Genomic DNA, 115,343 nt, shown 5'->3' on the forward strand with positions numbered 1-115,343 from the left:
CCCAGGTGTCCAAGGGTTCCGAAAAGCTGGTGATGACGGTTTGCAGATCTGTCTGCGGGCCGGGATTGTGGCGGGCAACCAACGCGTTCCAGCCCAATTCCTGTGGGGTCTTGTCCAGCCAGAACTGTGCGGCATGGGTGGCCACGGTCTGGACCTTGTCCAGCATGGCCCGCCATCGCGGCGATGTCTGGCAAAGCTCGTCCGCCAGATAGGGCATTGATCCAAGCGAAGCCCCCAGAATGACCTGATCGAAGTCATGTCCCCGCCGCAGCTGATAGGATTGCCCGCGCGGAGGGTTCTTTTCGCATTCGAAATCCTTATCGGGGAAATCTTCGATCTGCTCCCAAAGCGGTTCCGATGGCCAACATGGCAGGCCGGCGACATCACGCAATGGCAGATATTCCCCCCTGACACGTGCCTGACGCACCATGTCGATGGCGTCGATGCCGGTTCGGTTCGCATCCAGCCGCAGCTTTGTGGCTGCGTTGAAGAATTCGAACTTCACGCCGCGTTTGCGCAGAACCTGATAATAGGGGGCAAAGATCGTGTCGCCCATTCCGGCCTGCATCTTGAAAAACAGCGAGCCCTTGTAACAAAAAGCCAGCCGCAGCAGGCCGCGAATTGCCGTTCCCGCGCCAACGCTGCGATGATCGGTCACGCCGCCCGGATAGCCGAATACATAATCATAGCATCCCCGGAAAACGGCCGAATACACCGCGTCATGCGCGGCCCCGTAATGCAGCAACCAATCGCTGATCTCCCAATCATCAATGGCATCGAAGCCTTCGTAGAAGCATCCTTCCGCGATTGTTCCACGGAAAAAGGCAAGTGACAGGCTGATCAGGTAATGCAGGCGCCGGGATTCGTCGCCCTGTTCAAGCTGCGCCAGAAGAGATTCGTGCCAGTCCTGGGCATGAGCAGCCAGGGCCGCCAATTCGGCCTGATCCGCACAGGTGTGATCGCGGGCATCTGCCGGCAAGGATCTGGCCATATCCTGCAACGCGTGGACAGGGGTGGCAGCCTGTGTAGACAGGCCGCGGGCCGCGAATCCGGTGTGAAACCGATCAGGCAGCTGATGGGGTGCGGCGGCCACGGCCCCGGGGCGTTCCAGCAACTGCCGGATACGGTCCAGAAGCATGGTGAACAGCGCATAGGGCGAGGGAATCACATCGCCCGAGCCGGGTTTGTCGTCGTTGGGTTCGAAATCTATACGCCACGGATGCAGGCTTGCCGGACCATCAGGGGTGGGAATGTCTTCGGCCAGAAAGAAGTAATTCAACCCGTGAAACGCCTCTTCCAGCGTGGCGAGGGGGGCATCGGGTTCGCGCAACTTCTCTGAGATCAGCGTTTCGTAACAGTCGCGCATCAGGCGAAAGGCGTTGTCGTAAAAGCCCGCCCAGATATGCAGGCCGTGTTCCTCTATTCTTTCGCCCTTGTCCTTGTTGCGGCCGCTGGCCCCCTTGCCGCCCAATCGCCAGCCCATCTGGTAGAGGGTGATTTCGTAGCGGTCCTGCCAATCGGGCAGCTGCGTGATCGCATAAGCGGCGGTGACCGCACCGACGCCACCGCCGATGATTGCGACTTTCTGTCGTTGGGCGGACATTCTGACCTCTGAGTTGATACAACGGCGGGTGGTATTCGAACCCGTGCGTTCACTTTGGCCCGTCAGGGCGGGTCTTGTGAAGAAGGAAATGCAAAATCAAGGGTATCATTGGACGGCATCAGGCGCGGAAGGCCAAAAAATAAGCGGGCGGTGACCTACCTATCACCGCCCGTCCGGCCCGCACCCCAGGCTTTCACCGCGAGCCGGGAACACCATTTACTGAACGGGCGGCAGACACGCCCGAAAAACAACGAAGCCTGACAGCAAAGGTCGCCGCTGAACCAGGTTCTGTTCTCAACCTAGTGTTGTTTGCCTTGTGGTTCTGTGTCCTGCGACACAGAGGCGAAAATCAGTTCAGGCTATGGCTGGACATCATGGGCGCGTGGCGCGTTCCGGTAATGAAACGGGGCAGGAATGGAACCGCTGATCGGTCAGATAATCATGTTCGCTGGCAGCTTTGCCCCCCGCGGCTGGGCGGTATGCGATGGCCGCCTGTTGTCTATTGAACGCTACCCCCAGCTGTTCAGCCTGATCGGCACGATGCATGGGGGGGACGGCCAGAACACCTTTGGCTTGCCCGATCTGCGCCATCCCGATCCGGACCGCGGCAGCCGGACGGCAACTGGCGCCCCCCTTGCGCTTGGGGCGGGCAATGGCCGAGGTGATTGTCGTTTCATCATTGCCGTCGAAGGCAGCTATCCCGATCGCGACTGACGCCGGGGCCGGCTGGCGTCTGGAAACTTGGGCATTGTGTCCCGAGGGTTTTCCAGTTCATCCTGAATTCCACGAAGTACGAAAAGTACCGGTGGCCCCACAGGCCGCATGCGATCAGGAGGTAACGACATATGCCGGATTCTGAAGAGACCTTGGCCGCCAAGACCCGCCCGGCCATTTCGCCCGGTGCCCTGCCAGATATCGGTGATTACTACAGCGCCACCCAGCTGCGTGCCGATCGCTGGAGCGTGTTGTGCGACGTGGCCGAAGAACTGGCCCTGCACGGAACCGATGGCCGCAAAAGCCGAAAGCTGCTCAAGGACGCCGAGGATTTGATGGCCGCGCTTGCGCCGATCGAAACCTATTGGGCCTTTCCGGGGGCGTCGGCCTTTGGGTACATGCAACGCTTGCTTGAACAGCGCAAGATAGCCGATTTCACGCATTCCGTACGGCGTGCGGCCCGGGCGCTGATTTCCGGGGCTTATCGACGCCGGACCGTTCACCTGACCGCAGAAGACAGCGAGAACGAGGATTTCGAGGACGAAGCATCCCTGACGCCGGATGCGCGCGCATTGGGGCGTCCCTATTTCGAGGTGCTGATCGTCGATGACCTGAATGAACATCAGGAACGCTGGCTGCGGTCCCGGTTGCAGAATGCGCGCCGGCCCGAAGACAGTTTCATCTATGAACCGGTGATCGTGCCCAGCCTGGAAGACGCGCTGATCGCGATTCTGTTCAATCACAACGTTCAGGCGGTCGTGGTCCGTCCTGGTCTGGCGCTGAAATCACGTAACAATGTCAAGCTGCTGAACAAGTATCTGCGGCGCGCAACCGGCGATGAGGATGTCGATGCCCTCGATCCCGAAGAGTTCGGCGCCGAAACCTGCCGTCTGGTTCACAATATCCGGCCCGAACTGGATACCTATCTGGTGACGGACCGCTCGGCCGAGCGTATCGCCGCGCAGGATCTGGGTGGTTGCCGTCGGGTGTTCTATAATCAGGAAGATTTCTTCGAACTGCACCTGAACATTCTTCGCGGCGTGAACAGCCGCTTCAAGACGCCGTTCTTCACCGCGTTGAAGGAATATTCACAGCAACCCACCGGTGTGTTCCACGCCATGCCGATCAGCCGGGGCAAATCGATTGCCCGAAGCCATTGGATCCAGGATATGGGCGCGTTCTATGGCCCAAATATCTTTCTGGCAGAAACCTCGGCGACATCGGGCGGGCTGGACAGCCTGCTGGAACCGCGCGGTCCGATCAAGAAGGCGCAAGAGGCCGCGTCGCGGGCCTTTGGTTCCAAGCAGACCTTCTTTGCAACGAATGGCACATCGACCTGCAACAAGATCGTCGTGCAGGCATTGATCAGGCCCGGCGATATCGTGCTTGTGGACCGCGATTGTCACAAATCGCATCACTACGGAATGGTGCTGGCCGGGGCCAGCGTCGTCTATATGGACAGCTATCCGCTGCATGAACATTCGATGTATGGCGCGGTGCCCGTGCGTGAGATCAAGCATAAATTGCTGGAACTGCGCGCGGCGGGCAAGCTGGACCGCGTGCGAATGGTCTTGCTGACGAACTGCACCTTCGACGGGCTTATCTACAATGTCGAACGGGTGATGGAGGAATGCCTGGCGATCAAGAAGGACCTTGTTTTCCTGTGGGACGAAGCCTGGTTCGCCTATGCAAGGTTCAACCCGGCATTCCGCCAACGCACGGCCATGCATTCCGCCTGCAGCCTTCGCGGCAAGCTGCGTCAGCCCGAACGTCAAGAGCAATGGCACGCCCAAAGCGAGGCATTGAAAGATGCCGATGACGCGACCTGGCTGGACACCCGGCTGGTCGCGCCGCCCGATGCGCGGGTGCGGGTCTATGCAACCCAGTCGACCCACAAGACGCTGACCTCGCTGCGTCAGGGTTCGATGATCCATGTCTATGATCAGGACTTCAAAGGCGAGACCGAGCAGGCCTTCCACGAAGCCTATATGACGCACACCTCGACCTCGCCGAACTATCAGATCATCGCCTCTCTGGATGTCGGGCGGCGTCAGGTGGAGCTGGAAGGATATGAATTCGTCCAGCGTCAGATTGAAAGCGCAATGTCACTGCGTCGCGCCGTCACCACCCATCCGCTGCTGTCGAAATACTTCAAGGTGCTGACCTTGGCGGACATGATTCCGTCGCAATACCGCGAAAGTGGGGTCGAGGCCTATTACGATGCCCGGCGTGGCTGGACCGATACCTGGGATTACTGGGCGACGGATGAATTCGTTCTTGATCCGACCAAGGTCACGATCACCGTCGGTGGCACCGGCTGGGATGGAGATACGTTCAAGACCAAGATCCTAATGGACAAGCACGGGATTCAGATCAACAAGACCTCGCGCAATACCGTGCTGTTCATGACCAATATCGGCACGACGCGATCTTCGATTGCCTATCTGATCGAGGTGTTGATCAGCATCGCCAAGGATCTGGAGGATTTGTTGGATGACGCCTCCAAGATGGAGCGGCGGGCCTTTGATGCGCGCGTGAAAAGCCTTGTCGAACAGGTGCCGCCGCTGCCCGATTTCAGCCGGTTCCACGCGGCGTTCCGTCAGGGTGGCACGTCGGAAGGGGATATCCGCAGTGCGTTCTTCCTGTCGTATAACGAAGATAACTGCGACTACCTGGATCTTGATCAGGCCCTGCGCGAAAAGCTGGAGGCAGGCGAAGAACTGGTTTCGGCCTCGTTCATCATTCCATATCCCCCCGGATTCCCGATTCTGGTGCCCGGTCAGGTCATCAGCCGTGAAATCCTGACCTTCATGCGGGCCTTGGATGTCAGCGAAATCCACGGCTATCGCCCCGATCTGGGGTTGCGGGTGTTTACGGCCGCGGCGTTGCAGTCGATGGCCGAATAGCCGAACGCTCGGTTCGGGCAATGCGTGGCGTCAAAAGGTCGGCGGCGTGCAGGCGCTGACCACGACACAACGCTTGGTGCCCGTGTTGCGAAAACGATGGGGGCGGCGGCTGTCAAAGATATAGGCGTCGCCCGGTCCCAGCACTTCGATCTCGTCGCCGACGGTGATTTCGATTTCGCCTTCCAGCACGATTCCGGCTTCTTCGGATTCATGGCTATAGAGGGTGGGGCCGGTATCGGCGCCCGGATCATAGGTTTCGTGCAGCAGCATCAGGTTGTTCTGACCCGCGCGCCCGATCCGCAACAGCGACAGTTTGGCGCCGGTGGCCTCGGGGCCATGAACGGCGGCGGAACGGATCGATGGCAATTCAGTGCTGCGCCAGAAGGTCTTGGGTTCTTCGCTGTCTTCGACGAAGAACTCGACCATGCTGGTGGTCAGACCGTCCAGGATCTTTTTCAGATTCGCGACCGAGGGGCTGATCTTGTTCTGTTCGATCATGGATATCAGCCCGTTGGTCACGCCGGCCCGTGCGGCCAATTGGCGTTGCGACAGCTTTTTCAGCTGACGCAGCTTGCGCAGCCGGGTTCCAATATCGAAATCGTCTTCGTTCATGCCTGCTCGCTTCGTTCGTTGTTCGCTGCCCCGGCAAAAATAGGCCGATCATATGTCGGTCATTCAAGGCATCTTGTCACTAAGATCACTTTGGTTAATATATTGATCACAGTTTGAGGACATATGCCATGACCAATGCAGAACTTTCCGCCCGCCGCGCAAGTGCGATCTCGCGCGGGGTGGGTGTGTCGACGCCCCTGTTCGCGACCCGTGCCAAGAATGCCGAGTTGTGGGACAGCGAAGGCAACCGTTTCATAGATTTCGCCGCCGGTATCGCGGTGGTGAATACCGGCCACGGCCACCCGCGTCTGGTCGAGGCCGTCAAGGCCCAGATCGATCATTTCAGCCATACCTGCCATCAGGTTGCGCCATATGAAAACTATGTCGAACTGGCAGAGCGCCTGAATGCCGCCGCGCCCGGCGATTTCGCGAAGAAGACCTTGTTCGCCACCACCGGCGCCGAAGCGGTCGAGAACGCCATCAAGATCGCGCGCGCCCATACCGGCCGCCAGGCCGTGATCGCCTTTTCGGGCGGTTTCCACGGGCGGACCTTCATGGGCATGGCGCTGACCGGCAAGGTTCAGCCCTACAAGGCGGGTTTCGGTGCTCTGCCTGCCGATGTGTTCCATGTTCCGTTCCCGACCGAAGCGCATGGCATTTCGTCGGCGGATTCGCTGGCGGCGATCCAGAACCTGTTCAAGGCCGATGTCGATCCCGCGCGGGTTGCCGCGATCATTTTCGAACCGGTCCAGGGCGAGGGCGGCTTTTATCCTGCCCCGGCCGAGCTGGTGAGAGGGTTGCGCGAGATTTGCGATCAGCATGGCATTCTGTTGATTGCCGACGAGGTGCAGACCGGGTTTGCACGGACGGGCAAGCTGTTTGCGATGGATCACTATGATGTTGCCCCGGACCTGATGACCATGGCGAAAAGCCTTGCCGGGGGCTATCCGCTGTCCGCGGTCGTGGGGCGCGCCGAAGTGATGGATGCGCCGCAGCCCGGCGGTTTGGGCGGCACCTATGGCGGCAGTCCGCTGGGAATTGCGGCTGCTCTGGCGGTTCTGGACGTGATTGCCGGCGAAGGACTGTGCGATCGCGCGCAGGCGCTTGGCGATCAATTGAAATCGCGCCTGACGGGGTTGCAGAACGAAGTGCCCGAGATGGCAGATATCCGTGGTCCGGGTTTCATGGTCGCGGCAGAGTTCATTGACGCCGATGGCACCCCAATGCCAGAGTTGACCGCCGCGGTGCGCGACGAGGCGTTGAAGCGCGGGTTGATCCTGTTGACTTGCGGCGTCTACGGCAACGTCATCCGCTTTCTGTCGCCCATCACGATCGAGGACGAGGTTTTTGCCGAATCCCTCGATATCCTGACCGAGTCTTTGCGCGTGGCGCGCGAATCCGTCGTGGGCACCCGCGCCGCCTGATTATCGATCCCGCCCGTGCCGGGAACGGTATCGGGCGGGTATCGGCGCATGACAGGAGACTGAACGGCCGATCTGTTTTGCCCGAAATTCAGGCAGATACCGCCCGGCGCTGCCTTGGACGTCGGGTTGCGCATTGTAAACCGGGCAGCGCGCAACACATAATTATCAAGATTTGGTCGTGCGCGGCGGGAGTGCCGCGGGCGAAATTGCAGGAGAATTGATTAAGAATGACCCCCTTTGCGATTGCAGGCATACAGATGCATGTTTCGGCGCTGCAGTCGAATGTCGAAGCCATGTTGCAGCGCGTCGATATTCTGATGGCGCGCTTTCCCTGGACGCAGATGGCGCTTTTCAGCGAATTGGCGCCCTATGGCCCCCTGAACAAATTTGCCCAGCCATTTCCCAACACGGCGCTTGAGCAGTTTCAGGACAAGGCCCGCCAGCACCGGATCTGGCTTATACCCGGCTCGATGTTCGAACAGGCTGAAGACGGGCGGATTTTCAACACCTCTGTGGTGATCGATCCCGACGGGCAGATTGTCGCCAAATACTCCAAGATGTTCCCTTTCCGCCCCTATGAAGAGGGTATCGCTGCGGGAACCGAGTTCTGCGTGTTCGACGTACCCGAAGTGGGGCGGTTCGGGTTGTCGATCTGCTATGATATCTGGTTCCCGGAAACGACCCGTCAATTGACCAGCCAGGGTGTCGAGGTGTTGTTGCATCCGGTCCTGACCGGAACCACCGACCGGGATGCCGAACTGGCCATCGCGCGCGCAACGGCCGCGCAATTCCAGTGCTATGTCTTTGACGTCAATGGGCTAAGCGCGGGGGGCGTTGGACGGTCCCTGGTCGTTGATCCTTCTGCGACCGTGCTGCACCAATCCGGCGGTCAGGAAGACATCTTTCCGATCGAGGTCGATCTGGATCAGGTGCGCAGGCAGCGGGAAACCGGCATGAAAGGGCTTGGCCAGGTTCTGAAAAGCTTTCGTGATCGCAGCGTCGATTTCTCGGTCTATGATCGCAGCAGCGGCACCGACAGCTATCTGCAAAGGCTGGGTCCATTGCAGACGCCGGGGCAAGGTTCGGTGGCCGGGCTGCATGGCGCGGATCCGCGCAGCATGTTGGCCACGCCCGCAACCAGCGCAGTGCCCGGACCGGCCTTCGCGCCATCGCAGCCGGCAATCGCGCCCGAGCTGCCGCTCAAGGTTGCCAATAGCGGCGAATGAACGTCCGAAACACCCGTCTCCGCAAGCCGGTGGCGGGTGTTCTTTCATGATCAGAGCTTCCGATGACGCTGCCCGCCCGCCAGCGGGCTTGTGAGAAGCGCCCGGCTGTGCAAGCGTCATGGTAGCGACAATAAAAGATGTTGACCTGCAACAGGGGGAACGGCACATGCCGAAGAAGACGCTGAAGAACATCTCGGAGATCCGGCGCTATTTCCACACCAATACCGACCCGGTCTATTTCGTCTCGGCCACGAATTTCAATTTGCTGGGCATCGACGAATGGGTGAAGAACTTCAAGTATATCTGCTATATGGACTGTTTTGACGGGCGGCATCCGAACGTATTCGTTCCCTCCGAAGTCCCGCATGATGAGTTCCAGTCCATCGAGGATATCAACAACTATCTTCTTCAGCACAAGGAAGTCATCGATCTGGTCAAGCGCCGGGGTGGCAAGCCGAAATTCGTGTTCCTGATGTTTGATGAAAAGACAGAAATGCTGGTCAAGGAACTGGGCGGCGAGATCTGGTTCCCAAAGGCGAAGCTGCGTGAACGTTGCGACAACAAGATCGAAACCGTGCGTATCGGCAACAAGGCGGGTGTGCCGTCGGTGCCCAACACGCTGTCCGTCGTCAAGGACTATGCCGACCTGAAAAAGATCTGCGCCAAGGCGGGACTGGGCAATGACCTCGTGCTGCAATCCGCCTTTGGCGATAGCGGCCACACCACGTTCTTCATCAAATCCGAGGCCGATTTCCGCAAGCATGAACACGAGATCGTCGGTCAGGGCGAGATCAAGATCATGAAGCGGATCAGTTGTCGCGGATCGGCAATCGAAGCTTGCGTCACCCAGCAGGGCACGATTGTGGGGCCGTTGATGACCGAACTGGTCGGTTTCAAGGAACTGACCCCCTATCGTGGCGGCTGGTGTGGCAATGAAATCTTTGCGACCTCGTTCAAGCCGTCGGTGCGCCAGCAGGCCCGCGACCTGACCTTCAAATTCGGTGAGCAGCTGCGCAAGGAAGGGTATCGTGGCTATTTCGAACTGGATTTCCTGATCGACAAGAAGACGGGCGATCTGTGGCTGGGTGAGTTGAATCCGCGTATCACCGGCGCAAGCTCGATGACGAACCATGCGGCTTTCGCCCATGCGGATGCGCCGCTGTTCCTGTTCCACTTGCTGGCGTTTTCGAAAAAACCGTTCGAGCTGGACGTGGCCGAGCTGAATGCAAGATGGGCTGATCCCGACATGATCGACAGCTGGTCGCAGATGGTGATCAAACACACCGAGGACAATGTCGACATGATCACCCATGCGCCGCAAAGCGGGATCTACAAGATGCTTGACGATGGACGGGTGGTTTTTGACCGGTTCGATTACCACCGCCGCGCGGTCGAATCCGAGAACGAGGCCTTTTTCCTGCGGATCTCGGGTGCCGGGGACTATCGCTATGAAGGTGCCGATCTGGGTATTCTGGTGACGCGCGGCAGGTCGATGACGGCCGGATTCAAATTGACCGAGCGGGCCCAGAAATGGATCCACGGTATCAAGAACGCTTATGTCGCCGAACCGCTGCCCGCCGCGCAAGCCATGGAACCGCCGGCGTTCAAACTCATGTAAAGCGCAAGATGTCGTTGCTTTTCAAGGCTGTCAGCGAAGAACAGCCCGGTCCGATCTGGGCCGGGTTGTTTGACCTGTATTGGCCATCTTATCGCAAATGGTGGGCCAGCGAAGGGTTTTCAGGCCGCCCAACCTATCGCGAATGCCGACTGGCGCTGACGCAGCACATGCCCGAGATCCTGCCGCTTTACGACCGGCTTTGCGATCTGGCAGGCGGTGGCGACAGCGCCGCCCGCTTTCTCAGCTTTTATTGTCCGCCGCGTTATCTGTCGGGCTGCAGTCAGGCGATCTGGCAGGGCGACAAGCCTCTTTTGGTGCGCAATTACGATTACAGCCCAAAGGCCTTCGATGCGATCCTGATGCACACGGCGTGGCAGGGCCGGCGCGTCATCGGGATGAGCGACGGGATGTTCGGGCTGATTGACGGGATGAACGATGCCGGGTTGGCATTGTCGCTGACATTTGGCGGGCGTCGCGATGTCGGCGAGGGTTTCGGAATTCCGCTGATCCTGCGCTATATCCTGCAAACCTGCGAAACGCTGGACGACGCGGCTGCAGTGCTGCGTCGCGTGCCCTGCCACATGAGCTATAACGTCACGGTCCTCGACGCCCAGAGGCGGTATTTCACCGCATATCTGACGCCCGACCGACCCACGGTCATTTCACAGGTTCCGGTTGCCACCAACCATCAGGAACGCGTCGAATGGCCCGGACATGCCCGGTTTACCGCAACCGTCGAACGCCAGCGTTTCCTGTTGAACCGGCTGACCCTGCATCCCGAAACGCAGGATCGTTTCATCAGCATGTTCCTGCGTCCGCCCCTGTATTCGACGGCGTTTTCGATGGGGTTCGGCACCCTGTATACGGCGGCCTACATGCCCGCGGATGGTGCAATGCAGGTCTGGTGGCCCCATCACGTCTGGCGGCACAGCTTTGACAATTTCGAGGTCGGTTCCCAGATCGTGCTGCTTCCCGATGACGCGAACGCAGCCCCGCATGTCAAGGTGCCGGAGTCCGGTCATTGACGCCGCAGCAGATAGACATCCATGATCCAGCCATGCGCGGCGCGGGCCTTTGCACGGGTTTCGGCGATTTGCGGTCCGATCCGGTCCAGCGGGCCGCTTAGCAAGACCTGTTCCGGCATGCCCAGGAATGCGCCCCACCATATATGCACCCTGTCAGGGGGCAGGGTCAGAAATGCATTGCCGCCGTCCAGCATCACGACCGCCGTGTTGGTTTGCGCGGGCCAGCCCTGATCGCGCAGGTCGCGACCGGTGGTGATGTGAACCGGCTCGCCGATCGTGTTCAGCGTTATGGCATGGGCGGCGCACAGTGCCTGAATGGCGGTGATTCCGGGAATCACCTGCCTGCGTATCGACAGTTTCGACTCCAGCCGGTCGGCGATACGCAGGCTGCTGTCATATAGAGAAGGATCCCCCCAGATCAGAAAGACGACTTTGCCGCCCCGGGGCAGATTGGCGCGGATCTGGTCGTGCCAGCACGTGGCGATGGCGTCGTGCCAATCGTCGACAGCCTTGCGATAACTGTCAGTGCCGGTATCGCGGCGGGGCAGGGGAAAGGCGGCGATCTTGCAGGATGGCAACGCATATGCGCGGCACATGGCCTGCCGAAGATCTGCGAGATCCTGTTTTTCTGCGCCTTTCAGCGGAATCAGGATCAGGTCGGCGGCTTGAATCGCGTCGATGGCCTGCAGGGACAGATGCCGGGGGTTGCCGGTGCCGATGCCGACCAGGCTCAGTTCGATCATGCAGACCTCTTTGTTGGGGTGCGCGGGATCAATGCCCCGCGCCGATACCGCGTTGCTCAGGCGAACAGACGCGGCGTGACAAGAGCGCTGCCTTGCAGGGCGCGCATGGATTTTGCTGCGGCCAGAACGGCCAAGTCTATCAGCGGCTCGATCAGAATCACGGCCATATAAGCAATCCCGAACGTCGCCACGCCGCCGATGCCTGCGATGCCCTGACCGAAGATGGCCCAGAATGCCACCCAGGCAACAACACCGCCCTGATAGGCCGTGGACAGCGCCAGCGCCTGTCCGTAACGCAGATCAACATAGGCCGTGCCGGGCGCGATGATCCGGTTCGCCAGGGCCGACAGGCCGAAAAGCGGGACCAGAAGCGTTGTGACGTTCATGCCGTATTGCGCAAGATCGAAGGGCGCAAACAACACCCCTTGCGCCAGCAGCCCAAGTGCCAGGCCAATCGCGGCAGGCGCAGCGCCAAACAGCAGAAACAAGGTTGAGCCAAGAATGAAATGAACTTCCGAAACGCCCACCGGGAAATGGGGCAATATTTCGAAGAAGCAGAACACCAAAGCGGTGGTCAGCACGCTGCGCAATGCCAGCGATGTCCAGCCCTTTTCCTGTGCGCTCTGGAAGGCCAGCCGCAATCCATAGGCGCCGGCGGCCGCTGCCGTTCCATAGCTGAGCGCCAGTTTTGCGCCGGTGACGATTCCGGGTTCGATATGCATGTCAGTCTCCTTTTGCCGTCACACCCGACGGCTGTTGGTTATGGGCTGACGGCCGGTCTCCTGGCTTGCGGGTCAAGGTGTGGCTTCGGCCTTCCCGGTCCCGAAAGGGGCCAGTGGCTTGGGTGAAGCACACTCTCCGCATACAGTCGCGGGGGCGGCTGGGGCTTTGGGTGCCGCGATTTGGTCCACCCTTCCCCATTCCCGATGAAGCCCGACGCTTTGCGTCCATGCGGGCACCGATCAGGCCCTTAGCTAAATGGCATCGCAGCTTGCGGGTCAAGCGTTCCCGTGCCGGGAGATAAGATGAAAGAAGGTTCCCGATACCCGTCCACCACCGGGCAAGACGTGGTATGAACCGGTTTCCGGCACGGCATTGGCATTGGCATCGCTGACCTGTGCCAGCGGGGCATCGGGTTGCGACAGGATCGATGCATAATGGAATTCATGCCCGCGCAGGGTCTGCCCTGCTGGCAAACCGGGCATCGGGGCCAGTAGCCGGGTCACACGATAGCCCAGATGCATCCGCCGTTTCTGATAGCTGGTCTCCAGCCCCAGCAACCCGACCATGCGGTGACGCTGACCATCGGCATCGATCAGGCCCGCCCCCAGCGTCATGTAGCCGCCGCATTCGCCATGCACGGCGCGCGTCCGGGCAAACCGGGTCAAACCATCGCGAAAGCCGTTGGCCTCTGCGATCTTTCCGGCGTGCAGTTCCGGATAGCCGCCCGGCAACCAGCAGCAATCGGCACTGTCATCGGGGGCCTGATCGTCCAGCGGTGAAAACGGCAGGATTTCCGCGCCCTGACTGCGCCATTCTTCGATCAGATGCGGATATACAAAGCTGAAGGCCGCATCACGGGCCAGGGCAATGCGCTGCCCTGGCGGTGGCGCCGGTCGGTATTGCGGCGTCGGTGCCGCCACCCTGGCTGCCGCGCAGGCCATGATGGCATCAATATCACAATGCTCGTCAACGAACTGCGATGCGTGATCCAGAATGGCGCGAAGATGGGGGGTTTCTTCGGCCTGAACCAGACCGAGATGGCGCTCGGGCAGTTCGATATTCCCCCGTCGGGGCAGCGCGCCCAGCACCGCGATACCGGCGCGCGCCATGCCTTCACGGATCAGGGCCTCGTGGCGGGGCGAGGCAACGCGGTTCAGGACCACGCCGGCAAACGGCATCTCGGGCATGAATGTCGCGAACCCCTGGGCGATGGCCGCTGCGGATTGTGCCTGACCCGACACATCCAGAACCAGCAATACCGGCCATCCGGTCATGGCCGCGATTTCCGCGCTTGCGCCGATGCCGACCTCGCCCGGCGTCGCCACGCCGTCAAACAGCCCCATTGACCCTTCGGCCAGCACCATGTCTGCCGGATCGCGCCCTTGCAGATGCGCGCCGATCTGGGCCGCCCCCATCGCCCAACTGTCAAGATTGAACGATGGCCGTCCCGAAGCCGCCAGATGAAAGGCCGGATCGATATAGTCCGGCCCCGATTTGAAGGGCTGCACCCGGATCCCGCGTTTGCGCAGCGCCCCAAGAAGGCCCAGCATCAGCATCGTCTTGCCGGTGCCCGAAGAGGGGGCCGAAATCATCAGGCCCGGGGTCAGTTCTGTCTGGGTCATTCGGGAAACCTTGGTTCGGGGCCGACAGGCCGGTAGCGGCGGTCATAATCGGCTGCATAGAGCCGGCTGTCGTGAAAATCGCGGGCCGATAATGCCGGTCCGACCAAGATCAGTGCGGTGCGGTCGAAATGGCCGGCGCGATCGGCGATATTGGCAAGGGTTGCACGAACGATTTCCTGATCAGGCCAGCTGGCCCGCCAGACAATGGCGGCCGGGCAATCGGCACCATAGAACGGCGTCAGCTGTTGGGCGATATCCTTCAGTCCGTGGATCGACAGATGAATCGCCAAGGTCGCGCCGGTGCGGGCAAAATTGCTCAGGGTCTCGGCCTCGGGCATGCCCGAGGCGCGCCCGGGCGTGCGCGTCAGCACCACCGACTGCGCCAGCCCCGGCAAGGTCAGCTCTGACCCAAGCGCGGCGGCGGCGGCCGCAAAGGCCGGAACACCGGGCGTCACGTCAAAGGGGATGTGCAACCGTTTCAGTCGACGAAGCTGTTCCCCCATTGCCGACCAAACCGAAACATCCCCCGAATGCAACCGGGCCACATCCTGTCCCGCGGCATGGGCGCGCGCCATTTCGTCGATGATCTGGTCCAGCGACAAGGGCGCGGTATTGATGACGCGGGCATCGGCAGGGCAATGGCTCAGCAATTCCGGGGGCACCAGACTGCCGGCATAGAGGCAGACCGGGCAGGCCGCGATCAGGTCGCGCCCCCGCAAGGTGATCAGATCGGCCGCGCCGGGACCGGCGCCGATGAAGTGAATGGTCATGATTGTTCGGGTCTTTCTGCAATGGCTGCCGTGGCGGTGCCGCAGGCGCTGATGACGCGCGACACCACGATCACGCCATCCTTGCCGCAGGCGGCCAGGGCGGCTGCCTCGGCGACAGAACCTGTGCGATACAGCCGCTGGATGCGTGGTGATTGCGTAGGGGTTGATATTTCGGCGATTTCGACCAGCAGCAGGGGCAGGTTCAGGGCCTGCAACTCTGCCTTGCGGGCGGGAATTGTCGCGATGGCCTGCACGGGGCCGGATTGCAGCAATGCGCGCAGCAACGCATCCCGCAGCGCGGCAGGTGGCGCGGCCTTGCGGCAGCCGATTCCGGCGATCCTCATCTGGTCACGCTCCATTGCGTGATCGGGCGGGCGGATTGCCAGCCACGGCCTTGGCCAAGGGGGGTCGCGTGTGAAAGCTGAATCCGCATCAGGTCACCGCCATATTCGGCATGGCGGGCGGTTAGCAGGCCGTCGGTTTCAAGCGTGACGGCATTGCAGACCAGCCTCGCACCCCGGGGCAGCAAAGCCCATATCCGGTCCAGAAGCGCCGCCGAAGCCCCCCCGCCGACGAACGCGGCGTCGGGTTCGGGCAGGCCATCCAGTGCCGCCGGTGCGTGGCCCTCGATCCCGGTGACGCGGTGCGATACACCGAAATCGGCGCAATTGCGTTTGATATTGGCCATCCGTTCGCGAAGGGGTTCGATACAGATCGCACGCCCCCCCGCCAGCGCCCATTCGACGCTGATCGCACCCGAGCCGCCACCGATATCCCACAACAATTCACCGCGCCGCGGTGCCAGCGCCGCCAGAGTCATCGCGCGGATCGGCGCGCGCGAGATCTGGCCGTCATGCGTGAACCCGGAATCGGGGCGACCGGGCGCGGCGGAAAGGCCCGCCCGGCGGGTCAGCTTGTTGCCATGCAGGGCAACGGCCACCGGTGCCGAGATACCGCCAAGATCGAAATCTTTTGCGCGACTCCACCGGATACGCTCTTCGGGGCCACCCAGGCGTTCCAATACCGCGATGTCCATGTCCCCAAGGCCCCTTGCGCTCAGCCAGGCTGCCAATTGCGCGGGGGCGTTCGGGTCTCGTATCGTGGCGATGATCTTGCAATGCCGCGACAGATAGGGGCGCAGTTGCGCGAACTCTGCCGCGTGCAGCCCAAGGCAGGGCGTGGCTTCCAGACGCCAGCCCAACCGCGCAGCGGCCAGTGAGAAACATCCCGCGACCGGCATGGCGCGCCATTCCGCAGGATCAAGATGGGTGGCCAATGTGCCCCCGACGCCGAACCAGAATGGATCGCCTGATGCCAGTACCGCCACGGGGGCAGGTTTGCAGGCCAGCAATTCAGAGATGTCAAAGGGCACCGGCCAGGCACGGCCCCGCGCCCCGACCCCGGCAAGGGCAAGGTGGCGCGACCCGCCAAAGACGATCCGCGCCTCTTGCAGTGCCAGGCGACTTGCATCCGACAGCCCGTCTGCCCCATCTTCGCCGATACCGATCAATGTCAGCCAGGGCCTAGTCATGACGCGCATCCTTTTGCTGGGGGGCACCACCGAAGCCAGCCATTTGGCGCGGCTGCTGGCGGATGCCGGTATTGACGCGATCTTTTCCTATGCCGGCCGCACCCATGTTCCGCGCACCCAACCGCTGCAGCAGCGGATCGGTGGGTTTGGCGGGGCAGATGGTCTGGCCGCCTATATCGGGCAGCACGGGATCAGCCATGTGGTTGACGCGACCCATCCCTTCGCGGCCAATATCAGCCTGAACGCGATACGGGCCTGCACGGAACGCGCAACGCCGTTGTTGGCCCTGCAACGCCCGCCGTGGCAGGCCGAAGCGCAGGACAAATGGCTGAATGTCGCGGATTACAGGGGCGCTGCGGCGGCTTTGCCCGATGGAGGGGCGCGGGTGTTTCTTGCTATCGGACGGCAGAATCTGGACCCGTTTGCCGAAAAGGCGAACCGTTACCTGTTGCGTCTGGTGGACAGACCCGAACATGAACTGCCGTTGGCAGACGCGCATGCCGTGATCGCGCGCGGACCATTTTCCGTTGACGATGATCTTGCGCTGATGGCCCGGTTTCGTGTCACGCATCTGGTGGCCAAGAACGCCGGGGGAATGGCGGCGCGGGCCAAGCTGCTTGCGGCGCGCCGCCTTGCCGTGCCGGTGGTGATGATCGAACGCCCCCGCATGCCGCAGCGCCAGATCGTGGACAGGGCCGAAGAAGTGCTGGACTGGCTGCATCACCCGGCCTCGGCGCGGCGCGGGGTATAGATCCATCGACCGACTTGTCGCGTCATCGAGTTTCCGACCAGAACCACGGTGCGCATATCGGCCATTTCGGGCGTGGCTTGGGGCAGGGCCACGGTTTTCAGGCTTTCTTCCGGGGTCGAGACAGCACGGGCGAAAATGACCGGTCGGTCGTCGTTGCATTCCTCGCGCAGGATTTGCAGCACCCGCGCGAATTGATGCGGTCTTGTCGCCGAGCGGGGGTTGTAGAACGCCATCGCGAAGTCACCTCGCGCCGCGTGCCGCAACCGTCGTTCGATCAGCGCGAAGGGCTTGAGATTGTCCGACAGGTTGATGGCGCAGAAATCATGCCCCAGCGGAGCCCCCGCGCGTGCGGCGGCGGCCAGCATGGCCGTGATTCCGGGCAGGACATGTATTTCCGGCAGCGGCGCGGGCCAGCATTCGGCCGCCTCGAACAGGGCCGAGGCCATGGCAAAGACCCCCGGATCGCCCGAGGATACGATCACGACCCGCGCCCCCGATGCCGCCAGTTCCAGCGCATGACAGGCGCGGTCCAGCTCGACCCGGTTGTCGGATGCGTGCAGGTTCAGGCCATCGCGTTGCGCAATGCGCGCGACATAGGGGCCATAGCCGATGATGTCGGTGGCTTTTTCCAGCGTGGCGGCAACGTCGGGGGTGATCAGTTCGGGCGCACCGGGACCCAATCCGGCGACCGCGATCCAGCCGCTCATTGTGCGGCCTCGGGGATGCGGCGTTCGGGGCGTCGGCCCTGCCCATGCACCATGACGATCGCGAAATAGGGACAATCATGGTCTTCGACTTCTTGCAGGCGGACGACGCGTTCCCCCGGCATCGTGCCACGTTCGATCAGCCAAGCGTCCTCCAGCCGCCCGGCCAGCGCCAGCGCCTGTCGGATCTTGGGCAGATTGCGCCCGGTTTTCATGATGACCAACGCATTTGCAACCTGCATATGACGAACCAGATCGGCCCGTGGCAGCGTGCCCATCAGCACCGACATGACATCATCGCCCCAGGTGACCGGTGTCCCCGTGGCGTTCCAGCACCCGGCCATGCCCGGAATGCCGGGGATCACCTCGATCTCGACCTTGTCGCGCAACCGCACATACAGATGCATGAAAGACCCGTAGAAAAACGGATCTCCTTCGCATGGCACGATGATGTCCCGGTCCGCGGCCATGGTTTCCAGCCGCGACGCCCAGCTGTCATAAAATGACGCAAGCAGGTCGTTATATTCGGGGCTGTCAAAGGGGATTTCGGTCGTGACGGGATATTCCATCGGGTATTCGATCGCATCGTCAGGTATCAGTCCCTGAACGATCCGCCGTGCCTGTCCCTGACGCCCGGCCTTGCGGAAAAAGGCCACATGCCGTGCGCTGCGCAGGATGCGATGCGCACGCACCGAGATCAGGTCGGGATCGCCGGGGCCGAGGCCCGCGCAAATGATCTTGCCCAATGCCCTATTCCTTCCGGCTTGCCAATGCGTTGACGGCCGCAACCGTCATGGCGGATCCGCCCAGCCGGCCCTCGACAATCATCGAAGGAACGGGCGGTGCGCTGATCAGTGCCAGCTTGGATTCCGCCGCGCCGATAAAGCCGACCGGACAGCCGATAATCGCGGCCGGACGCGGACAGTCCGGGGATTCCAGCATGTTCAGCAGGTGAAACAGGGCGGTGGGTGCATTGCCGATGGCGACCACGGCCCCCCCAAGATGGGGACGCCACAATTCAAGCGCCGCAGCAGACCGCGTGTTGCCGATTCTGGCTGCGATTTCGGGCACCGCAGGATCATGCAACATGCAGAGAACCCGGTTGTCGGCGGGCAGCCGGGCGCGCGTGACGCCTTCGCTGACCATGCGTGCGTCACACAGCACCGGCGCACCCGCCAGCAGCGCCTTGCGTGCCGCAATGGCCATGTCGGGGCTAAAGCGGATATGATGTTCCAATCCGATCATGCCCGCTGCGTGGATCATGCGCACCGCGACAATTTCTTCATCGGGGCCAAAGCGGGACAGATCGGCCTCGGCCCGAATGGTCGCGAATGAGCGGCGATAGATTTCCGCACCGTCCGTTTCATAGATATGTGGCATTAGAGTGCCTTTCTGGTTTCATGGGGCATCAGGGCGTGTTGCGCGGGCGGGTCTGATGCCGTGCCGTTGCGGATCAGGTCAAAGCGACCCGAGGCGGTTGCCGTCAGCGTGATGTCCGCCTTGCGCGGCCAAGCGCAGCCCTTGCTGCATCCCGACACATGCAGAACGGCATCGGCAGGCAGGCAAGGGGCAAGGCTGCGGGCAAGGTCGCGCGTGGGGGCATGCCCCTTGGGGCAGCCGGGCGCCCCGGTGCAGGCATGAACCCGCAGGCGGGGGTCGTCACCGTTCATCACAAGCCCCGTCGCGTTGCCGGGCTGCGCAGTGGCGGGAACCAGAATCATGCGCCATGGCGTCAGGCGCAGATCAGCCTGTTGGCTGAGAGAGATCAGCATCGCGGCATCAATCTGCCCGAATTCCAGCCCGATCAACCGGCCATGCGGGGTCAGTCCGGGCATATATGGCCCGGCCGCAGCGGTCGGGCGCATATCCGCGTTGTCTGGGTGGATCCCTTTTGCGATCAGCGCCTTCATCCGCCCTCGTCCGTCCGGGGCTCCGCCCATGTCCAAAAACCATTGTGCAAGTTCGATGATCTGATCCGGATCCTTCAATGCACGGCCGGTGGCGCAGCCATCCGCGCGCAGGATCAGCCCGTTGGTTTCCCCGCGTTCGACGCGGATATCGGCGGAATCCCTTGTCAGCACGCGCGCGGGGCCACAGTCGATGGCGAAGCCGAATTTTGCAGGCAGTGTGAGGCCGCAACCTGTCAGGCGAGCTTCCAGATCGGCAGCCAGCGCACGGGTTTCGGCATCCGCAAAGGGTGACAGGATGATATTGCGCCGCGTTTCGCCGGCGATATCGTTGTCGATCAGTCCTGCAGATTGCAGGCCCCGCAACAGCTTGGGATAGGCGTCAGGCGTGATGCCGCGAATTTGCAGATTGGCGCGGCTGGTCAGTTCGATCTTGCCATGCCCGTATTGTCGCGCGGCCGTGACAACAGCCGCAGCCTGAGCGGCAGAGAGGCGGCCTTGTCGGGGTTTGATGCGCAAGATCAGCCCGTCACCCGATTCCATCGGCCGCAATGCCCCGGGGCACCAACCTCGGACCGCGCTCATCGTTCCGGCCCCATCATTGCCGCGATCGAATTGCTGCGCGTCACCCACAGTCCGGCCTGCGCAAGACGATCAAAAAGATCGCGCATCGCGCAGAGCGCAGCCGGATTCGCCTGATCCATGAACGCCACGACCTCGGGGCGTCCCAGTGTCGCAGAATGGTAAAGATCGAACAGATGTGGCGGCACGGTCTGCGCCAGATGTGCAAAAGCCGCCAGATGATCCAGCGTTGCGGCGATTTCCGCGGCACCGCGAAAGCCGTGCCGCATCATGGAATCGGCCCATTGGGGCTGGGCCGCCCGTGCCCGAACCGTGCGGGCGATTTCTTCGGTCAGGCTGCGCGCAGAAGGGCGGTCGGGACGGGTATTGTCCAAATGGTAAAGCGCAGGTCGTGCCGCGCCGATCCGAGCCAACGCCGCAGCGAAGCCCGCTTCATGGCCGGCATAATCGGCCGCCAGCAGCAAATCGCTTTCCCGCAGATCCTGTGCATGGACGAAACTGTCCGCCTGTGAAAGCCTGGCTTCCAGCGCGGCACGTTCAGGTGTTGACCGCCCATCCTGGCCAATCGCCCAGGATGAGGCGTTCAACCACGCCTCGCCTGCCGCCTGGCGTGCCATGTCCGAAAAATCGTCCGTCAGATCGCCAAGACCCAGCCCGTATTGACCCGGTTGCGGTCCAAAGACGCGGGGCGAGCGGATGCCATAGGGGTTGTCGCCGGGATCTTCGTCGCGCTGCGCCAGTGCCTCGGCCCCGGTTTCGAACAGTTGCGCCAATGTCGGGAACACATCGCGGAACAATCCCGAGACCCGCAGGGTGACATCGATACGCGGGCGGTCCAGCAAGGCAAGGGGGATGACCTCGATACCCGTCACCCGCGCCGCGCCCTGATCCCAGACGGGTGCAAGTCCGGCCAGATGCAGCGCCATCGAGAATTCTTCGCCTGCGGTGCGCATTGTCGCACTGCCCCACAGATCCACCACCAGCCCCCTTGGCCAATCCCCGTGATCCTGCAGGTGACGGCGCAGCAATTCCTCGGCCAGCCGGACACCCTGTGCCTGGGCGGCAGGTGTCGGCACCCCGCGCGGATCGACGCTGAACAGGTTGCGCCCCGTCGGGACCACGTCATGACGCCCGCGCGCCGGCGAACCGGATGGGCCGGGCGGGACAAAGGCACCGCTGAGGGCCGCCATCAGCCCTTTGGCTTCGGATTCGGCATGCGGCCCCGTTGCAAATACATGCAGCCCGTCGCCGAACTGGCTTTCCTTGATGTCGCAGACAAACCGGTCGATACGGCTGATGACCTCGGCGGGGCCGGCCTGTTCGGGAATCCCCAGATCCTGTGCGACGCCGGCGGCCACGGCTTCGTCGCGAATGTCGCGCGTCAGTCGCTCGCGCCGCCTGGGGTCCAGCCCGTCGGCGGTCGAGTATTCATCCAGAAGCCGTTCAAGGTTCAGCAGCCCGTCAGGCACATTTGCCGCAATCAGCGGTGGTGGCATATGGCCAAGTGTCACGGCCCCGATCCGGCGCTTGGCCTGTGCAGCCTCGCCCGGGTCGTTGACGATAAAGGGATAGACAACCGGCAGGGTGCCAAGCAAGGCGTCAGGCCAGCAATCCTGTCCCAATGCAACCGATTTTCCCGGCAGCCATTCAAGCGTGCCATGGGCACCCATATGGATCATCGCATCGATTCCCTGGCTGCGTAGCCACAGGTAAAACGCGACATAGGCATGGCGCGGCACGCGTGTCAGATCGTGATAATCGGCCTCTTTTTGCGATGCGTGTCCACGATCGGGTTGCAGGGCCAGAAGCAAATTCCCCCGCCACAGCGCCCCAAAGCGAAAACCATTTGTGCCGCAGGCAGGATCATCGGTCGGATCACCCCATTGCGCCGCAAGCTGGTCTTGCAGAATGGCGGGCAGGCCGGACAGCGCGGCCAGATAGTCATCCAGCGGCCATTCGATAGATGCGTGATCAAGGGCATCGGCGCGGGGTTCCGGTGCAACCCTGTACCCCCGGTCGCGCAAAAGTTGCGCGACGTGATCCGCGGATGCCAGCGCATCCAGCCCCACGGCATGGGCCATCTGCCAGTCGCGTCCCGGATAGGTCGACAGCACCATTGCAATCCGTTGTGATGCGCGGGGTTCGCGGGACAGGTTGCACCAGGCCAGCACGCGGCGCACGGCAGCCGAAATCCGTTCGGGCATGGCTTGGTGGACAAAGCGGCTGTATTCCAGATCGGGATCGCGGGGGCTGACCGCCTTGCAGCTGATCAATCCAAGAAAAAGACGGCCATCGACCTCGGGCAGCACGACATGCATGGCAAGATCGGCGGGCGACAGGCCGCGATCGGCCTTGGCCCATTCCTGGTGACGATTGGTCGACAACGCGACCTGAAAGACGGGGCAGTCAAAGGCATCAAAGGGTGTTGCACCATTTTCGGCACGCACGGAAAACCCGGTCGCGTTGATGATCGCTATGGGTGCCGATGTCATCCTGTTGCCCAGCCATTCGGACAAGCCCGGTGCTTTCAGGGACGGAACAAAGACCCCGCACGCCGCCACGCCGGCCTGCACAAGTTGCCGGATCAATGCGTCAATCGGTGCAGTGTCGGCAGCCGTCAGGTAGCTGCGGTAAAAAGGGACCAGCACACAGGGCCGCGCCGGAGGGTTGGCCAGGATACCGCGATCGGGATCATAGAACCCCCATTCAGGTACAGGTTCCGCGCCCTCGACCAGCGCGGCATGAAGCCCGCCCGCAAGCGCAAGCTCTGCCAGCGCCGCCTGCGCCGCGACAGGGCCACCATTGTCGCAATGCCTACGCAGCACGTGCAGCACGGATCGCGGCACGGTCGATATGTCATCAAGCCGTGGATCGTCGCGACCATCTGCAGGCAGAACGGCAAGCGCGATCTTGTGCCGCATCGCATGATCGCGCAACGAGGCAAGCCCGTATGACCAATAGGATTCGCCACCGATCAGGCGAACCAGAATGGCCTTTGCACCACCCAGTGTCTGTTCGACATAGGTGTCAACCGAAACCGGGTGGCGCAAGGCGACCAGGTTGCACAGGCGCAGCGTCGGCAACGCGCCACCCGCGCGATGCCAGCCCGCCGCGAAAGCCCCCAGATCGCTGTCGGAATAGGAAAGCACCACCAGATCCGCCGGTGATTGCCCTGGGTCAAAGGGTGTGTCCGCTTCTTCCAGGCCGTGGCTTTCGCGAAAAACGACATGCATCAGGCTGGCACTGGCCCTGTCAGGATGCGCCGGATCGCTTCGGCGTCGATATGGTCATGTTCGGCAATCACGACCAGCCGCGACTGGCGCGGCATGTCGCCCCAAGGGCGGTCGAACTGGTGGCGTATTCGGGTGCCGACGGCCTGAACCAGCAGGCGCATGGGTTTTCCGGTGATGGCCACATGACCTTTGATCCGCAGGATGTTCTGTTCCCGCGCCAGTTTCTCGACTGCGGCGGCGACCTCTGCAGGGCTGGCGAATTCGGGCAGGTCGATGACCACGGTGTCGAAATCATCATGTTCGTGATCATGCGCGCCGTCATGATGGCTGGGGCGCGCGTCCAGATCGTTTTCGGCCGCCGCCGACAACCCCAGGATCAGCGCCGGATCAATCGCACCGTCAGCGACCGGCAGCATCGGCAGCTTGCGCGGCGCCACGGCGGCAATCCGTTCACGTGCCGCCGCCAGACCGGTGTCGCCCGCCAGATCCGCCTTGGTCAGCAGAATGACATCGGCGCAGGCGATCTGATCCTGGAACACCTCGGATAGCGGGGTGTCGTGATCCAGGCTGTCATCGGCCTCGCGCTGGGTCTGGACGGCTGCCTCGTCCGGCGCAAAGCGGCCTGCCGCCACGGCCTCGGCATCGGCCAGCGCGATCACCCCGTCAACGGTGATGCGCGACCGGATCGCAGGCCAGTCAAAGGCCTTGAGCAACGGTTTGGGCAAGGCCAATCCCGAGGTTTCCATCAGAATGTGATCGGGCTGGTGGTCCATTGCCATCAACCGTTCCAGCGTCGGAATGAAATCATCGGCCACGGTGCAGCAGATGCAGCCATTGGACAGTTCCAGAATGCTCTCGGCCGGGCAGTTTTCGTCGGCGCAGCCTTTCAGGATGTCGCCATCGACGCCGACCGTGCCGAATTCATTCACCAGAACCGCCAATCGCTTGCCTTGCGGGTTTTGCATCAGGTGGCGGATCAGGGTCGTTTTCCCCGACCCGAGGAATCCGGTAATCACGGTGACGGGCGTTTTGGTCAGGTCGGTCATGGATCACTCCTGTGGGGGGATGCGTGCGATGCTTTGCTTGCGAAAGATCACCGGGCGTTCGCGCCAGGGAACAAGGCCGTCATCGGTCGCGGCGTAGGCGGCAGCACCGGTCAGGATGTCGGCCCCGTCTTCGGGGGTCAGCCGACCATAGACATAGGTCCATTTCCCCGGCGCACTCAGCGCGACCGAACACCCTTGCGAACAGGCCGACAGGCACTCAACGGCGCGCAGTTCGACGCCTTCGGGCAGCGCCGATGATGACAGGGCAGCGTGCAGACATGCGCCCGGGCGCGGATCGACCGGTTCGGCCGACTGGCCCCGGCAGGTGGTACAGACATGCAAAATCGCGCGCATCGCGGCCCTCATTCCTGGCGGCTTGCAGGGGGGCGGGGCCAGAAGGACAAGGGACCGTTCACGCCAGCACCTTGCCTGCCGGTCGCGAAACACCCCGTTCGCCGGTCAACTTTCAACGCTGGCAGGTCTCCCGGCTTGCGGATTCAGGGTTTCCCCAGCGGTTGCCCTTCCTTCCCGGCTGATGCCAGTGGACATGGGCGACCTTTCCGGTCACGGTCGCGGGGGCGGCTGCTTTCAGGTTGTGCACCTGTCGCATTCCCTCTTCGCCTGTCATAGGACAGGAACCAACGCGCCTTCACCAATCGCAGGACGGCGTGATTTGTCAAGCAAAAGGGGCGATCACATGAGCGAATCCCACGATGTTCCGGCCGAAGAACAGACGCGTCACGCGCAGAAAATGGCCAGGAAAAAGGCCGCGCGCGATCGAATGATGGAAACCAAGACCGGTGAAAAAGGGCTGGTTATCGTGCATACGGGGGCGGGCAAGGGCAAATCCAGTTCGGGCTTTGGAATGATCATGCGCTGTATCGCCCACGAGATGCCTTGCGCCGTGGTGCAATTCATCAAGGGATCGTGGGACACGGGCGAGCGGCGCCTGCTGACCTCGAATTTCGGGGATCTGTGCCAGTTTCATGCCATGGGCGAAGGTTTCACATGGGAAACGCAGGACAAGTCGCGTGACATTGCCGCGGCCCGCGCCGGCTGGGCCAAGGCGCGGGACCTGATCCGCGATCCGTCGATCCGCATGGTCTTGCTGGATGAGATCAACATCGCGCTGCGATATGGCTATCTGGACCCCCAAGGCGTGGTTGATTTCCTGAACGCTGAAAAGCCGGAAATGACACATGTCGTGCTGACGGGGCGCGGCGCGCCGGAAATCCTGATAGAAACTGCTGATCTCGTGACCGAAATGGCCATGGTCAAGCATCCTTTCCGTGCGGGCGTAAAAGCACAGGCAGGGGTGGAATACTGAGCCTTGCAGGCGACCGGGCTGGTTTGCATGGTGGGGTGACCGGGCTGTGAACCAAACCGCGCGTCGCGTGTTTTCGTGATATCCCGCCATTTGGTTCAAGGAGTTGCCGATCAATGAATCCGCCCGAACTGCCTGACGATGCCGCGTTGTTCCTGGACTTCGATGGCTGCCTGGTCGAGATCGCCGCGCGCCCAGATGCCATTGTCGTTCCTGCGGGGTTGCCGGATCTCTTGCGTGATCTGTTTCGGCGACAGGGCGGGGCGCTTGCCCTGGTGTCGGGGCGCAGCATTGCGGATTTGCGTCGGTATCTGCCGGATTTTCCCGGCGCAATGTCAGGCAGCCACGGCGCAGAATTGTCGTTGAACGGGGGTGACACGGAAACGGCGCATGGGCTTGATCTGGATGTGGCGGCCCTGCATCGCGATGCCGCCACGCTGAGTGCCACCGAACCTGCCATCCTGATCGAACAGAAGCCGCATGGCGTGGTCATGCACTATCGGGCCAATCCGGGGCTGAGACACCGGGCCGAAGAGATCGCGGGCGAACTGCTGTCGCGATATGCCGGGTTGGTTTTGCAGCCCGCCAAGATGGCAATCGAGCTGCGACCCGACGGTGTGGGCAAGGACAAGGCGCTGATCCGGCTGATGTCCGACCCGCCGTTTCGTGGACGCAGGCCGGTCTATATCGGCGATGATCTGACCGATGAGGTGGCGATGGAGGCTGCGCAGCGCCTGGGTGGCTTTGCGATCAAGATCGGTTCTGGCAAGACCGGTGCCCGGCACCGTCTGGGCGATCCTGCGGCCTTGGCGGCGTGGCTGTCGGATGGGGTGCGGTCATGAGCAGGCTTGTCGTCATATCCAATCGCTTGCCCCTGGGCGACAACCCCTCGGGCGGGCTGGTCGTGGCCCTGGATGATGCCTTGCGCAGCTCTGGCGGGTTGTGGATCGGTTTCTCAGGCGAGACGGTCGCGCAACCCAGCGACACATTGACCTTTCATGACGGCGCCCCGTTCCAGAGAGCGTCTTTCGATCTGGCCGATGCCGATCACGACGCCTATTACCTGGGGTTCTCGAATTCGGTTCTCTGGCCGTTGTGCCATGGCCGGGCGGACCTGACCGATATTGTGCCCGACCATGCCAACGGATACCGGCGGGTGAATGCACGTATCGCCCGCCTGATGGTCGAACATCTGCGTCCGGATGACCGTATCTGGGTCCATGATTACCAGTTGTTCCCCCTTGCAGCAGAGCTGCGGGCCCTTGGTGTGCGCAACCCTATCGGGCATTTTCTGCACATTCCCTTTCCGGGGCCGGCCGATTGCGCGGCGATGCCCAACCCGCATGAGCTGTTCGAATGGTTGTCGCAATACGATCTGCTGGGATTTCAGGCGCAGCGCGATCTTTCGAATTTCACCGAAAGCGCACGCCAGCTGGCCGAGATCGAGCATCTCGATGGCAATCGCATCCGTCTTTGCGGTCGCATGTTGCGGCGGGATGTGTTTCCCATCGGGATCGACACGGCATCCTTCATTGCCGAAGCACGCAATGCGCAGGAAGAAGACCGGATGCGTACCCTGACCGGGGCACAGATGATGATCGGCGTTGATCGTCTGGATTACTCGAAAGGCATCCCCCAACGGTTCAGGGCATTCCAGCTGTTGTTGGAAAACCACCCCGAGCTGCACGAGAGGATCGCCTTTCTGCAAATCGCTCCGCCAACACGCGAGGCTGTCGAGGCCTATCGCGATATTCGCGAGGAAACCGAACATCTGGCGGGGCGCATCAACGGGCAGTTTGCGACCGTGAACTGGACGCCGATCCGGTTTATTCACCGGCCCATTCCCCGGCATGTGCTGGCCGGTCTGTATCGACAGGCCCGCATCGGGCTGGTCACGCCATTGGCCGATGGCATGAACCTGGTTGCCAAGGAATATGTGGCCGCGCAGGACGTGTCCGATCCCGGTGTGCTGATCCTGTCACGCTTTGCAGGTGCCGCCGAAACGATGGGCGAAGCCTTGATCGTCAATCCCCATGATCCTTGGGAAATGTCCGAGGCGATGGCCCGCGCCATGTGCATGACCGCCAATGAACGTCGCCAGCGCCATTCGATCCTGTTGCGCGGTGTGGTCGAGCAGGATGTTTCCTGGTGGTCGGCGGGTTATCTGGATGCGCTGGCGATGACGCAGTGATCAGCCGACATTGCCGGCCATGGCCGTGACCACCAGCCCGGCAACAATCAGCCCCAGCCCGGCAACGCGGGTCAGGCCGATGACCTCTTGCTGGAACAGCGCGCCGATCATGGTCAGGGTCACCATCGCCACTGCGGTCACTGCAGTATAGGTCATGCTTAGCGAATAGACCCGGATGGCCGAGACGAACGCCGTCAGCAGCGCCACGGCGCTGATCACCGCAAGCCACATCCAGCCGGATTTCAGGATCGACAGGATCAGCGGGAACATTCCACTGGTATCCAGCCCTTGCCCGCCTTTTTTCAGGAAAAGATTCAGCGCCACGTTCGATCCGGCGGCGACAAAGATCAATACCCAGTGGTTCATCATGCCATAGCTATCCGGTTGAGTGATTTCTGTGTGCGTTTCTGCGCCATCGACACCAGGGTCACCGCGGCAAGCATCGCGATGAAGGCCGAGCTGGGCATGTGGTATCTGTCCTCGGCCACAACCACCGCATGAAGCGACGTGTAATACCCCCATAACGCCACCGGCGGGTTGAAAAAGGCCGCGATCCAGCCGGTGCGTGCCACAAGCGTGGCGATGCCCGCAAACCCGCCCAGCAGGATCAGATACCAATACCCGGTCGATGCCAGCTTCAGCAGGGTCATGCCGTGATTGCCGATACGCGGTTCAAGAGCGTCATTGTTCCAGACCACGCCAATGGTTTCCCGATTGTTCAGCTTGACCAGCTTGATGCCCATCAGCTTCAGCGCGTCCAGCGGGTTCTGGGTGATGAATGTCTTGGCTTCGTCTTTCAGATACTCGGCCCGTTCGATTTCGGACATGGTTTCGACTTCGGCGGGCAGGGGCATGTAGCCGCCCGTGCTGTCGGGGTTGTTGCCCATCCACAGATTGGGTCCGAAATTCGTCGACACCATCACCGGCGCGCCCAGCATACGGTCGTTGCGTGCGGTCCAGGGAAGCGCCACCAGCATGATCAGAAACACGGCGATTGCCGCTTCCAGTGCCGTGACCAGAAACCGGCGCGGCCCATGTGCCAAATCGACCAGCGCAAGGGTAACAGGCACCAGCAGGATTACGGGGCGAACATAGCCCGCGATACCCCAGACCAGCCCGGCAACCAGCAGGTTTGCCATCGGGCTTCCCGACGGACGTTGCCAGAAGAACAGGCCGGCAAGGCTCAGGGCGATAAAGAACAGCTCACTGGACAGAACCGTCGTGAAAAAGATCAGGTTCGGCCAGAATGCGACAAGCGCCATGGCGACGATGCCGACAGCCGCGCCGAAATAGCGGCTGGCCAGCTGAAATGTCAGCAGGATCGCCAGCAGGCTGGCCGCCAGGTTCAGCAGGACCACGCCCCAGAACCCATCCGTGAACAGATAGGTGAAAGCAATTGCCGCAGCGGTGCCGACGGCCCAATAGGCCGTGGGTTCGGTCGGGGACCAGCCATATATGCCGTGATCGACCAGATTGCGCGCAAACTGATGATAGGCCCAACTGTCAGAGACAGGCTCGACGGGCACCAGCATCGCCCAAAGAATGCGCAATGCCATACCGGCGCAAAGGATCATCCAGAAAGCGCGATTGACGTTCATGCGACACCTCCACGCGCGGCCAGCGCGAAGATCGCGAACATGGTGACGCCGCTAAGCAGGCTGACCCGGTCACGCAGTGTAAAGACGATCGGGTCATCGGTCATGAAGCCGCGCCGCGTCATCAGTTGCATGCGACCCAGCCAGAAGAACAGGACCGGGCAGATGAACAGCAACAGGTCCGGTTGGCCGAACTGCGTCTGGACCTCGGGGTCCTGGGAATACAGCGCAAAGACCAGCACTGCCGCCTGCGCCGCGCCGATGGACATGGCTTGCAGAATGGGCAGATCGGCGACAATCAGGTTGCGCCCGGCCGGCTTGTCCGCGCCCCGTTTTGCCATGTCTTCCAGTTCGGCCTGCCGCTTGATGGTAGCCAGCGAAAAGAACAGGAACATCGAAAACACCAGCAACCAGGGGGACAGGATGATGCCCGTCGCGGCCGCGCCCGCAACAATCCGGAGGGTATACAGCCCGGCCAGCCCCAGGACATCTGCAACCATCTTGCGTTTAAGCCAGAAGGAATAGGCAGAGGTGGCCAGCAAATAGACAATCAACGTGGCAACGAATGCGCCGGGCAACAGGATGATGGCCGACAAGAGTGACAGAACCAGCAGGCCGGCAGCAATCGTCAGCCCCTGTCGCGCATCCGCCGCCCCCGCGGCAAAGGGGCGCAACCGCTTGCGTGGATGGGCGCGGTCGGCAGGCAGGTCGACCAGATCATTGATGATATAGATCGCCGAGGCGGCCAGCGAAAAGCACAGCATGGCCAGCAAGGCGGCAGGAAGCTGGGAAAAATCCTGTGCTGTCAGGACCGGCAACAGGATCAACAGGTTCTTGGCCCATTGATGTGGCCTGCACGCCCGGATCAGTGCCCGGACCGGCCAGCCCGCATCGTTCCCGAGCGTTTCCAGCGGTGTTCCCTGACCTGCAGCGGCGCGTTGAACCTTGGCGTCGGTTCTGACGCCATAGGCACGGCGGGCGACGGCCCAGACCGGCAGGTCGGTGCGGCTGTCGCCGATATAGTCAAAGCAACCTTCGCCGAAATTTTCGGCCAGAAAGCGGGCCTTGGCGGCGCCGCGCAGATTTCCCTCGGCGACCGGGCTGCCCGTTCCCAACGCCAGATCGAACAGGCCCAGATGATCCGCGACCGCCTCGACCTGACGGTGATCCGCCGCCGAGACCAGCGCCACCGGTCGGCCCTGATCGCGGGCCTGATGGATCAGGTCCAGAACGTCCTGATCATAGGGCAGCAAGGCCGGGTCCAGAACATGTCCGTCAGCCACATGCCGTTTGAATCCTTCCTTGCCCTCGCGCAGCCAGACCGGCAGCCGCAGCGCTTTGGCCGGATCACGCCCCAAAAGCCCCAGCAGCCCTTCATGCAGGGTGTCCGTGCGGCATAGTGTTCCGTCAAGATCGACGATCAGCGGAACGGCTTCGGGCGGGAAGCTGGACCCTTCATCTGTGTCCAGAAGATCGATCTGTTCATTCATGATCGGCAGCTCGACCGGGTTGCAGGCAGGGTATCAGGGCGGCAGCGAATGCAGGGCATCTGACTTTTCCTTGGGGTCCGCGCGCCTGGGCGGACGGTAACTCGTGACAAAACAAAAGGCGCAACATCGCACGCGGCAAACCTAGCCTCATGGCAGGTTTGCCGCAATCTTTAATACACGCAAAGGTTTACAGGCCGGCCTGTCGTTATGGGCAGGTTCGGCGGCGGGTGTCACCACTTCGGGCGGAATTCGATGCCATTCTAGAACCCGGTATGGGTTTTCAGGAAGGCTTCCTCTTCGGGGCTGTTCTGGCGCCCCAGAACAGCGTTGCGGTGAGGAAATCGGCCGAATCGCGCGATGATATCGCGATGTTCTTTCGCGAAATGCAGCGAATGCGCATTGCCCAAGGCTTCGTACAGGGCAACCGACTTGTTCTGATCGTCCAGATCTTCGCTATGCATGAAGGGCAGATAGAAGAACTGCCGGCGCGTCGGATCGACCTTGCCGTCACAGCCATTTTCAAGCGCCCGTCTGGCAACGGTCAGTGCAAGGTCATTGCTTTCATAGCTGCGCGACGAGTTGCGGAACATGTTCCGGGGAAACTGGTCCAGCACGATCACCAGCGCAAGCGCCGACTCGCAATCATGTGCCCAATCCGACAACCTGCCGGCATGAGCGGCTTCGTAGGTTTCGGCGAATAGCTGGATGATCTGGCGGTCGATATCGTCTGATTTCTTGAACCAGTAAGGCTGCATTTCGGCGGCGAACCAAAAGTTCGAGATATCCAGAGGGGTCTTCAGCGTCATCTCTTGCTCCGTATCGATGGGTCTGCCGGTCGGGGTGCTGGCGGGACGGCGGTCATATCGTCCCGGCAAAGCCTGCGATGAAATCGGCAACCCGCTTGCGCGTTCGCTCATCGGTCAGATTGCCGTTCCCGTCGCACAGGTCACCGGCCTTGGGCACCATCAGGCGGCCCTCCCAATAGGGGCGCATGTTCAGCGTGCGAATCACTGGCAGCCAATGGGTTTGCGCCAATGTGGTGCCGAAACTGCCGGGCGAGGCCCCCATGATCGCAACAGGCTTGCCCCGCAGGATCGACAGCCCGTCACCGCGCGACATCCAGTCCAGTGCATTTTTCAGCACGCCGGGAATGCCGTTGTTGTATTCCGGCGTTGCCAACAGTAGGCCGTCGGCCTGTGCCAGCGCCCCAGTCAGTTGTGACACCGCTGCAGGAATACCCTCTGCTTCTTCAAGGTCGCCATCATACAAGGGGACATCCCTGATTGATCCGATGTCGATCCTTACCCCTTCGGGGGCCGTTTCCTGTGCCGCGCGCAGCAGCCCGGTATTGAACGAGGCGCGCCGCAGGCTGCCGCTGAGGCCGAGAATGGTGGTCATGGATCCTTTCCTTTCGTTGCGCCAATGATGTCATCGCCGGTCCGCCGATCAGTCAAGCGGTTTCAGTCCGGCCTCGATCTCGGCCCGCCGGTCTTCCAGAAACGGGGGCAGGGACAAGGTTTCGCCCATTCTGTCCCGCGGCTCATCGACGTCGAAGCCGGGATCGTCCGTTGCCAGTTCGAACAGGTTGCCGCCGGGTTCACGGAAGTAGAGTGAGCGAAAATAGTAGCGTTCGACCTCGCCCGTGTTGGCTACGCGATGATTGCCAAGATGTCGCGCCCATTCGCTGAGTTGGGGTTTCCCCGGCACGCGGAAGGCGACGTGATGCACGCCGCCGGCGCCCTGACGCGCGACCGGCAGATCGGGTTGAACGGCGACATGCAATTCGGCCGCGCCGCCGCCATCGCCCATGGAATAGACATGGACCTGGCCGACACCATCGGGGCTGGCATAATCGCGATCCAGTCGCATGTTCATGACCTGCCGCAACAATGTGTCGGTGGGGGCAAGTTCAGGCACGGATATGGTGATCGGACCCAGGCCGTGAATTTGGTGCTGCGCGGGAACGGGGCTGGAAGGCCATTGAACGCCCGCAGGATCGGGCGCGGCGACAAGGCGCAATCGCTGACCTTCCGGATCCTCGAAATCCAGTCCGGCACGAATGTCCTGCCTGTCGATCCTGCCGGTCGACATCCCCAGATCGGCCAGACGTCCGGCCCAGTATTCAAGGCTGTCTTCATCGACGCGCAGGGCGGTGCGGCTGATCGATCGGGTGCCCCTGCGTTCGCGCGCGGCGGGCCAGTCAAAGAAGGTGATATCGGTCCCGGGGCTGCCCGCGCCATCGGCAAAAAACAGATGATAGGCCGAGACGTCATCCTGATTGACGGTTTTCTTGACCCGGCGCAGCCCGAGCGTCTGCGTGTAGAAGCGGTTGTTTCCCGCTGCGTCCGCGGTAATCGCGGTCAGGTGATGTATGCCGGTCAACTGCATGGCGCAGCCTCCTTGAATGATTGCTTGTCCGGAATATGGACGATCAGCCGGGGCGATGGCACTGCCTGCACATGCAACGCCGCATTCGCATATTGCGAACGCGCGTCATCGGGCTACTGTTCCGGGTATGAGTTGGAGCATCAATGATATCGAGACATTTCTGTCGGTTCTGGATGCGGGCAGCATCTCGGGCGCGGCGGCGCGGCTGGATCTGTCGAAATCGGTGATCAGCAAACGTATCAGTGAATTTGAAGCGGTGCTGGGCGTGCCTTTGTTCCTGCGCCATGCCGGTCGGATCGCCCCGACAGATGAGGCGCATGCCTTGGCGCGCCGTTTACGCCCCGCGCTGGCGGAAATGATCGCCGCGACCGAAGATCTGGCCGGACCTGAACGGGAATTGCGCGGTCGTCTCGCCATCGCCGCACCGATGAGTTTCGGAATCCGCCATCTTGGGCCTGTGATCGCGGATTTCGCCAAGGCTCATCCCGGATTGGCGATCAGTCTGGATTATGACGATCAGCTGCGCGATCTTGCGCGGACGGGGTTCGATGCCGGGCTGCGCATCGGTGTATTGGCGGACAGCACGCTGATGGCGCGGCGCCTGTGTGAAGATCCAAGGATGCTGGTCGCAAGCCCCGATTATCTGGTAACCCATGGTTCGCCAACACGGGCCGAGGATCTGCCGGATCACGTCATCATTGGCTATCGCAACGCCCGTCTGGCCGATATCTGGCCCTTTGAACCCGCGGTTCCCCTGCCTGCGCGTGCCCGTGTCAGCGCCAATAATGGCGAAGCCATGCGGGATATGGCGATCGGGGGGATTGGCCTTGCCTTGTTGCCATTGTTCATCGTGCATGACGCATTGCGCGATGGCCGTCTGGTCAATGTGCTGCCCGATCTGGCGCGAAGCGTGTTGCCCGTCAGCGTGGTCTGGCCGCCGGTTCGGCCGATGCCTCGCAAGACCCGTTTACTCGTCGATCATCTGGCGGCGGCTTTTTCCGGCACTCCTCCCTGGCAACAAGGGCTGTAATGCTGGCGGCTTTCAGATAGACCGGCATTTCATCGATTGAGGAAAACACGATGCTGGTCGATCCCAATGCGCCGTTCTTTCGCCCCCGCTGGGTGCGAATTGTCTGTGTTGCACTGCCTTTGATCTGGGCCGGAGTCGAGCTGTACATGGGCAGCCCGTTCTGGGCGATCCTGTTTGGTGCATCGGGCCTGTATCTGGGCTATCAGCTATTCTTCTGTCGCGACGTGGATTGAGCCGTTTGCGATAAAGGCAAAGCCGTTGGCCGGCAAGACCAGCTGCCCCGCGTCGACTGTTGCCTGCGATGGGCCGATCAGGTCGCCGGAAAATTCGAAACGGATCTGGCTTGCGCGTGGCGACAGGTTGAACAGGCAGGTGATCATGTGCCCTTCATGCCGGCGCTGAAAGGCCAGATAGGGTTCGGGCAGGTCCAGAAATTGCGTGGCACCCCAGCGAAGGGCGGGCTGGGCGCGGCGAAAGGCCAGCATGGCGCGATAGGCACCCAAAACGCCGCCATTGTCGCCGCCCTGACGTGACACGGCGCGGGCAGCCTGTTCCGTCTTGACCGGCAACCAGGGCGTTGCCGTCGTGAAACCCGCATTTGGCAGGCTGTCGTCCCAGACCATCGGCGTGCGACAGCCGTCGCGGCCCTTCACCTCGGGCCAGAAGCGCAGGGCCGGGGGGTCGGTTAGCTCCGCATAGACAAGCTCGGTCTCGGTCTGGCCCAGCTCCTCGCCCTGATAAAGACAGACCGAGCCGGGAAAGGACAGCAGCATCGCCGCCGCCTGTTTCGCCAGATCGTCCCGGTTCAGCGCGTGATCGCCCCAGCGGGTCACATGGCGCGGCACGTCATGGTTGGAAAAGGACCAGCAGGAATGCCCGTCGGGCGCGCCTTTCTGCACGCCCTCGATCACATGGCGGAAATGCCTGGCGGTAAAGGCGGGGCCAAGCATTTCAAAGCTGTAGCACATATGCAGACGGTCGCTGCCCTCGGTATATTCGGCCATGATGCGGATCGCGGTGTCGCCGCCATCGCCGACCTCGCCCACCATCATCCGCGCGTCGTATTCATCGGTCAGCGTCCGCAGCCGTTTCAGAAAGCCGATATTCTCGGGACGGTTCTTGGAATGAATATGCTGTTGATAACCATAGGTTTCCGGCCCGTCCGCGTCGGGGTTGGGCGGGTTGTCGCGCAGCTTGTCGTCGTGGAAATAGTAGTTCACCGTGTCCAGCCGGAACCCGTCGACGCCCCGGTCCAGCCAGAAGCGCATCGTGTCCAGCAGCGCATCCTGCACCGGGCGGTGGTGGAAATTCAGGTCCGGCTGCTGGATCAGGAAGTTGTGCAGGTAATACTGTCGGCGGCGCGGTTCCCATTCCCAGGCCGGCCCACCAAAGACCGAGGGCCAGTTCGTCGGCGGCGTGCCGTCGGGGTTGGGATCGGCCCAGACATACCAGTCGGCCTTGGGGTTGCTGCGGCTTTGGCGCGATTCCTCGAACCAGGGATGCTTGTCGCTGGTATGGCTGATGACCTGATCGATGATGACTTTCAGGCCCAGATCATGCGCCCGCGCGACCATTGCGTCGAAATCTGCCAGCGTGCCGAACAGCGGGTCGATATCGGTATAATCCGACACGTCATAGCCCATGTCCTTCATCGGCGAGGTGAAGATCGGCGACAGCCAGATCGCATCCACCCCCAGCGCGGCCACGTGATCCAGCCGCCGCGTGATGCCGCGCAGATCGCCGATCCCGTCGCCATTGTCGTCCTGAAAGCTGCGGGGATAGATCTGGTAGATCACCGCGTCTCGCCACCATTCGGTCATCGGAAACTCCTGTCCCGTGATGCGTGTCGGGGCCAGACAAGCACGACACCGGCAGCAAGGGAAAGTGGAAGTTAGCGTTCACATGCGCATTGTGTGAAAACTTGCGCAGGCTACAGTGCGGGTATGAGCGAGATGCCGAATCCTTCACCCATCGCGGAACGTGATCTGGCTTTGCTGGGCGCGGGGCAGCACGATCGGCCCTTCGACGTGCTGGGACCGCACAAGCACAAGGGCCGCTGGTGGGTCACGGCCTTTCACCCCGATATCGCGTCGCTGTCGGCCATCACCGACACGGGCGAGATGCCCTTGCCCCGCATCAAGGGCGATCTGTTCGCGGGTCCGGTCGGGGCCGGGCCCTATCGGCTGAGGGCGGTGTCGGGCGGCGGGGTCGCGTGGGAATTTCACGACCCCTATCGGTTCGATCCGGTCCTGGGCGAGGTTGATCTGCATCTTCTGGGCGAGGGGACGCATCGCAGGCTGTGGCAGGCGCTTGGGGCGCATGTGATGACCCATCAGGGCGTCGCGGGCACGCATTTCGCGGTCTGGGCGCCCAATGCGCGACGAGTTTCGGTGGTGGGCCAATTCAACCAGTGGGACGGCCGCCGCCATCCGATGCGGCGCATCGGCGGTTCCGGCGTCTGGGAAATCTTCCTGCCATCCCTGTCCGAGGGGGAGCTGTACAAATACGAGATCCTCGGCGCTGATGGCTCGGTCATGCAGAAGGCCGATCCGGTCGGTTTCGGCAGCCAGCATCCCCCCGAAAAAGCCAGCGTGGTGCGCGACATCTCCGGCTTTGGCTGGCGGGATGACCTGTGGATGGCGACCCGCAGCGAAATACAGGACCATCAGGCCCCGATCAGCATCTACGAGGTGCATCTGGGCAGTTGGCGCCGCCGCTGGGACGATCACGGGCGGCCCCTGTCCTACAAGGAGCTGGCCCGCGATCTGGTCGGCTATGCCAAGGATATGGGCTTTACCCATCTGGAACTGTTGCCGGTCAGCGAGTTTCCCTTTGACGGCTCATGGGGCTATCAGCCGGTCGGCCTTTACGCGCCGACGATCCGGTTCGGCCCGCCGCATGAATTCCGCGATCTGGTCGATGCCGCGCATCAGGCGGGCTTGGGTGTTCTGCTGGACTGGGTGCCGGGCCATTTCCCGACCGATGCGCATGGGCTGGCACGGTTCGACGGCACGCCGCTTTATGAACATGCCGACCCGCGCGAGGGGTTTCACCAGGACTGGAACACCCTGATCTACAATTATGGCCGGACCGAGGTGCAGAATTACCTGATCTCGAACGCACTGTACTGGTTGCAGGAATATCATATCGACGGGCTGCGCGTGGATGCCGTCGCCTCGATGCTGTATCGCGACTATTCGCGCAAGGATGGCGAATGGGTGCCGAACCGCGATGGCGGGCGCGAGAATTACGAAGCCATCGCCTTCATGCAGAACATGAATGTCATCAGCTATGGCGAATGCCCCGGCATCATGACCGTGGCCGAGGAAAGCACGTCCTTTCCGAATGTCTCGGCGCCTGTCGATACCGGCGGGCTGGGCTTCGGGTTCAAGTGGAACATGGGCTGGATGAACGACACCCTGCGCTATATCCAGCAGGACCCGGTGCATCGCAAATACCATCACGACCAGATGACCTTTGGTCTGATGTATGCGTTTTCCGAGAGTTTCATCCTGCCGATCAGCCATGACGAGGTCGTGCATGGCAAGGGCAGCATGCTGCGCAAGATGCCCGGCGACGAATGGCAGCAATTCGCCAATCTTCGGGCCTATTACGGCTTCATGTGGGGGCATCCGGGCAAGAAGCTGTTGTTCATGGGCTGCGAATTCGCCCAGCCCGAGGAATGGAACCACAATGGCGAATTGAACTGGCATGCCGCCGAACAGCCGCCGCACAAGGGCGTGCAGGCGCTGATCCGCGACCTGAACCGGCTGTATCGCGAAACACCCGCGCTGCATCTGAAGGATTGCAATGTCGACGGGTTCCAGTGGATCGCGACCGATGCCGATCAATCCACCTATATCTGGCTGCGTCGCGGTGACGACGCCGACCCGCCGGTGGTGGTGGCGTGCAACTTTACCCCGGTCCCGCGCGATGGGTTCCGGATCGGGGTGCCGCGCGCGGGATCGTGGCGCGAGGCGATCAATACCGACGCCGCGATCTATGGCGGCAGCGGATTGGGCAATCTGGGGCGCGTCACGGCAGATGGGCCCGCACAGGACGGACAGCCTGCGTCGATGGCGGTGACCTTGCCGCCGCTGTCCGTGGTGATCTTTACGGCCGACGACTGACATCATTGGGGAGGATCTGACATGGCCGAGACGAAACGACTGACCCGCCGGGCGATGGCCTTTGTTCTGGCGGGGGGGCGTGGCAGCCGCCTGAAGGAACTGACCGACCGGCGCGTCAAGCCCGCCGTCTATTTCGGCGGCAAGACCCGGATCATCGACTTCGCCCTGTCCAACGCGATGAACAGCGGCATCCGCAAGATCGCCGTCGCCACCCAGTACAAGGCCCACAGCCTGATCCGCCATTGTCAGCGCGGCTGGAACTTCTTTCGGGCCGAGCGGAACGAATTTCTGGACATCCTGCCCGCCAGCCAGCGCATGTCCGAGGAACACTGGTATCGCGGCACCGCCGATGCGGTCGCGCAGAATATCGACATCGTCGACAGCTATGACGTGGATTACGTCATCATCCTTGCGGGCGATCACATCTACAAGATGGATTACGAGATCATGCTGCGCGAGCATGTCGAAAGCGGCGCTGATGTCACCATCGGTTGCCTGACGGTTCCGCGCGCCGAAGCCTCGGCCTTTGGGGTGATGGCCGTCGATGATACGGGACGGATCACCTCGTTCCTGGAAAAGCCCGCCGATCCCCCGGCAATGCCGGATCATCCGAACAAGGCGCTGGCCTCGATGGGAATCTATGTGTTCAGTTGGACTTTCCTGCGTGATCTGCTTCTGCGCGATGCCCAGAACCCGGATTCGACCCATGATTTCGGCACCGACCTGATCCCCGACATCGTCAGGCACGGCAAGGCGATGGCGCATCGTTTTGACGTGTCATGCGTGCGCGCGCCCTCGGAGCCTGCCTATTGGAAGGATGTTGGCACCGTCGATGCGTTCTGGAAGGCGAATATCGACCTGACCGATTTTACCCCGGAACTGAACCTGTGGGATCGTGACTGGCCGATCTGGACCTATTCCGAAAGCGTGCCTCCGGCCAAATTCATCCATGACGAACAGAAACGGCGTGGAATCGCGGTGTCCTCGATGGTGTCGGGGGGCTGTATCATTTCGGGCACCGAGATCAGGAATTCGTTGTTGTTCACCCATGTGCACACCAATTCCTATGCGTCGCTGGATCATGTCGTGGCCTTGCCCTATGTGACGGTGCATCGCTCGGCACGGCTGACCAATGCCGTGATCGATCGCGGCGTGGTCATCCCTGAAGGGCTGATCGTGGGCGAAGATCCCCGCGAAGATGCAAGATGGTTTCGCGTCAGCGAAGGTGGCGTGACACTGATTACCCAGAAAATGCTGGACAAACGAGCGGCCGAGATCTGATGAAGGTTCTTTCCATTACGTCTGAATGCGCGCCATTGGTAAAAACCGGCGGCCTTGCCGATGTGGCCGGGGCCTTGCCCGCGGCCTTGGCGGGGCGGGGTGTGCAGATGCAGACCTTGATTCCGGGTTATCCTGCGGTGATGGCGGCCTTGTCCGATGCGGCCATCATCGAGGATTACGACGATTTGTTCGGGGCACCGGCGCGGCTGCTTGCCGGTCAGGCGGCGGGGCTGGACCTTCTGGTGATTGATGCGCCGCATTTGTTCAGGCGTGATGGCAACCCCTATCTGGGACCGGACGGGCGCGACTGGCCCGACAATCCGGAACGTTTCGCGGCCCTGTCATGGGTCGGAGCGAAGATCGGGGCCCGGGGTGCGGGTGGCTGGCAGCCGCAGGTTCTTCATGGACATGATTGGCAGGCCGGGCTGGTGACAGAATATCTGCACCAGACGGAGGGCGCGAAACCGCACACAGTGCTGACCATCCACAATGTCTCGTTTACGGGGCCTGTCGATCCCGGACGGTTGCATGATCTGCGGTTGGATCCATCGCGGTTCCACAGCGAAGGGTATGAGTTCTGGGGCGCGATTTCCGCGCTGAAGGCCGGGTTGATGGGGGCTGATCGGTTGACCACGGTGTCGCCCCGCTATGCCGAAGAACTGATGACCCCGGAATTCGGCATGGGCCTTGATGGCGTCATGCGCCACCGTCGCGATTCGTTGGTCGGGATCCTGAATGGCATCGATCAGGATGTCTGGGCACCTGCCACCGATCCGCTGATCTTTGGTTACGACACCCCCGAGGGCAAAGAGGCGAACAAGGCCGCCTTGCGCGATGAGCTGGGTCTGCCCGAAAGCGATGGGCCGCTTTGCGTGATCGTGTCGCGCATGACCCATCAGAAAGGGTTGGACATGGTCTTGCAGGCATTGCCGACCCTGCTGGAGGGCGGTGGTCAGCTGGCGTTGCTGGGGTCGGGCGACGCAGATTTGCAAGACGCCTTTGCCAAGGCGGCGCTTGGTCCGGGTGTGGCGGTGCGCATCGGTTATGACGAAGCGTTCTCGCACCGGATGATTGCCGGGGGCGATGCGATCCTTGTGCCTTCGCGCTTCGAGCCATGCGGGCTGACGCAGCTCTACGGTCTGCGATACGGCACCATTCCGCTGGTCGCACTGACGGGGGGGCTGGCGGATACGGTGATCAATGCGTCGCCCGCAGCCTTGGCGCGCGGGGTGGCGACGGGCGTGCAGTTTTCGCCGATAAACACCGATACGCTGCGCCACGCCCTGACGCGGCTTTGCGCCCTTTATGCAGATCGCAGAACATGGCGGCAGATGCAGATGAATGCCATGAACCAACCTGTTGGATGGGATCAATCGGCCAGCGCCTATGCGGATCTGTATCGTCAGCTTGTCGTCGCCGAATGACAGGCTACCCCAGGATCCTTGCCGGTCGCCCAACGCCGATTGGCGCCAGCTTCGACGGCGCGGGTGCGAACTTTGCAATTTTCTCGCAGCATGCCGAACGGGTCGAGCTGTGCCTGTTCGACGACCGGGGCATGGAAACGCGTGTCGATTTGCCCGAACGCGAAGGCCATGTCTGGCACGGCTATGTTCCGGGCCTGCAACCGGGGCAGAGATATGGTTATCGTGCGCATGGTCCCTATCGTCCATCGGAAGGGCATCGCTTCAACGCGAACAAGCTGTTGATGGACCCCTATGCCAAACGTCTGACGGGAACACCGCAAAATCACGATGCGCTGCTTGGATATCGTGCCGATGACCCGGATGGCGATCTCAGCTTTGATGACCGCGACAGTGCGCCTTTCATGCCGCGTTCGGTGATCGTGGATCCAAGTTTCGCCTGGGCCGATGATTGTCCGCCCAATCACGCGAAGACAGACACGGTGATCTACGAGGCCCATGTCAGGGGCATGACGGCCGGTCGTCGTGATATTGCCGATCGCGGCACCTATCTGGCCATGACAAGCGAACCGATCCTGCAACATCTGAACGACCTGGGAATAACCACGGTCGAGCTGATGCCCGTGCATGCCTTTGCCGATGATCGTTTTCTGACCCGCAAGGGGCTGACGAATTACTGGGGCTATATGTCCTATGGCTTTTTCGCGCCCGAGCCGCGCTATATGCGTGACGGCGACATATCGGAATTTCAGCAGATGGTCGCGCGTTTCCACAAGGCTGGAATCGAGGTCATTCTGGATGTCGTGTACAACCACACCGCCGAAGGCAATCAACTGGGTCCGACGCTGAATCTGCGGGGTCTGGACAATGCGGCTTATTACCGTCTGGCAGAGGACCGGCGCTTTTACGTGAATGATGCGGGAACCGGAAATGTCCTGAATCTGGACAATCCCTTTGCGCAGCGTCTGGTCATGGATTCCCTGCGCTACTGGGTGCAGGTCATGCATGTTGACGGTTTCCGCTTTGACCTCTGTTCGGTTCTGGGGCGCAGCGATGGGGTTTTCGACAGGGATGGGCCGTTCTTTCGTGCGATCCGGCAGGACCCCGTCCTGAACCGGGTCAAGCTGATTGCCGAGCCGTGGGATCTTGGGCCGGATGGCTATCAGCTTGGCGCCTATCCTGCCCCGTTTGCCGAATGGAACGACCGATTTCGGGACCAGATCCGGGGGTTCTGGCGGGGGGATCACGGTCTTGTCGGAAAGCTGGCCAAGCGTATCGCGGGATCGGCGGCACGCTTCGACCATGACGGCCGCCACGCGACGTCGACGGTGAATTTCGTCGCGGCGCATGACGGTTTCACGCTGATGGACACCGTCAGCTATGACCAAAAGCACAACGACGCCAATGGCGAGGAAAATCGCGATGGCCATGATCACAATGTCTCGGATAATTGCGGAGTCGAAGGGCCAAGTGCCGACCCGGACATTCTGAAACGGCGCGCCCGGCGCAGGCGCAACCTGATGGCGACCCTGCTTTTGTCGCAGGGCACGCCGATGATCCTTGCCGGGGACGAACTGGGCAATTCGCAGAATGGCAATAACAACGCCTATTGCCAGGATAACCAGCTTGGCTGGCTCGACTGGGGGCAGGGCGATCCGCAGTTCCTGGCCTTTTGCCGCCATGCAATCGCCTTTCGCAAAGCCCATCCGATATTGCGGCAAAAGCGGTTTCTGCACAGTAGACCGCGCGCGCAGGACGGTTTGCCCGACCTGTTCTGGCGGCGCGCCGATGGCTCGCCGATGCGCAGTGAGGATTGGAGCAACCCCGAATTGCGGCTGCTGGCGGCAGAGATGCGCATGGCATCGGGCACGCCAGATTACGCATCGTTGCCCGGTGCGGTGTTCGTGGTGTTCAACGCTGGGCCGACAACACAGGTCCGGCTGCCCGAAACCGTCAAGGGGGGACGGTGGCGACGTCAGCTGGATACCGCCAGTGACGATCAGCCTGATCGGTTGGCCCGGTCCCGCGAGACCATCGAACGCGACAGTGTAGTGGTTTTCACATCGTGTGATCCCGGTGCCACGGACGCCCGGTCGGCTGGCGCGCCATGTTCAGGCGTTGCGTCGAAACCATGACGGGGGCAACAAAGGCTTGCATTGGGGGCGAAAGCTGGCAACAGGTCGGATATTGCATTCGCGCCATGGTCCGGCGGGACATCCCGGCCCCCTTGGTTGCGGTGCCCGCTGTTTCATAGTTCCAAGTGCATGAGGTCCGTTTGACACCGCTTCTTTCCGCCCAGACGCTTCAAGACCGGATCTTGCATCACCTGACCTATACGCAAGGCCACGACCCGGAATGCGCATCGCGATCCGACTGGCGGCGGTCGGTCAGCCTGACGATCCGCGACCTGATTGTCGAGCCTTGGTTGTCGGCGGATCGCGCGGCCCGGGCGCAGCGGGCAAAGCGGGTCTATTACCTGTCGATGGAATTTCTGATCGGCCGCATTCTGGGTGATGCCATCATCAATCTTGGGCTTGATGAGGCGATGGATCGGGCCTTTGATCAGCTGGGATTGGACAAGCGGGAAATCCTGGATGACGAACCCGACGCCGCCCTTGGAAATGGCGGGTTGGGGCGGTTAGCGGCCTGTTTCATGGAATCTCTGGCTTCGCTGAACCTGCCGGCTTTCGGCTATGGGATCCGCTATGAACACGGCCTGTTCAGGCAAAGCTTCGAAGCCGGCCAACAGGTAGAGCAGGCCGAAGACTGGTTGGAACAGGGAAATCCCTGGGAAATCCGTCGTGCCGATGACAGCTATCTGATCGGCTTCAAGGGGCATGTCCGGGACATTGACGGCCATATGGTCTGGCACCCCGAAGAACAGGTTGTTGCCCGTGCTTATGATATGCCGGTGATCGGCTGGAACGGAGCATGGGCGAACACGCTGCGCCTTTGGGCGGGCCATGCGGCCACGCCCTTTGATCTGCATCGTTTCAATGCAGGCGAGCATGTGGCCGCCGCCGAATCCGAGATCCTGGCGCGGACCCTGTCGCGGGTGCTTTATCCCGATGACAGCAGCGAGGCGGGAAAGGAACTGCGGCTCAAGCAGGAATTCTTTCTGACATCGGCGGCGCTTCAGGACATCTTGCACCGGTTTCTTGCCGAATATGACGATCTGGACCTGTTGCCCCAGAAGGTCGCGATTCAGCTGAACGACACACATCCCGCAATCGCCGGCCCCGAGCTGATCAGATTGCTGATGGATGATCACGGGCTTGCATTTGACCATGCGTGTGACCTGGCGCGTGGGGTGCTGAATTATACCAACCACACCCTGCTGCCCGAGGCGTTGGAGCGCTGGTCGACCTGGCTGATGGGGCGGGTGCTGCCCCGCCATATGCAGATTATCCAGATGATCGACGAGGATCATCGCAACACCAGCGGCCGCCCCGATCACATTGCGATCGTGCGCGACGATCAGGTGCATATGGGAGAGCTGGCCTTTGTCATGGCGGGCAGGGTGAATGGGGTGTCGGCGCTGCATACCGATCTGGTCAAAAGCACGGTGTTTGGCGACCTGCATCGCTTGCATCCTGACCGTATCCTGAACCAGACAAACGGCGTCACGCCGCGTCGCTGGTTGCGTCTGGCCAATCCTGCATTGTCGGGCCTGCTGGATGACAGTATCGGCCCGCATTGGACCGCCGATCTGAACCGGTTGAACGCGTTGGAGCCGATGGCCGCAGATGCTGCGTTTCTGGACCGGCTGCGTGCAGCCAAGCGCGCCAACAAGGTCCGGCTGTCCGATGGCATGCTGCGCGAACTGGGCGTCGTCGCGGATCCTGATGCGATATTTGATGTGCAGGTCAAGCGCATCCACGAATACAAGCGGCAGTTGCTGAACATTCTGGAGGCCATTGCCCTGTGGCGCCGCATCCATGACGATCCCAATGGCGACTGGACGCCTCGCGTCAAGATATTTGGCGGCAAGGCTGCGCCGGGCTATTGGCTGGCAAAGACAATCATCCATCTGATCAATGATGTCGCGGCCACGATCAACAACGATCCGGCGACCTCGAAATTCCTGCAGATCGCCTATCCGGCCAACTACAATGTCTCGATGGCAGAGCGGCTGATCCCCGCTGCCGACCTGTCCGAACAGATCTCGACTGCCGGCAAAGAGGCGTCGGGCACGGGCAACATGAAGTTCACCATGAACGGCGCCCTGACGATCGGCACGCTGGATGGGGCAAATGTCGAAATTCGCGAACATGTCGGCGCCGAGAACTTCTTTTTGTTCGGGCTGAGGGCGGATGAGGTTGGGGCGGTGATGGCCACGCCGGGCCATGCGCGTGCCGCGATCGAAGCGAATGACGATTTGCGAAATGCGTTACAGATGATCGCCGAAGGGCGCTTTTCGGGGGGAAGGCCGGACCCCTATTTCGCGCTTCTGGACAGAAGCTGGAACGATGATCCGTTCCTTGTCGCAAGCGATTTCGGCGATTACTTCGACAGCCAGCGCCAAGTGGACCGTGCATTTCGCGATCATCGTCAATGGGATCGGATGGCGGCGTTGAATATCGCGCGGTCGGGCTATTTTTCATCGGATCGGACCATTCGTGGCTATGTCGATGACATCTGGCGGATCAAGGCGATCGCACCGTGATGCTGGCCCGATGTGGGCGTCAGATCGGCACAGGCACCAGATGATGATCCCAGGCGCGGCGGTCGTGTTTGGCCAGCGGGCGTAATGAACTGTCGGCAAGGATCAGCCCCCCAAGCCCATCGGACAGGAAGAAGCCGTGATCGGCGGGTGCTATGCCGCATACATCTTCGCGCAGGATGCTGTGCAGATGGGTGCCCTGATCGTCAAAGATCTGCACCCGTCCCCCGCGGGGCGAACTGATGGCGACTGATTTTCGGGTGGCGTCGAATGCGACCGATCCGACATAGCCTTGCATCGCGATGGCTTCGTGGATGGGCATGGCGTCCAATATCGCGGCCTGTCCGCGCCGGTGCAGGCCCAGCAATGGCACGCCATCGGCAGGATCCCCCTGCCATTGCATCCCAAAGGCTACCAGACCGTCGCGACCGAACGAGATGTGCCTGATCGAGTTCTGGCGCAGCGCGGGCTCCAGTTCGACCTGATCCAGCAATTGGCCGTCCGGGCTGACATAGGACAGGTTCGGCTGCATCCGGTCCACATCCAGCTTTTCGCCGGGGCGGGCGGGGTCGCTGCGATAACCGCCATTGGCTGCGACCAGAATATCATCGGCCATGCTCTTGATTTCATGCGGGCCGACGCCATGGGTTGCGATTTCGGCAATGCGGCGCCAGTTCTCGCGGCGTGACCACATGCCGATGCGGCCCTGCCCGGTGGTATAGTCGTTTTCCGATGTGCACAGGATGTCGCCATTGGCGATGAATGTTCCGTGACCATAGAAATGCCGTCCTTGCGGTGCAGTCAGCCGGGCGATGACTTCGCCGGTGACGCAGTTCAACACCACGGCGAAAGTGCCCGGACTGCGGGCAAAGGCGACCGCTTCGGGGGCGGTTGGATGTGCCGCACCCGCATGTCCCCGCGCGGGAAGCGCAACACGAAACCGGTCGGATCCGTCAGCGCCGATCCCGAAAAGAGCATAGCTTCCGTCTGGTTCGCGCGCCGCGCCGAGGATGGCCGGTGCCCCGGCATCGGCCCATGACAGACGTGGCGCAATCGCGCCCGCAGCCAATGATGCCAGGAAACCGCGGCGACCCAGCATGTCAGTCTCCGTCCTTGGAATTGAATCCGGCGGTCAGGCCCAGATCGCCGCCGATCTCGGCCTCGACGGCGCTGCGTATGGCGCGGATCTGCTGTTGCAGGATTTCGATTTTCAACCGTTCCTGCGGATCCTCGACGCCGATCAGGCGAGGATCGTCCATCGCCTTGGCAGATGCCATCGCCGTGGCAAATGCTGCCTCGGTTGCGGGGATTTCGGTTTCGGCCAGGGTGGTGGCCAGCTCGTGGGTGGCGGCCAGTGACAGCGCGATATTGCGCATCGGCCGATCCGATCGCCAAGCTTCGGCCATCTTGGGGCGCGGTTTGTCAAAGCTGCCCATGGGGCGGCCCAATCGCTGGTCGGCGTCGAATTCAAGCGAAGACAGCAGCGCGGTATACAGCACCTGCGTGGGTTCCTTGTCAGACAGATACCGATTGTTGCCGGGCTGCCCGGCCTGTTGCATCAGCTGCGCATGTTGTTGCCAATCTTCGGCGATGGCATCCCCAATTGCGGCCATGTCGGTCGTCAAGGCACGAATGTAGCGACAGGTATAGTCCGCGCGGGCAAGATCGCCGATCTCTGGTTCGTAGAGCAACTGTTCCAGTGCCATCAGCCCGCGCCCGGCAATCGACACTTCTGGGAATTCTTGCGGATCGTCGACGATGGGGTCGGCATCACTTGCCATGCCCCGGACGGTTCTTGCCACCAGGCCCCGTGGATCTGGCCAGAACTCGACCGTCAAGGCCCGGCCATCGGTTTCCAGCGGCCCGAAAGCCAGATGCGACAGGCCAAGCCAGGCATCGAAGCTGTCCTGATAGGCGGGCTTCAGTGTTTCCGCTGTGCAATCACGCGCCGCCAGATCGGCCAACGCGTGGCTGGCGGATGAAAATTGCGCGGTGGCGGGAAGGACATGATGATCGAGTGCCTTCGCCACATCGGCCATGGCAGGCAGGGGCATCAGAAAAAGCAAAGCTATCAGTCGCATTACAGGCTATCCAGAAAACGCAGAAGATCCGCCCGGTTCTGGGGCGGCATGTTGACGACGGCATCGCGCGAGGCCCGTGCCTCGCCACCATGCCACAATATCGCCTCGAGAACCGAGCGCGCGCGCCCGTCATGCAGCAGCATGGTGTGGCCATTGACCTGTTCCGTCATACCCAACCCCCAAAGCGGCGCGGTGCGCCATTCCCGCCCGGTCGCCAGGATTTCAGGTCGGTCATCGGCCAGACCTTCACCCATATCATGCAACAGAAGATCGCTATAGGGCCAGATCAACTGAAAGCTCTGTTCGGGCCGGGCTTCGAGGCGCGCGGTCACGTATTTGGGACGGTGGCAATCGACGCAGCCGGATTCGTAGAATACCTGTTTGCCGCGAAGAACCTGCGGATCATCAACATCGCGCCGCGCGGGCACACCAAGGTTCCGGCTATAGAAGGTCACCAGGTCAAGCCCCTCGGCGTCGATCTCATCGCCGCGGATGTCGCCGGCGCCATGCGGTGCGTTCACACAGGCGGTTTGCGCATCGGTGCAATCCCCGGCGGGGCTTGGGTGCAAGGGCGTCGAGATGCCGATATCCCCCGAAAATGCCGCGGCGGATTGTTCTTCGATCGTGGGCATGCCCGCCTTCCAACCGAACCGACCCAGCATCGGTTGGTCATGACGGGCCGACCATGTGATCTGGGCACGCCCCGAAATGCCGTCGCCATCGGCGTCGTCAGGATCAGCACTGGCGAGAATATCGGCGGTTGGTATCGCTTCGAGAAGGCCCAGCCCGATCATGGGCGGGGCGACGCGCGGGCTGATCATCAGATCGTCACGCATATCGCCATATCCGGCATTGGAAATCGCATAGCTTGGCGCCCGCAAGCTGGCGGTTTCCCCGCCCGAAAGGGTCACCGGTATTTCTTGATACGAGATGTCCATCTGGCCTTCGGCGGGAATGCCCGCGACGGCCAGATCCTGTAGCTGACCACCGTAAACAGGGTCGGGGCGGGTTGGGACGGCGGGATTTCCCACCCCTGCAAGATAGTCTTCGATTACGGTGCGTGGTGCGTTTGCATTCGCCGGAACCGACAGGCGCAGGAACATCGATCCGCCCTGTTCATCATCCCGGTCCGGGGGGTGGCCGCGACCGTCTTTCAGGTGGCAGTTCTGGCAACCCCGCGAATTATACAGCGGCCCAAGCCCGTCCGAGGCAAGGGTCGAAGAAGGTGATGACACCCATAATTTGCGAAACAGGCCGTTGCCCACCTTGAAATCCAGCTCACCCTCGAAGGAGATGTTCGCCGATGGCAGGGAAAAGGCGTCGGCGTCATGGCGTGCCCGCACCGTCGCGGCTCCGGCTGGGTTGGTTTCAAAGGGTTCTGCCCGCGAAAAATCACTGGTGCTGGCTGTCACCTCGTCAATCCGTGCGGTTTCGGCCGGGGTGCGGGCCGTGGCGTCCAGGTGCAAATCCGACAGCACCGGCCCTTTCGCAAGGACCGGTGCGGCGCAAAGCAAGAGTGACGGCAACAGCCGCCACATGGTCTTATTGGAACACGGCATCTGGGGAATCGAGACTGTCCGAACCTTCAAATCCGATGTCCTGCAGGCCAAGTGCATTGACGGCCCGTTCAATGTCCTGGGTTTGTGCAACCAGCGCATCCACCGCCGCCATGACCAGCGCTTCGCCGGTTTCGTTCCCGCGTGCAAGCATCTGGTCATAGGAGGTGCCGGATTCGGCCACCGTCTTGATCCGGCCAAGCTGGGCGACACTGTTGTTCAGGCCGGCCGTCAGCGCCTGATCGACGTCGGCATCGGCGGCAGCCACCAGCGATGACAGGCTTTCCCCCGAAACCACGCTGCCATCCACGCGGGTATAAGTGCCCAGATAGACATTGCGGATACCCAGGCCGTCGAAGTAGTGGCTGTTATGCGTATTGTCCGAGAAGCAATCATGCTCTTCTTCGGGGTCATTCAGCATCACGCCCAGTTTCATCCGCTCGCCCGCAAGCTCGCCATAAGACAGGCTGCCCATGCCGGTCAGCATCGCGATGACGCCTGCATCCGGATCCGAGGTCAGGGTGGTCATTGCCTCGCCGCCCTCGGCCCATTGCGCGGTCATCCATTCAAGATCACTGATCAGCAAATCCGTCGCAGCCTGCAAGTATTCGCCGCGGCGGTCGCAATTTCCGCCCGTGCAATCGTCGCCAGCGGCGAAATCGGTCCAGGGGCGCTGGCCGGCGCCATGATCGGTGCCGTTCAGATCCTGTCCCCACAACAGGAATTCAATCGCATGATAGCCGGTGGCGACATTCGCTTCGATCGCATCAGCTTCGTGAAGCGTGTCCGACAACAGGGCCGGGGTGATCGAGGACGCGTCGACCGTCGTGCCCGACAGGGTGAATTCGGGATGGCTGATGACGTTCAGCGCCGCATATTCATTGGCATCCGATGCACCGCCATATGCGGGATCAACGTAATCGATCAGGCCTTCGTCCAGCGGCCAGGCGTTCACCTTGCCTTCCCAATCATCGACGATGGCATTGCCAAAGCGATAGACCTCGGTCTGTTGATAGGGCACTCGCGCCGCAATCCATGCCTGACGGGCGGCATTCAGCGTATCGGCGGACGGATCGGCCAGCAGGGCATCCACCGCGCCTTTCAGTTCCTGTGCCTTCAGCAAGCTGTCTTCATAGGCGGCATAGGCGATTGCAACATAGTTGGAAACTACTTCCGGCTTCCCGGCCATGGCCGGCGCCGCAATGGCGCAAGCCAGCGCGGAAATGGTGAGGGTCGTTTTCATGCTGTCCTCTCGGTTCGGCTTGTTCGCCGCCTGATCGGGGCGACGTTGCGCTGAAATTCCTTGCAAACCTGATCCGGCCTGTCAATCCTGAGAATTTTTATGGGTATTGTCGCGGCGTTCGTCCGGCGGTGTGTCGGTTTGGGCGATGATGTCAGGTTCAATTCAGGGTGGTGTTCTGTGGTGGTTGCGCGTCGCGAGTTATTCCGGTTTTCGGGTCATCGAAATGTAATGCCTCGTGTCGTTTTTCTGAATCTCGCCTTTTTGGGCGTCTGCTGAATAAAATCAGATGTGATGCAGGGAAATTTCGCAACGTGCAAGTCATGTACCCAAGGTGTTGATTCCGGCATCTGCCTGATGGCTGACATCTCGATGTAAATATTCATGTAATATATTGAAATATAATATGTAATATCGCTGAAATTTCGGTTTCATGTCTGATGGCCCGGGTCTCACGTCTCGGGCACGATCAAGATCGTTCGTCATGGAAAGAATGTTTTTTGAGAGGGGGTTCAATAAAGTTTTATTGACATCACGATCCTGTTAATCTTTTTTTGAGACAAGCCATCACCATCGCCCCAGTGATGACGGCCCGAACGAAAAATCGGAAGGTGGCCATGCTACGTCTCGTCAGCACAACCTCTTGGTGTGCGCTGCTGTCTGTTGGGCAAAAGTGTACTGAAGCCGGAAATCACCGCATGCTGCGGTTGGCAATCGTTGCGGCGGTCGCGTTGTTCTTGTCTGGCGCGCCGGGTGTCGCGCAGACACCGCCGCCGGAACCAAGCGACAGTTCGGCCGTAGATGATGCCGTTACCAATCCGGTAACGGGTGAGGAAACCACCGTCACCCGGCTGCTGCTCGATCCGGCAGGCACCCCGACGGCAGGGGATACCGCTTTTGTGCAGACCGCGGACGGATACACATTTCTGGTCAAGGATGCGGGCGAGATATTCTATAACAGCGATACGCCTCCGATCGCGTTTACGATTGTTTCGATCGCCGGCGACGACGCCTCGGTGTCCAGTCCGGAAGCATCCGGAAACGCGGATTTTCCCCTCGGCCAGACCACGACCGCGTTCGAGAATGATTTCAACAGCTCCGGCTCTGAGGGTACGATTGATCCGCCGATCGATGTGTCCGGGCCCAATGGCGTGCAACAGGTCGTATCGGGCCAGAACGGGCGGAACGGCCGTGCAGGTGCCCTGTTCGTGCCCCCCAGCAGCGGCGGGCGCGGGGATGACGGCCCTCTGCAGCGCCAAAGCCTGAGCAGCGATGTGAACGCGACCAGCAATATCGGTTGGGAGATCGGCAGCATCGGTGGTGATGGCGGCACCGGTGGCAATTCCTATCTGAGCTTCTGGAGCGGGCGCGACGGTGGCGATGGCGGGGCGGGCGGCACGGTCGAGGCCACACAGACCAGCTCTAGCACCATCGCGACCAGTGGCAGCGGAAATTACGGAATATTCGCCTATAGCCGCAGCGGCGAGGCCGGTAACGGTGGTTCGGGCTTTGCTGCCCCCGGGGGTGGCACGGGTGGCCATTCGGCGGATGGCGGCACCGTGACGGTCAACCAATATGGCGAGGTGTCGACGACCGGCAGCAACGCCCACGGGATCTATGCGCTGAGTGTCAGCAACAATGGCGGCAATGGCGGCAACCAATGGGGGCTGGTCGGCGAGTCCGGCAGCGGAGGTTATGGCGGCGATGGCGGGCAGGTTTTCGTCAACACCCATGATGGCGCGACCATTCTGACCTCGGGTGATTTCGCCAATGGCATTTTGGCGCAATCCATCGGTGGCAGCGGTGGCTCGGCAGGGATCAGCGGCAACTTGCTGGTGTCGTTGCTGGGGCAACCCGACAATGGTGGCAATGGTTCTTCCGTCACGGTCAGCAATGGCGGTGCGATCCAGACCTCGGGGCGTTTGTCGCGCGGGATCATGGCGCAATCCATTGGCGGCGGCGGCGGTGCAGGGGGCGCCGCAGCTGGGTTGGTGTCATTGGCCCTGGGTGGTGTCGGCACGAATGGCGGTTCGGGCGGCGCGGTCAGCGTGACCAATACCGGCAGCGGCAGGATCTCGACCTCGGGCGATCTGTCTGACGGGATCATGGCGCAATCCATCGGTGGCAGCGGCGGTCAGGGCGCGAATGCCTATGGTCTGGTCGGCGTTGGCGGCAGTGGATCTCGCGGCGGCAGCGGTTCTGCCGTCAGCGTCACGAATCTGGGCAGTATCCGGACTGAAGGCGACGGCGCACGCGGTATCGTGGCGCAGTCAATCGGTGGCGGCGGTGGCGATGGAGGATCGTCTGCGGGCATGGTCGCGGTCGGTGGCAGCGGTGCGGGCGGCGGCGGCGGTGCCGCAGTTGATGTCGTGAATGACGGAATTATCACCACCCGGGGCGAGGATGCGATGGGCATTCTGGCGCAATCCATCGGTGGCGGTGGCGGCAACGGAGGTTCGGCGGGGTCGATCGGCGCTTTTGTCGGGGTCGGCATTGGCGGTGCGGGCGGCGGTGGCGGTGGCGGCGGTGCCGTATCGGTGGCGTTGTCGAACACGGATGGCAGCCAGCCTTCAAGCATCCGCACCGAAGGCGATCGCGCGACCGGTGTATTCGTGCAATCCGTCGGCGGTGGCGGCGGCAATGGCGGCGGTGCGGTCAGCGTCGCGCTTGGCGCGTTTGGCGCGGCATCGGTGTCTGTTGGCGGGTCGGGAGGATCTGGCGGTGCCGGAGGCACGGCAATCCTGAACGGATCGGGGGACAGTTCGGTCCAGACCGGCGGCGATGATGCCGCTGGCGTGATCTTGCAATCTGTTGGCGGCGGCGGCGGCAATGGCGGGTATGCGATTTCGGCTGCGGTTTCCGGCGGTCCGGTATCGGGGTCGCTGTCGGTCGGCGTTGGTGGCTCGGGGGGCAGCGGAGGTGCGGGCGGCGAAGTGCGCGTCGGCAGCATTGACGGGTCGGGAAACCTGACAGCTTCAGGGTTTTCGGGCAGTGTCGTGACAACGGGTGATCGGTCTTCTGGGCTGATCTTTCAATCGGTCGGCGGCGGTGGCGGCAATGGCGGTCTTGCGGTCTCAGGCTCCGGGGGTGCTTCGTTGGCATTCTCCGGGAATATCTCGGTTGGTGTCGGCGGGTCCGGCGGTTCTGGCGGGGCCGGTGGCCGTGTGCGCGTGCAAACCGATGCGGGTATCAGCACCGGGGGCGACAATTCGATCGGCTTGCTTGCGCAATCCGTCGGCGGTGGCGGCGGCAATGGCGGCGGTGCCATCGCAGCGGGGCTGAATGCCAGTGCAGGTGGCGCCTTTGGTATCAATCTGGGCGTTGGCGGTTCTGGTGCGGCGGCAAGCAATGGCGGTCAGGTCGATTTGATCGCGGGCGGTGACACGATCAGGACTTCGGGCCGGTTCTCGACAGGCGTCGTGGCGCAATCCATTGGTGGCGGTGGCGGCAATGGCGGCTATGCCGTAGCTGCAGGGGCCGATGCTGGCGGGGTCGGCGCGGGGAATGTCGGCATCGGTCTTGGCGGTGCGGCGGGCGGAGGCGGAGCCGGCGGCGCGGTGAATGCGCGGGTCGATGCCGCCGTGGGCACGCGAGGAGATGACGCGGGCGCGGTGCTGGTCCAGTCGGTCGGCGGCGGTGGTGGCAGTGGTGGCTTCAGCGTTGCCGCAGGTGTTTCCGGCGGAGGTGCAGGGGCGGGGAACGCCACGGTGTCGCTGGGTGGAACCGGTGGCAGCGGCGGGGCAGGCGGTGGCGTGACTGCGGATGTCACGAACGGCGTATCCACCGAAGGCGACAGATCTTCCGGCGTGGTCGTCCAATCGATTGGCGGCGGCGGCGGCAATGGTGGCTTCTCGGTATCAGGTGCGGTTTCGGGCGCTGGCACGGGCAGCGGTTCGGTTGCTGTCGGTTTGGGCGGCGCGGGCTCTGCCGGGGGCGCAGGGGGCAGCGTCGATGCGACGGTTGACGGCGGCGCGACGACCGAAGGCGATGATTCAACCGCGATTTTGGCGCAGTCCATCGGTGGCGGTGGCGGCAATGGCGGTTTCAGCATCGCCGGCACGCTGACCGGATCTGGTGTCGGCAGCGGTGCGGTCAGCGTCGGTCTGGGTGGCAGCGGTGGCGCCGGTTCGGATTCGGGCACGGTCAGTTTGACCAATAGCGGCGCGGTGTGGACCCAGGGCGATCGCTCTGCCGGGGTTGTCGCGCAATCCATTGGCGGCGGCGGTGGCAATGGTGGCTTCAGCGTTGCCGGCTCCGTGGCGGGGGCGGGCGTCGGGGCCGGAACGGTCAGCGTCGGATTGGGCGGCAGCGGTGCCGGAGGCGGCAATGCCGATGCCGTCACGGCCTCGTCCAGTGGGACGATCCTGACCTATGGTTTCTCATCCTCGGGTTTCGTCGCGCAATCCATCGGTGGCGGCGGTGGCAATGGCGGTTTCAGCGTCAGCGCCGCCCTGGCCTTTGGGGGCACGGGGGCAGGCAGCGTCAGCGTGGGGCTGGGCGGCAGCGGCGCTGGCGGTGGAGACGGTGCGACGGTTACGGCCGACATGTCGGCCAATGTCGAAACGCGCGGTGACGCCTCAACCGGAATTCTGGCGCAATCGATCGGTGGCGGTGGCGGCAACGGCGGTTTCAGCATTGCGCCCACCCTGTCAGGGGCCGGCGTTGGGTCAGGGGCGATCTCGGTCGGTCTTGGTGGCAGCGGCGCTGGCGGTGGCAATGGTGGCGATGTCGGGCTGACCGTTGCCAATGCTGTGTTGACGCGGGGTGATCAGTCATCGGCCGTGGTTGCGCAGTCGGTTGGCGGCGGCGGCGGCAATGGTGGCTTCAACGTTTCCGCAGCGGGCACCGGCGCGGGCACAGGCAGCGGAGCAATCGGTGTCGGTCTTGGCGGCAGCGGTGCGGCCGGCGGCGACGGGGCCAGAGTGGTCAGCGACGTGACGGGCAATCTGACAACCCTGGGCGACAGTTCGGCGGGGCTGGTCGTTCAGTCGCTTGGTGGTGGCGGCGGCAATGGCGGCATGAATGTTTCGGCTGCCGTTGCGGTTGCGGGGGGCGGATCGGGCGGCGCATCGGTCGGTCTGGGTGGCACGGGGGGTGCCGGAGGTAATGCGGGTGCGGTCACATCGACTCTGGCCGGGAATGTCGTGACGGCGGGGGCCGATTCTGGCGGTGTTACCGTTCAGTCGCTTGGCGGCGGCGGTGGCAATGGCGGCTTGAATGTGTCTGCAATCGTCTCTGGCGCGGGCACCGGCTCTGGTGGTGTATCTGTCGGTCTTGGCGGCAGTGGCGGCGGCGGCGGCGATGCGTCGGATGCCGACAGCACGATTGCCGGGAATATCTTGACCTTCGGGGAAAACGCATCGGCGGTTACCGTGCAATCCTTGGGCGGCGGCGGCGGCAATGGCGGCCTTAATGTTTCGGCTGCGGTCAATCTGAGCGGAACCGGCGGCGGTGCGTTGGCGGTGGGGCTGGGCGGCAGCGGCGGCGATGGCGGCAATGCCGGATCGGCCAGCAGTGTGGTGACCGGTGATATCAGCACTACGGGCGATGGTTCGGCGGGCATGAATGTTCAGTCGCTGGGTGGCGGCGGCGGAAACGGTGCCGTCAATGTCGCGGGAGCCTTGAATGCCGCGGGCACCGGGGGCGGTGCGGCGGCCGTCGGCATCGGCGGGTTCGGCGGCAGTGGCGGACAGGCGGGCGCGGCCTCGGGCACGGTGACGGGTGATGTCACTTCTCTTGGCGATCGCGCTGCCGGTGTGCTGGTTCAGTCTGTCGGCGGTGGCGGCGGCAATGGCGGCCTGAACGTGTCCGGCGCGGTTGCTCTGGCGGGAACAGGATCGGGTGCGGTCAGTGTCGGAGTCGGGGGTGCCGGCGGCGGTGGCGGGGCCGCAGGCACGGCCGCAGGAACCGTGACCGGTGATGTCTCGACCATGGGTGCGGATTCAACGGCCATTACCGTTCAGTCGCTGGGTGGCGGTGGCGGCAATGGCGGCGTGAATGTCGCAGCCGCGATCAGCGCCGCCAGCAGCGGATCGGGCGCATTGGGTGTCGGGGTTGGTGGTTTCGGCGGTGATGGCGGAAACGCGGCGGCCGCGACCGGACAGTTTGAGGGTGACATTGGCACCGTGGGCGATCGTTCGGCTGGGGTTCTGGTGCAATCGCTTGGCGGTGGCGGCGGCAATGGCGGCGTGAATGTCAGCGGCGCTATCAGCCTGTCCAGCGAGACCAGCGGCGCGGTTGGCGTCGGAATAGGCGGTTTCGGCGGCGATGGCGGCGATGCGGGTGCCAGCTCGGGCGACATGGCGGGGGATGTAACCACCCGCGGCGATGACGCGACCGCCGTTCTGGTGCAGTCGCTTGGTGGCGGCGGCGGCAATGGCGGGCTGAATGTCAGCGGCGCCATCAGTCTGGGCGGAAGCGGCTCTGGCGCGGCTGCGTTCGGGATCGGCGGTTTCGGCGGGGGCGGAGGCGCTGCGGCAGATGCGACGGCCAGCTATCGCGGCACGGCCCTCAGCTTTGGTGATCGCTCAGCCGGGGTGGTCGCCCAAAGCCTCGGCGGCGGTGGCGGCAATGGCGGGTTGAACGTCGCCGCCGGCCTTTCTGTCGGGTCCAGCTTTTCGGGCGCGCTGGGGCTGGGCCTTGGCGGTTTCGGCGGCGGCGGCGGCGCGGCGGGATCGGTGGATCACGATGTGACGGGCTATGTGGAAACTGCAGGTGTCGATGCGATCGGGATTCTCAGTCAAAGCCTTGGTGGCGGTGGCGGCAATGGCGGGCTGAATGTCAGCGGCGCAGTGTCTTTGTCGCGTTCGACCAGCGCGGCGGTCGGGCTGGGCGTTGGCGGGTTTGGCGGCGCGGGCGCGGATGCGGGCGCGCTGACGGCATCGACCGTCGCGGCGGGCGTGCTGACCTATGGTGATCGCAGTTCGGCCATCGTGACCCAAAGCCTTGGCGGCGGTGGCGGCAATGGTGGAACAAATGTCACCGGCAGCATCAATCTGACCCAATCCAGCGGCGGTGCGGGCAGCCTTGGGTTGGGCGGCTTTGGCGGCGGCGGCGGAAATGGCGGGGCGGTGACCAGCACCGTTTCAACCACCACCGAGCATGACAGCATCACGACCTATGGCGATGACAGTCTGGGCGTTCTGGCGCAATCGGTTGGCGGTGGCGGCGGGACCGGCGGCGTCAATGTTTCTGGCGCGGTCAGCCTGACCGGCCAATCGGGTGCAGCCGTTGCACTGGGTGTCGGCGGCTTTGGCGGAGCGGGGGGCAACGCGGGCAGCGTGGATCTGGAGGTGACAGGCACGGTCCAGACACTGGGGAATCGCGCGCATGGCGTCATGGCCCAAAGTCTTGGCGGCGGCGGCGGCACAGGCGGAACCAATGTGTCGGGCACGCTGGCACTGACCAAACCTGCCGGATCGGACACGATTTTCTCGATTTCGGCAGGGGTTGGCGGTTTTGGCGGCGGCGGTGGCGATGCTGCGGATGTGACACTTGGCTACGGAGGCGCGTTGACGGCGCTGCCGCGCAGTGTCGATGCCGGAGGCAATGTCGTGCTTGATGCGGCGCAGGGTGCCAACGGGCTGGTGGCGCAATCCATCGGCGGCGGCGGCGGCGATGGCGGCGTGAATGTCAGCGCCGGGGTCGCCATCAGCAGCAAACCCGGTGCCGGCCAGGCTGATGACAGCAGCTCTTATGGGGTATTGGTCGGTGTCGGCGGCTTTGGCGGCACCGGCGGTGATGCGGGTGCCGTTTCGGTCGATGTCGCCTCTGGCAGCAACATCCGGGCGCATGGCACCGGTCGTTCAGGGCTGCTGGCGCAATCGATTGGCGGCGGCGGCGGCAATGGCGGATTGAACGTCAGCGGCGGAATCGTGTCGGACACTTCGCTGATCGTCGGGGTCGGCGGCATGGGGGGCAATGCCGGTTTGGCTGATGATGTCAGCGTGCTTGCCCGCGCCGATATTGCCGTGACGACGGATCCGACTGATATCGATGAACCCAGCGATGACAGTTTCGAATCCAAGCTGCGCGACATCCTGGGCGATTCGATCGTGGATGGTGCGCGGGACATGGTGGATTCGAAAGGTCTGAAAACCTTGTTCGTGGATCTTGGCCTGTTCGAGGATGACGCCGACCTTCCCGAGACCGACGGATCCGCAGGGCTTTTGGCACAATCCATTGGCGGCGGCGGCGGCAACGGCGGGTTGAATGTCAGCGGTGGCGTTGCGCTCAGCAAGGATGGCAAGATTCCCTCGATTACCTTCGGTATCGGTGGCTTTGGCGGCGCGGGCAATGTCTCGGGCGATGTCGATGTGGATCATCAGGGCACGATTGATGTCGCAGGTCGCTGGAAGCACGGTATCTTTGCGCAATCCATTGCGGGCGGCGGCGGCAATGGCGGCCTGAATGTCAGCGGCCAGCTGAACTGGGGCAGTTCTGACAGCACCGGCGGCGCAACCGATCTGAGCGTGGTTGCCGGTCTTGGAGGGCACGGCGGCACGGGTGCGGATGCGGGCAATGTATCGGTTGTCTCAAGCGGAGATATCACCACGCAGGGCTATCACGCGCGCGGATTGTTTGCGCAATCCGTTGGCGGCGGCGGTGGCACCGGCGGCATGAACGTGACCGCGGTTGCAACCAAGGACAGCTCGCCCGTCGGAATAGGCGTCGGAGGATTTGGCGCAGGCGGCGGAAATGCCGGAGATGTCACGGTGCAGCGCGGCACCGCGCTGGAACGGGCCGGAACGATCAGCACTGATGGGATCGGTGCCCATGGGATCGAGGCCAGCAGTATCGGTGGCGGTGGCGGTGATGCCGGGATCAATGCCGTGCTGGGATTCAGCAAGACAACCGGCAGCAACAGCGACGGCGGTTCGGCGTCAGAACGCAAGACGCCCACGAATACCGGCGTCGATGACAGCGTGATCGCGAATTTCAACTCGGTCCTGGACGAACTGGAAGGCAAGACGGGAAGCGGCTCGGGCGGAGGCGACGGCAAGCAGGTCAATTCAGCGATGATCGCGATTGGCGGCTCGGCCGGAAATGCCGGTGCAGGCGGCGATGTCAGCGTCACCCATTACGGAGATATCGTCACGGCCCGCAACAGCAGCCACGGCGTCATGGCCCAGTCACTTGGCGGCGGCGGTGGCAACGCGGCCTTCAATCTGGGCTTGATCTTCGAGGCAGGCAACAGCGATAACAACAAGGGCTTTGGTCTGGCGATCGGCGGCGGCACCGGCGATGGAGGATCTGCGGGGAATGTCGTTCTGGACAATACCGGTCAGGTCGGCACATCGGGCGATGATGCCCATGGATTGTTTGCCCAATCGGTTGGTGGTGGCGGCGGGAACGCCGGATATACATCCCTGACCACCGGCGGCGACGGCGGCAACATCGCCATTCAGATCGGCCGGACGGGCGGCACGGGTGGCACCGCAGGCGATGTCGTGGCCAGCAGTGATGGCATGGTGCGCACCGAAGGTGCGCGTTCTCACGCGTTGTTTGCCCAATCGATCGGCAATGGCGGCGGTAATTCCAGCGCAAGCTCGGTTTCCCTTGCGACCGCAAAGACAGAGGATGACAAGGGCAACTCCTTCAGTCTCAGTGTCGGCCTGGAGGGCGGCGAAGGCGGCGCGGCGGGTAATGTCGAAGCCTATGCCATCGGTCTGTTGTCGACGATGGGCGATGAAGCCTATGGGCTGTTCGCGCAATCGGTCGGCGGTGGTGGCGGCACCGGTGGCGGTGCCGGGGGATCGGCATCGGCGGCGACCTCGTATTCGCTGAATATCGGCGGTACCGGCGGCACCGGCGGTGTTTCGGGCACGGTCGATGTTACCAGCACGGCCCGTATCGATACCCGCGGTGACCGCGCATCGGCCATCATGGCGCAATCCATCGGTGGCGCGGGCGGCACGGGCGGATATGTCAAAAGCGGCACCAGCATCATCAGTATTCTGAAGAATACGGTCAAAGGGTCCGAGGTCGGCACGACGACATCACTGAATATCGGCGGGAATGGCGGCGCGGGGATGACTGCGGATGATGTGACCGTCAGCAGCGCGGGCGTGGTGACGACAGCTGGGGCGTCTTCGCACGGGGTGTTCGCACAATCTGTTGGCGGCGGTGGCGGCATGGGCGGTTTGGTGGACAACACCATCGTCAATCTGCGCTCGACGATTGCCTCCACGGCGACATTGTCGGTTGGCGGAACCGGTGGAACCGGCGCGGAGTCCGGCGATGTCGCCGTGACGAATACCGGAACGATTGCGACCACGGGCAGGAAATCGGCCGGCATCATGGCCCAATCCGTTGGCGGTGGCGGTGGCGATGCGCAATATGTGCGCAACATCATTGCCGGTGCGAATGCGGATAACAGTTCTCGCAACGCGTTGTTGATCGGGGGGCGCGGGGGCACCGGTGCGGCGTCAGGCGCCGTGACGGTCGTGAATGCCCGGAATGGCGCCATCCAGACCGAGGGTGATGAAAGTCACGCCATTTTTGCCCAGTCCGTCGGCGGCGGCGGCGGCAATGGCAGCGATGTTCTGTCTGTTTCGGTCAGCCGTCCCGGCAGTTCTGCCAAGATGCGACAGGGATTACAGCTGGGGCTGGGCGGGTCGGGCGGCAGTGGCGGCGCCGGCGGCGCGGTCGAGGTCACGAATGACGGCATGATCGCCACGGCGGGCGATGCCGCGCATGGAATTCTGGCGCAATCGGTTGGCGGCGGCGGCGGCAATGGCGGGTATTCCGTGACCGGAACCGTCACCTTGCAACAGGGCAGCGAAAGCGATCCGACGCTTGCGCTGAATCTTGGCGGTTCGGGTGGCGACGGAAATGCAGCGGGCGAGGTGTCCGTCAGCAATAGCGGCAGCATCGATGTGTCTGGCGACAAGTCCTATGGCGTCCTGGCGCAATCGGTTGGCGGTGGCGGCGGCAATGGCGGCCTGGCGGTTGCCTTGTCGGTCAATGATCTTGCCGATCAGGCCAAGGGGCAATCCTATAGCAAGATCGCAATTGGCGGTGCCGGAGGCGATGGTGCCGATGGCGGGGATGTCACGGTGGATCACACGGGCAGCATCGTCGTGCGGGGCGACAACGCCTATGGCATTTTTGCGCAGTCCGTGGGCGGCAGCGGCGGCAATGCCGGACTGTCGATCTCGACCCCGGCGGTGATGGCCGCCGATTATGTCGTTTCGACCCTGCTGGGCGCACGTAGCGGTGCCAATGGCCATGCGGGCGATGTGGTCGTCAGCTCGACCGGTGACATTCTGGTGACCGGTGCCGGCAGCCAGGCCGTGTTCAGCCAATCGGTGAATGGCGGGGGCGGTAATGTGCAGACCTTCCTCGACTTTACCCGCGCGGATGACGGAGGCATCAGTGATGGGGCCGGCGACACCGCGCCCGAAGTGTCCGTGACCAGCCAGATGAATCTTGGCGGACAGGATGTCAGCGGAACATCGGCGTCCGATGTCGTTCAGGAACATAGCGGAGCGTTGATGACCACGCAGGCCGGGTCAACCGCGATGCTGGTGCAGTCCATCGGCGGTGGCGGCGGAACGGCCAACACCAATGTCGCAGCCGGTCAGACAGGCGATCTGAATTTCAGTGCCATGATCGGCGCGATCAATACCAGCGATGCGGATGGCGGCGATGTCACCCTGCGTCGGATTGGCGGCGCGCAAACCCTTGGCGATCTGTCAACCGGTGGCCTTGCGCAATCCATTGGCGGCGGCGGCGGGCGTCTGACGCTGAACAGCGACGGTCAGGCCGGATCGGCTGCGTCGCGCAGCGCGGAAATCGTGCTGGGTGCCGATCCCTCGTTCCGCAATGACGGGGGTGATCTGGTTCTGACATTGTCGGGTGATGTCTCGACGGCGGGAGACAATGCCAGCGGCCAGATCGTTCAGTCGATTGGCGCGGGCGGTGGCGAAACCTATCTGATCGGGCTGGACAGCGCCGCAGTTACATTGGGGGGCAGCGATATGTCCACCGGCGATGGTGGCGCGATCACATTGGCCAACAGCGGCAATATGCAGACTTCGGGCGATCTGTCGCATGGTTACGTTCTGCAAAGCATCGGCGGCGGCGGAGGCCTGGTGGGCACGGATCTGGCCGGGTCCGCGCTGCGTGTCGATCTGTCCGATGCAAATGGCGGCGACGGCGGAACGATCAGCTTTGACAATCGCGGCTATGTCCTGACCACGGGGCGCGACGCTGTCGGCGTTCTGGCCCAAAGTCTGGGCGGCGGCGGTGGCAGCGCCGATGCGGTTTATCGCGGCGCAGCCGGTGGCGAAGGTCGGGGGGCGGCCATAGACCTTGCGCTGGACGGCAATATCATGGCGTTGGGCGATGGCGGCATTGCGGTCATGGCGCAATCTGCCGGGCGGGATGGTGGCGGACCGATTTCCGTCGCACTTGATGGTGTGATTGTCGGAGGAGGGAACAGCCCCGCCGGGTCGAACCCCGCCGGAAACAGCGCCGGGCAGGCGGCCATCGTTCTGGATGGTGGTGCGGAAAACAGCCTGACGCTGGCGGCGGGCAGCTTCCTTACCTCGTTGAACGACCGGATCATCAGCGGCGGAGATGGGGAAGATCACGTCACCCTGCGCGGCGATGCTGTCGGCGATATCGATCTTGGGGGTGGTGCCAACAGCCTGACGGTTGCCGAAAACGCGGATTTCTATGCGCATGATCTGATCGATCTCGGGCCGGATGGCAGCATGCAGATGAATGGCAACCTGGCCTTGGGCGGGGAAGCGTATCTGGATGGCGCGGCGACCCTTGGGGCAGCCACACGTGCGTCGCAGTTCCGGCTGACCCGGAATGTCAGCCAAACCACGGCGGTGACGGGGTCGCTGACCTTTGGCAGCACCGCCAGCTATACACCCGATGTGTATTTCCGCGCGGATGGTGCCGCAGGCGGGCAAAGCGATCTGATCGTCGTATCCGGCGATGCCGCGATCAACGGCACGATTACCCCAGTGCTGCAGATGCTGGATCGTGCAGCTCCTCTCACGTTGATTGATGCGGGGGGCGCGGTTCGCGATGATGGCGCGGTTGTCATGGACACGGCGGTCATCGATTACTCGATCGGGATCGCAAGAACGGCGGATGGGCGTGGCCAGATCCAGTTGCTTGCCGATGCCGATTTCGTTCTACCGGGCACCAATCGCAATCAGGCAGAGGTTGCGCGGTACATCAATCGCGTTCTGGCGGGGCAGGGATCGTCCGAGATGGGGCCGGCCTTCGCGCTGATTGCCAATATGACATCCGCGGCAGAGGTGATCGACGCGCTTGATCGCCTGTCGTCCGAGGATTACGCCGCGACCCAGGCTGGGGCGTGGTATACGGGGCGGCGCTTTGCAAACCGTCTGGGCAATTGCGATCGGCACAACATGGCCTGGGCCGCCGATGACGAACGGTCATGCTACTGGATCTCGGCCGAGGCATCGGATCTGGAGCGCGGCGCGAGCTTTGAATACCGGCGCTTCGAGATGCAAAGCTCGAATTTTTCGGGCGGAATGCGGATGCCTGTCGGAGACGAGCTGTATCTTGGCCTTGCCGCCGGCGTCGAGGATTTCAGCCTGACCGATGGCGACCGCTTCAGCGCCGATGGCAGCCGCACACATCTGGGTGTGTCGCTGACGCATTATCGCGGTCCGTGGGAACTATATGGTGTCCTTTCCGGAAGCACGGGCAAAGCCGATGCCACGCGCGAAATCGGCTTGTCAGGAACTTTGCCGGATGGCCAGACAGTCAGCGCTGGCACGGCACGGGTGCGTCAGTCGATCGATCAGGCCAATATTCGTGTCGGCGCCGGCTATCGCCATGCGCCGACCGGAAGCAGCTATTACCTGCGGCCGGGGCTGGATCTGGATGCAACCTGGCTGCATTCGGGTGCGGTGAACGAATCCGGCAGCGATTATGCGCTGAACCTGAAATCGACCAGCCAGTGGGTATTGTCGGCAACGCCGTCGCTGGAAGTCGGTGCAGAGTTCCAGGTGGATGATCGAAGCCGGCTTCGCACCTATCTGCGCGCCGAGATGAGCTTTGCGAATGAAGACGACGTGTATATCAACGCGGCCTTTCCGGGCACCAGCGCGGCGGATGGCGTATTCCGCAACTATAGCCAGATCAGTGACCGCATGCGGCGCCTGCAAGCGGGCGTGACGGTCTTTGCCGATGACAGCAGCGGCTATATGAGCGTCGGCTATGAAGGGGAATGGGGCGGCGATACCGTCGGCCACACGGCCGGGCTCAGCTTTGGAATGCGGTTCTAGGCCGTGGCTGCCCCGCAATGCATGAAGACGGGCGCGCCCTGGGCCGCGCCCGTCTTCATGTCGGTGATCGGATCAGCCGTTTGACATGCCGGCGATCATTGCCGCCAACGCGACAAGGTGGATCAACATGATGGCACGATCCTTCCACATGACCCCGACGACGAACCAGCCGATCACGCCCAGGACAAAGAAATAGAGGTTCCACGGCGTCTCCCCGAATGCGGTTGCCGCGTATCCCGCGATCTGCACAAGCGACGCCGCCCATTTCACCACAAGGACAAACGTCTCGGTGCGTGGGGCGGCCGACAGATCAGACTGCACGGGTCAACCCGCCGTCGACGCGCAGGTTCTGTCCGGTCATGTAGCCGCCGCCTTCGGATGCCAGCCATGAGATCAACGACGAAACCTCGGCGGCATGGCCATAGCGGCCCATCGGAATACGGGCACGACGGTCTTCGGTTTCGGGCAGGCTGTCGATGAAACCGGGCAGAACATTGTTCATACGGATATTGTCGCCGGCATGTTTATCGGCAAACAGCTTGGAAAATGCCGCCAGCCCGGCGCGAAACACGCCCGAGGTCGGAAACAGCGGATCGGGTTCGAACGCTGCGAAGGTCGAGATGTTGATGATCGCGCCGCCACCTTGCGCCTGCATTAGCGGGGTGACAAGGCGGGTCGGTCTGATCACATTCAGCAGATAGACCTCCATGCCTTGGTGCCAATCGTCATCTGAAATGTCGAGAACCGGTCCCTTTGGGCCATGCCCCGCCGAATTGACCAGCACATCGACCCGCCCCCAGCGTTCGACCGCGCCGTTGACCAATGCTTCCAGGTCGGTTTGCGACAGGTTCGATCCGGTGACGCCGAAGCCGCCCAGCTCCCGGCCCAATGCCTCGCCCTTGCCAGAAGAAGACAGGACACCGACACGAAATCCGTCAGCAGCAAGCCGGCGCGCGGCATCCGCGCCCATTCCGCTTCCGCCTGCCGTGATCAACGCAACTTTTTCTACAGCCATTTTCCGATTTCCCAATTCGATTCTTTCACGTTAGGCTAAATTTAGGACGCGACGTGAACTGGCGCGAGAGAGAAGCCCTACAACCTGACAGTAGGAAATCTATTGACAAAAACGACCGGACTACCGCCGTTGAACGCCTTGCGGGCATTCGAGATGTCGGGCAGGCATCTGAATTTCCGTGCCGCAGCCGAAGAGCTTGGCGTGACCCAGGGGGCGATCGCTCAGCAGGTCAGGGGATTGGAAGACCGGCTTGGAATGCGCCTGTTCCAGCGCCGTTCCAAGGGGCTGGCCTTTACCGCCGTGGGGCGGCGCTATCATCAACAGGTCAGCCGGGCCTTCGACATTCTGGTATCGGCCACCGATGAGTTGCGGCCACGCAGGGCGGTGGTCACTATAAGCGTCACACCGACATTGGCGTCGAAATGGCTGATCCCGGCCTTGCCCAAATTCACCCGTGAACACCCGGATATCGAAATGCGGATCCTGGCGACAGAAGCGATTTCCAGCTTTCATGCGGATGGGATCGATCTGGCGATTCGGCAGGGACAGCCACCCTTTGGGGCAAGCCTGGATCCCCATTTGCTGTTTGCGCAGGATGTGGTCGCGGTCGCGTCGCCCAATCTGGTGCAGGGGCGGGAACTGCCCCTGACCGCCCGGCAGTTCGAGGATTTTACCCTGTTGCATGACGCCCATGATCTGTGGCCCGAATTCGCACGGCGCGTTCTGGGCAATGCCGCGCTGAGCGCGCCGGCCATGCGACTTAGCCAGACTTCGCTGGCCATTGATGCGGCGCTGGCAGGGCAGGGGATTGCGCTGGCCGCGCATTTCATGGTCAGGGCCGATGTCGAGGCGGGCCGGCTGGTGCAGGTCCATGACAGCGCCTTGCGCGGGGCGGGTGATTTCTACCTGTTGTCGCGCCGCTCAGCCAAAGGCGGCGAACCTGTCGAAGCGGTCATCGGCTGGCTGTTGGCTCAGCGCTGAGCGGGGCATCAATCGAAACGCTGCACGGCAATGGCCGCCGATGTCAGGTGATCGCGCAAGGCACCGGCCATGGCCACGGCATCGGCACTGTCACCATGCACGCAGATCGTGTCGATCTTGCAGGGGATGTGCTTGCCGCTGGCGGTGATGATGGCCTTGGCGCGGATCATCGCCTCCATCCGGCGGCCCACTTCGGCGGCGTCATGCAGAACCGCGCCGGGCTTGCCGCGATCCAGCAAGGTGGCGTCGTCGTTATAGGCGCGGTCGGCAAAAATCTCGCCTGCCCATTTCGCCCCCAGTTCTTCGGCGACGGTCTGCATCGGCGTGGCCGAAAGCACCACAAGGGTCAGGTCGGGGTCGACCCGCAAGGCGGCCCGGTAACAGGCCCGCGCGATTTCAGGGGATTCACTGGCCATGTTTGACAACGCCCCATGCAGCTTCAGGTGGCGAACCGTGGTTCCGAGACTGCGGGCAATCCCTTGCGCTGCCCCCAGTTGATAGGCGACCATATTGCCCAGTTCCTCGGATGACATCCGCATTCTGCGGCGCCCAAAGCCCTGCAGGTCGGCAAAGCCCGGATGCGCGCCGATCCCGACCCCGGTTTCGGCCGCGCGGCGCATCACGCGTGCCATGACATCAGGATCGCCGGCGTGAAACCCACAGGCGATATTGGCCGAAGTGACAATATCGAGCAGGGCAGAGTCATCGCCCATTCGCCAGGGGCCGAAACCCTCGCCCATGTCTGAGTTCAGGTCTACGCGCATTGGCTTTCTTCCAGTTCGGTTCCGGCGGTGACGCCGCCGATCAATTGATAGGACAACAGATCCGGGATCGTGGACGGGTCCCGGATCAGGTTGCGACATCTTGCGGCGGCATCGGCAATCAGGCTGGCATCGCTGCGATAGATGTCATCCGATTGCGTGGTCGAAAGCATCTGAAAGCGCAGCGTCGTGCCGGGGGCCGCCTGTGCGATGATCGGCAGATCGGCGGGAATGACACATCCGATGCGAGGGTATCCGCCGATAGTCTGGCATTCAGCCATCAGCACATAGGGAATGCCATCCCCTGTCATCTGCACATCCCCCGGACCAATCACGTCCGAGGCCAGCCCGGCGGCATGTTCGGTGCTGAAACGGTCTTGTGCGTCAAGCTGCACGCCTTGACGATTGCCACGTGCAGCGCGGATGAAATCGGTGCCCAGAAAACGTTCCAGCGTGTCCGCGCCGAACAGGTCGGTTTGCGCGCCCTTGGCAATCCGCACGGTGCCGCCGTTGAACCGTGGCAAGGGGTCAATCACACGCGGGGCGGCGTCTGCCGCATCGTCGGGACCGCAAGGCACGGATTGACCCGATTGCAGCAGCGATCCGATGCCGATGGTCAGATGTGTTGCGCGGCTGCCCAGCCATTCGGGGCTGGTGATACCTCCGGCGGGGGTCAGATAACCATAGATCCCGCTTTGCGCCCCACCGATGCGCAAGCGTTGTCCGGGCATGATCACATGTGTCGCATGCCAGCGCAGGGGGGCATCATCCAGGGTCGCCAGCATCGGTGCCCCGGTCAGCGCGACACGCATGGGTTGGGTCACGGAAAAGCTGCCGCCCGCTGCCGCCATCTCGATCGCGGGTGCGGGTGCGGGCAGGCCCAACAGGGCCGTGGCCTCGAACAGCGCGCATCTGTCCATTGCGCCGCCGCGCGACAGGCCCTGTGCCAAATGGCCGGGCCGCCCGCAATCCTGGATGGTCAGCAATCCGTCTGCGCGCTCGATTCTGAGTTGGGTCACGCCAGCACCTCCAGCTTGGCGCCGCCAAGACCATCGCTGTTGCGCGCCAGCATGTCGATTTCGGACTCGGGCGCGGCGACGTAGCGGATCGCATCGCCGGGCCGCAAGGGCATCGGCGGCGAGCGGTCGGGCAGGAATGTGCGAAACGCGCTGCGGGCGATCTGGCGCCAGCCGGTTGCCGACGCGCCCCCGAACATCACGATCTGGCGCACCGCGACAACCACGGCGCCGGCGGGGACCGAAGGCGTCATGTCGGTCAGGCGCGGCAAATCCCATTCCTCGGGCAGAAGGCCGATATAAGGTTGCCCCGGGGCGAACCCGATCGACAGCACCCGCAGATCATCGCCGCAGATACGGGCAATGGCTGCCTTTGGTGTGATCGACAGCTTGTTGGCGATATCGTCCAGATGCGGGCCGTTCTCGCCGCCAAAAGCGGCGGGAATTGTCCAGCGGCGAACGGCTGCGGGTGGTGCTGGGGGCTGGGCGGCAATGGCGCGAGCCTGATCCAGAACCGTGTCGGCCAAAGCAGAGCGGCTTGTTCTTGCGCGATCGAAGCGCAGCAGAACAGACACCAGGGCGGGTGCGATTTCGGTCACGCCGGCAGGTGGATCCCGGTCAAGCCGCGCGGCCAGAACCTGCGCCGCATCCATGGCTGCGGGGCAGGGTGTCAGCGCAAAGCGGACCAGCAATGCGTCAGGTCCGGCAGGAAATATTCCCGGGGACAGACTGTCATCACTGCTCATGTTTCGATCCTTTTCCACATTGGTATCCGCAAAGCTGCATCACATCTAACCGGTCCTGACGGAAACCGACAGCCTATGCGATTTCAGGCAGTTGCGCGGTGCTGTATTGATGTTCGATACGGCGGCCCGTTGCCGGATCCGTCATCGACATCGAAAATCGCGTGGCAGGGCGCACACCGCCGATCGCGCCAAACGTGCCGCACATCATGGCCACGGGGCCATGTGTGGACAGGGCGTCCAGATCGCCGCCATCGATCAGTTCGGCCAGAGGTCGAATGGAGGCAAGCGTGCCCTGTTGATAGAGGACCCATTCGCCATCCTGTTCTATCCGGCTTTCCATGGTGATGTCTTCCAGGCGGTCGGCGATTTCATCCCAATCCCACAGCTGGTTGGCACAGGGTTTGGCGCAGACCTGTTTGGACATGGCGACCGAATGGGCCTCGAGGGCGCGGTCAGTGTGATCCGATCCCATGCCCAGCCACCGTCGCCCGCCCGCCTGCACGATCATCGGTTCGACTTCGCCCGATGATGCGGGGCCGACCACCTGAATCGCGCTGTCGGTCGTCAGAAGCCCGGCGGCAACGCGGTAGAACAGTGGTGTCGCGGATGGCGGCTTGACCCCAAGCGCGGCCAGTTCGTCGATATGGTGCTGGATCGCGGCAGCATCGCGCCCGGTCCAGCCGGCAATGATCAGATGCGCGGGCTCAATGTCCAGCGCCGTGTCATTTACAAAGAATCGCATCGGTTTTCCTTTCAGGTCACGCGGGCCGGTTACAGGATCGACGGCAGCCACAGCGCCAGTCCCGGCAGGGCGATCAGCGCGGCGATCATGCAGATCATCACCAGGACATAAGGGATTGCGCCCATGATCACGTCGTTCATCGACCCCGATTTGCGCACGCCATGCACGACGAACAGGTTCAGGCCGACCGGCGGGGTGATCAGCGCCATTTCGATCAGCACGATCATCAGGACGCCGAACCAGACCTTGTCATAGCCAAGCCCCGCCATGATCGGCACGACGATGGGGATGGTCGCGACCATCAGCGACAGGGTCTCGATAAAGAAGCCCAGCACCAGATACAGCGCAATGACCAGCATCAGGGTGCCGAAAGCGGTCAGCCCCGACCCCTCGATCATCTCGGTCAGCTGGCGGCCCAGCCCGGCCGATGTCATGGCAAAATTCAGGAAGGAGGCGCCTGCGACCACCAGCATGATCATCGCCGAAATTCGGATTGTCCCATGCAAGGCTTGCGATATCGCGGCACCGTTCAGGCCCGTGCCGAGCGTCACGGCGATAAGGGCCGCCATGACCACGCCGATTGCGGCGGATTCGGTCGGGGTCGCCCAACCGGCATAGATCGAGCCGATCACCACCGCGAACAGCAGGATGATCGGAACCAGTTGTCCAAGGCTGCGCAAACGATCGGTCCAGCCAAAGCTGCGCGATGGGCCGCCCAGATGCGGGCGCACGGCGCAGATCAGGGCGGTAACGGCGATAAAGGCCAGCGCCATCAGCAAGCCCGGCAGAAGCCCGGCCGAGAAAAGTTGCGGGATCGAAGTCTCGGTCAGAAAGCCATAGACGATGAGGTTGATCGAGGGCGGGATCAGGATCCCCAGCGTGCCGCCGGCGGCGATAGCCCCCGAAAACAGCCGGGGGTCATAGTTCAACCGCTCGGCCTGTGGCATGGCGACGGTCGCCACGGTCGCGGCGGTTGCGACCGACGATCCCGATGTGGCCGAAAACATCGTCGCGGTGGCGATATTGGCATGGACCAGCCCGCCGGGCAGCCAGGACAGCCATTTGTCCAGCGCGGCATAGGTGCGTTCGGCAACGCCGCCGCGCACCAAAATCTCGCCCAGCAGGACGAAAAGCGGGATCGCGATCAGCGTCGAGCTGTTGGACGAAGACCAGACGACCTGTCCCAGCCCGCGCAACAGCGGAAAGGCGGAATAGATCTCGCCGACACCGATCCCCAGCAGGAACAGCACGATGCCGACAGGAATAGACAGGGCCATCAGCCCCAGCAGCGATATTGCGACGCTCCAGATCATTCCTCGATCTCCGATCCGATTCCCAGGGTTGTCTCGAACGCCTCGTGCCGTCTTGCGCGAAGATGGGCGATGCCCGCGAAGGTCAGCACCGTCGCGCAAAGCGCGAACCAGACCCATCCCGAGAACCAGATTCCCTGCGGTATCCACAGCGGGGTTTCCAACGGCGTATTCGCGCGCGATCCGCGTTCGAGCGTTTTTTGCAGCACCGGCCAGCAATGCCAGGCGATCAGGATCACGGTCGCATTGGTCACGATCATCGCGAACAGATCCATTGCGGCGCGTCCGGGGCGCGACAGTTTGTGGCGTATCACGTCGATGCGCACATGGGCCCGCTCGATCAAGGCGCAGGCCATGCCCCAGCTTGCGACCGCCGCCATGACATAACCCGAGATTTCGTCAGATCCCCCTAGCGAACCCGCGCCCAGCTTGCGCAGGATCACATCGCTGAGGATGAACAGGACGGTCAGCACCAGCGCCACCCCAAGGATCAGGGCGACGGCTCGGTTGGCGCGTGTGACCGCGCCTTGAAGGTTCTGTATCATGGCGGTGGCCTTTTTCAGTTGACCTTATTGACCGATGCTCAGGCCGACGGCCTGACCAACGCTGTCGTTCCAACGGGCGGCCCATTCCTCGCCCGCGCGTTCGGCCCATTCGGGCAGGACCTCTTGCGCCAGGATGCCGCGGGCGGTTTCGGTATCGGCTTCGGAGGCTTCGACCAGAACCATCGAGGCTGCGTCGCCCGACGGGCATTCGCCATTGCCGGTCAGGCAGGCGATATCATCGGTCAGACCGCCTTCGGCAGCAGCCCATGCAGGGCCTTCAAGACCTTCGGCAACGGCGGATTTCAACATCTCCTGTTGCTGGGCGGACAGGCCGTCGAAGCGATCGGCATTCATGGCGATCACGACCGAATCCCAGCCGCCCAGAGGCAGCGTCATCAGATGGTCGGACACTTCCCACCACCCTGCCGAATATCCCGAGCCGGCCCCGGTCACGGCACAGTCGATGACGCCGCGTTCCAGCGATCCGGGAACTTCGGAGAAGGCGATGTTGATGCCCTCGGCGCCAAGGGCTTCGAGGAATTTCGTGGTCATGCGGCCCGAGCCGCGGACCTTCTTGCCCTCCAGATCGGCAAGCGATGTGATCTCGCCCTTGCAAAAGACGACCTGCGGCGGATAGGGGGCGATGCCCAGAACTTCGGCGCTGAAACGGTCGCGCATGATATCATCGACCATCGGGCGGGCGGCTTCGACCATGGCCTTGGCTTCTGCCGGCGTGGTGGCGACCAGCGGCACGTCCAGCCCTTCAAGTTCGGGCGCGTCGCCAACGGTGTAATCCGCCACGGTCGAGCCGACATCGAACACGCCATCGCCCAGCATCCGGTACACATCCGATCCCGCGATGCCCATCTGGTCAAAGCTGGTCAGCTGTGCGGTGAATTCGCCGCCGGTCATCTCGGGCAGCTTTTCGGTCCAGAACGGGGTTTCGAAATCCTGATACAGGGGCAGGCTGCTCCAGCTGCCGACAACGGCCAGTTCTTCGGCCATGGCGGATGTGCCGCCAAGCGCGGTTCCGGCCAGCAGGGCAAGGACGGTGCGTTTCATGATATCTCTCCTGTTGGTGTTATCGGTTCTTGGTTGTTGACGCCGGTCAGCATTCGTTCGGCGCGTGACGCGGGAATATCGGTGACCAGCATATGTCCCGGCGCATGAGTGATCGCGATGTCGGGCCGTGCGGCCGCAATGGCCGCCTGCGGCGTGACCCCGCAGGCCCAGAATACGGGAATCTCGCCGTCGCGAATATCGGGGGCATCGCCGTAATCCGGGCGCATGATATCGACGATGCCGATCTGCGCGGGGTCGCCCAGATGCACCGGCGCGCCATGCGCCAGCGAAAAGCGGTCGCAGATTCGGACGGCCTCGATCGCGTCGGCAGGGTGCATGGGGCGCATGCTGACGACCACAGGGCCGGAAAAGCGCCCCGCGGCGCGGGTTTGCAGGTTGGTGCGATACATCGGGACATTGCGCCCGATCTGTTGGTGGCGCACGGGGATGCCTGCCTGTGTCAGGGCATCTTCGAAGCTGAATGAACAACCGATGGCAAAGGACACCATGTCGTCGCACCAATGGGCGGCAATATCGGCCGGTTCATCAACCAGATCACCCTTGTTCCACACCCGATAGCGCGGCAGGTCGTGGCGCAGGTCGATATCCTGCCCAAGCGTCGGCAATGAGGGATTGCCCGGTTCTCCTACGGCCAGCAACGGGCAGGGCCGGGGGTTTGCCTGGCAGAAACGAAGAAAATCCGCAGCATCGGTCCCCCGCAGAATGACCAGATTTGCCTGCAGCGCCTGTCCGCCCTGGCCCGAGGTCGGGCCGGCGAATGTTCCGGCCCTGATCGCCGCGCGCAAGGCCCGCGTATCGTCAAATTGCTGCGATTGTCCTGACACTGACAGATCCTCCGGTTTCGCGTTAAGGATTCACCAAAGTGACATATTCAATCAATAGTTCAGTTTTTCCCAATACTGATCTAATTTCAGCATCAATCGGCAGTGACCGCCAGCGCAGCCTGAGTGATCTCACGCCCGATCTTTTCGTTTCGTTCAGGCATGTAGCAGATTGCGAATTCAAGGTCGGGCAGCATGGCGCGCGGTTGGACAGTGATTTCATGCAATCCGGCATGGGGCCAGGCGGCAACGATATCGTGGGGAATCGTGCCGATGCCAAAGCCTTGGGACACCAGATGAAGCACCGTCGCCAACGAGGCCGAGCCATGTATTGCAGCCGCTTGCCGGCGGGCGGGTGACAACAGGTCGGCGACGCGGCGATGGGGCAAGGTTGCCTTGGGAAACGACACGATGGGCAGAGCCGCAAGATCGTCAATATCGGCTGGCTCGGGCAGGTCGAAATGCGCGGGCGATACGAACCAGCCCAGACTTACCGCAGGAAGCGGCGTCAGGTTCACGCCATGCGGGACCTGATCGCGCATCATGATCGCGACATCCAGCCCATCGCGTTGCAGCAGCTGCCCCAACTGATCCGACGTGTCGATCGAGATTTCAAAGCGCAGCATCGGGTGACGCGTGCGCAGATCGGTCAACAGCCGGGGCAACACCGTGTGGGTGACGGTTTCCGCCACGCCCAATCGCACCACCCCGGCCATCACATCCTGTGTCAGTTCGCCAAGAATGCGATCGCGTTGGGCGACCAGAACCTCGGCTTCGTCACACAGGCGGCGGCCTGCTGCGGTCAGGCGCACCCCGCGCCCATCGCGTTCGAAGATGACGATTTTCAGCCGGTCCTCAAGGTGACGCACCCGCCGTGAAATTGCGGATTGGGCCAGCCCTGTCGCGTCCGACGCGGCGCGAAACCCGCCATGACGGGCAACGGCGTGGATGATCTCGATGTCACGAAAGCCAAACATGATTTCAACGCTGCGCCCTTGACCGGGGCTGGGTCAAGAAAAAGAGACCTGCCGCAAGGCTGCCAGTGCATTGCGTGTGATGCTGTCGGGATCGGCGTCGATATCGATCCAGATCGCGCCTTCGCCATCCTGGTCAGGCGGCTCGAGTGTTGCCAGTTGACTGTCGATCAGGGTGACCGGCATGAAGTGATCGGTTCGCGCGGCCATTCTTTGTTCGATCAGATCGCGGGTGCCATGCAGGAACAGGATGCGCATCGGCCCGGCGACGCGTTCCAGCCGTTGGCGATAGGCAAGGCGCAGCGCCGAACATGACAGCACCGCAGGCGCAGATGCATCGCGCACCGCCTCGGCCAGACGGTCGAGCCATCCTTCGCGCATCCGGTCCGTCAACGGATGACCCGCAGCCATATGCGCAACATTTTCGGGGGGGTGATAATCATCACCTTCGATGAAACTGCCCTGCAGATGGGCGGCGATGGCCCTGGCCAGCGTCGATTTTCCGGTGCCACAGATTCCCATGACCAGAATGGGGCGCCTCTCCATGGGGTGCCTCAGCCGCCGATCCCGCGGGTGCCCGCGCTGCTGCCAAAGCCACCCCGCGACGACGCTGTGGCGCGACTCATCGGGGCTTTGCCCATGGTTGCGGCGGGGCGGGCGAACTGATTTGCGCCCATGGTTCCGCGACCGCTATTGCTGGAAAAGGTGCTGGTGCGTGCGGCATTGGTGAAACCGCCACTGGCATTGCGATACATCGGTTGGGCCGCAGCCGTCCCGCGACCCGCGCCGCCCAGCATGTTGCCGATCAGATAGCCCGCCAGCAGCGGCATGAAGATGCTGCCCGAGCCACCATTGGACACCTGTTCCTGTTCCGAGCCGCAATTCCCCGATCCATGCTGTTCTTCGCAGACTTCGAGACTTTCATAACGGGGGGCAGCTTCGACATGCAGTGCTTCGGCCTCGGAAAATGCCTGATCGCAATCCGCGGCCGTGAACAGGCCCCCATCGGCCGCAGCGGCCTGGCAACTGGCCAGATCGGGGAAGGCCTGGGCGTCCACCTGTTCCTCGCGGCAACCGGCAACGGCAAAGGATGCTGCGCCAAGAATGGTCAGGGCGACGGTTCTGGAACGTTTTCTCATGTCTGCTCCTTTGCGGCGGTCAGTCGGCGATGAAATGGGGTTTGAAACGCGAAAGATCTTGGGTGATGCGTGACCGGTCTTCCCGCAGCCCCATGCCGACGCAGCTGTGGCCAACGATCCACGCCCCGATCACCGGGCGAAAACCGTCGAAGTCGGGCAGCGGATGATAGGCCTGCACGATGCGCGGATGGTGATCATAATCGGTCTTGGGCGAAGATTCGACCACTTTGCCATCCTTGACGATACTGACCGATGCCCCTTCGCGCGAATATATCGGCTTGACGACATGGCCGCGCCGCAGATCAGCGGCCGCGCGTTCAAAGCTGTCGGCTATGGCGCGATCCGGGCGGCCATTCGCCACCAATGCATCGGCCACATCATCGGCGAAAAAGGCGGGCAGCAGGTTGGGGTGGCCTTCGAACATGTGCCACAGGACGGGCAACAACCCCTTGTTCGAGACGACCGCTTTCCATGCCGGTTCCAGGAACATGCAGCCTGATCCGGCAATATGGGTGGCATATTCGTCCTGCAGCAGGTCTTCCCAGGGATACAGCTTGAACAGCGTTTCCATGACGCGGTTATCGGCATCCAGGAACTGCCCATCTGTGCTGAGCCCGATCTTGTCCAGGTCACTGTAGTGCGCGCCCATTCCGGCCTCGCGGGCGGCCCAGCCCATCGCCTCGACGGTGGCGTAATCTTCCGGGTTGCCACCTGCTGCGGTGAAATGCAGATCGGTTCCGGCGGGAAACAATTCCTTGAAACGCGCGATCAGGGCTTCGTGGATGCCGTTGAACTGGTCACTGCTCGCGTCCAGCACCCCTGCTTCCATCTGGTCTTCCAGCCATTGCCATTGGAACGCGGCTGTTTCGTATAGGGATGTCGGCGTATCTGCGTTGTATTCCAGCAGCTTGGCGGGGCCAGACCCGTCATAGGCCAGATCGAACCGGCCATAGATTTCGGGTTCCGACCGTTTCCAGCTATCTGCCACCAGATCGCGATGCGCTTCGGGGATGCCAAGCCGGGCCATCAGGTCGTCGCTGGCGATGACATGGGCTGCGGCTTCGCGGCACATGGCATGCAGTTCAGTCGAGGGGTCTTCGATATCGTTTTCGATCTGGTTCAGATCAAAGCGATAGGCCGAGTTTTCATCCCAATAGGGTTCTCCGTGCATGTCGGCAAAGGTAAAGTCGGCATCCTTGGCGGTCTGGCGCCAATCGGCGCGTTCGGGAAGCGAGATCTTTTGCATGGGCTTCGTCTATCGCGGTGCCGCGGCCTGAACCAGAGCAATTCGGCGGTATGCGACGCTGATGCACACCGCCGCCGAGCAACGCCCTAGACGGTTTCGGTAACTTTGCGCAGATGTGGAGGCGTGTCCGGGTCAAAGCCCCGGCGGCGGGCCAGCGATTCGACAAAGGCATAGAAACTGGCCGAGATGACCAAAGGCGCCACCAGGGGATGCAGGTCGGGAACCGATGGCAGTTGTGTTGCGCCTTTGGCCTCTGCGCCGGTCAGGAACACATCGGCCCCCTGTGCGGCAAGGCGTTCGGCCGTTGCAGTCAGCTGTGGCAAGGCCATGTCGTCGACGCCCAGTGCCAGAACCGGGAAATTCGCCTGCACGATCGCGGCGGGGCCATGCAAGACCTCGGCGGCGCTATAGGCTTCGGCATGAATACCCGACGTTTCCTTGAATTTCAGGGCGGCTTCACTGGCAATCGCAAAACCGGGGCCGCGGCCCAGCACAAAAGCCTGAGATGCGCGGGCCAGACGCGATGATAGCGGCGACCAATCCAGCGCCACGGCCTGCGACAACGCATCGGGCAGATCCGCGACTGCCTTGCACAAGGCGTCGTCCTGCGACCATTCGGCCAGCAATGACAGGCCCGCAAGAACCGAGGTCACAAAGGTCTTGGTGGCAGCCACGCTTTGTTCCTGGCCCGCATGAAGGGCAAGGCAATGTGCCGATGCCTGTGCCAGCGGGCTGTCGGCATGGTTGGTGATGGCCAGCGCAAGCGCGCCGCCGGCACCGGCGGTTTTCATCATGTCGACCAGATCGGGGCTGCGTCCCGATTGCGAAATGCCAATGCAAGCACCATCCTGCAACTTGAGCGGTCGCTGATAGATCGATGCGACAGATGGGCCCACCGATGCCACCGGCACCCCCATCTGCAATTCGATCGCGTATTTCAGATAGGTTGCCGCATGGTCCGACGATCCGCGTGCCACGGTTGCGATCACCCGTGGATCGCTTTGGCGCAAGGCATCGGCCGCAAGACGAACGGCATCGCGAGAGCCGGACAGGAAACGTTCGGCCACGGCGGGTATTTCTGCGACTTCGCGGGCCATGTGGCTTTGGGTCATGGGGCGTTCCTCTGGATGTCTGATGACAGGTTCAGTTCCACGGCAAAATCGAAGGCATCGCCGCGATACAGGGATTGGGTGAATTCGATGGCGCGCCCCGAGGCCAGATAGGCCAGGCGCTCGATTCGCAGGGCGGCCGAGCCTTCGCCGACCTGAAGCAGTTCGGCGTCGTCGCGGTCCAGATTTGCCGCGCCGATACGTTGGACGGCGCGCACGGGGCGCAGACCAAGGTTCTGCAAAGCCGCATAAAGCGACATGCCGACCTGTTCCGGCGCGGGCAAGATATTGGCGGGAAGGGTTGCGCATTCGACTGCAAGGGGAACCGATCCGGAACTGCGCACGCGGGTCAGCCGGGCCACCGGTTCGGCGTCACGCAGGTCCAGCGCGGACATTTCGCCTGGGGTCGGGCGATCGATCACACGGCTGATCCAGCGGCTGTCCACATCGCGCCCGTGCTGTGCCATATCTTCGGTAAAGGAGGTCAGGGCGGACAGCGCCTGATGCATCTTTTCGACCTTTTGGGCAACGAATGTGCCAGATCCGCGCCGCTGCATCACCTGCCCTGACGCCACCAGCGCCGCGACGGCCTTGCGAATCGTGACGCGGGACAGGCCGGTCATCGCGGCCATGTCCCGTTCCGAGGGCAAGGCATCCCCCGGGTGCAAACGACCCGATTGGATGGCCAGCGCAATCCGGCGGTGCAGCTGAATATATAGCGGGCCGTCGCCTGTCGCATTGAACGCGTCCGGGTTGAACAAATCGCTCATGCTGGTTCGTGACCGGGCGATTTCGGCCGGTCTGACCGGTATTGGTGGTTGGGCGGGTTGGATGCGGGCAAGCTGGGCCTCCTGTTGGTGTGCATAATACCAAAGCAATACCAGATGAAAACCCCCAGAATGAAAGCGCCCGCCACGACGGATGTCGTCGGGCGGGCGGGATCGGGTGGCGAAATCAAGAGAGTGCTGATCGGGTCAGCGGATCCGCACCGGCTGGGTAAAGGCGTAGCTTGCCTGCGTCAGCGCCTTGGGCGCGGCTGGGCAGCGGGCACGTTTGGCGCCACGTGCGATTTCGCGATCGACCCGCGCATTTCCCGACGACCCGGTGACCTGTGCGGCCTGCACGCGTCCATTGCGCCCCATGCGGATGCTCAGGGTCGCGCGCAATCCCGACCCGCCTGACGTGCGCGCGATGCTGCGCAGCAGGCAGGCCGAGATCTGTGCCTGCCATTTGGCCTGGATGCTGGCGCGTTGCTGGGCGCTGACGCCTCCGCCACCGCCGCCTGAACGCGAAGCATTGGCCTGGCCACCCTGTCCTGCACGCGATGGGACCGCGGCTTGTTGGGTTTGCTGCTTTGTGCTGCGTTTCTGTGGTTGGGCTTGTTTCGGCTTTGCCGGCTCTTTTTTGGTGACCTGGCGTTTGGGCGCAGGTTTGCTGGGGCGTTTCGCCGGGCGTTCAGAGGCGCTGAGTGCCAGTGCGGGCTCGACTTCGATCTCGGGCGGTTCGAAGTTGCGCAGCTCTGGCAGGTCGGCCTTGTCGATCTCGACCGGCGGTGCCTCTGGGGGCGGCGGCAGGTTGGGGCGCGCCGCAGCTTCGGGTTGGGGCAGCGATGTGGGCTGGGCCATCGCAACCGTTTCGGGTTCAGGCATCGGCGCGGGTGGGGTGTCAGGCATGTCTTCGACCACCGGCTGCGTCTGTTCGGGTTGGACGGATTCGGTCTCGGCGGCAGGCGGGGCATCCCATTCTGCGACCAGTTCCTGAATATCGGCCGAACCGGCCGCCAATGCGGCGGGCGGGGCATCCTGGGGGGCGCCGCGTTTGACCTGATCGGGCAGCATCAGCCCCGCTGCGGATACATGCAGCGCGGCGGCGATCACAAAGAACCCGGCGGTTTCAATTGCGCGTCTTGACGGCATGTCAGCCTCCGTTCACGACCAGTTGCGCGCCGGAATCCGTTGTCTGGCGCAGCTGTTTCAGGACAGCGGCCAGATGACGTGCTGGCATCTGGCTGTCGGCGCGGATTTCCAGTGCTTCGGGAACATCGCGTTCGGCGATCAGGGGCCAGACATCCTCTCCGCGGGCATCGTTATAGGCCAGCTGCCCCTCGGCCGAGATGTAAAGCACGCCATTGTCCCGCGCTGCGGTTTCCGCCTCGCTTTCGGGGGGCGTGATCTCGAAAGGTTCCCGAGGCGCGATTTGCGCCGTCAGCAGGAAGAAGATCAGCAACAGGAAGACCACATTGATCATCGGAATGATCGATTCGGCCTTTGGCTTGCGGGGCGGTATGTCGATTTGCATCGGCTTACTCGATCAGGATCAGATTGGACAATCCACCGGCCTGCAAGTGATCCATGATCTCGACCATTCTTTGCAGATCGGCGTCTTCCCGGGCGCGCAGCACCACCGCGCCCCCGTCTTCGGGCATCAGCGCCTTCAGCGCGTTCACCAGTTCGGCAGGATCGGTCTGGGTGCCATTCAGCGAAACCGCATCGGGGGTGATGTCGACAAGACGCGGTGCGCCTTGCCATTCGCTGGCCGCCCCTTCCGCGCCACCCGCGATCGGCAGCACCGCGTCCATTCCGAAACGCGACGACAGCATGAAGAAGATCAACAACAGGAACACAACGTCGATCATCGGCGTCAGGGACATCCTGCGCGGATGTCGGCGTGGTCCCAGATCGATGCTGTCCTGTGTCATTCCGCCGCCTCGAGGCGCAGCGCGGCCTTGGGTTCGGGGGGCGGAGATTTGACGAAGATACGGGTCGCCAGATCTTCCATGTCGGCCTGCAACTTGTCGACGACCGATTCAAGCCAGCTCAGCGCGACCCCCGCAGGAATCGCGACGGTCATGCCGGCAGCGGTGGTCAGCAATGCTTCCCAGATGCCGCCCGCCAGTGCCGATGGATCGGCGCGGTTTCCGGCCTCTTGCAGAACCTGAAAGGCAGAAATCATCCCCAGAACCGTGCCCAGCAGACCCAGAAGCGGTGCGATCGTTGCAATCAGCTCCAGTGCGCGCAGGCCTTCCCGCGCCCGATACAGCGTTTGCCGCGCGATCCGGGATGTTTCTTCGCGGGCGGTCTTTTCATCGATGGACGGATCCAGCGTGGTGCCGATCGCCGCCTGTGCCACACGCGCACGCGCCGAGGGGCGGCCTTTGACCTCGGCCAATGCCTGAGATCGCTGCCCCTGAGCCCAAAGCTGCAGGGCACGGCGCGAATGGCTGCCGCCCCACACACCCAGTTGCCACAGGGAAAAGATTTTCCAAAGGACGACTGCAACGGTCACGACCGACAATGCCGCAATCAGCCACATGGTCCAGCCACCATCACGGATCAGCGAAAATAGCGGGATGGCTTCGATTGTTGGGGCAAGAGAGTTCATTTTGCTTCTCCGTCGGGGATGGAGTCGGGATTTCGGGCTGCCGACCAATAGGCGGCCAGATGGGTGCGGTCTTTCGCGAACCCGAGATCGTCCAGAATGGTTGATTTCAGATGTGCCAGACGCGATTTCTCGGTCGCCAGCCAGATCGCGTCGGCATCGGTGCCTTCGACGCGCAGTCTTGCGGCCAGCTCTACCTCGCCATGCGGGGCGACATGCACTTTGATGCCGGGATGTTCGGGCAGAGGATAGTCACTGCTGTTTCCGAACAGGTAACAGTTTCCTCGGGTGCTGTCGGGCGCGGCCTCGATCGTGCGCGCCAATGCGGGATAGGCGGTTTCATCGCCGCCGATCAGCAGGCGTCGCCCATGCGCCACTCCGCCACCACCGGGACCGTTCAGCCCGACGGTATCCCCGGGTTTCGCGTGTTGCGCAAATCCACAGATACGGCCTCCGTCATGGATGAAGATGTCGGTATCCATCCAGCCCGCAGCCGCGTCGATCATGCGCACCGTATAGGCCGGCCGATGCAGCGCGTCCGCGCCTTGGGGCCAGATGGTGCGGCCATCCTGATCCAAGGTCGGCCAGAGCGGGGCAAGGGTGCCCGGAGGTTGAAGCACCAGCCGGAAATGGATGATCTGCTGGGAAAAACGGTACAGATTGTCCGCCTCGATACGCATCCGCAGAAAGTTCCGGCCAATCGGCGCAACCGAAGCGACCCGGCCCAGGCTGAAGCTGGGTGGCGCGGATGCTGCGCTGGCTGGCAGCAGGGGGGATGATTCATGCCGCATCTTCGTGACCCTGTATCAGTGCCTGCATGTGGATGACGCTTTCAGCATATGCAGGTTTCTGCCGTCCGCCTAAGGTTTCCGACTAAATATGTCAAGAAAGGCGCGGTGCCGCAACGCGCCCATGTGCTTGAGCCCGGGATGACAAGGCGTCATTCTGGGGCAATGACCAGATTTCCCGCAATCATACTGGCAGGTGGGCGTTCCTCGCGCATGGGCGGGGGGGACAAGGGGCTGCTGGCGCTGAACGGCAAGCCGATCATCGGCCATGTCATCGACCGCCTTGCCCGGCAATGCCAGCCCCTATTGCTGAGCGCGAATGGCGATCCGCAGCACTGGGCGCGGTTCGGCCTGCCCATCCTGCCGGATGATCTGCCCGACCGTCCCGGCCCGCTTGCGGGTATTCTGGCCGGTCTGGACTGGGCGGCCGGGCAGGGTCACGATGCCATCGTCAGCGCGGCGGCCGACACGCCCTTTCTGCCGGATGATCTTGTTGCGCGCCTTGCAACGGGCAGAGGGCCAGAGGGGTTGGCTCTGGCGGCGACAAGAACGAGGCAAGGTCTGGTGAATGAGCACCCGACCTTCGGCCTGTGGCCCGTGTCGATCCGGGCGCGCTTGCGGGCCCGCCTGATGCAGGGGCAAAGGCGGGTCCGGGATCTGGCGCGCGTTCATGGCGCGACCCTCGTGATCTGGGATGAAAGCGCCGGGTATCCGTTCTTCAACATCAATACCCCTGATGACTTGCATCAGGCCCGCGCGCATGCGCAGGGATTCGACTGCCCCTAGGCTGCCGCACCGTTCCGGGCTGCGTGCATCCACGGTATCGGCAAGAGTTTTCTCGATTCGTCGCCGGTCTCGGGTGTATCATCCATGACTGTCATGGCGCATCGCGGATCCGGGGGCACTGTGTTTCGGATGATCAGATGCACCGCGATGACGGGAAAGGAGGGGAACACATGTTGCAGCGAAGGCTGACGCAAGAGTTTCTGTCGACCGTAGCGGCAATTCGACGCGGGCGGCTGACTTTGACGACACCGGATGGGGCGATACGCGTTTTCGGAACCGGGGATCGGGGTCCGGATGCGGATTTCGTCCTGCATGACTGGCGGGCCATCCCCGCGATCGCGGCGAAGGGCGATATTGGTCTTGCCGAGGCCTATCGCGACGGATGGTGCGATACGTCCGATCTCGAAGCGTTGCTGCGGCTTGCCTTGTTGAACGAGGATGTTCTGGACCGATACATCTATGGCCGTCGCCTGCAGGCTTTGGCGATGCGCGCGCTGTATCTGTTCAACCGCAACACCCGCGCCGGGGCAAAACGCAACATCTCTGCACATTACGATCTGGGCAATGAGTTCTATGCCCTGTGGCTGGATCGCAGCATGACCTATTCTTCGGCGCTGTTTGGCGATGGCGATGATCTGAACGGTGCGCAGCAACGCAAATATGATCGCATCATCGACAACCTTGCCCGCAGGTCCGGGCGATTGCTGGAAATCGGCTGTGGGTGGGGCGGATTTGCTGAACGTGCAGCCGACAGGGGTGATTTCGCGACGAAAGGGCTGACCTTGTCACAGGCGCAGGCGGATTTTGCCCGCCAACGCTTGGGCCGCAGGGCCGAGATCGCGATTCAGGATTACCGCGATGAGCAGGGGCGATTCGACCATATCGTGTCCATCGAGATGTTCGAAGCCGTCGGAGAACGGTACTGGCCCGCATATTTCGGCAAGCTGGCGCAGGTCATGGCTGATCGTGGCAGGGCCGTTGTGCAGACCATCACTGTGGCAGACCGATACTTTGACCGGTATCGCAAGGGCGGCGACATGATCCGCAGCTTTATCTTTCCCGGCGGTATGCTGCCATCGCCTGCGCGCTTCGAGGCCGAGGCGGCGCGTGTGGGGCTGTCTGTGCAAGATGCCTTTGGGTTCGGCCGCGATTATGCACGCACCTTGCGCGAATGGCTGCGGCGTTTTGATGGCAGGCGCCCGGAAATCCTTGGTCTGGGGTTTGATGACGCATTCATAAGAATATGGCGATTCTATCTGGCGGCCTGTGCCGCGTCCTTCGCGGTCGGGCGCACGGATGTCGTTCAGTATCGCATGGCGCGGCAGTGACCGCAGGCCCAAAGGGAACGTTTCATTGCCGGGGGCGTTGATCGCCCAATTGCCGTTTCCGCCTGCAATATGTGGGCGTCAGACGTGAACCCGGAGACCATGATGACACGATTTCTTTCGCTGCTGGTTCTGATCGCTGCGCTGGCATTTGTGGCGTCACCTTTCCTGTTCGGGCAGTTTCAGGGATATCCGCCCGAACTGTTCCCCGTGCCGCAGGACGAGCCGCCGGTGCAACCGGTCGGATGGGCGTTTTCGATCTGGGGCGTGATCTATGCCTGGCTGGTTGCCGGTTCGGGCTTTGGGCTGATTGCACGCCATTCCGACGATGATTGGTCCGCGATGCGATGGCCATTGCTGTCAAGCCTGATCATGGGGTTTTTCTGGATTCCCTTGGCCGGGAACGCCCCCGTTCCGGCAACGGTTCTGATTCTCGCAATGGCCATCGCGGCGATTGTCGCGATGTTGCGTGCGGGCTCGGGCGATCGGTGGTGGCAATTATTGCCGATTGGCATCTATGCGGGCTGGTTGACAGCGGCCAGTGGCGTGTCGCTTGGGATCGTTCTGGGGGGATATGGCATCATGTCGCCGTTCTGGGCGGCGGTCCTGTCCCTGATCGCGGTTTGTGCTGTCACGCTGGTTGTGCAGAAAGCCCGCCCGGATTGCCAAAGCTATTCACTGGCGGTGGTGTGGGCGCTTTTGGGGGTGGTCGCGGCTAATCTGTCACCGGCCAGTCCCGCGATTGTCGTCGTCGCGGCACTGGGAGGGCTGGCGGTTGTCGCGCAGCTGGTTCGAATGCGCTTTGCGCGTTTCGGGGACGCGCATTGACGACATCTGAAGCGTCAGGGACGGTGGGGCAGTCAGTTCTTGAATCGCTGATAAGCGGTCATGGCGCGCGACCGGCCGCTGGCAAGCGAATGTTCGGGTGACGCCGCGCGAGCAAGGTCAATTTTCCAGCTGCGGGGGGCGGCGTCGCGAAATGCCTGCGCCGCCATGCTGTCGGACTTTAACCAATGGTCGCGATACCGGGCTTCCCGGTCGAATTTTTCGGCTTGGGTCACCGGGTTGAATATCCGGAAATAGGGCGAGGCATCGGGGCCACAGCCCGCGACCCATTGCCAGTTCATTGCATTCGACGCCGGATCCCAATCGGTCAGGGTTTGTTTGAACCATGTCAGGCCGACCCGCCAATCTGTCAGCAGGTGCTTGGTCAGATAGCTGGCCGCAATCATCCGCACCCGGTTGTGCATCCTGCCGGTCGTGAACAATTCGCGCATGCCGGCATCCACGATGGCAATGCCCGTGCGACCCTGACGCCAAGCGCAGGCCTGCGGGCCGTCCTCTTGCCACGGAAAATCATTCCATTCAGGTCGCCAGCAGCTTTCCGCCATTTCCGGCATGGCGTGAAACAGATCGCGCGCGAATTCGCGCCAGGCGATTTCACGCAGGAAATCATCTGTTCCCGGAATTTCGCGCAGTCGCGCATCGAGGCCCTTGCGCCAGATGCGGCGGGCGCTGATTTCGCCGATGGCGAGGGAATCGGACAGGCCGGATGTGCCTTGGGCCTCGTGCGGCAGATCGCGCAGGCGGTGATAATGCGCCACGCTTTCATCCAGAAACCGATCCAGCCGTTCATGGGCCGCGTCTTCGCCTGCCTCGATATGGTCTGCGACAGGATCCCAGCCCCGCGCCATCGCCGTGCGGGCTTCGGGCCATTCTACGCCGTCGCTTTCTGGCCATGTTTCGGGTGCAGACAGGCGGGGCGCGGGCAAGGGTGGCGCTATTTCCTTGGCCCGCAAGGCTTTCCAGAATGGCGTGAACACCTTGTAGGTCGTGCCCTGGCCGGTGGTGATGGATTCGCGGGCCACAAGATCGGCCGCAGGGTGCAGGATCAGCCTTGCACCATGCCGTTCGACCACCGTCCGCAGCCCGCGATCGCTGGCAAATGGAAAGCCCTCGGTGCTGTGCAGCTGGGTCGCGCTGGTTTCGGCAAGAATGTCCGCGATGACCTTGGACGGATCGCCGCGCCGAACGATCAGACGGCTGTGGTGGCGATGCAATGACGCCTGCAGCCGGGGCAACGACATGGCCTGGCGCTGCGCGCTGGCCGGATGGTCGCGGGCTTCTTGCGGGTCAAGAATGACCAGTGGAATGACGGGGCCTGCGGTGCTTGCCGCGACAAGGGCCGGGTGGTCATCCAGACGCAGAACCCGTCTGAACCAGCAGATTACCGTCATGCGAACCTCTTTCTTTGTTCAGGGTTACACGCGTGAAAGCGGGAAAAGTTGCAATCTTTACAAAGAAAGCATCACGGCAAAGGCCCGCCTTGGCATTGTCAGCATCGCCGCCGGTGGTATAGCTGGGAATGTGAATTGCCCAGATAGGCCACTGACGTGACGCAACCTTCTTCGCCCAAAGGCTTCGTATCCCTCGTTTCGGCCGGGCCGGGTGATCCGGAATTGCTGACACTGAAGGCGGCGCGCCGGCTTGCCCAGGCGGATGTCGTGCTGTTTGACGATCTGGCATCGGGACCGGTGCTGGACCATGCGGGACCGCAGGCGGAACTGGTATCCGTCGGCAAGCGTGCGGGTCGCCCGTCGGCGCGGCAGGATCACGTAAATGCCTTGCTGGTCAGCCATGCACAGGCTGGCCGCCGCGTGGTGCGGCTGAAATCCGGCGATGCGGGTATTTTCGGACGGCTGGAGGAAGAACTGGTCGCCCTGGCCGGGGCCGGTATCGCATTCGAGATCATACCCGGCGTCACCTCTGCCAGCGCGGCGGCGGCGGCGGCTGGTATTCCGCTGACCCGTCGCCTGACCTCGAGGCGGGTGCAATTCGTAACCGGAGCCGATGTCACCGGAGAGCTGCCCCATGATGTCAACTGGGCCGCGCTTGCAGATCCGGCGGTGACGACGGTGGTATTCATGGGGCAGCGCAGCTTTCCGCGCCTGGCCGAGGGGCTGAAGGCCCACGGGTTGTCTGATGATACGCCGGCGCTGTTTGCCGAGGCCGTGGGCCATCCCCATCAACGGCTGGTTCGCACCACGGTTTCGAAACTGGCCGCGATGATGGCCCAGGCCAAGGTGGTGCAACCCGGCATCATTCTCTACGGGCCGCTGGCCTTTGATACGCCGGAATTGCACGGCGGATCCCCGGGCGCGGCACCCGATAGCTAAAATCCCGATTACTTCCTGTGTCGTTTGGGATGCGGATGAATGGCTTGTTAATCTGGCGGGCCTAGGGTCGTGGCGTCACATAGCTTGGGTCCTGTAAACCGATGTTCACCTATCGCCACGTGGTCACGCATGGTGCGGCCACATCACGTTGGCTGATAAATGTAACCGATCTGGTCATCGCACGGGTCGGGGGCGAATATTTCCTGTTCTCGACGACCCATCATGACGGTGGCATCACCAGCTATTCCTTTCGCGATCCCGACAACGCGATCGAGGTTGCGGGGCACCAACCCTATCCCAACGGATTTTCCTATCAGGGCGCACCAGAGCTGTCGCTGCTGGATATTGGCGGGGGCAGCTATCTTCACCTTGGTCAGCTGGGTGGCGCGGAAGGCCTGACATCATATATCGGATCCGACGGTGGCCCCGCCTCGTTTCAGCGCATGTTTCCGACCGCTGTGATCGGCACCAAGCTGACCGCGATGGGTCAGTTCTCTGCCGGCGCGGGCGACTTTGTATATGCGGCACAGGCATCGGATCTGACGCTGAAGATCTACAGCCAGTCCGCGACAGGTGAAATTGCACCTGTGTCCTCGGTTGAACTGCCGTTGTCGGGCGGAATGCCGGGGGCGTCGCTGGATCAGATCATTGATGTCGTGGTTGATGGTCAACGACTGCTGATTGCCCTGTCATCGGGCGGGAATTTCGTGTCGACCCACAAGATCGGCGAGGACGGTGTGCTTGGCGCCGGGGCCATGCATGTATCGGCACAAGGAACCGGATACTCTGTTCCAAATCATGCCGCGACCCTGCAATTCGGCGGGCGGGATTTCCTGGTGGTTTCCGGGGCCTCTTCGTCGTCTCTCAGCGTGTTCAAGCTGTCCCGCGACGGGGCGCTGGAGGTGACCGATCACGTGATCGATGAACTGACAACCCGGTTTCGGTCTGCCACGGCGCTGGAAACGGCGGTCATCGACGGGCGCGGCTTCGTGTTCGCGGGTGGGGCTGATGACGGGCTGTCCGTGTTCAGCCTGTTGCCCGATGGGCGTTTGCTGCATGAGCTGAATATCGTGGACAGCCAGGCAATGTCGCTGGCCAATGTCAGCGATATCGAGGCTGTTGTGTCCGGCGGCAAGATCGGCCTGTTCGTGTCAAGCGCGACGGAAACCGGCGTCACGCAGCTATCGCTCGATCCGGGGCGTATTGGCGACACCGGATTCGCGGCATCGGGAGTGGCGCGCGGTGGCGAGCGCGACGATATGCTGGTTGCCCGTTCCGGCACCACGCGGCTTGACGGCAATGGCGGTGACGACATCCTGGTTCCCGGGGAAGGCGACATCACCATGTCCGGGGGGGCAGGCAATGATGTATTCGTGCTGTCCCGCGCCGGACATATCGTGATCGAAGATTACAACCCCGATCAGGACCGGTTGGACATGTCATTGCTGGGGATGATCCGCAGCACATGGCAACTGAGCTTTCAGCCCCAGTATACCGGCGTCCGGATCAGCTATGCTGGCACTCATGTCGATATCTATACATCGGATGGCCGGTCGTTGACGGCTGGCGATTTCTCCAACGACATGTTTCGCGTGGCCCATTACATGCTACCTGAACTCGATCCCCAGGCCGTATCCGAAGACGATGCCCCCACCACGGTCGGGCGATGGTTGTTTGGCGGCAATGACCCGGACCAACTGCTGGGCAGCCAGGGGCCCGACAACATTCAGGGCAGGGCGGGCAATGACACGATCTCGGGGTCAGGCGGTCACGACAGCATCCGCGGCGATGAAGGTCATGACCAGTTGCGCGGCGGAGATGGTGCTGACCGGATCCTCAGTGGAACCGGTTTCGACACGATTTTCGGCGATTCAGGTCAGGACAGCATCTGGGGCGAGGATGGCGAAGATCTGATTTATGGCGGTCAGGGCGCAGACTGGCTGTTTGGCGGGCTGAACAATGACCGGCTATATGGTGGTGACGGCGCTGACCGGATCTTTGGGGAATCCGGGCATGACACACTGGTCGGTGACGATGGCGATGACTGGCTGGAAGATCTGTCGGGCAACAACAACCTGATCGGCAGCGATGGCGACGATACGCTTGTTGCCGGTGCCGGTCAGGATCTGTTGTTCGGCCAGGCGGGGCGCGATCGTCTTTATGGCGGTGGGGGGCGCGACGAAATATCGGGGGGCGATGGCGATGACCGGCTGTGGGGTCAGGACGGCGCGGATCTGTTGAGGGGCGAAAGCGGGGCGGACACGCTGGACGGGGGGGCAGGAAATGACCGTCTGTTCGGGGGCACCGGAAATGATGACCTGTTCGGCGGAAGCGGGCATGATCTGCTTCAGGATGCCAGCGGTGACAACCGCCTTGACGGCGGTTCGGGGCGCGACACGCTGATTGCGGGAAGTGGGTCCGGCGGGGGGCGCAACCAGCTGAAAGGCGGCGATGGCGACGATCTGCTGACGGGCGGGGCTGGTCATGATTCCCTGTATGGTCAGGATGGTGGCGACCTTCTGCATGGTGGCGGCGGTGACGATTTTCTGGGGGCGGGCACAGGAAATGACACGCTATATGGCAATGATGGCACAGATACGTTGCAGGCCAGTTCCGGGCGCAACCTGTTGCTGGGCGGGCGCGGCTTTGACGTGCTGTTTGGTGGCGATGACAATGACACGCTGCGCGGTGGATATGGGCATGACCAATTGGAGGATATGTCCGGCAACAACCAGCTTTTTGGGGATGACGGGGAAGACCGGCTGACTGCCGGTTCCGGGACCGATTCGCTATATGGCGGAAATGATGACGATCTGCTGAAAGCGGGGGGCGGGAACGATCTTCTGGATGGAGGCGGCGGTAATGACACGCTTTACGGCCAATCGGGCCATGATGTCCTGAAAGGCGGAAGAGGCAGCGATCTGATTGGCGGCGGCGGTGGGAACGACCGGATTCTCGGCGGGTATGGCCACGACACCCTGATCGGCAGCAATGGTCAGGATTGGTTGCAGGATCCGGGCGGCAACAACAGGCTGGAAGGTGGCAGCGGCAATGACACGCTGATTGGCGGCACCGGCAGGGACAAGCTCTATGGCAATTCGGGCCGTGATGAACTCACGGGCGGCAATGGTGATGATACGCTGTTTGGCGGGCGCGGCGATGACCGGATCGATGGCCAGAAACATGATGACAGCCTGGATGGCGGCTATGGGCATGACAAGCTGTTCGGGCGCAGCGGCGAGGACACGTTGTTTGGCCGTTCGGGCGACGATACCTTGCTGGGCGGGGGCGGGCGCGACTGGCTTTATGGCGGGCAGGGCAGGGATGTTTTCAAATATACCGACAAAGGCGACAGCGGCACGGGCAGCAAGTCCGACGTCATTGTGAATTTCGCGCAGGGGCAGGATGTGCTGGACTTGGGGCCGCTTGACCTGCGCTATGTCGGTCAACGCGGGTTCCATGATGATCATCAGCTGCGCTGGCAGCATGTCGGATCGGAAACCCGCATCCAGATTGATCTGGATGGTGACGGGCGGGCCGATATGGTGATCCGGCTGACTGGGCATTACGACCTGTCCGCTGATGATTTCCTGCTTTAGCGATCGGGCATTAATCGCAGCGCAGCCCATCTTGCGGCATCCGCGACCGCCTCATCCGGATCTTCGGTCAATCGTTGCGCGATCGGGCGCAGCCTCTGTTTTCCTGAATTTCCGATTGCATACAGCACATTTCGCACCATGCGATTGCGCCCGATCCGCTTGATCGGACTGCCCGAAAACCTTGTACGGAAGGCGGCATCGTCCAGCTGGGCCAATTCCTCGAGCGGGGGCGCGTGCACGATACCATGGTAGCGCATTTCCTGCCCTTGCTGGGCAAACTTGTTCCATGGACAAACCGCAAGGCAGTCGTCACATCCATAAATTCGATTGCCCATCAAGGCACGCAGTTCGGGATCGACCGGGCCGTGATGCTCAATCGTCAGATAGGAAATGCAACGCCGCGCATCCAGTTGGAACGGCGCGGGGAAGGCCGCTGTGGGGCAGGCGTCCAGACAGGCACGGCATGATCCGCAATGTTCGTGTTCAGGTGGGTCGGGGGGCAAGGCGCAGGTTGTGAAAATGGCCCCCAGAAAGAACCAGCTGCCCAGATCGCGCGACAGAAGATTGGTGTGCTTGCCCTGCCAGCCGAGGCCGGCGGCTTCGGCCAAGGGTTTTTCCATCACGGGCGCGGTGTCCACGAAAACCTTGATCTGTTCTTCGGGGCGATGTTCCAGCAGCCACCGGCCCAGTCGCTTCAGGCGTTTCTTGACGATGTCATGATAGTCGCGCCCCTGTGCATAGACACTGATCGCACCATGATCTGGATGTTTCAGCACCTCCAGCGGATCATGATCCGGGGTGTAAAGTTCGGCCAGCATGATGACCGATTGCGCTTCTGGCCACAGTGCCGCTGGATTGCCGCGCCAATGCGTGCGTTCCGCCATCCAGCCCATTTGACCATGGCGGTTTTCCTGCAGAAATTCTTGCAGGCGCCCGGCCACATGGGGAACGGCGTCGGGCCGCGTGACGCGCATCTTGGCAAACCCCATTTCCTGCGCCTGTGCGTCAAGAACCCGCTTGAATTCATGCAGGTCGGGATCACCTGTCGCCCCGCCAGCAGCTTTGGCGGGGCGGGGGTGCCTATCCGAAGTCGAGTTCGGCATAATGCGGGGCCGGATGGATTCCGGGGACCTGATCGGCCAGAACCGAGCGGAACGCGGGGCGCGACTTGATCGTGGCATACCAGTCGCGCAGCATCTCGGACCGGTCCCAATCCACATCAGAGATATAGTCCAGACAAGAAAAATGCGCCGCCGCCGTGAAATCGGCCAGCGTCAGCGTATTCCCCGCCAGCCATTTGCGCGTTTCCAGAAGGGTTGTCAGATAGTCGACATGTTCCTTGATCGCCCGCAGCCCGTCCTTGACGGCACGGCTGTCTGGATAGCCCGAGCGCATGATCTTTTTCCAGACCCGCTCATTCATGATGGGCTGTGTCACCTCGGTGTTGAACTTGTCGTCGAACCAGGCGCACAGGCGTCGCACCTCGTGGCGTTCCAGCGGCGCCTGGGGCATCAGGGCCGGTGTCGGCACCGCCTCGTCCAGATATTCGACAATGGCCTGGCTTTCGGCCAGCATGTTGCCGCGATACCGCAGCACCGGCAGTTTTCCGGCCGGATTCCGGCGTTTCAGATCGGGCGGGCTTTCCCAATAGCGTTCTTCGACCAGTTCCACCTCGATCTTCTTTTCGGCCAGAACCAGCCGCACCTTCCGGCAGAAGGGCGACAGCATAGAATGGTAAAGTCGCGTGGTCTGCGTATTGTTATTCATCGACTGCTCGAGACCTCATTGTTTCGCAACGCCGCCTTGATAAGCGCGGGCCCCGTCCGTTTCAACTGTGGGCAGGCGCTAGAGGCAATCGGCGCGGCCATCCCGCGCGATCGTCGCGGCACCGTCGGCGATCGATCGCGACCGGCGCGAGGCACGGTTCGGATCGCGCGCCTTGGGTGCGGGCAACACCGCCGCCAGGCGGGCCGCCTGCACCGCCGTAAGATCGGATGGTTCGACGCCGTAATATTCTCGCGCCGCCGCGCGCACACCAAAGATGCCGGGACCGAATTCGGCGACATTCAGGTAAACCTCAAGGATGCGCGATTTGGACCACATGGCTTCGATCAGCGGTGTATAGGCGGTTTCCAGCAGCTTTCGCGGCCAACTGCGGCCCTGCCAAAGAAAGACGTTCTTGGCGGTTTGCTGGCTTATTGTCGACGCCCCCCGGCTGGACCCGGATGCCACGACCTTGCGGATCTCGGCCATGTCAAAGCCCCAATGAAGGCAGAAATTTGCATCCTCTGCGGCCACGACCGAACGGCGCATGACGGGTGAAATATCTTCGATCGTCACCCATGATCGCGACTTGATCGGATATTGACGGGATTCCGCGACAATCGTCCATGTCGTCGGTGGATTGATCAGGCCATACACCGCAACCAGCACCGCCATCAGCGTCAGAACCCGCACAAGAAACCACCGCAACCAGATGAGCAGACGGCGCAGGGGGCGCCAGCGGACTGTCTTCCGTTTGTCGCCCGGCTTCGAGGGCAGGTCGGTCGCCGGTGGGCGGAACAGGGCGCGCAGGATCATGATCGGGATTTCTCATGCGCCGGCACGTTCCGTCAAGGCAATGTATCAGCTGTCCGGGGGATTTCGGCGCGCGCGGCGATTCGCGCCAAGATAGGACCGCAGCCAGACGCCTGCGTCGAACTGCGTCATCGGGCTGGCCCCGAACAGTTGCCGATCCAGTGCCGAGGTGTCGTGGTGCATGCCCGTGCGGGTCTCGTGCAGGTCGATGGCGCGGCGCAGGGCAGGCAGGTCGTTGCGCGCGGCGGCAGTCTTCATGGCCGCGATATGGGGTGAGGGCAGCAGCCGGCGCAGCCATGCCGCCATGCTGTGTGGACGAAACCTGTAGATCAACAAGGTCAAAGAGATCAGGAAGGACAGCAGCGGCACGACGACCAGCCAGGCATTGCGGAAACCTGGGGCCTCGGCCGCGCCGAAATTCGCGCCAAACCCTGCCAAGCCGAAGGGAATCGGCTTCATCGGTGCAACCTCGATCTGGCGGGACATGGTATCGAACCAGGGAAAGCCGAACCCCGGCAGGATTGCGGGTTCACCGGTATGAGGACGCAATTGCCATTCCCATTCCACCCGCGCGACCGGCCCTTCGGAGGTCAGGATGGATTCGCGAATTTCAGGGGCGGTGAAGCTGATCATCCAGGGTTGGCGCAGATCGGGGCGTGGCGGCAGGTAATGGGGCAGCGTGCCAAGTGCCTCGATCGTGACCTTTCGGGTCAGAACCTCGTCTTGCTTCAATTGGCCCGGTTCTGCTGACAATTGGTCAGTCAGGGTCAGGCTGCGGGCGGCAAGCGGCGAATGATCTGCTGGAAACGGCTGAACATTCAGGGTGGTCTGTGGGGCAGGGACAGAAATTTCGGCTCTGCCGCCATCTGCGGTGACATAGGTCAGGTCATGGTGAACCGGCCCGATATGCAGCCGCCCGGCCCGGCGGGGGAAAACCGCGATCTGGCGCTCGAAGATTTGCAGAAGTCGGCCGTTAACACGTTCCTTGTGCCAGTCATCGCGCGCGGTTTGCACCCAGTCATATTCGGGAGAATCGGGGAACTGCATGTCTTCGAGGGAAATCGTCAGGTCATATTCCCCGCGTATCCGCAGCCGGACCATTTCCGACACCACGGGGTTTCCGTGATCATGCAGGATCATCAGGCGGGCGTCCTGCGCTCCGGCCATGCATCCCGGCAGGATCACGATCAGGATCGCGATGAATCTTACCATGGTTCACCCTCGGATGGGCGGATCAGGCCCAGTTGTGCGCGCCGGTCATATTCGGCCCGCAACCGCAGCTTCAGGAATTCGCCGGGGTCGTCACTGATGGTTTGCAACCATATGTCACTGGCGGTGATGCCTTTATTGTCCAGCTTGCGTTCCCATTCGGGTCCGGAGGCATTGGCAAGAAGATCGGCGATGATTGGTGCATCGGTTGTTATCCCGCCGGCCCCTGAAATCCGACCGGGCACGACTGTCTGTCCACGCACCGGGGGATACATCGCCGCGACGATCTGGCGATTGCGGCGCGCCTGTTCATCGGCAGGATCGGCAAAGAGCATGGCGTCGAAATAGGCCACCGACAAGGAGTAATCGCCCGTGGCTGCCAGGCTGAGCCCGCGATTGTAGGTTTGCGAACGGCCGGCGGCGGCGAAGCTGGCATCGGCTTCCTGATAGGCGCCCGCCCGGTATTGCGCGACGCCGCGTGCCGCCGGGTCGTGCAGGATACGGGTCGCGATGCCGTTCCAGCCCGCGCGCAAGGCCAACCGCCCCAGCGCATTTGGCCCTGCGGCCATCAGCATCAGGATCGCCAGCAGCGCAACGAACAGGGCGGATCTCATAGCGGTCTCCGCAGAAGCAGCATCAGCGGGATCAGCGCCAGTGCCGCCAGAAATGGCCCGAGATCGCGATATTGCAGCGCCGTCAGGTCCGCAGCCCGATGAACGGAAGGTCCGGTTGACAGCGCCGCCGCCAGACGCGTTGAATCCCCGGCGGGCAGGACCATGCCATCATTGCGCGTCAGGCGGTCCAGCGCATCGCCGGGTGGAGGGCTGGCACCCGGTGCCGGGTTGACCAGCCGCAGCGCCGAAATGCGCACCGATTGCGCCGCAAGGCGGTCGGCGGCCGCATTGGTGGCCGGATCGACGCCACCGCCATCGGAAATCAGGATCAGATCGCCCTGCGGCACTTGTCGGAACATTGTCGCGGCCATGGCCAGGGCGGCGGCGGGCTGGCTGCCCCGACCGGGGACGGTATCGGCATCAAGCACCGCAAGCAGCGTTTCCAGCGTGGCCGGGTCAGTGGTTGGCGCGGCGGCAAGATAGGCCTCGCCGGTATAGACGATCAACCCGACGGGACGCCCCGCAAGCCCTTGCAACACGCCTGCCGCCGCCAGTTGCGCCACCTTGAGATCCGGTCCTGTGGCGACCGATGCCGACATGTCGATTGCAATCAGCGCCGCGTCACTTTGGGCCAGGACCGGCGTGTCGCCGCGCGGGATGGCGGGGCCGCTCAGGCCGCAAAGCAAGGCCAGAATCGCCAATGGCATGCTTAGCCCCTGCAGCCGCGATTGTCGGGTGTGGATGGCCCCCAGGGCGATCATTGCCTGCAACATGGCTTTGGGCATGACCCGTTCCCATCCGCCTGCGTCGCCGGGATTGTGCCGCCGCGCGATCGCCATCACCGCCAGCGGGAACAGCCCCAACAACCACAAAGGCCGCAAAAGGATCACGTCAGGGTCCATGCCCGCCTCCGAATTTCGGCAAGGATCAGGCAGGCAAGCGCCAGCCCCGCGGGCCATGCCCAATAGGACCGCCAATAGCGCATCGGCGGGCGGGTGGCCGGGTTGGGTTCCAACCTATCCAGCGTGGCGGCGACCCTTTCCAGATCGGCGGTGGACCTGACGCGAAAGCTCTGCCCGTTCGAACGTGCGGCGATTTCGCGAAGGGTGGCGACATCGACGGCATCGCGGGATTGGGGCTGATCTTCCATATCCGCGGGACCAAGGGCAATCGTATGCACGCGTATCCCGTGTTCTGCGGCCAGGGCGGCGGCTTCGGGTGCTGGCACATTGCCCGAGGTATCCACCCCGTCCGACAACAATACGATGACCCGCGTCGGGGCGTCGCTATCGCTCAGGCGGCGCATTGCCAGGCCCAGCCCGTCCGAAATGGCGGTGCCGCGCCCCGAGATGCCGATCTGTGCTTCACGAATGGCGCGGGCGACGGCCTGAACGTCAAAGGTCAGCGGAGCCGCGAAATAGGCGCGTTCGCCAAAGATGACCAGGCCGATCCGGTCGCCACGTCGCGCCGCGACAAATGTCGCGGCCGTTTTCTTGACGGCCTGCAACCGCGTAACCGGCTGATTGTCGAGATGGAAATCCTCTTTCATCATGCTGCCGGACAGATCCAGCGCCAGCACGATGTCACGTCCCGATGCGGGCACGATATCGGTGATCGCTTCGCTGCGCGGCCCCGCCAGGGCAAGAACCAGCGCGATCCATGCCGCAGCATATAACCGGTTCTCTGCGCTGCGAAGCAATGGGCGGGCAGGTGCGGCGGCGCGGTCGATGTGAACCGGTACCCGCAAGGCAGGAAACACCGCTGACGCGCCCCTGTGCCACACACGCAGCAAAAGCGGCAAGGGCAGCAGGATCAGCAGCCATGGCGCGGCAAAGCTCATGCCGGTCTGCGCGATTTGCTGATGATCCTTTCAATCTGATCATCCGTCGGAGCGGGTTCTTTGCCATAGGCTGCGGGGCGCAAACGGTCCGGCAGGTAACCCGTTATTCGTGCAATGGCCAGCAACCGTTCCTGCGGGGGCAGGCCACGCGTCGCACGAATACGGCTTGCGCGTGATGCGTGCCGCCGCAGGAATGGCCGCATGATCACGAAGCATCCCACCGCAGTCAGCATTCCCAGCCCGGCGAGGGCGATGATTTCTTGCCAGCCCGGCGTTGCCATGTCGATTGGAATCCGTGGCGGATGCAGGGCGGCCAGCATTTGTTCATGCGTCACGGCTGCACCTCGCATGGGGTGGCACCAAGGGCGGCAAGCCGGGCGCTCAGTGCCGTCAGATCGGGCTTGTGCAGCCGGACCAACCGTCCTTCGCCATCGCGGCGGATCGCCAGGACACCCTTGGGGGGCATGGTTTCGATCTTGTCCAGCATCAACGCGACGGTCAGCTTGCGGCGGCGCGCCAGCCGGGCCAAGGCAGTTTCGGCCCCCTGCCAACCATGGGGCGAGGTCGCAAGAAAGACCTGTCCGCCGGCCGGCGCGATCCGCGCGGCGGTGGCAAAGGCCTCGCCGGGCGCGGTCTCGGTCTGATTGCCAAGCGCGCGGGTTTGCTGATGCGCCAGAAGATGCGCGATCTTGACCATATGGGCGTCGCCCGACGCGGCCCCAAGATGCGCAAGACCGGCGCCGGATACGGTCAGCACGGCGACGCTGCCACCGCGCCGGATCGCCTGCCAGCCGATCCGGGCCAGCCATCGCGCCGCATGAACCGACCGCAAGGAATGGCCCGTGCCCCAATTCATCGCCGGTCGAAAATCCGCCAACAGCAAGGTAATGTCGTCGCGGTCTTCGTGATGGCTGCGGATATGGGGATGGCCGGTGCGTGCCGTGGCCGCCGGATCGAGGCGGCGGGGGTCATCGCCGGGAACAAAGGCGCGGATCTCTCGCAGATCCATTCCGCTGCCTTGCTGCCGTGCCGCCAGCGCGCCGGGCCGGCGCGTCGCCGGGCGATGGCCGCCATCCGTTTCGGGTTGCTGACGCAAGGCCAGAAGCTCTGTCGCGGTGACGCGGATACCTGTGTCGTCGGGCAGATCGGTCGCAGTTACCACGGGCGCACCTCGCGCAGGATTTCGGCGACCAATGTCCGGCCGTCGCGACCTTCGCTTTCGGCCTGCCATGCCGGAACCAGACGATGGGACAGGGCATCCGCCGCAAGATCCTCGGCGTCGTCGGGCAGTCCGTGATCGCGCCCGTTCAGCCATGCCCGCGCACGCACGGCGCCGGCCAGCGCCAGTGTGCCGCGTGGGGAAACGGGATGCTCGACCCATTGCGACACCGCACCGCCATCGCGGGTCGCCATGACCAGTCGGACAATGAAATCCTTGAGGGCAGGGGCCAGGTGAACCTTGGCGATTTCGACCCGCGCCTGCTTCAACTGTTCGGGGGTGACGAATGCCTCGACCCGAAGGGGGGCCATCGCCTCGGCTTCGATCAGGTCCAGGATGGCGCGCTCTTGCGTGGCGTCGGGCATGTCCAGCCGCAGATGCAACAAAAAGCGGTCAAGCTGTGCCTCGGGCAAGGGAAAGGTGCCTTCGTGTTCAATCGGGTTCTGGGTGGCGACAACCATGAACGGATCGGGCAGGGCACGTGTGACCCCGCCGGTCGTGACCTGCCTTTCGGCCATGGCCTCAAGCAGCGCGGCCTGTACCTTCGGGGGCGCGCGGTTGATTTCATCGACCAGAACAAGGCTGTGAAATACCGGTCCCGCAACGAAATCGAAATCTCCGGTTTCAGGCCGGAAGACCTGGGTGCCGGTCAGGTCCGAGGGCAGCAGGTCGGGGGTGCATTGAATGCGTGCATCGTTTCCCGGAAGATGCGCCGCCAAGTGGTTCACGGCACGGGTCTTGGCAATGCCGGGGGGGCCTTCGATCAGCACATGGCCGCCGGCCAGCAAGGCGATCAGCAGTCGCTCGACCAGAATCTGGTGGCCGATAAGCCCGGCACCGATTTCTTCGCGCATGTGCGTCAGCGCCTGATGGGGTGTGGTCATATCCTTCATCGCGTCCCTCCCTTGTGGCGGGCATCGCTGATGCTGCCGTCACGGGACCATGATGACGCGATCGGCGCAGAAAATCGCCTCCGACTTTGGTTTGGAATTTCATCACATGCAAAACACGAGGTCGGTCACGAAAAACGCGGCCCCGGATGGGGCCGCGTCATGTTCTGTCAACCGGGTCGGGCCTATTCGGCCGGAACGGCGCTGCTTTCGTCGACCGGTACGATCGGATGGCTGAGATGGGGCAGCATTTCCTTGGGGCAAACCTGAAGGAAGTTGGCCTTTTCCTGATCCCAGTCCTGCAGGATCTGTTCTGCCTTGCGCGACATCGTTTCGATCTGGTGGCGTTCGATCAGCGATTTCAGCTCGTTTTCCCAATGCTCTTGGGTGACTGGGCACAGGACCAGCGTTTCGGCGTTGATATAGTCGCGGGCATGGCCCTCTGGATCGTAGAGATAGGCCATGCCGCCGGTCATGCCGGCCCCGAAATTCGCCCCGATCGAGCCAAGGATGACCGCTGTGCCGCCGGTCATGTATTCACAACCGTTGGTGCCGCATCCTTCGATGACGACCTTGGCGCCACTGTTGCGCACTGCGAAACGTTCCCCTGCACGACCTGCCGCGAACAGATGCCCGTCGGTCGCACCGTAAAGCACCGTATTGCCGATGATGGTGTTGTCCTCGGCCTTCAGGGGGCTGGCCATGGGCGGGCGGACCGTGATGGTGCCACCCGACAGACCTTTGCCAACATAATCATTGGCATCGCCCGACACTTCCAGCTTCAGCCCCGGCGCGGCAAAGGCACCCAACGCCTGCCCGGCGCTGCCGGTCAGCCGCACGGTCAAGTGATCGGGCTGCAGCTTGTTCCGCATGCCGAATTTCTGAACGATCATGCTGGATGTGCGCGTGCCGATGGTGCGCAGCGTGTTGCGGACCGCATAGGACAGCTGCATCTTTTCGCCATCGCTGAAGAACCGCTCGGCATCGCGGATGATTTCCGCGTCCAGCGTGTCCATCACCGCGTTGCGCGGCTTGGAGCGGTCATAGACGATCTTGTCCCAGCCATCGACGGTGATCAGTAGCGGGTTCAGGTCCAGATCGTCCAGATGCGCGGCGCCACGGCTGACCTGGGTCAGCAGGTCGGCGCGGCCGATCACCTCGTCAAGGCTGCGCGCCCCGATCGAGGCCAGGATCTCGCGCACTTCCTGGGCATAGAAGGTGATCAGGTTCACGACCTTGTCGGCGCTGCCGGTGAACATCGCGCGCAGCTTTTCATCCTGCGTGCAGACGCCCACGGGGCAGGTGTTCGACTGACACTGGCGGACCATGATGCAGCCCATCGCGATCAGGGCGGCGGTGCCGATGCCGTATTCCTCGGCCCCCATCATCGCGGCCATGACGATGTCGCGACCGGTGCGCAGACCGCCATCGGTGCGTAGCGTGACGCGTTCGCGCAGACGGTTCATCGCCAGAACCTGATGCGCCTCGGTCAGACCCATTTCCCACGGCAGGCCGGCGAATTTCACCGAGGTCGCGGGCGACGCGCCGGTGCCGCCATTATGGCCCGAGATCAGGATCACGTCGGCCTTGGCCTTGGCCACGCCCGCCGCGATCGTGCCGACGCCGCTGGATGCCACCAGCTTGACGGTGATCTTGGCGCGCGGGTTGATCTGCTTGAGGTCGTAGATCAGCTGCGCCAGATCCTCGATCGAGTAGATATCGTGGTGCGGCGGCGGCGAGATCAGCGTCACGCCCTGCGTCGAGTGGCGCAGGCGGGCGATCAGCTTGGTCACCTTCATGCCGGGCAGCTGGCCACCCTCGCCGGGCTTGGCGCCCTGCGCGACCTTGATTTCCAGTTCCTCGCAGGCGTTCAGATATTCGGCGGTGACGCCGAAACGACCCGATGCGACCTGCTTGATCTTGGCGCAGGGGTTGTCGCCATTGGGCAGCGGGTGGCTGTGGGCCGGATCTTCGCCGCCCTCACCGCTGTCGGATTTCGCGCCGATGCGGTTCATCGCGATGTTCAGCGTCATATGCGCCTCGGGCGACAGCGCCCCCAGCGACATGCCCGGCGTCACGAAACGCTTGCGGATCGAGGTGATCGATTCCACTTCCTCGATCGGCACCGGTTTGCCAAGCGGCTTGATGTCCAGAAGGTCGCGGATATGGATCGGCGGGTTTGCACGCATCGTCGCGCTGAACTGTTTCCAGATGTCATAGCTTGCCTTGTCGCAAGCCATCTGCAGCAATTTCATCGTGTTGGCTTCCCAGGCGTGCTTTTCGCCCGAGCGGCGCAGCTTGTAGAAACCACCCACCGGCAGCAGATCGGCGTTGTCGCCGCTGAAGGCCTTTTGGTGGGTCTCCTCCAGCTTGCTTTGCAGGCCGTGCAGGCCGATGCCGCTGATGCGGCTGTGCATGCCGGGGAAATACTCGGCGACCATGGCGCGGGACAGGCCGACAGCTTCGAAATTCAGGCCGCCGCGATAGGACGAAATGACCGAGATGCCCATTTTGGCCATGATTTTCAGCAAACCCGCGTCAATCGCATCGCGATAGCGGCGCATGTTCTCGATCAGCGTGCCGCCCAGCAACCCGCGTTCGATCCGGTCATTGATCGAATCCTGCGCCAGATAGGGATTGACCGTGGTGGCACCGCCACCGATCAACACCGCAAAGTAATGCGGATCGATGCATTCGGCCGAACGCACATTGATCGAACAGAAGGTCCGCAGCCCCTTGCGTGTCAGCCAGGAATGCACCGCGCTGGTTGCAAGGATCATCGGCATCGCAACGCGGCTTTCGTCCTGATGTTCATCGGTCAGGACCAGATGCCCGGCACCCGAGCGCACGGCATCCTCGGCCTCGGCGCGGATTCGCGCCAGATTCTCGCCAAGGGCATCGGCGCCGCTATTGGTGGCAAAGGTGCAATCGATATAGGTGACGGTGTCGCCGAACATCTTGCACATCTCGCCGAATTCACCATTGGCGATGAACGGGCTTTCCAGCGTCAGGATTTCAGTCTGCGAACTGGATTCATCCAGCACGTTCTTCAGGTTGCCAAAGCGCGTCTTCAGCGACATGACCCGCGTTTCACGCAGGCTGTCGATCGGTGGATTGGTCACCTGGCTGAAGTTCTGGCGGAAAAAGTGGCTCATCGGGCGATACTGGTTGGACAGCACCGCGGGGGGCGTGTCGTCACCCATCGAGGCGATTGCCTCTTTGCCGTCTTCGGCCATCGGCGACAGCACGTGTTCCAGCTCTTCCATGGTATAGCCGGCTGCGGTCTGGCGGCGGCGCAGGTCGTCACCTTCGAAGCGATGCTGTTCGGGCAGGTCGCGCATGATGTGGTTCAGGTCGACGACCTTTTCGATCCACTCGCCAAAAGGCTGGCTGCCGGCCAGGCGATCCTTGATCGCCGTGTCGTGATACAGTTTGCCTTCCCACATATCGACGGCGATCATCTGACCCGGACCAAGCGCGCCCTTTTCGCGCACGGAGGATTCGTTGATCGGCACCATGCCCACCTCGGAGCCGGCGATCAGCAGATTGTCTCCGGTCACGACATAGCGCATCGGGCGCAGACCGTTCCGGTCCAGGCCGCCACAGACCCAGCGACCATCGGTCATGGCCAGTGCGGCGGGACCGTCCCATGGTTCCATGACCGAGTTGCAATAGGCATACATGTCCGCCCACGGTTTGGGCATGTCGGTCGTGGCCTTGGACCAGCTTTCCGGTACCAGCATCGTCTTGGTCATCGGCGCGCTGCGGCCCGAACGGACCAGAACCTCGAACACCGAATCCAGCGCGGCGCTGTCCGACGACCCTGCCGGGACGATGGGCTTGATGTCTTCGGCCATGTCGCCAAAGGCACCGCTTGCCATGCGGATCTCGTGGCTTTTCAGCCAGTTCAGGTTGCCTTTCAGCGTATTGATCTCGCCGTTATGGGCCAGCATGCGGAACGGCTGGGCCAGCCACCATTGCGGGAATGTGTTGGTCGAATAGCGCTGGTGATACAGGGCGAAGCTGGATTCGAACCGCTCGTCCTTGAGGTCGGGATAGAATTCCGCGACCTGCTCGGCCAGCATCATGCCCTTGTAGATGATGCTGCGGCAGGACAGCGAACAGAAATAAAGCTGCGTGACCTGCGCGGCAATGGCAGCCTTTTCGATCCGGCGGCGGATGATGTAGAGTTCACGCTCGAACTGGACCTGATCGATGTCCTTTTCGCAACGGATCAGGATCTGTTCGATTTCGGGGCGGGTGGCATTCGCCTTTTCGCCCAGAACAGCGGTGTTCACAGGAACGTGGCGCCAGCCATAGATATAGTGCCCCATCCGCAGAACTTCGGATTCCACGATGGTCCGGCAGGTTTCCTGCTGGGCAAAATTGGTGCGCGGCAGAAAGACCTGGCCAACCGCGATCAGCTTGTTCTGATCGGGTTCGTGTCCGGTGCGCCGCACCTGATCATAGAAAAAGGGAACCGGGATCTGAACATGGATGCCCGCCCCGTCGCCGGTCTTGCCATCGGCGTCCACGGCGCCGCGATGCCAGATCGCCTTCAGCGCGTCGATGCCGTTCTGCACGACCTTTCGGCTGGGTTTGCCGTTCAGGTCAACGACGAAGCCAACGCCGCATGAGGAATGTTCGTCCTCGGCCCGATACAGGCTGTTTTCGGCCATCCAGTCGCGGCGGGCCTGTTCTTCTTGCTGCCAATCCTTGCTCATAGCTGGGCCCTTTCGTGCAGAAGCTGCGTCATCAACTGATCGCAGTCGAATTGTGGTGTTGTCTCGCCAAAGCCGGGCTCTCCGGGAAAGCTGAACAGCACGGGGCTGTCATTTGTTTCCCGACGTTCGCCGGTCCAGTCGCGTTGAATTTCAATGCCGCCGTAAAAGCGGCGCATGGCGCGGTTGATGAATTGCTGCCCTTCGCGGGTGATCAGCACCTCGCCGCTGGCGTCACTGGTGGTCAGCCGGAACTCGGTTTTCTCAAGCTGGATCCCGTCAATGGTGACGGTTTCGCCGGTCAGGATATCTTCGCCGACATGGTGCAGGCGTTCGCCCGTGCCGGACACGGTCCAGAAATCGAAATCGTCGTGTCCGGTTTCGATCAGCGTCGAAAAGCTTGCATGATCGCGGGCCTCTTCGACCAGCATATCCTCAAGCCCGGTATCCGGGTCCGAGCTTTCGATCCAGCGCGTTTCCGAATCGATCCGCGACTGATGCGTCAATCCGTCCTGACCGAACAGCGCACTGCGCTGATGGCCGTCGGGATCGGCGGTGCAGCGATAATATTGACCGACCGAACAGCCGCGATTCTGCACCGTGACCTCCAGGGTGCAGCCCTGAGGTGTGTTGAATGTCGCCGCGTGGCCGGGCAGGGCGGCGGTCGCCGCCCATATCAGCGCCAGAACGGTCCCGGTCCGCGCCCGGGCGGCGCCGGTGCGGCGATCCTGGCGCGGATGGGTGGCGATCTTTGCATGACTTGGCATCATGGCGATCTTACTGGGCTGCGATGCGTGCATCGCCGGTCAGAAAATCGGCGATCGATTCGGCGGCCTCGCGACCATCGCGGATCGCCCAGACAACCAGGCTGGCGCCGCGCACGATGTCACCCACGGCATAGACCCCGGGAAGCGAGGTCCGGTGCGTCTGGAAATCGGCCTTGATGGTGCCCCAGCGGGTGACCTCGAGACCTTCGGTTCCCCAAAGGCGCGGCAGTTCCTCGGGTTCGAAACCAAGCGCCTTGATGACCAGATCGGCGGGCTCGTCGTAATCGGCACCTTCGATCAGTTCGGGCGATTGACGGCCGGTCACATCCGGCTGGCCGAGGCGCATTTTCTGGATACGCACGCTGGCGACCTGATCGACGCCATCGACATCGGCTTCCTGCGCGACGGCGGCTTCGCCGGTGACATGACCGCTGAACGAGCCGGGGGCCGACAGCCAGACGAATTCGACGCCTTCTTCTTCGGCATTCTGCACTTCGCGCTGCGAACCGGGCATGTTGGCGCGGTCGCGACGATACAGGCATTTGACCGATTGCGCGCCCTGACGGATGGCGGTGCGCACGCAGTCCATGGCGGTGTCGCCGCCGCCGATGACGATGACGCGCTTGCCATTGGCGTTCAGTTCGCCGTCGTCGTAATCGGGAACGTCATCGCCGAAATCGACCTTGTTGCTGGCGGTCAGGTAATCGATGGCGCGGACGACGCCGCCGGCATCTGCATTGTCGATGTCCAGATCGCGGGTCTTGTAAACGCCGGTGGCGATCAGCACGGCATCATGCTTGCCGCGGATCGCGTCAAAGCTGATATCCTCGCCGACATTGCAATTCAGCACGAACTCGACACCGCTATCCTCAAGCAGCTTGTTGCGGCGCATGACCACGTCTTTTTCCAGCTTGAAGCCGGGGATGCCATAGGTCAGCAGCCCGCCTGCGCGATCATAGCGGTCATAGATGGTAACCTGAAAGCCCTGGCGGCGCAGCATATCGGCTGCCGCCAGCCCGCCGGGGCCGGCGCCGATGATGCCAACCGATTCCGAGCGTTCTTGCGCCGGCATCGCCGCAGTGACCCAACCCTCTTCCCAGGCGGTATCGGTGATGTATTTCTCGACCGCGCCGATGGTGACGGTGCCGTGGCCGGATTGTTCGATCACGCAATTGCCTTCGCACAACCGGTCCTGTGGGCAAATCCGGCCGCAGATTTCCGGGAATGTGTTGGTGGCCTGACTGACCTTGTATGCCTCTTGCAGGCGGCCTTCGGCGGTCAGGCGCAGCCAGTCGGGGATGTTGTTGTGCAGCGGGCAATGGCTTTGACAATAGGGCACGCCGCACTGGCTGCAACGGCCTGCTTGATCGGCCGCCTTCTGGGCAGCGAATTCGCGGTAAATTTCGTGGAAGTCTTCGCTTCGCTCGGCGGCCGAGCGTTTTTCCGGCATTTCGCGCGGGGTCGATACGAATTTCAACATCTTCTGCGTGGCCATGGCTGCGCAACCTTCCGAACTGTCAGGAACTTCCGAGGTTCGAATAAACGATGCGGCCGGGAATGAAAAGTCAGCCATGCTGACCTTTCTGGCGTTTTTCGCGCTTTGTTGGGACATAAATCGCCCCGACCTCGACTTTTTAGGTCAGCAGTGCTGACTAAAATGCCAGCAGAGCCAGCAAAGCAACGCTTCCGACGATGATCCGCCACCAGGCAAACAGCGCATAGCCATTCTGTGACACATAGCCCAGCAGCCAGCGCACGACGACAATCGCGGTCAGAAAGGCACAGACAAAGCCCACCGCGATGTTGCCAAGCGCCGCCGCATCCAGAATATCGCGATTCTTGTAAAGGTCATAGACAAAGGCGCCCAGCATCGTGGGCATAGACAGGAAAAAGGAAAACTCGGCGGCCGACCGCTTGTCAGCGCCCAGTGTCAGCGCCCCGACGATTGTTGCCCCGGAACGTGACACACCCGGAATCATGGCCAGACATTGGATGAACCCGATCTTGAAGGCCATGGACAGCGGAAAATCCTCGGCCCGGAAATAGCGGGGATTCTTGGCCCAACGGTCGACGAACAGCAAAATTATCCCGCCTAGGATCAGCATCACCGCGATCAGGATGGGCGTTTCAAACAGCACGGTCTTGATGATGTCATGTGCCAGAACGCCAATCACGACGGCCGGAAGGAAGGCCAGCAGGACCGCGGCGATAAAACGGCGCGAGGCAGGATCATGCGGGGCCGACGAAAAAATGGCCCAGAGGCGCGTTGAGTAGACGCCCAGAATGGCCAGAACCGCACCGAGTTGAATGACCACCTCGAACGCGCGTCCGGGCGACTCGAATCCAAGGAACCGTCCAGCAAGCAGGACATGCCCTGTGGATGACACCGGAATAAATTCGGTCAGGCCCTCAAGAAGCCCGAGGACCGCCGCAATAATCGTATTTGGTTCCATTAAAACCCGCGAAGATTCTTGGCCGAATTCTTGATCGCGTCATATTGCCCCGAGGGCCGGAACCGCCACAGGTAATCGTCGATGACCGCTTCGGCCGCGGTTGGTTGAATTCCCAGGTCGCCAAAGCCCTTGGCGTCCGGGTCGGCCACATTATCCTTGGCGAGCAACAGCAATTGGTCGCGCCCAAGGATCTTGTTCTTGAACAGCCCGAAGCTGGCGAACTGCGCGCCGTCCAATACCGCGGCGCCGATGCCTGCAAGCCAGAAGGGCATATTGATGATCAGCCGGCGACGATGGGCCACCCGGAGCGTTTGGGTAACAATCTCGCGCAGGGTCATGACATCGGGGCCGCCCAGTTCGTAAATGCCTGGCTCGGCTTCGCCGGCCGCGCCCATCGCGGCGGCCTGGGCGACATCTTCGACATAGACCGGTTGCATGCGGGAACGGCCCCCGGCAATGGGCATCACCGGCCCCAGCCGGGCAAGGCTGGCAAACCGGTTGTAAAAGTGATCATCGGTGCCGAAGATCACCGATGGGCGCAGCACGATCGCGTCGGGGCGGTGTTGCAGGACCGCAGCTTCGCCGCGCGCCTTGGCGGCGACATAGCGGCTGGCCGATTCCGGATCGACGCCGATCCCCGACAGATGCACGATACGGGCAACGCCCATCTCCGCGGAAATGCGGGCGATATGTTCGGCGCCTTCTTCAAAGACATTGGCAAAGGTGCTTTTGCCTTCAGCGCGTTCGATATTCACACAGTTCACAACGGCGTCCGCCTCGGACATCGCCGCCCGGACCGAGGCTTCGTCACGAATGTTGCACAGCACGGGCACCACCTGTCCGACGGCACCATAGGTGCGGGTGAACAGGGCTTCGTCCGGGCGCCGTACCGCGACCCGCACACGCCATCCGCGTTTGGCCATCAGTCGCGCAACCTGCCGACCGACAAAGCCCGACCCACCAAAGATCGTGACCAGATTCGCCATTGGCTTCTTGCCTCCTTCGTGCAGCATCCAGTCGTTCAATACCCAAGCGCGGGTGCCACGACAAGCCGCAGGCTTAGCCGGCCTTCAGCTCGGCGATCAACGTATCGGCAACGCGATAGGCATTCGCGGCAATCGTCAGGCTGGGATTGCAGCCGTTCGACGTCGGCATGAAGCTTGAATCGGCCACTGTCAGGTTGTCAATTCCATGCACCCGGCAGTTGCGGTCCAGCACGCTGTTGCGCGGGTCGTTGCCGAAGCGCAGTGTTCCGCAGGGATGGGCAAAGTTCAGGTTCGGCATGTGGTTGAAGAAGATGCGCCGGTGCTTTCGGAAGGCCTGCTTCATTTCGCGGCGAAAGGCCGTGCGACGTTCTTTCAGCTCATCATGGATGTGGTATTCGAACTTCAGCTTGTCGGGGTGCGTCGGATCGATCAACACCCGGTTTTCGGCATAGGGCAGATCCTCAAGCACACCGACAAAGATCTTGGCAGGTCCCAGGACCGGCAGGATCCCGTAGGGCAGCGCGCGCAGGACGTGCCGCAGGGGGCGCAGCTTGCGCAGTGCCGAGCGGTCGAACATTTCGTTCAGCGCATAAAGAACCTCGCCATATCCGGCGTCGATTCCCATGGACTGGATCAACCCAAATCGTTGTCCGTCCTTGTGGTACAGGTCGCGCAGGCTGATTGCGCGGCTGGGCGATCTGGACCTGGTGCCGTTGCCCGGCCAGATTGCCAGCATTTCGCTGAGATGGAACATCAGGTTGCGCCCGACCTGATCGCTGCGATTGCCAAGCCCGTCCGGCCACGCCTCGTTCCTGGATTTCAGCATCAGCGAGGGTGATCCAAGGCCGCCAGCGGCAAGGACATAGTGACGCGCCGTGAGGGAAAAGCTTTCTCCGTCCCGATCGCAAATGATCTGGTTGACCCGCTCACCAGCGTCGATGCGGGTCACGTTGCATCGGTCAAGAAGATGCGCGTGCCCGGTTTTCAGCGCCGGAAGAACCCCTGCAGAGCGGCCATCCATCTTGCAGGGGCGCGGGCAGCGCCTGCCGAAACATTGTTGGCAGTCGGGCGGAAATTCCGCCGCGAGATGGGTTTGATAGGGGTTCAGCCCCGCTTTGGAAAATGACGCGCGCAGCGAAGCATCCACCGGCGTCACCCTGCGCGCGGGGCGCAGCTCTGGCGCGTCAATGCCGCCTAGCGGATCGACCTCGCCGCTGATGCGAAAGTTTTTTTCGGCAAGATCGAAATAGCCGCGCATTTCATCATAGCTGACCGGCCAGCCGCCCGTTGGGTGCGGCCGTTCCGACGAATCGTCGAGATCATGCGGCTCCGGGCGTTCAAGCGTTGCGGCGTAAAAGGTCGATGTTCCGCCGACACAGGCGCCGACCATGCCGAACAATTGGGAATCGCGTCCGTCGATCCTGGCTTCCAACGGATAGGGCCAGATGCCTTCGTTCAGGCGATCGGCAGGGTCGGTTGCGCCGGTCTCGACCTCGACGCCGTTGCTGCCGTCCAGGTCGGGGCCCTTGTCCAGCATCAGCACGGAATGTCCCGCCTCTGCGATGCGGCGCGCGGTGCTGCCGCCGCCGATGCCTGTGCCAATGACTATGACATCCCAATCCCGGGAGATAAAATCGTCCAACATTTACTCGTTCCCAACAGCCTGCCAGGCAGGCATACCAATTACTTATGCAGCAATATGATCTAAAATCGCGCGAGATAGTATCTGTCATTTGAGGCAGTTTCAGGCCCGTAGCGGGTTGCGAAGGATTTTTTTGAGGTCGCGTGCAAAAAATATGAAATCTCCCATTGACGCCCCCCGCGACTGCCTTTAGAGACCCCGCCTACACCACCTGCCCAGGTGGCGGAATTGGTAGACGCGCACGGTTCAGGTCCGTGTGCCGCAAGGCGTGGAGGTTCGAGTCCTCTCCTGGGCACCAAAAAACCCGCAGCTCTCCAGAGCTGCGGGTTTTTTGTTTTCTTACAATGACCTGGGCCGTGTTTTTCTTGGGTTTGCCCCGACGTCGTGCGGCCACCCTTCGGGTGAACAATGCGGTTTTTGGTGGAACGTTCCGCCCGTTTCTGGTCAGAGAGGCGGCAGCCAGCCAAAAGCGGACGAAGCGATGAGTATTCATCTATACCAGAACGACCTTCCCGACGATCTTGACCTTGGCTCGGTCGTCGCAATCGATACCGAAACGATGGGCCTGGACCCCAGGCGCGACCGGCTTTGCCTTGTGCAAATGTCGTCGGGTGATGGTGATGCACATCTGGTCCAGATCGAGCGCGGCCAGACCGAGGCCCCGAATCTGTGCCGGATGCTGACCGACCCCAAGGTCGTCAAACTGTTCCATTTCGGCCGCTTTGACATTGCGGCCTTGGAAAATGCCTTTGGGGTGGTGACCTCGCCGGTCTGGTGCACCAAGATCGCATCCAAGATGGTGCGCACCTTTACCGATCGTCATGGGCTGAAATACTTGCTGAACGAGCTTGTCGGCGTCGATATCAGCAAGCAACAGCAGACCAGCGACTGGGGTGCCGATGACCTGACCGATGCACAGCTTGAATACGCGGCATCGGATGTTCTGCATCTGCACAAGCTCAAAGAGGCGTTGGAGGAACGGCTGCGCCGCGAAAACCGCCTTGGCCTTGCGCAGGCCTGTTTCGATTTCCTTCCTGCCCGGGCCCATCTGGACCTGTTGGGCTGGGGGGATGAAAAAGACATCTTTCATCACTAGGTAGCCGCAATGACCACGTATCTCGACACTGCCCTCCGCGTCATCCGGACCGAAGCACAGGGACTGGAACAGCTTGCGCAATCCCTGGGGCCTGAATTTCAGAAGGCGATCGACCTGATCCTTGGGGCCGGGGGGCGTGTGATCGTGTCCGGGATGGGGAAATCCGGCCATATCGCGCGCAAGATTGCGGCGACGCTGGCCTCGACCGGCACGCCCGCGCAATTCGTCCATCCGGCCGAAGCCAGCCATGGCGATCTGGGCATGGTGACCCAATCGGACGTGGCGCTTGTTCTGTCCAACAGTGGCGAAACGCCCGAACTGGCCGATCTGATCGCCCATACGCGGCGCTTTCAGATTCCGCTGATCGGCGTCGCGTCGCGTCCGGCTTCGACCCTGTTGCGGCAATCGGATGTCGCGCTGGTGTTGCCTGCCGCGGAAGAAGCCTGTGGAAACGGGATCGTTCCGACGACCTCGACGACGATGACGCTGGCACTGGGCGATGCACTGGCAATCGCGCTGATGGAGCATCGCCGCTTTACGCCCGAACATTTCCGCACGTTCCACCCGGGGGGCAAGCTGGGTGCATTGCTGGCGAAGGTTGGCGATTTGATGCATGCCGATCTGCCGCTGGTATCCGAAGATACGCCGATGACCGAGGCGCTGCTGGTGATCAGCCAGAAAGGCTATGGGGTTGCCGGGGTCGTCGGCGCGGACGGGCAGCTGACCGGGATCATCACCGATGGTGACTTGCGGCGGCACATGGACGGGCTGCTGGGGCATAAGGCGGGCGAGGTGATGACAGCTTCGCCGCGCGTGATCGAACCCGACGCCCTGGCCGAGGCCGCCCTGGCCGAGATGCAGTCGCGCAAGATCACCTGTCTGTTCGCGGTCGAGAACGGAGTGCCGCGCGGGATCCTGCATATCCACGACTGTCTGCGCGCCGGAATGGTCTGATCGGATGAACCGCACCCGCATCGTCAGATGGTTGCGCGTCCTGCTGCCTTTGGTGGCTCTTGCGATCCTGTCGACGATGTTTCTGTTCTCGCGCCGGCCCGATGGTGATTCCCGCATTCCCTATGCCGAGGTGGATGCACAGCAGATGGCCCGCGAACCTCGCATCGTTGCCCCCGAATTTGCGGGGGTAACCGGCGATGGGGCCGAGGTCACGTTGCGCGCCATGGATGCCACGCCCGCAAGTGATGAACGCGACGCCGCGTTGCAGCAGGTCGTGCTGGACTGGGTTCGCCCCGATGGTCTGGCGGCGCATCTGACCGCCCCCAATGCCGGTGTAGGCGAGGCGTTGATCGCGCTGAGCGGGGGGGTGCAGATGTCCCTGTCCTCGGGTTGGACCCTGTCGGCCCCAGAGGTCGAGGCGGCGACCGATCGGTCCCATCTGGGCGCAAGCAATGGTGTCGTGGCGACGGGGCCTTTTGGAAAAATCACCTCCGAGGATATGGAATTGCACACCAAGCCGACGGAAGGCGGGGCTGCCACGGCGGAAAATCCTGCCGTCTTGAGCTTTTCCGGCGGCGTCCGTCTGCTATACCAACCCTAAGCTAGCGAAGGACCGTGCCATGTTGCGCCCCCTGATCATTGCCCTGCTTCTTGCCGCGGGGCCAGCCGCCGCGCAAAGCGTTGCCTTTGGCGGGATGAAGGCCGACAGTTCGGCGCCTGTCGAAGTTGCGGCTGACAAGCTCGAGGTGGATCAGGCCGATGGCAATGCCGTGTTTTCGGGCAATGTCGTGATTGGTCAGGGCGAGATGCGCCTGTCTGCCGATCGGGTTACCGTGGAATACGCCAATGAAGACCAGTCGCGTATCCGGTCAATGCACGCGGTTGGCAATGTCACCCTGGTGTCAGGATCTGATGCAGCCGAAGCGCGCGAAGCCATCTATCAGGTGGAAAGCGGCGGCGTGATTCTGACCGGGGATGTCGTGCTGGCGCAGGGGAAAAATGTGCTGACAGGTGACCGGATGACCGTTGATCTCGTGAATGGCACCGCGCAGGTCGATGGCCGTGTGCGTTCGATCCTGCAACAGGGCGGCAACTGATGCAGCGCTCGTCAGCACGCAAGGATGGCGCCGGCCTCGAGGTGCATGGGCTGCGCAAGTCGTACCGCAAGCGCCCGGTGATTCACGACGTGTCCGTTTCCTTGAAGCGGGGCGAGGTCGTGGCGCTGCTGGGGCCGAACGGGTCTGGCAAGACCACCTGCTTTTACTGCATCGCCGGGCTTGTGCCCCCCGATGCCGGACAGGTGCTGATCGACAGCCAGGACGCGACGCGCCTGCCGATGTTTCGCCGCGCACGGATGGGAATCGGCTATCTGCCCCAGGAGATGTCGATTTTTCGTGGGCTGTCGGTCGAACAGAACATCATGTCCGTTCTTGAGGTGACCTTGCGCGATCCCCGCCACAGGCGCGACCGGCTAGAGGAATTGCTGGGCGATTTCTCGATCACCCATCTGCGCGGTGCGGCGGCGATGGCGCTGTCGGGCGGAGAACGGCGTCGGGTCGAAATCGCCCGTTGTCTTGCCTCGGATCCCAGCTTTCTGCTTTTGGATGAACCCTTTGCCGGTGTCGATCCGATCGCTGTCGGTGAGATACGCGAACTGGTGCATGCGTTGAAATCGCGGGGGATCGGCGTCCTGATCACCGATCACAACGTGCGCGAAACGCTGGGAATCGTCGACCGCGCCTATATCCTCCATGATGGGCATGTCCTGATGTCGGGGACCACCGCGGAAATCGTTGCCGACCCCAAGGTGCGCGAGGTCTATTTGGGCGAAAGCTTCAATCTGGGCTGATTCCCACCAGGAAATTTGTCACTGTGTTGTGTGTTGCCGTTGACAGATCCGCTTTGCTGTCACCAAATTGAGTTATGCGGGTGCGGTATCACGCCGTGCCCCGCCATCCCCGTTTTCCGCCGCATGCCGGCTGCTTGAACGGGTCGGCGCATGCGGAGACGGGCAACCGAAGAGGAAAGACGATGCGCTACACCATCAGCGGAAAACACATTGATGTTGGCGATGCCCTCATGACACATGTCGAGGCAGAGCTTGGGGACACGGTCACGAAATATTCCCAACGTCCGACCGACGCAACCGTGACATTTTCCCGTGATGCGCATCAATACGTCTGCGATATCGTCGTGCACCTGTCCACCGGGCTGACCGTGCAGGCACGCGGTGCCGCGAATGAGGTCTATGGTGCATTTGAAACCTGCCGGGAAAAGATGGACAAGCAGTTGCGCCGCTACAAGCGGCGCCTGAAAGACCATCACAAGGACCGCTCCGAGCCTGTTGAATTCGGTCAGGCAGGCATGTATGTGCTTGCCGCTGACGAGGCGGATTGGGAATCGCAGGAAAGTGGCCTGCAGCCAAT

The 115,343-nt window shown here is 62.4% G+C and carries 94 protein-coding genes, 1 tRNA gene and 2 riboswitches (2 of these 97 cut by a window edge); of the genes, 31 read left to right on the forward strand and 64 right to left on the reverse strand.

The genetic code is table 11. The features are described from left to right. On the reverse strand, nt 1–1,603 hold the 5' portion of the coding sequence (locus PAF17_RS06355; RefSeq protein WP_271888254.1) for an NAD(P)-binding protein. Its footprint begins 1,343 nt before the window's first position; the window shows 1,603 of its 2,946 coding nt (coding positions 1–1,603); it begins with the start codon at nt 1,601–1,603; its stop codon lies off the left edge, out of view. Between the two features lie 414 nt (nt 1,604–2,017). Here PAF17_RS06355 and PAF17_RS06360 point away from each other — a divergent pair, with 414 nt between their 5' ends. After that, nucleotides 2,018–2,317, forward strand: a complete 300-nt coding sequence (locus tag PAF17_RS06360; protein WP_271888255.1) for a phage tail protein — start codon at nt 2,018–2,020, stop codon at nt 2,315–2,317. A gap of 131 nt (nt 2,318–2,448) precedes the next feature. Continuing rightward, complete coding sequence (locus PAF17_RS06365) at nt 2,449–5,223, forward strand: aminotransferase class I/II-fold pyridoxal phosphate-dependent enzyme (protein WP_271888256.1); 2,775 nt, start codon at nt 2,449–2,451, stop codon at nt 5,221–5,223. A 30-nt stretch (nt 5,224–5,253) separates the two neighbouring features. Here the strand turns inward: PAF17_RS06365 and PAF17_RS06370 are convergent, their stop codons facing one another. Continuing rightward, nucleotides 5,254–5,835: a cupin domain-containing protein gene (locus PAF17_RS06370; RefSeq protein ID WP_271888257.1), complete on the reverse strand. Its 582-nt coding sequence runs from the start codon at nt 5,833–5,835 to the stop codon at nt 5,254–5,256. Between the two features lie 128 nt (nt 5,836–5,963). Here PAF17_RS06370 and PAF17_RS06375 point away from each other — a divergent pair, with 128 nt between their 5' ends. The 4 genes from PAF17_RS06375 to PAF17_RS06390 all read left to right on the forward strand — a co-directional run bounded on the left by PAF17_RS06375 (nt 5,964) and on the right by PAF17_RS06390 (nt 11,128). Further along, nucleotides 5,964–7,259 carry a 4-aminobutyrate--2-oxoglutarate transaminase gene (locus tag PAF17_RS06375; RefSeq protein ID WP_271888258.1) on the forward strand — a complete coding sequence of 432 codons (1,296 nt, stop codon included), beginning with the start codon at nt 5,964–5,966 and terminating at the stop codon, nt 7,257–7,259. 227 nt (nt 7,260–7,486) lie between these two features. Beyond that, nucleotides 7,487–8,485: a carbon-nitrogen hydrolase family protein gene (locus PAF17_RS06380; RefSeq protein ID WP_271888259.1), complete on the forward strand. Its 999-nt coding sequence runs from the start codon at nt 7,487–7,489 to the stop codon at nt 8,483–8,485. Nucleotides 8,486–8,651: 166 nt separating this feature from the next. Further along, on the forward strand, nt 8,652–10,103 hold the full coding sequence (locus PAF17_RS06385; RefSeq protein WP_271888260.1) for a biotin carboxylase: 1,452 nt from the start codon (nt 8,652–8,654) through the stop codon (nt 10,101–10,103). An 8-nt stretch (nt 10,104–10,111) separates the two neighbouring features. Next, the gene (locus PAF17_RS06390) at nt 10,112–11,128 is read left to right on the forward strand and encodes a C45 family autoproteolytic acyltransferase/hydolase (protein WP_271888261.1); all 1,017 of its coding nucleotides are present in this window, start codon (nt 10,112–10,114) and stop codon (nt 11,126–11,128) included. Here PAF17_RS06390 and cobF read toward each other — a convergent pair. The 6 genes from cobF to cbiE form a co-directional block, all read right to left on the reverse strand. Further along, nucleotides 11,122–11,871: a precorrin-6A synthase (deacetylating) gene (gene cobF / locus PAF17_RS06395; RefSeq protein WP_271888262.1), complete on the reverse strand. Its 750-nt coding sequence runs from the start codon at nt 11,869–11,871 to the stop codon at nt 11,122–11,124. The genes PAF17_RS06390 and cobF overlap by 7 nt on opposite strands. 56 nt (nt 11,872–11,927) lie before the next feature. After that, nucleotides 11,928–12,593, reverse strand: coding sequence for an energy-coupling factor ABC transporter permease (locus PAF17_RS06400; protein ID WP_271888263.1), 666 nt, complete (start codon nt 12,591–12,593; stop codon nt 11,928–11,930). A 33-nt stretch (nt 12,594–12,626) separates the two neighbouring features. Continuing rightward, nucleotides 12,627–12,850, reverse strand: a riboswitch (cobalamin riboswitch). Between the two features lie 19 nt (nt 12,851–12,869). Then, a complete protein-coding gene (locus PAF17_RS06405; RefSeq protein ID WP_271888264.1) occupies nt 12,870–14,216 on the reverse strand; it encodes a cobyrinate a,c-diamide synthase in 1,347 nt (448 codons plus the stop codon). After that, nucleotides 14,213–14,986 (reverse strand): precorrin-4 C(11)-methyltransferase, encoded by a 774-nt coding sequence (gene cobM / locus PAF17_RS06410; RefSeq protein ID WP_271888265.1) that lies wholly within the window; start codon nt 14,984–14,986, stop codon nt 14,213–14,215. Before cobM ends, PAF17_RS06405 begins: the two co-directional genes overlap by 4 nt. Then, a complete protein-coding gene (locus tag PAF17_RS06415; protein WP_271888266.1) occupies nt 14,983–15,330 on the reverse strand; it encodes a cobalamin biosynthesis protein in 348 nt (115 codons plus the stop codon). Before PAF17_RS06415 ends, cobM begins: the two co-directional genes overlap by 4 nt. After that, entirely contained in the window at nt 15,327–16,517 is a 1,191-nt protein-coding gene (gene cbiE, locus PAF17_RS06420) for a precorrin-6y C5,15-methyltransferase (decarboxylating) subunit CbiE (protein WP_271888267.1), read from the reverse strand. The genes PAF17_RS06415 and cbiE overlap by 4 nt, the downstream gene beginning before the upstream one ends. Here cbiE and PAF17_RS06425 point away from each other — a divergent pair. Then, nucleotides 16,516–17,268, forward strand: a complete 753-nt coding sequence (locus PAF17_RS06425; protein ID WP_271888268.1) for a cobalt-precorrin-6A reductase — start codon at nt 16,516–16,518, stop codon at nt 17,266–17,268. The two genes, cbiE and PAF17_RS06425, sit on opposite strands and share 2 nt — an antisense overlap. On the opposite strand, the gene cobJ is transcribed toward PAF17_RS06425, so the two are convergent. From cobJ to PAF17_RS06460, 7 genes are read right to left on the reverse strand one after another with little or no spacing between them, the layout of a single operon-like run. Further along, nucleotides 17,238–17,975, reverse strand: a complete 738-nt coding sequence (gene cobJ, locus PAF17_RS06430; RefSeq protein WP_271888269.1) for a precorrin-3B C(17)-methyltransferase — start codon at nt 17,973–17,975, stop codon at nt 17,238–17,240. The genes PAF17_RS06425 and cobJ overlap by 31 nt on opposite strands. After that, nucleotides 17,972–18,718: a precorrin-2 C(20)-methyltransferase gene (gene cobI / locus PAF17_RS06435; RefSeq protein WP_271888270.1), complete on the reverse strand. Its 747-nt coding sequence runs from the start codon at nt 18,716–18,718 to the stop codon at nt 17,972–17,974. The genes cobJ and cobI overlap by 4 nt, the downstream gene beginning before the upstream one ends. 4 nt (nt 18,719–18,722) lie before the next feature. Further along, nucleotides 18,723–19,352 carry a precorrin-8X methylmutase gene (locus PAF17_RS06440; RefSeq protein ID WP_271888271.1) on the reverse strand — a complete coding sequence of 210 codons (630 nt, stop codon included), beginning with the start codon at nt 19,350–19,352 and terminating at the stop codon, nt 18,723–18,725. Beyond that, nucleotides 19,352–20,464, reverse strand: coding sequence for a precorrin-3B synthase (cobG, locus tag PAF17_RS06445; protein ID WP_271888272.1), 1,113 nt, complete (start codon nt 20,462–20,464; stop codon nt 19,352–19,354). Before cobG ends, PAF17_RS06440 begins: the two co-directional genes overlap by 1 nt. Beyond that, a complete protein-coding gene (cobN, locus tag PAF17_RS06450; RefSeq protein WP_271888273.1) occupies nt 20,461–23,694 on the reverse strand; it encodes a cobaltochelatase subunit CobN in 3,234 nt (1,077 codons plus the stop codon). Before cobN ends, cobG begins: the two co-directional genes overlap by 4 nt. Beyond that, entirely contained in the window at nt 23,694–24,740 is a 1,047-nt protein-coding gene (cobW, locus tag PAF17_RS06455; RefSeq protein ID WP_271888274.1) for a cobalamin biosynthesis protein CobW, read from the reverse strand. The genes cobN and cobW overlap by 1 nt, the downstream gene beginning before the upstream one ends. A 3-nt stretch (nt 24,741–24,743) precedes the next feature. Continuing rightward, a complete protein-coding gene (locus PAF17_RS06460) occupies nt 24,744–25,094 on the reverse strand; it encodes a DUF1636 domain-containing protein (protein ID WP_271888275.1) in 351 nt (116 codons plus the stop codon). 103 nt (nt 25,095–25,197) lie between these two features. After that, nucleotides 25,198–25,398, reverse strand: a riboswitch (cobalamin riboswitch). A gap of 39 nt (nt 25,399–25,437) precedes the next feature. Between PAF17_RS06460 and cobO the strand changes: the two genes are divergently transcribed. The 3 genes from cobO (at nt 25,438) to PAF17_RS06475 (ending at nt 28,255) form a co-directional block, all read left to right on the forward strand. Next, nucleotides 25,438–26,067, forward strand: a complete 630-nt coding sequence (cobO, locus tag PAF17_RS06465) for a cob(I)yrinic acid a,c-diamide adenosyltransferase (protein ID WP_271888276.1) — start codon at nt 25,438–25,440, stop codon at nt 26,065–26,067. Between the two features lie 113 nt (nt 26,068–26,180). After that, nucleotides 26,181–26,906: a trehalose-phosphatase gene (gene otsB / locus PAF17_RS06470; protein ID WP_271888277.1), complete on the forward strand. Its 726-nt coding sequence runs from the start codon at nt 26,181–26,183 to the stop codon at nt 26,904–26,906. Then, a complete protein-coding gene (locus tag PAF17_RS06475) occupies nt 26,903–28,255 on the forward strand; it encodes an alpha,alpha-trehalose-phosphate synthase (UDP-forming) (protein WP_271888278.1) in 1,353 nt (450 codons plus the stop codon). Before otsB ends, PAF17_RS06475 begins: the two co-directional genes overlap by 4 nt. Here the strand turns inward: PAF17_RS06475 and PAF17_RS06480 are convergent, their stop codons facing one another. The 6 genes from PAF17_RS06480 to PAF17_RS06505 all read right to left on the reverse strand — a co-directional run bounded on the left by PAF17_RS06480 (nt 28,256) and on the right by PAF17_RS06505 (nt 33,728). Further along, on the reverse strand, nt 28,256–28,624 hold the full coding sequence (locus tag PAF17_RS06480) for a hypothetical protein (protein WP_271888279.1): 369 nt from the start codon (nt 28,622–28,624) through the stop codon (nt 28,256–28,258). Beyond that, complete coding sequence (locus tag PAF17_RS06485) at nt 28,621–29,853, reverse strand: glycosyltransferase family 39 protein (protein WP_271888280.1); 1,233 nt, start codon at nt 29,851–29,853, stop codon at nt 28,621–28,623. Before PAF17_RS06485 ends, PAF17_RS06480 begins: the two co-directional genes overlap by 4 nt. Further along, a complete protein-coding gene (locus tag PAF17_RS06490) occupies nt 29,850–31,340 on the reverse strand; it encodes a UbiA family prenyltransferase (protein ID WP_271888281.1) in 1,491 nt (496 codons plus the stop codon). Before PAF17_RS06490 ends, PAF17_RS06485 begins: the two co-directional genes overlap by 4 nt. A gap of 260 nt (nt 31,341–31,600) precedes the next feature. Next, on the reverse strand, nt 31,601–32,146 hold the full coding sequence (locus tag PAF17_RS06495) for a DUF924 family protein (RefSeq protein WP_271888282.1): 546 nt from the start codon (nt 32,144–32,146) through the stop codon (nt 31,601–31,603). A 52-nt stretch (nt 32,147–32,198) separates the two neighbouring features. After that, nucleotides 32,199–32,738: an NADPH-dependent FMN reductase gene (locus PAF17_RS06500; protein ID WP_271888283.1), complete on the reverse strand. Its 540-nt coding sequence runs from the start codon at nt 32,736–32,738 to the stop codon at nt 32,199–32,201. Nucleotides 32,739–32,786: 48 nt separating this feature from the next. After that, nucleotides 32,787–33,728: a ring-cleaving dioxygenase gene (locus tag PAF17_RS06505; RefSeq protein ID WP_271888284.1), complete on the reverse strand. Its 942-nt coding sequence runs from the start codon at nt 33,726–33,728 to the stop codon at nt 32,787–32,789. A gap of 127 nt (nt 33,729–33,855) precedes the next feature. On the opposite strand from PAF17_RS06505, the gene PAF17_RS06510 reads away from it, so the two are divergent. Together PAF17_RS06510 and PAF17_RS06515 are read left to right on the forward strand one after the other, a co-directional pair. Continuing rightward, nucleotides 33,856–34,758, forward strand: coding sequence for a LysR family transcriptional regulator (locus PAF17_RS06510; RefSeq protein WP_271888285.1), 903 nt, complete (start codon nt 33,856–33,858; stop codon nt 34,756–34,758). Nucleotides 34,759–34,808: 50 nt separating this feature from the next. Continuing rightward, nucleotides 34,809–34,991, forward strand: coding sequence for a hypothetical protein (locus tag PAF17_RS06515; protein ID WP_271888286.1), 183 nt, complete (start codon nt 34,809–34,811; stop codon nt 34,989–34,991). Here the strand turns inward: PAF17_RS06515 and PAF17_RS06520 are convergent. Next, complete coding sequence (locus PAF17_RS06520) at nt 34,965–36,578, reverse strand: alpha-glucosidase (protein ID WP_271888287.1); 1,614 nt, start codon at nt 36,576–36,578, stop codon at nt 34,965–34,967. The two genes, PAF17_RS06515 and PAF17_RS06520, sit on opposite strands and share 27 nt — an antisense overlap. A 123-nt stretch (nt 36,579–36,701) precedes the next feature. On the opposite strand from PAF17_RS06520, the gene glgB reads away from it, so the two are divergent. From glgB to PAF17_RS06545, 5 genes are all read left to right on the forward strand, one after another. Next, nucleotides 36,702–38,888 (forward strand): 1,4-alpha-glucan branching protein GlgB, encoded by a 2,187-nt coding sequence (gene glgB / locus PAF17_RS06525; RefSeq protein ID WP_271888288.1) that lies wholly within the window; start codon nt 36,702–36,704, stop codon nt 38,886–38,888. A gap of 21 nt (nt 38,889–38,909) precedes the next feature. Beyond that, nucleotides 38,910–40,169, forward strand: a complete 1,260-nt coding sequence (gene glgC, locus PAF17_RS06530; protein ID WP_271888289.1) for a glucose-1-phosphate adenylyltransferase — start codon at nt 38,910–38,912, stop codon at nt 40,167–40,169. Next, on the forward strand, nt 40,169–41,593 hold the full coding sequence (gene glgA / locus PAF17_RS06535; protein ID WP_271888290.1) for a glycogen synthase GlgA: 1,425 nt from the start codon (nt 40,169–40,171) through the stop codon (nt 41,591–41,593). The genes glgC and glgA overlap by 1 nt, the downstream gene beginning before the upstream one ends. Next, entirely contained in the window at nt 41,590–43,725 is a 2,136-nt protein-coding gene (gene glgX / locus PAF17_RS06540) for a glycogen debranching protein GlgX (protein ID WP_271888291.1), read from the forward strand. The genes glgA and glgX overlap by 4 nt, the downstream gene beginning before the upstream one ends. A gap of 140 nt (nt 43,726–43,865) precedes the next feature. Then, nucleotides 43,866–46,256: a glycogen/starch/alpha-glucan phosphorylase gene (locus PAF17_RS06545; RefSeq protein WP_271888292.1), complete on the forward strand. Its 2,391-nt coding sequence runs from the start codon at nt 43,866–43,868 to the stop codon at nt 46,254–46,256. A 19-nt stretch (nt 46,257–46,275) separates the two neighbouring features. Here PAF17_RS06545 and PAF17_RS06550 read toward each other — a convergent pair whose 3' ends face one another. From PAF17_RS06550 to PAF17_RS06565, 4 genes are read right to left on the reverse strand one after another with little or no spacing between them, the layout of a single operon-like run. Then, a complete protein-coding gene (locus PAF17_RS06550) occupies nt 46,276–47,352 on the reverse strand; it encodes a DUF1513 domain-containing protein (RefSeq protein WP_271888293.1) in 1,077 nt (358 codons plus the stop codon). Nucleotide 47,353: 1 nt separating this feature from the next. Beyond that, nucleotides 47,354–48,334: an imelysin family protein gene (locus tag PAF17_RS06555; protein ID WP_271888294.1), complete on the reverse strand. Its 981-nt coding sequence runs from the start codon at nt 48,332–48,334 to the stop codon at nt 47,354–47,356. Then, nucleotides 48,334–49,872 carry a di-heme oxidoreductase family protein gene (locus PAF17_RS06560; RefSeq protein WP_271888386.1) on the reverse strand — a complete coding sequence of 513 codons (1,539 nt, stop codon included), beginning with the start codon at nt 49,870–49,872 and terminating at the stop codon, nt 48,334–48,336. Before PAF17_RS06560 ends, PAF17_RS06555 begins: the two co-directional genes overlap by 1 nt. A 4-nt stretch (nt 49,873–49,876) precedes the next feature. Then, nucleotides 49,877–51,133, reverse strand: a complete 1,257-nt coding sequence (locus PAF17_RS06565) for an imelysin family protein (RefSeq protein WP_271888295.1) — start codon at nt 51,131–51,133, stop codon at nt 49,877–49,879. Nucleotides 51,134–51,828: 695 nt separating this feature from the next. On the opposite strand from PAF17_RS06565, the gene PAF17_RS06570 reads away from it, so the two are divergent. Beyond that, a complete protein-coding gene (locus tag PAF17_RS06570) occupies nt 51,829–65,409 on the forward strand; it encodes an autotransporter outer membrane beta-barrel domain-containing protein (RefSeq protein ID WP_271888296.1) in 13,581 nt (4,526 codons plus the stop codon). Nucleotides 65,410–65,481: 72 nt separating this feature from the next. Here the strand turns inward: PAF17_RS06570 and PAF17_RS06575 are convergent, their stop codons facing one another. Both PAF17_RS06575 and PAF17_RS06580 read right to left on the reverse strand, forming a co-directional pair. Further along, nucleotides 65,482–65,730 carry a DUF6552 family protein gene (locus tag PAF17_RS06575; RefSeq protein WP_271888297.1) on the reverse strand — a complete coding sequence of 83 codons (249 nt, stop codon included), beginning with the start codon at nt 65,728–65,730 and terminating at the stop codon, nt 65,482–65,484. Continuing rightward, nucleotides 65,720–66,424: an SDR family oxidoreductase gene (locus PAF17_RS06580; protein WP_271888298.1), complete on the reverse strand. Its 705-nt coding sequence runs from the start codon at nt 66,422–66,424 to the stop codon at nt 65,720–65,722. Before PAF17_RS06580 ends, PAF17_RS06575 begins: the two co-directional genes overlap by 11 nt. 102 nt (nt 66,425–66,526) lie before the next feature. Between PAF17_RS06580 and PAF17_RS06585 the strand changes: the two genes are divergently transcribed. Beyond that, a complete protein-coding gene (locus PAF17_RS06585) occupies nt 66,527–67,405 on the forward strand; it encodes a LysR substrate-binding domain-containing protein (RefSeq protein ID WP_271888299.1) in 879 nt (292 codons plus the stop codon). A gap of 8 nt (nt 67,406–67,413) precedes the next feature. On the opposite strand, the gene PAF17_RS06590 is transcribed toward PAF17_RS06585, so the two are convergent. The 19 genes from PAF17_RS06590 to PAF17_RS06680 form a co-directional block, all read right to left on the reverse strand. Further along, the gene (locus PAF17_RS06590; protein ID WP_271888300.1) at nt 67,414–68,169 is read right to left on the reverse strand and encodes a LamB/YcsF family protein; all 756 of its coding nucleotides are present in this window, start codon (nt 68,167–68,169) and stop codon (nt 67,414–67,416) included. After that, a complete protein-coding gene (locus PAF17_RS06595) occupies nt 68,160–69,185 on the reverse strand; it encodes a 5-oxoprolinase subunit C family protein (protein ID WP_271888301.1) in 1,026 nt (341 codons plus the stop codon). Before PAF17_RS06595 ends, PAF17_RS06590 begins: the two co-directional genes overlap by 10 nt. Beyond that, nucleotides 69,182–69,928 (reverse strand): 5-oxoprolinase subunit B family protein, encoded by a 747-nt coding sequence (locus tag PAF17_RS06600; protein WP_271888302.1) that lies wholly within the window; start codon nt 69,926–69,928, stop codon nt 69,182–69,184. The genes PAF17_RS06595 and PAF17_RS06600 overlap by 4 nt, the downstream gene beginning before the upstream one ends. Before the next feature lie 73 nt (nt 69,929–70,001). After that, nucleotides 70,002–70,670: a DUF2848 domain-containing protein gene (locus PAF17_RS06605; RefSeq protein WP_271888303.1), complete on the reverse strand. Its 669-nt coding sequence runs from the start codon at nt 70,668–70,670 to the stop codon at nt 70,002–70,004. Nucleotides 70,671–70,699: 29 nt separating this feature from the next. Continuing rightward, nucleotides 70,700–71,983: a TRAP transporter large permease gene (locus tag PAF17_RS06610; protein WP_271888304.1), complete on the reverse strand. Its 1,284-nt coding sequence runs from the start codon at nt 71,981–71,983 to the stop codon at nt 70,700–70,702. Beyond that, complete coding sequence (locus PAF17_RS06615; RefSeq protein WP_271888305.1) at nt 71,980–72,525, reverse strand: TRAP transporter small permease subunit; 546 nt, start codon at nt 72,523–72,525, stop codon at nt 71,980–71,982. Before PAF17_RS06615 ends, PAF17_RS06610 begins: the two co-directional genes overlap by 4 nt. Before the next feature lie 24 nt (nt 72,526–72,549). Continuing rightward, the gene (locus tag PAF17_RS06620; protein WP_271888306.1) at nt 72,550–73,587 is read right to left on the reverse strand and encodes a TRAP transporter substrate-binding protein; all 1,038 of its coding nucleotides are present in this window, start codon (nt 73,585–73,587) and stop codon (nt 72,550–72,552) included. Beyond that, on the reverse strand, nt 73,584–74,432 hold the full coding sequence (locus tag PAF17_RS06625) for a putative hydro-lyase (RefSeq protein WP_271888307.1): 849 nt from the start codon (nt 74,430–74,432) through the stop codon (nt 73,584–73,586). The genes PAF17_RS06620 and PAF17_RS06625 overlap by 4 nt, the downstream gene beginning before the upstream one ends. A gap of 92 nt (nt 74,433–74,524) precedes the next feature. Next, on the reverse strand, nt 74,525–75,406 hold the full coding sequence (locus PAF17_RS06630; protein ID WP_271888308.1) for a LysR family transcriptional regulator: 882 nt from the start codon (nt 75,404–75,406) through the stop codon (nt 74,525–74,527). A gap of 33 nt (nt 75,407–75,439) precedes the next feature. Next, nucleotides 75,440–75,949 (reverse strand): gluconokinase, encoded by a 510-nt coding sequence (locus PAF17_RS06635; protein WP_271888309.1) that lies wholly within the window; start codon nt 75,947–75,949, stop codon nt 75,440–75,442. An 8-nt stretch (nt 75,950–75,957) separates the two neighbouring features. Continuing rightward, nucleotides 75,958–76,542: a DUF1190 domain-containing protein gene (locus PAF17_RS06640; protein ID WP_271888310.1), complete on the reverse strand. Its 585-nt coding sequence runs from the start codon at nt 76,540–76,542 to the stop codon at nt 75,958–75,960. A 19-nt stretch (nt 76,543–76,561) separates the two neighbouring features. Continuing rightward, the gene (locus PAF17_RS06645) at nt 76,562–77,788 is read right to left on the reverse strand and encodes a glutathionylspermidine synthase family protein (RefSeq protein WP_271888311.1); all 1,227 of its coding nucleotides are present in this window, start codon (nt 77,786–77,788) and stop codon (nt 76,562–76,564) included. Between the two features lie 86 nt (nt 77,789–77,874). Next, nucleotides 77,875–78,900 carry an SIS domain-containing protein gene (locus PAF17_RS06650; RefSeq protein ID WP_271888312.1) on the reverse strand — a complete coding sequence of 342 codons (1,026 nt, stop codon included), beginning with the start codon at nt 78,898–78,900 and terminating at the stop codon, nt 77,875–77,877. Further along, complete coding sequence (locus PAF17_RS06655) at nt 78,897–79,667, reverse strand: GntR family transcriptional regulator (protein WP_271888313.1); 771 nt, start codon at nt 79,665–79,667, stop codon at nt 78,897–78,899. The genes PAF17_RS06650 and PAF17_RS06655 overlap by 4 nt, the downstream gene beginning before the upstream one ends. Nucleotides 79,668–79,871: 204 nt before the next feature. After that, nucleotides 79,872–80,813, reverse strand: coding sequence for a TonB family protein (locus tag PAF17_RS06660; protein ID WP_271888314.1), 942 nt, complete (start codon nt 80,811–80,813; stop codon nt 79,872–79,874). A 1-nt stretch (nt 80,814) separates the two neighbouring features. Next, nucleotides 80,815–81,195 carry a biopolymer transporter ExbD gene (locus PAF17_RS06665; protein WP_271888315.1) on the reverse strand — a complete coding sequence of 127 codons (381 nt, stop codon included), beginning with the start codon at nt 81,193–81,195 and terminating at the stop codon, nt 80,815–80,817. A 4-nt stretch (nt 81,196–81,199) separates the two neighbouring features. Beyond that, complete coding sequence (locus PAF17_RS06670; protein ID WP_271888316.1) at nt 81,200–81,595, reverse strand: ExbD/TolR family protein; 396 nt, start codon at nt 81,593–81,595, stop codon at nt 81,200–81,202. After that, nucleotides 81,592–82,278: a MotA/TolQ/ExbB proton channel family protein gene (locus PAF17_RS06675; protein ID WP_271888317.1), complete on the reverse strand. Its 687-nt coding sequence runs from the start codon at nt 82,276–82,278 to the stop codon at nt 81,592–81,594. Before PAF17_RS06675 ends, PAF17_RS06670 begins: the two co-directional genes overlap by 4 nt. Then, nucleotides 82,275–83,066 (reverse strand): siderophore-interacting protein, encoded by a 792-nt coding sequence (locus tag PAF17_RS06680; protein WP_271888318.1) that lies wholly within the window; start codon nt 83,064–83,066, stop codon nt 82,275–82,277. Before PAF17_RS06680 ends, PAF17_RS06675 begins: the two co-directional genes overlap by 4 nt. 162 nt (nt 83,067–83,228) lie before the next feature. Between PAF17_RS06680 and mobA the strand changes: the two genes are divergently transcribed. The 3 genes from mobA (at nt 83,229) to PAF17_RS06695 (ending at nt 86,002) form a co-directional block, all read left to right on the forward strand. Next, nucleotides 83,229–83,849, forward strand: coding sequence for a molybdenum cofactor guanylyltransferase MobA (gene mobA, locus PAF17_RS06685; protein WP_271888319.1), 621 nt, complete (start codon nt 83,229–83,231; stop codon nt 83,847–83,849). A gap of 170 nt (nt 83,850–84,019) precedes the next feature. Beyond that, the gene (locus PAF17_RS06690; protein ID WP_271888320.1) at nt 84,020–85,177 is read left to right on the forward strand and encodes an SAM-dependent methyltransferase; all 1,158 of its coding nucleotides are present in this window, start codon (nt 84,020–84,022) and stop codon (nt 85,175–85,177) included. A 102-nt stretch (nt 85,178–85,279) separates the two neighbouring features. Next, the gene (locus PAF17_RS06695) at nt 85,280–86,002 is read left to right on the forward strand and encodes a tryptophan-rich sensory protein (RefSeq protein ID WP_271888321.1); all 723 of its coding nucleotides are present in this window, start codon (nt 85,280–85,282) and stop codon (nt 86,000–86,002) included. 32 nt (nt 86,003–86,034) lie between these two features. On the opposite strand, the gene PAF17_RS06700 is transcribed toward PAF17_RS06695, so the two are convergent. Further along, a complete protein-coding gene (locus PAF17_RS06700) occupies nt 86,035–87,411 on the reverse strand; it encodes a cryptochrome/photolyase family protein (protein WP_271888322.1) in 1,377 nt (458 codons plus the stop codon). 156 nt (nt 87,412–87,567) lie between these two features. Between PAF17_RS06700 and cobA the strand changes: the two genes are divergently transcribed. Then, on the forward strand, nt 87,568–88,350 hold the full coding sequence (cobA, locus tag PAF17_RS06705; protein WP_271888323.1) for a uroporphyrinogen-III C-methyltransferase: 783 nt from the start codon (nt 87,568–87,570) through the stop codon (nt 88,348–88,350). 101 nt (nt 88,351–88,451) lie between these two features. Then, nucleotides 88,452–91,949: a calcium-binding protein gene (locus PAF17_RS06710; RefSeq protein ID WP_271888324.1), complete on the forward strand. Its 3,498-nt coding sequence runs from the start codon at nt 88,452–88,454 to the stop codon at nt 91,947–91,949. Here PAF17_RS06710 and queG read toward each other — a convergent pair. The 16 genes from queG to PAF17_RS06790 form a co-directional block, all read right to left on the reverse strand. Continuing rightward, entirely contained in the window at nt 91,946–93,052 is a 1,107-nt protein-coding gene (gene queG, locus PAF17_RS06715; RefSeq protein ID WP_271888325.1) for a tRNA epoxyqueuosine(34) reductase QueG, read from the reverse strand. The genes PAF17_RS06710 and queG overlap by 4 nt on opposite strands. Next, a complete protein-coding gene (gene fzlA, locus PAF17_RS06720; protein WP_271888326.1) occupies nt 93,030–93,716 on the reverse strand; it encodes an FtsZ-binding protein FzlA in 687 nt (228 codons plus the stop codon). The genes queG and fzlA overlap by 23 nt, the downstream gene beginning before the upstream one ends. Before the next feature lie 78 nt (nt 93,717–93,794). Further along, nucleotides 93,795–94,529, reverse strand: coding sequence for a monofunctional biosynthetic peptidoglycan transglycosylase (mtgA, locus tag PAF17_RS06725; protein WP_271888327.1), 735 nt, complete (start codon nt 94,527–94,529; stop codon nt 93,795–93,797). A gap of 45 nt (nt 94,530–94,574) precedes the next feature. Continuing rightward, nucleotides 94,575–95,738, reverse strand: coding sequence for a hypothetical protein (locus PAF17_RS06730; protein ID WP_271888328.1), 1,164 nt, complete (start codon nt 95,736–95,738; stop codon nt 94,575–94,577). Next, nucleotides 95,732–96,349, reverse strand: a complete 618-nt coding sequence (locus PAF17_RS06735; protein WP_271888329.1) for a tetratricopeptide repeat protein — start codon at nt 96,347–96,349, stop codon at nt 95,732–95,734. The genes PAF17_RS06730 and PAF17_RS06735 overlap by 7 nt, the downstream gene beginning before the upstream one ends. Further along, nucleotides 96,346–97,251: a VWA domain-containing protein gene (locus PAF17_RS06740; protein WP_271888330.1), complete on the reverse strand. Its 906-nt coding sequence runs from the start codon at nt 97,249–97,251 to the stop codon at nt 96,346–96,348. The genes PAF17_RS06735 and PAF17_RS06740 overlap by 4 nt, the downstream gene beginning before the upstream one ends. Beyond that, nucleotides 97,236–98,189, reverse strand: a complete 954-nt coding sequence (locus PAF17_RS06745) for a VWA domain-containing protein (protein ID WP_271888331.1) — start codon at nt 98,187–98,189, stop codon at nt 97,236–97,238. The genes PAF17_RS06740 and PAF17_RS06745 overlap by 16 nt, the downstream gene beginning before the upstream one ends. Further along, nucleotides 98,186–98,524, reverse strand: a complete 339-nt coding sequence (locus PAF17_RS06750; protein WP_271888332.1) for a hypothetical protein — start codon at nt 98,522–98,524, stop codon at nt 98,186–98,188. Before PAF17_RS06750 ends, PAF17_RS06745 begins: the two co-directional genes overlap by 4 nt. Further along, on the reverse strand, nt 98,521–99,351 hold the full coding sequence (locus PAF17_RS06755) for a DUF58 domain-containing protein (RefSeq protein WP_271888333.1): 831 nt from the start codon (nt 99,349–99,351) through the stop codon (nt 98,521–98,523). The genes PAF17_RS06750 and PAF17_RS06755 overlap by 4 nt, the downstream gene beginning before the upstream one ends. Then, the gene (locus tag PAF17_RS06760; protein ID WP_271888334.1) at nt 99,345–100,301 is read right to left on the reverse strand and encodes an AAA family ATPase; all 957 of its coding nucleotides are present in this window, start codon (nt 100,299–100,301) and stop codon (nt 99,345–99,347) included. Before PAF17_RS06760 ends, PAF17_RS06755 begins: the two co-directional genes overlap by 7 nt. A 182-nt stretch (nt 100,302–100,483) precedes the next feature. Then, nucleotides 100,484–105,022: a glutamate synthase large subunit gene (gltB, locus tag PAF17_RS06765; protein WP_271888335.1), complete on the reverse strand. Its 4,539-nt coding sequence runs from the start codon at nt 105,020–105,022 to the stop codon at nt 100,484–100,486. Further along, nucleotides 105,019–105,786 (reverse strand): hypothetical protein, encoded by a 768-nt coding sequence (locus tag PAF17_RS06770; RefSeq protein ID WP_271888336.1) that lies wholly within the window; start codon nt 105,784–105,786, stop codon nt 105,019–105,021. Before PAF17_RS06770 ends, gltB begins: the two co-directional genes overlap by 4 nt. Before the next feature lie 10 nt (nt 105,787–105,796). Next, nucleotides 105,797–107,281 carry an NAD(P)-dependent oxidoreductase gene (locus PAF17_RS06775; RefSeq protein WP_271888337.1) on the reverse strand — a complete coding sequence of 495 codons (1,485 nt, stop codon included), beginning with the start codon at nt 107,279–107,281 and terminating at the stop codon, nt 105,797–105,799. A gap of 157 nt (nt 107,282–107,438) precedes the next feature. Next, on the reverse strand, nt 107,439–108,239 hold the full coding sequence (locus PAF17_RS06780) for an undecaprenyl-diphosphate phosphatase (RefSeq protein ID WP_271888338.1): 801 nt from the start codon (nt 108,237–108,239) through the stop codon (nt 107,439–107,441). Next, a complete protein-coding gene (locus PAF17_RS06785; RefSeq protein WP_271888339.1) occupies nt 108,239–109,225 on the reverse strand; it encodes a complex I NDUFA9 subunit family protein in 987 nt (328 codons plus the stop codon). Before PAF17_RS06785 ends, PAF17_RS06780 begins: the two co-directional genes overlap by 1 nt. A gap of 73 nt (nt 109,226–109,298) precedes the next feature. Further along, a complete protein-coding gene (locus tag PAF17_RS06790) occupies nt 109,299–110,870 on the reverse strand; it encodes a GMC oxidoreductase (protein ID WP_271888340.1) in 1,572 nt (523 codons plus the stop codon). A gap of 210 nt (nt 110,871–111,080) precedes the next feature. Here PAF17_RS06790 and PAF17_RS06795 point away from each other — a divergent pair. The 7 genes from PAF17_RS06795 to hpf form a co-directional block, all read left to right on the forward strand. Beyond that, nucleotides 111,081–111,165, forward strand: a tRNA-Leu gene (locus PAF17_RS06795). Nucleotides 111,166–111,348: 183 nt separating this feature from the next. After that, nucleotides 111,349–111,963, forward strand: coding sequence for a ribonuclease D (locus PAF17_RS06800; RefSeq protein ID WP_271888341.1), 615 nt, complete (start codon nt 111,349–111,351; stop codon nt 111,961–111,963). A gap of 9 nt (nt 111,964–111,972) precedes the next feature. Further along, nucleotides 111,973–112,917, forward strand: coding sequence for a KpsF/GutQ family sugar-phosphate isomerase (locus PAF17_RS06805; protein WP_271888342.1), 945 nt, complete (start codon nt 111,973–111,975; stop codon nt 112,915–112,917). Nucleotides 112,918–112,921: 4 nt separating this feature from the next. Further along, complete coding sequence (locus PAF17_RS06810; protein ID WP_271888343.1) at nt 112,922–113,518, forward strand: hypothetical protein; 597 nt, start codon at nt 112,922–112,924, stop codon at nt 113,516–113,518. A gap of 19 nt (nt 113,519–113,537) precedes the next feature. Continuing rightward, nucleotides 113,538–114,014, forward strand: a complete 477-nt coding sequence (gene lptA / locus PAF17_RS06815) for a lipopolysaccharide transport periplasmic protein LptA (RefSeq protein ID WP_271888344.1) — start codon at nt 113,538–113,540, stop codon at nt 114,012–114,014. Further along, nucleotides 114,014–114,766 (forward strand): LPS export ABC transporter ATP-binding protein, encoded by a 753-nt coding sequence (gene lptB / locus PAF17_RS06820; RefSeq protein ID WP_271888345.1) that lies wholly within the window; start codon nt 114,014–114,016, stop codon nt 114,764–114,766. Before lptA ends, lptB begins: the two co-directional genes overlap by 1 nt. Nucleotides 114,767–114,948: 182 nt before the next feature. Beyond that, a protein-coding gene (hpf, locus tag PAF17_RS06825) for a ribosome hibernation-promoting factor, HPF/YfiA family (RefSeq protein WP_271888346.1) crosses the window boundary here: on the forward strand, nt 114,949–115,343 show its 5' portion. It continues 181 nt past the right edge of the window; the window shows 395 of its 576 coding nt (coding positions 1–395); it begins with the start codon at nt 114,949–114,951; its stop codon lies off the right edge, out of view.

Origin of the sequence: Paracoccus onchidii (genome assembly GCF_028294535.1) — a bacterium.
GTDB lineage: Bacteria > Pseudomonadota > Alphaproteobacteria > Rhodobacterales > Rhodobacteraceae > Paracoccus > Paracoccus onchidii.

Bases quoted from the DNA above. Each gene is read 5' to 3' on its own strand.
- PAF17_RS06360 (WP_271888255.1), top strand. From the start codon at position 2,018: ATGGAACCGCTGATCGGTCAGATAATCATGTTCGCTGGCAGCTTTGCC.
- PAF17_RS06365 (WP_271888256.1), top strand. From the start codon at position 2,449: ATGCCGGATTCTGAAGAGACCTTGGCCGCCAAGACCCGCCCGGCCATT.
- PAF17_RS06370 (WP_271888257.1), bottom strand. From the start codon at position 5,835: ATGAACGAAGACGATTTCGATATTGGAACCCGGCTGCGCAAGCTGCGT.
- PAF17_RS06375 (WP_271888258.1), top strand. From the start codon at position 5,964: ATGACCAATGCAGAACTTTCCGCCCGCCGCGCAAGTGCGATCTCGCGC.
- PAF17_RS06380 (WP_271888259.1), top strand. From the start codon at position 7,487: ATGACCCCCTTTGCGATTGCAGGCATACAGATGCATGTTTCGGCGCTG.
- PAF17_RS06385 (WP_271888260.1), top strand. From the start codon at position 8,652: ATGCCGAAGAAGACGCTGAAGAACATCTCGGAGATCCGGCGCTATTTC.
- PAF17_RS06390 (WP_271888261.1), top strand. From the start codon at position 10,112: ATGTCGTTGCTTTTCAAGGCTGTCAGCGAAGAACAGCCCGGTCCGATC.
- cobF (WP_271888262.1), bottom strand. From the start codon at position 11,871: ATGATCGAACTGAGCCTGGTCGGCATCGGCACCGGCAACCCCCGGCAT.
- PAF17_RS06400 (WP_271888263.1), bottom strand. From the start codon at position 12,593: ATGCATATCGAACCCGGAATCGTCACCGGCGCAAAACTGGCGCTCAGC.
- PAF17_RS06405 (WP_271888264.1), bottom strand. From the start codon at position 14,216: ATGACCCAGACAGAACTGACCCCGGGCCTGATGATTTCGGCCCCCTCT.
- cobM (WP_271888265.1), bottom strand. From the start codon at position 14,986: ATGACCATTCACTTCATCGGCGCCGGTCCCGGCGCGGCCGATCTGATC.
- PAF17_RS06415 (WP_271888266.1), bottom strand. From the start codon at position 15,330: ATGAGGATCGCCGGAATCGGCTGCCGCAAGGCCGCGCCACCTGCCGCG.
- PAF17_RS06425 (WP_271888268.1), top strand. From the start codon at position 16,516: ATGACGCGCATCCTTTTGCTGGGGGGCACCACCGAAGCCAGCCATTTG.
- cbiE (WP_271888267.1), bottom strand. From the start codon at position 16,517: ATGACTAGGCCCTGGCTGACATTGATCGGTATCGGCGAAGATGGGGCA.
- cobJ (WP_271888269.1), bottom strand. From the start codon at position 17,975: ATGAGCGGCTGGATCGCGGTCGCCGGATTGGGTCCCGGTGCGCCCGAA.
- PAF17_RS06440 (WP_271888271.1), bottom strand. From the start codon at position 19,352: ATGCCACATATCTATGAAACGGACGGTGCGGAAATCTATCGCCGCTCA.
- cobG (WP_271888272.1), bottom strand. From the start codon at position 20,464: ATGAGCGCGGTCCGAGGTTGGTGCCCCGGGGCATTGCGGCCGATGGAA.
- cobN (WP_271888273.1), bottom strand. From the start codon at position 23,694: ATGCATGTCGTTTTTCGCGAAAGCCACGGCCTGGAAGAAGCGGACACA.
- cobW (WP_271888274.1), bottom strand. From the start codon at position 24,740: ATGACCGACCTGACCAAAACGCCCGTCACCGTGATTACCGGATTCCTC.
- PAF17_RS06460 (WP_271888275.1), bottom strand. From the start codon at position 25,094: ATGCGCGCGATTTTGCATGTCTGTACCACCTGCCGGGGCCAGTCGGCC.
- cobO (WP_271888276.1), top strand. From the start codon at position 25,438: ATGAGCGAATCCCACGATGTTCCGGCCGAAGAACAGACGCGTCACGCG.
- otsB (WP_271888277.1), top strand. From the start codon at position 26,181: ATGAATCCGCCCGAACTGCCTGACGATGCCGCGTTGTTCCTGGACTTC.
- PAF17_RS06475 (WP_271888278.1), top strand. From the start codon at position 26,903: ATGAGCAGGCTTGTCGTCATATCCAATCGCTTGCCCCTGGGCGACAAC.
- PAF17_RS06480 (WP_271888279.1), bottom strand. From the start codon at position 28,624: ATGATGAACCACTGGGTATTGATCTTTGTCGCCGCCGGATCGAACGTG.
- PAF17_RS06485 (WP_271888280.1), bottom strand. From the start codon at position 29,853: ATGAACGTCAATCGCGCTTTCTGGATGATCCTTTGCGCCGGTATGGCA.
- PAF17_RS06490 (WP_271888281.1), bottom strand. From the start codon at position 31,340: ATGAATGAACAGATCGATCTTCTGGACACAGATGAAGGGTCCAGCTTC.
- PAF17_RS06495 (WP_271888282.1), bottom strand. From the start codon at position 32,146: ATGACGCTGAAGACCCCTCTGGATATCTCGAACTTTTGGTTCGCCGCC.
- PAF17_RS06500 (WP_271888283.1), bottom strand. From the start codon at position 32,738: ATGACCACCATTCTCGGCCTCAGCGGCAGCCTGCGGCGCGCCTCGTTC.
- PAF17_RS06505 (WP_271888284.1), bottom strand. From the start codon at position 33,728: ATGCAGTTGACCGGCATACATCACCTGACCGCGATTACCGCGGACGCA.
- PAF17_RS06510 (WP_271888285.1), top strand. From the start codon at position 33,856: ATGAGTTGGAGCATCAATGATATCGAGACATTTCTGTCGGTTCTGGAT.
- PAF17_RS06515 (WP_271888286.1), top strand. From the start codon at position 34,809: ATGCTGGTCGATCCCAATGCGCCGTTCTTTCGCCCCCGCTGGGTGCGA.
- PAF17_RS06520 (WP_271888287.1), bottom strand. From the start codon at position 36,578: ATGACCGAATGGTGGCGAGACGCGGTGATCTACCAGATCTATCCCCGC.
- glgB (WP_271888288.1), top strand. From the start codon at position 36,702: ATGAGCGAGATGCCGAATCCTTCACCCATCGCGGAACGTGATCTGGCT.
- glgC (WP_271888289.1), top strand. From the start codon at position 38,910: ATGGCCGAGACGAAACGACTGACCCGCCGGGCGATGGCCTTTGTTCTG.
- glgA (WP_271888290.1), top strand. From the start codon at position 40,169: ATGAAGGTTCTTTCCATTACGTCTGAATGCGCGCCATTGGTAAAAACC.
- glgX (WP_271888291.1), top strand. From the start codon at position 41,590: ATGACAGGCTACCCCAGGATCCTTGCCGGTCGCCCAACGCCGATTGGC.
- PAF17_RS06550 (WP_271888293.1), bottom strand. From the start codon at position 47,352: ATGCTGGGTCGCCGCGGTTTCCTGGCATCATTGGCTGCGGGCGCGATT.
- PAF17_RS06555 (WP_271888294.1), bottom strand. From the start codon at position 48,334: ATGCGACTGATAGCTTTGCTTTTTCTGATGCCCCTGCCTGCCATGGCC.
- PAF17_RS06560 (WP_271888386.1), bottom strand. From the start codon at position 49,872: ATGTGGCGGCTGTTGCCGTCACTCTTGCTTTGCGCCGCACCGGTCCTT.
- PAF17_RS06565 (WP_271888295.1), bottom strand. From the start codon at position 51,133: ATGAAAACGACCCTCACCATTTCCGCGCTGGCTTGCGCCATTGCGGCG.
- PAF17_RS06570 (WP_271888296.1), top strand. From the start codon at position 51,829: ATGCTGCGGTTGGCAATCGTTGCGGCGGTCGCGTTGTTCTTGTCTGGC.
- PAF17_RS06580 (WP_271888298.1), bottom strand. From the start codon at position 66,424: ATGGCTGTAGAAAAAGTTGCGTTGATCACGGCAGGCGGAAGCGGAATG.
- PAF17_RS06590 (WP_271888300.1), bottom strand. From the start codon at position 68,169: ATGCGCGTAGACCTGAACTCAGACATGGGCGAGGGTTTCGGCCCCTGG.
- PAF17_RS06600 (WP_271888302.1), bottom strand. From the start codon at position 69,928: ATGAGCAGTGATGACAGTCTGTCCCCGGGAATATTTCCTGCCGGACCT.
- PAF17_RS06605 (WP_271888303.1), bottom strand. From the start codon at position 70,670: ATGCGATTCTTTGTAAATGACACGGCGCTGGACATTGAGCCCGCGCAT.
- PAF17_RS06610 (WP_271888304.1), bottom strand. From the start codon at position 71,983: ATGATCTGGAGCGTCGCAATATCGCTGCTGGGGCTGATGGCCCTGTCT.
- PAF17_RS06615 (WP_271888305.1), bottom strand. From the start codon at position 72,525: ATGATACAGAACCTTCAAGGCGCGGTCACACGCGCCAACCGAGCCGTC.
- PAF17_RS06620 (WP_271888306.1), bottom strand. From the start codon at position 73,587: ATGAAACGCACCGTCCTTGCCCTGCTGGCCGGAACCGCGCTTGGCGGC.
- PAF17_RS06630 (WP_271888308.1), bottom strand. From the start codon at position 75,406: ATGTTTGGCTTTCGTGACATCGAGATCATCCACGCCGTTGCCCGTCAT.
- PAF17_RS06635 (WP_271888309.1), bottom strand. From the start codon at position 75,949: ATGGAGAGGCGCCCCATTCTGGTCATGGGAATCTGTGGCACCGGAAAA.
- PAF17_RS06640 (WP_271888310.1), bottom strand. From the start codon at position 76,542: ATGAGAAAACGTTCCAGAACCGTCGCCCTGACCATTCTTGGCGCAGCA.
- PAF17_RS06645 (WP_271888311.1), bottom strand. From the start codon at position 77,788: ATGCAAAAGATCTCGCTTCCCGAACGCGCCGATTGGCGCCAGACCGCC.
- PAF17_RS06650 (WP_271888312.1), bottom strand. From the start codon at position 78,900: ATGACCCAAAGCCACATGGCCCGCGAAGTCGCAGAAATACCCGCCGTG.
- PAF17_RS06655 (WP_271888313.1), bottom strand. From the start codon at position 79,667: ATGAGCGATTTGTTCAACCCGGACGCGTTCAATGCGACAGGCGACGGC.
- PAF17_RS06660 (WP_271888314.1), bottom strand. From the start codon at position 80,813: ATGCCGTCAAGACGCGCAATTGAAACCGCCGGGTTCTTTGTGATCGCC.
- PAF17_RS06665 (WP_271888315.1), bottom strand. From the start codon at position 81,195: ATGCAAATCGACATACCGCCCCGCAAGCCAAAGGCCGAATCGATCATT.
- PAF17_RS06670 (WP_271888316.1), bottom strand. From the start codon at position 81,595: ATGACACAGGACAGCATCGATCTGGGACCACGCCGACATCCGCGCAGG.
- PAF17_RS06675 (WP_271888317.1), bottom strand. From the start codon at position 82,278: ATGAACTCTCTTGCCCCAACAATCGAAGCCATCCCGCTATTTTCGCTG.
- PAF17_RS06680 (WP_271888318.1), bottom strand. From the start codon at position 83,066: ATGCGGCATGAATCATCCCCCCTGCTGCCAGCCAGCGCAGCATCCGCG.
- mobA (WP_271888319.1), top strand. From the start codon at position 83,229: ATGACCAGATTTCCCGCAATCATACTGGCAGGTGGGCGTTCCTCGCGC.
- PAF17_RS06690 (WP_271888320.1), top strand. From the start codon at position 84,020: ATGTTGCAGCGAAGGCTGACGCAAGAGTTTCTGTCGACCGTAGCGGCA.
- PAF17_RS06695 (WP_271888321.1), top strand. From the start codon at position 85,280: ATGACACGATTTCTTTCGCTGCTGGTTCTGATCGCTGCGCTGGCATTT.
- PAF17_RS06700 (WP_271888322.1), bottom strand. From the start codon at position 87,411: ATGACGGTAATCTGCTGGTTCAGACGGGTTCTGCGTCTGGATGACCAC.
- PAF17_RS06710 (WP_271888324.1), top strand. From the start codon at position 88,452: ATGTTCACCTATCGCCACGTGGTCACGCATGGTGCGGCCACATCACGT.
- queG (WP_271888325.1), bottom strand. From the start codon at position 93,052: ATGCCGAACTCGACTTCGGATAGGCACCCCCGCCCCGCCAAAGCTGCT.
- fzlA (WP_271888326.1), bottom strand. From the start codon at position 93,716: ATGAATAACAATACGCAGACCACGCGACTTTACCATTCTATGCTGTCG.
- mtgA (WP_271888327.1), bottom strand. From the start codon at position 94,529: ATGATCCTGCGCGCCCTGTTCCGCCCACCGGCGACCGACCTGCCCTCG.
- PAF17_RS06730 (WP_271888328.1), bottom strand. From the start codon at position 95,738: ATGGTAAGATTCATCGCGATCCTGATCGTGATCCTGCCGGGATGCATG.
- PAF17_RS06735 (WP_271888329.1), bottom strand. From the start codon at position 96,349: ATGAGATCCGCCCTGTTCGTTGCGCTGCTGGCGATCCTGATGCTGATG.
- PAF17_RS06740 (WP_271888330.1), bottom strand. From the start codon at position 97,251: ATGGACCCTGACGTGATCCTTTTGCGGCCTTTGTGGTTGTTGGGGCTG.
- PAF17_RS06745 (WP_271888331.1), bottom strand. From the start codon at position 98,189: ATGAGCTTTGCCGCGCCATGGCTGCTGATCCTGCTGCCCTTGCCGCTT.
- PAF17_RS06760 (WP_271888334.1), bottom strand. From the start codon at position 100,301: ATGAAGGATATGACCACACCCCATCAGGCGCTGACGCACATGCGCGAA.
- gltB (WP_271888335.1), bottom strand. From the start codon at position 105,022: ATGAGCAAGGATTGGCAGCAAGAAGAACAGGCCCGCCGCGACTGGATG.
- PAF17_RS06770 (WP_271888336.1), bottom strand. From the start codon at position 105,786: ATGCCAAGTCATGCAAAGATCGCCACCCATCCGCGCCAGGATCGCCGC.
- PAF17_RS06775 (WP_271888337.1), bottom strand. From the start codon at position 107,281: ATGGCCACGCAGAAGATGTTGAAATTCGTATCGACCCCGCGCGAAATG.
- PAF17_RS06780 (WP_271888338.1), bottom strand. From the start codon at position 108,239: ATGGAACCAAATACGATTATTGCGGCGGTCCTCGGGCTTCTTGAGGGC.
- PAF17_RS06785 (WP_271888339.1), bottom strand. From the start codon at position 109,225: ATGGCGAATCTGGTCACGATCTTTGGTGGGTCGGGCTTTGTCGGTCGG.
- PAF17_RS06790 (WP_271888340.1), bottom strand. From the start codon at position 110,870: ATGTTGGACGATTTTATCTCCCGGGATTGGGATGTCATAGTCATTGGC.
- PAF17_RS06800 (WP_271888341.1), top strand. From the start codon at position 111,349: ATGAGTATTCATCTATACCAGAACGACCTTCCCGACGATCTTGACCTT.
- PAF17_RS06805 (WP_271888342.1), top strand. From the start codon at position 111,973: ATGACCACGTATCTCGACACTGCCCTCCGCGTCATCCGGACCGAAGCA.
- PAF17_RS06810 (WP_271888343.1), top strand. From the start codon at position 112,922: ATGAACCGCACCCGCATCGTCAGATGGTTGCGCGTCCTGCTGCCTTTG.
- lptA (WP_271888344.1), top strand. From the start codon at position 113,538: ATGTTGCGCCCCCTGATCATTGCCCTGCTTCTTGCCGCGGGGCCAGCC.
- lptB (WP_271888345.1), top strand. From the start codon at position 114,014: ATGCAGCGCTCGTCAGCACGCAAGGATGGCGCCGGCCTCGAGGTGCAT.